This window comes from Algoriphagus ornithinivorans, assembly GCF_900115305.1.
GTDB lineage: Bacteria > Bacteroidota > Bacteroidia > Cytophagales > Cyclobacteriaceae > Algoriphagus > Algoriphagus ornithinivorans.
Genome location: NZ_FOVW01000008.1, coordinates 1 through 115343, shown reverse-complemented (window position 1 = coordinate 115343; position 115343 = coordinate 1). Strand labels below are relative to the sequence as shown.

At 40.0% G+C, this 115343-nt stretch carries 105 protein-coding genes and 1 pseudogene (1 of these 106 running past the window's edge); 47 read left to right on the top strand and 59 right to left on the bottom strand.

What is annotated here, in order from left to right:
- Positions 1–1107, top strand: partial view of a ribonuclease Y gene (gene rny, locus BM073_RS13555; protein ID WP_091654866.1) — the 3' portion only. Its footprint begins 459 nt before the window's first position; the window shows 1107 of its 1566 coding nt (coding positions 460–1566); its start codon lies off the left edge, out of view; the stop codon is at positions 1105–1107.
- Positions 1108–1154: 47 nt separating this feature from the next.
- The gene (locus tag BM073_RS13550; protein ID WP_091654865.1) at positions 1155–1916 is read left to right on the top strand and encodes a zinc-dependent peptidase; all 762 of its coding nucleotides are present in this window, start codon (positions 1155–1157) and stop codon (positions 1914–1916) included.
- Here the strand turns inward: BM073_RS13550 and BM073_RS13545 are convergent.
- Positions 1896–3314, bottom strand: coding sequence for a tagaturonate reductase (locus BM073_RS13545; RefSeq protein ID WP_091654864.1), 1419 nt, complete (start codon positions 3312–3314; stop codon positions 1896–1898). The genes BM073_RS13550 and BM073_RS13545 overlap by 21 nt on opposite strands.
- Before the next feature lie 25 nt (positions 3315–3339).
- Positions 3340–4986: a UxaA family hydrolase gene (locus tag BM073_RS13540; RefSeq protein ID WP_091654863.1), complete on the bottom strand. Its 1647-nt coding sequence runs from the start codon at positions 4984–4986 to the stop codon at positions 3340–3342.
- A 141-nt stretch (positions 4987–5127) separates the two neighbouring features.
- Between BM073_RS13540 and BM073_RS13535 the strand changes: the two genes are divergently transcribed.
- Genes BM073_RS13535 through BM073_RS13525 form a run of 3 tightly spaced genes read left to right on the top strand, consistent with a single transcriptional unit; the run spans position 5128 to position 7917 of the window.
- Entirely contained in the window at positions 5128–6120 is a 993-nt protein-coding gene (locus BM073_RS13535) for a TRAP transporter substrate-binding protein (RefSeq protein ID WP_091654862.1), read from the top strand.
- Positions 6121–6131: 11 nt separating this feature from the next.
- Complete coding sequence (locus tag BM073_RS13530) at positions 6132–6620, top strand: TRAP transporter small permease (protein ID WP_091654861.1); 489 nt, start codon at positions 6132–6134, stop codon at positions 6618–6620.
- 1 nt (position 6621) lies between these two features.
- Complete coding sequence (locus BM073_RS13525; protein WP_091654860.1) at positions 6622–7917, top strand: TRAP transporter large permease; 1296 nt, start codon at positions 6622–6624, stop codon at positions 7915–7917.
- Positions 7918–7922: 5 nt separating this feature from the next.
- Here BM073_RS13525 and BM073_RS13520 read toward each other — a convergent pair whose 3' ends face one another.
- On the bottom strand, positions 7923–8747 hold the full coding sequence (locus BM073_RS13520; protein ID WP_091654859.1) for a sugar phosphate isomerase/epimerase family protein: 825 nt from the start codon (positions 8745–8747) through the stop codon (positions 7923–7925).
- A 128-nt stretch (positions 8748–8875) separates the two neighbouring features.
- Between BM073_RS13520 and BM073_RS13515 the strand changes: the two genes are divergently transcribed.
- The 3 genes from BM073_RS13515 to BM073_RS13505 all read left to right on the top strand — a co-directional run bounded on the left by BM073_RS13515 (position 8876) and on the right by BM073_RS13505 (position 11757).
- On the top strand, positions 8876–9916 hold the full coding sequence (locus BM073_RS13515; RefSeq protein ID WP_091654858.1) for an NHL repeat-containing protein: 1041 nt from the start codon (positions 8876–8878) through the stop codon (positions 9914–9916).
- Positions 9917–9956: 40 nt separating this feature from the next.
- Positions 9957–10337, top strand: a complete 381-nt coding sequence (locus tag BM073_RS13510; RefSeq protein WP_091654857.1) for a VOC family protein — start codon at positions 9957–9959, stop codon at positions 10335–10337.
- Between the two features lie 124 nt (positions 10338–10461).
- Entirely contained in the window at positions 10462–11757 is a 1296-nt protein-coding gene (locus BM073_RS13505; RefSeq protein ID WP_091654856.1) for a sensor histidine kinase, read from the top strand.
- Here BM073_RS13505 and BM073_RS13500 read toward each other — a convergent pair.
- Genes BM073_RS13500 through BM073_RS13490 form a run of 3 tightly spaced genes read right to left on the bottom strand, consistent with a single transcriptional unit; the run spans position 11754 to position 14423 of the window.
- A complete protein-coding gene (locus tag BM073_RS13500) occupies positions 11754–12314 on the bottom strand; it encodes a LutC/YkgG family protein (protein ID WP_091654855.1) in 561 nt (186 codons plus the stop codon). The genes BM073_RS13505 and BM073_RS13500 overlap by 4 nt on opposite strands.
- Positions 12304–13671, bottom strand: coding sequence for a lactate utilization protein B (locus BM073_RS13495; RefSeq protein ID WP_091654854.1), 1368 nt, complete (start codon positions 13669–13671; stop codon positions 12304–12306). Before BM073_RS13495 ends, BM073_RS13500 begins: the two co-directional genes overlap by 11 nt.
- The gene (locus BM073_RS13490; protein WP_091654853.1) at positions 13668–14423 is read right to left on the bottom strand and encodes a (Fe-S)-binding protein; all 756 of its coding nucleotides are present in this window, start codon (positions 14421–14423) and stop codon (positions 13668–13670) included. The genes BM073_RS13495 and BM073_RS13490 overlap by 4 nt, the downstream gene beginning before the upstream one ends.
- A 1206-nt stretch (positions 14424–15629) precedes the next feature.
- On the opposite strand from BM073_RS13490, the gene BM073_RS13480 reads away from it, so the two are divergent.
- The 3 genes from BM073_RS13480 (at position 15630) to BM073_RS13470 (ending at position 19913) form a co-directional block, all read left to right on the top strand.
- Positions 15630–17333: a GMC oxidoreductase gene (locus tag BM073_RS13480; RefSeq protein WP_091654851.1), complete on the top strand. Its 1704-nt coding sequence runs from the start codon at positions 15630–15632 to the stop codon at positions 17331–17333.
- A 101-nt stretch (positions 17334–17434) separates the two neighbouring features.
- Entirely contained in the window at positions 17435–18301 is an 867-nt protein-coding gene (locus tag BM073_RS13475; RefSeq protein ID WP_091654988.1) for a sugar phosphate isomerase/epimerase family protein, read from the top strand.
- 160 nt (positions 18302–18461) lie between these two features.
- Positions 18462–19913, top strand: a complete 1452-nt coding sequence (locus BM073_RS13470) for a sulfatase (RefSeq protein WP_091654850.1) — start codon at positions 18462–18464, stop codon at positions 19911–19913.
- Between the two features lie 55 nt (positions 19914–19968).
- Here the strand turns inward: BM073_RS13470 and BM073_RS13465 are convergent, their stop codons facing one another.
- From BM073_RS13465 to BM073_RS13455, 3 genes are all read right to left on the bottom strand, one after another.
- On the bottom strand, positions 19969–22239 hold the full coding sequence (locus BM073_RS13465) for a PAS domain-containing sensor histidine kinase (RefSeq protein WP_091654849.1): 2271 nt from the start codon (positions 22237–22239) through the stop codon (positions 19969–19971).
- 327 nt (positions 22240–22566) lie between these two features.
- The gene (locus BM073_RS13460; protein WP_091654848.1) at positions 22567–23247 is read right to left on the bottom strand and encodes a response regulator transcription factor; all 681 of its coding nucleotides are present in this window, start codon (positions 23245–23247) and stop codon (positions 22567–22569) included.
- Positions 23244–24788 carry a sensor histidine kinase gene (locus tag BM073_RS13455; protein ID WP_091654847.1) on the bottom strand — a complete coding sequence of 515 codons (1545 nt, stop codon included), beginning with the start codon at positions 24786–24788 and terminating at the stop codon, positions 23244–23246. Before BM073_RS13455 ends, BM073_RS13460 begins: the two co-directional genes overlap by 4 nt.
- Before the next feature lie 205 nt (positions 24789–24993).
- Here BM073_RS13455 and BM073_RS13450 point away from each other — a divergent pair, with 205 nt between their 5' ends.
- Entirely contained in the window at positions 24994–25833 is an 840-nt protein-coding gene (locus BM073_RS13450) for a GLPGLI family protein (protein WP_091654846.1), read from the top strand.
- Between the two features lie 124 nt (positions 25834–25957).
- Positions 25958–28633 carry a carboxypeptidase-like regulatory domain-containing protein gene (locus tag BM073_RS13445; protein ID WP_091654845.1) on the top strand — a complete coding sequence of 892 codons (2676 nt, stop codon included), beginning with the start codon at positions 25958–25960 and terminating at the stop codon, positions 28631–28633.
- Positions 28634–28636: 3 nt separating this feature from the next.
- Here BM073_RS13445 and BM073_RS13440 read toward each other — a convergent pair whose 3' ends face one another.
- The 3 genes from BM073_RS13440 to BM073_RS13430 all read right to left on the bottom strand — a co-directional run bounded on the left by BM073_RS13440 (position 28637) and on the right by BM073_RS13430 (position 32721).
- Positions 28637–29101: a GlcG/HbpS family heme-binding protein gene (locus BM073_RS13440; RefSeq protein WP_091654844.1), complete on the bottom strand. Its 465-nt coding sequence runs from the start codon at positions 29099–29101 to the stop codon at positions 28637–28639.
- Positions 29102–29241: 140 nt separating this feature from the next.
- Positions 29242–29826: a YceI family protein gene (locus BM073_RS13435; protein WP_091654843.1), complete on the bottom strand. Its 585-nt coding sequence runs from the start codon at positions 29824–29826 to the stop codon at positions 29242–29244.
- 105 nt (positions 29827–29931) lie between these two features.
- Positions 29932–32721, bottom strand: a complete 2790-nt coding sequence (locus tag BM073_RS13430) for a PQQ-dependent sugar dehydrogenase (RefSeq protein WP_091654842.1) — start codon at positions 32719–32721, stop codon at positions 29932–29934.
- Positions 32722–32964: 243 nt separating this feature from the next.
- On the opposite strand from BM073_RS13430, the gene BM073_RS13425 reads away from it, so the two are divergent.
- The gene (locus BM073_RS13425) at positions 32965–34326 is read left to right on the top strand and encodes a M20/M25/M40 family metallo-hydrolase (RefSeq protein ID WP_091654841.1); all 1362 of its coding nucleotides are present in this window, start codon (positions 32965–32967) and stop codon (positions 34324–34326) included.
- A 43-nt stretch (positions 34327–34369) separates the two neighbouring features.
- Here the strand turns inward: BM073_RS13425 and BM073_RS13420 are convergent, their stop codons facing one another.
- From BM073_RS13420 to BM073_RS13400, 5 genes are all read right to left on the bottom strand, one after another.
- Positions 34370–36778: a penicillin acylase family protein gene (locus BM073_RS13420; RefSeq protein ID WP_091654987.1), complete on the bottom strand. Its 2409-nt coding sequence runs from the start codon at positions 36776–36778 to the stop codon at positions 34370–34372.
- A 144-nt stretch (positions 36779–36922) separates the two neighbouring features.
- A complete protein-coding gene (locus BM073_RS13415) occupies positions 36923–37366 on the bottom strand; it encodes an Hsp20/alpha crystallin family protein (RefSeq protein WP_245756425.1) in 444 nt (147 codons plus the stop codon).
- A gap of 117 nt (positions 37367–37483) precedes the next feature.
- Positions 37484–38464 carry an NAD(P)-dependent alcohol dehydrogenase gene (locus BM073_RS13410; RefSeq protein WP_091654839.1) on the bottom strand — a complete coding sequence of 327 codons (981 nt, stop codon included), beginning with the start codon at positions 38462–38464 and terminating at the stop codon, positions 37484–37486.
- Entirely contained in the window at positions 38464–39618 is a 1155-nt protein-coding gene (locus tag BM073_RS13405; protein ID WP_091654838.1) for a retroviral-like aspartic protease family protein, read from the bottom strand. Before BM073_RS13405 ends, BM073_RS13410 begins: the two co-directional genes overlap by 1 nt.
- A gap of 6 nt (positions 39619–39624) precedes the next feature.
- The gene (locus BM073_RS13400; protein ID WP_091654837.1) at positions 39625–39996 is read right to left on the bottom strand and encodes a VOC family protein; all 372 of its coding nucleotides are present in this window, start codon (positions 39994–39996) and stop codon (positions 39625–39627) included.
- A 225-nt stretch (positions 39997–40221) separates the two neighbouring features.
- On the opposite strand from BM073_RS13400, the gene BM073_RS13395 reads away from it, so the two are divergent.
- A complete protein-coding gene (locus BM073_RS13395) occupies positions 40222–41493 on the top strand; it encodes a hypothetical protein (protein WP_091654836.1) in 1272 nt (423 codons plus the stop codon).
- 1 nt (position 41494) lies between these two features.
- Here the strand turns inward: BM073_RS13395 and BM073_RS13390 are convergent, their stop codons facing one another.
- The gene (locus tag BM073_RS13390; protein WP_091654986.1) at positions 41495–42586 is read right to left on the bottom strand and encodes a Gfo/Idh/MocA family protein; all 1092 of its coding nucleotides are present in this window, start codon (positions 42584–42586) and stop codon (positions 41495–41497) included.
- Positions 42587–42818: 232 nt separating this feature from the next.
- Here BM073_RS13390 and BM073_RS13385 point away from each other — a divergent pair, with 232 nt between their 5' ends.
- Positions 42819–44066: a hypothetical protein gene (locus tag BM073_RS13385; RefSeq protein ID WP_091654835.1), complete on the top strand. Its 1248-nt coding sequence runs from the start codon at positions 42819–42821 to the stop codon at positions 44064–44066.
- Positions 44067–44068: 2 nt separating this feature from the next.
- Here the strand turns inward: BM073_RS13385 and BM073_RS13380 are convergent, their stop codons facing one another.
- On the bottom strand, positions 44069–45166 hold the full coding sequence (locus BM073_RS13380) for a DUF6544 family protein (protein WP_091654834.1): 1098 nt from the start codon (positions 45164–45166) through the stop codon (positions 44069–44071).
- A 149-nt stretch (positions 45167–45315) separates the two neighbouring features.
- Here BM073_RS13380 and BM073_RS13375 point away from each other — a divergent pair, with 149 nt between their 5' ends.
- Together BM073_RS13375 and BM073_RS13370 are read left to right on the top strand one after the other, a co-directional pair.
- On the top strand, positions 45316–45600 hold the full coding sequence (locus BM073_RS13375) for a hypothetical protein (RefSeq protein WP_091654833.1): 285 nt from the start codon (positions 45316–45318) through the stop codon (positions 45598–45600).
- A gap of 97 nt (positions 45601–45697) precedes the next feature.
- Positions 45698–47335 (top strand): M28 family metallopeptidase, encoded by a 1638-nt coding sequence (locus BM073_RS13370; protein WP_091654832.1) that lies wholly within the window; start codon positions 45698–45700, stop codon positions 47333–47335.
- 41 nt (positions 47336–47376) lie between these two features.
- Here BM073_RS13370 and BM073_RS13365 read toward each other — a convergent pair whose 3' ends face one another.
- Positions 47377–47604, bottom strand: a complete 228-nt coding sequence (locus BM073_RS13365; RefSeq protein ID WP_091654831.1) for a hypothetical protein — start codon at positions 47602–47604, stop codon at positions 47377–47379.
- A gap of 19 nt (positions 47605–47623) precedes the next feature.
- Positions 47624–48166: a hypothetical protein gene (locus tag BM073_RS13360; RefSeq protein ID WP_091654830.1), complete on the bottom strand. Its 543-nt coding sequence runs from the start codon at positions 48164–48166 to the stop codon at positions 47624–47626.
- A 322-nt stretch (positions 48167–48488) separates the two neighbouring features.
- Here BM073_RS13360 and BM073_RS13350 point away from each other — a divergent pair, with 322 nt between their 5' ends.
- The 15 genes from BM073_RS13350 to BM073_RS18330 all read left to right on the top strand — a co-directional run bounded on the left by BM073_RS13350 (position 48489) and on the right by BM073_RS18330 (position 61446).
- Complete coding sequence (locus tag BM073_RS13350) at positions 48489–49901, top strand: anthranilate synthase component I family protein (RefSeq protein WP_091654828.1); 1413 nt, start codon at positions 48489–48491, stop codon at positions 49899–49901.
- Entirely contained in the window at positions 49898–50464 is a 567-nt protein-coding gene (locus BM073_RS13345; protein ID WP_091654827.1) for an anthranilate synthase component II, read from the top strand. Before BM073_RS13350 ends, BM073_RS13345 begins: the two co-directional genes overlap by 4 nt.
- A 121-nt stretch (positions 50465–50585) precedes the next feature.
- Complete coding sequence (trpD, locus tag BM073_RS13340) at positions 50586–51596, top strand: anthranilate phosphoribosyltransferase (protein ID WP_091654985.1); 1011 nt, start codon at positions 50586–50588, stop codon at positions 51594–51596.
- Positions 51597–51605: 9 nt separating this feature from the next.
- The gene (gene trpC / locus BM073_RS13335; RefSeq protein ID WP_091654826.1) at positions 51606–52424 is read left to right on the top strand and encodes an indole-3-glycerol phosphate synthase TrpC; all 819 of its coding nucleotides are present in this window, start codon (positions 51606–51608) and stop codon (positions 52422–52424) included.
- Positions 52424–53062 carry a phosphoribosylanthranilate isomerase gene (locus tag BM073_RS13330; RefSeq protein WP_091654825.1) on the top strand — a complete coding sequence of 213 codons (639 nt, stop codon included), beginning with the start codon at positions 52424–52426 and terminating at the stop codon, positions 53060–53062. The genes trpC and BM073_RS13330 overlap by 1 nt, the downstream gene beginning before the upstream one ends.
- Before the next feature lie 12 nt (positions 53063–53074).
- Entirely contained in the window at positions 53075–54253 is a 1179-nt protein-coding gene (gene trpB, locus BM073_RS13325) for a tryptophan synthase subunit beta (protein ID WP_091654824.1), read from the top strand.
- A gap of 141 nt (positions 54254–54394) precedes the next feature.
- Positions 54395–55168: a tryptophan synthase subunit alpha gene (gene trpA, locus BM073_RS13320; protein ID WP_091654823.1), complete on the top strand. Its 774-nt coding sequence runs from the start codon at positions 54395–54397 to the stop codon at positions 55166–55168.
- A gap of 87 nt (positions 55169–55255) precedes the next feature.
- Positions 55256–56275 (top strand): 3-deoxy-7-phosphoheptulonate synthase, encoded by a 1020-nt coding sequence (gene aroF, locus BM073_RS13315; protein WP_091654822.1) that lies wholly within the window; start codon positions 55256–55258, stop codon positions 56273–56275.
- Between the two features lie 364 nt (positions 56276–56639).
- Positions 56640–57428, top strand: a complete 789-nt coding sequence (locus BM073_RS13310; RefSeq protein ID WP_091654821.1) for a phenylalanine 4-monooxygenase — start codon at positions 56640–56642, stop codon at positions 57426–57428.
- A gap of 175 nt (positions 57429–57603) precedes the next feature.
- Positions 57604–58200, top strand: coding sequence for an imidazole glycerol phosphate synthase subunit HisH (gene hisH, locus BM073_RS13305; protein ID WP_091654820.1), 597 nt, complete (start codon positions 57604–57606; stop codon positions 58198–58200).
- Between the two features lie 132 nt (positions 58201–58332).
- Positions 58333–59046 (top strand): 1-(5-phosphoribosyl)-5-[(5-phosphoribosylamino)methylideneamino]imidazole-4-carboxamide isomerase, encoded by a 714-nt coding sequence (gene hisA / locus BM073_RS13300; RefSeq protein WP_091654819.1) that lies wholly within the window; start codon positions 58333–58335, stop codon positions 59044–59046.
- 189 nt (positions 59047–59235) lie between these two features.
- Complete coding sequence (hisF, locus tag BM073_RS13295; RefSeq protein WP_091654818.1) at positions 59236–59991, top strand: imidazole glycerol phosphate synthase subunit HisF; 756 nt, start codon at positions 59236–59238, stop codon at positions 59989–59991.
- Between the two features lie 225 nt (positions 59992–60216).
- The gene (gene hisIE / locus BM073_RS13290) at positions 60217–60813 is read left to right on the top strand and encodes a bifunctional phosphoribosyl-AMP cyclohydrolase/phosphoribosyl-ATP diphosphatase HisIE (RefSeq protein WP_091654817.1); all 597 of its coding nucleotides are present in this window, start codon (positions 60217–60219) and stop codon (positions 60811–60813) included.
- 56 nt (positions 60814–60869) lie between these two features.
- On the top strand, positions 60870–61088 hold the full coding sequence (locus BM073_RS13285) for a DUF433 domain-containing protein (RefSeq protein WP_091654816.1): 219 nt from the start codon (positions 60870–60872) through the stop codon (positions 61086–61088).
- A gap of 1 nt (position 61089) precedes the next feature.
- Positions 61090–61446, top strand: a complete 357-nt coding sequence (locus BM073_RS18330) for a DUF5615 family PIN-like protein (RefSeq protein WP_091654815.1) — start codon at positions 61090–61092, stop codon at positions 61444–61446.
- A 1-nt stretch (position 61447) separates the two neighbouring features.
- Here the strand turns inward: BM073_RS18330 and BM073_RS13275 are convergent, their stop codons facing one another.
- The 3 genes from BM073_RS13275 to BM073_RS13265 all read right to left on the bottom strand — a co-directional run bounded on the left by BM073_RS13275 (position 61448) and on the right by BM073_RS13265 (position 64746).
- Positions 61448–62689 carry a glutamate-5-semialdehyde dehydrogenase gene (locus tag BM073_RS13275; protein ID WP_091654814.1) on the bottom strand — a complete coding sequence of 414 codons (1242 nt, stop codon included), beginning with the start codon at positions 62687–62689 and terminating at the stop codon, positions 61448–61450.
- Positions 62682–63764: a glutamate 5-kinase gene (gene proB / locus BM073_RS13270; RefSeq protein ID WP_091654813.1), complete on the bottom strand. Its 1083-nt coding sequence runs from the start codon at positions 63762–63764 to the stop codon at positions 62682–62684. The genes BM073_RS13275 and proB overlap by 8 nt, the downstream gene beginning before the upstream one ends.
- Positions 63765–63885: 121 nt before the next feature.
- Positions 63886–64746: a geranylgeranylglycerol-phosphate geranylgeranyltransferase gene (locus BM073_RS13265; protein ID WP_091654812.1), complete on the bottom strand. Its 861-nt coding sequence runs from the start codon at positions 64744–64746 to the stop codon at positions 63886–63888.
- Between the two features lie 150 nt (positions 64747–64896).
- Between BM073_RS13265 and BM073_RS13260 the strand changes: the two genes are divergently transcribed.
- Positions 64897–66267 carry a Gfo/Idh/MocA family protein gene (locus BM073_RS13260; RefSeq protein WP_091654811.1) on the top strand — a complete coding sequence of 457 codons (1371 nt, stop codon included), beginning with the start codon at positions 64897–64899 and terminating at the stop codon, positions 66265–66267.
- 160 nt (positions 66268–66427) lie between these two features.
- On the opposite strand, the gene BM073_RS13255 is transcribed toward BM073_RS13260, so the two are convergent.
- From BM073_RS13255 to BM073_RS13210, 10 genes are all read right to left on the bottom strand, one after another.
- The gene (locus tag BM073_RS13255; RefSeq protein WP_091654810.1) at positions 66428–66808 is read right to left on the bottom strand and encodes a VOC family protein; all 381 of its coding nucleotides are present in this window, start codon (positions 66806–66808) and stop codon (positions 66428–66430) included.
- A gap of 96 nt (positions 66809–66904) precedes the next feature.
- Positions 66905–67177: a hypothetical protein gene (locus BM073_RS13250; protein ID WP_091654809.1), complete on the bottom strand. Its 273-nt coding sequence runs from the start codon at positions 67175–67177 to the stop codon at positions 66905–66907.
- A 4-nt stretch (positions 67178–67181) separates the two neighbouring features.
- Positions 67182–67685 (bottom strand): sigma-70 family RNA polymerase sigma factor, encoded by a 504-nt coding sequence (locus tag BM073_RS13245; RefSeq protein WP_091654808.1) that lies wholly within the window; start codon positions 67683–67685, stop codon positions 67182–67184.
- 329 nt (positions 67686–68014) lie between these two features.
- Entirely contained in the window at positions 68015–68806 is a 792-nt protein-coding gene (locus BM073_RS13240; protein ID WP_091654807.1) for a cation diffusion facilitator family transporter, read from the bottom strand.
- Between the two features lie 219 nt (positions 68807–69025).
- Positions 69026–69916, bottom strand: a complete 891-nt coding sequence (locus BM073_RS13235; RefSeq protein ID WP_091654806.1) for a glycoside hydrolase family 17 protein — start codon at positions 69914–69916, stop codon at positions 69026–69028.
- Between the two features lie 38 nt (positions 69917–69954).
- Entirely contained in the window at positions 69955–71400 is a 1446-nt protein-coding gene (locus tag BM073_RS13230; protein WP_091654805.1) for a glycoside hydrolase family 30 protein, read from the bottom strand.
- A 36-nt stretch (positions 71401–71436) separates the two neighbouring features.
- Positions 71437–72606 carry a glycoside hydrolase family 17 protein gene (locus tag BM073_RS13225; protein WP_091654804.1) on the bottom strand — a complete coding sequence of 390 codons (1170 nt, stop codon included), beginning with the start codon at positions 72604–72606 and terminating at the stop codon, positions 71437–71439.
- Between the two features lie 206 nt (positions 72607–72812).
- Positions 72813–73244, bottom strand: a complete 432-nt coding sequence (locus BM073_RS13220; RefSeq protein WP_091654803.1) for a VOC family protein — start codon at positions 73242–73244, stop codon at positions 72813–72815.
- Between the two features lie 189 nt (positions 73245–73433).
- A complete protein-coding gene (locus tag BM073_RS13215) occupies positions 73434–74108 on the bottom strand; it encodes a hypothetical protein (protein WP_139217498.1) in 675 nt (224 codons plus the stop codon).
- A 158-nt stretch (positions 74109–74266) separates the two neighbouring features.
- Complete coding sequence (locus BM073_RS13210) at positions 74267–75163, bottom strand: GNAT family N-acetyltransferase (protein ID WP_091654801.1); 897 nt, start codon at positions 75161–75163, stop codon at positions 74267–74269.
- A 770-nt stretch (positions 75164–75933) separates the two neighbouring features.
- On the opposite strand from BM073_RS13210, the gene BM073_RS13205 reads away from it, so the two are divergent.
- Positions 75934–77301: a hypothetical protein gene (locus tag BM073_RS13205; protein WP_217643113.1), complete on the top strand. Its 1368-nt coding sequence runs from the start codon at positions 75934–75936 to the stop codon at positions 77299–77301.
- A 208-nt stretch (positions 77302–77509) separates the two neighbouring features.
- On the opposite strand, the gene BM073_RS13200 is transcribed toward BM073_RS13205, so the two are convergent.
- Positions 77510–77992, bottom strand: a complete 483-nt coding sequence (locus tag BM073_RS13200; protein WP_091654799.1) for a hypothetical protein — start codon at positions 77990–77992, stop codon at positions 77510–77512.
- Positions 77985–78386: a hypothetical protein gene (locus BM073_RS13195; protein ID WP_091654798.1), complete on the bottom strand. Its 402-nt coding sequence runs from the start codon at positions 78384–78386 to the stop codon at positions 77985–77987. The genes BM073_RS13200 and BM073_RS13195 overlap by 8 nt, the downstream gene beginning before the upstream one ends.
- 103 nt (positions 78387–78489) lie before the next feature.
- Between BM073_RS13195 and BM073_RS13190 the strand changes: the two genes are divergently transcribed.
- Positions 78490–78852, top strand: a complete 363-nt coding sequence (locus BM073_RS13190; protein ID WP_091654797.1) for a MerR family transcriptional regulator — start codon at positions 78490–78492, stop codon at positions 78850–78852.
- A gap of 120 nt (positions 78853–78972) precedes the next feature.
- Here BM073_RS13190 and BM073_RS13185 read toward each other — a convergent pair whose 3' ends face one another.
- The 5 genes from BM073_RS13185 to BM073_RS13165 all read right to left on the bottom strand — a co-directional run bounded on the left by BM073_RS13185 (position 78973) and on the right by BM073_RS13165 (position 82300).
- The gene (locus BM073_RS13185) at positions 78973–79425 is read right to left on the bottom strand and encodes a DUF5946 family protein (RefSeq protein WP_091654796.1); all 453 of its coding nucleotides are present in this window, start codon (positions 79423–79425) and stop codon (positions 78973–78975) included.
- Between the two features lie 159 nt (positions 79426–79584).
- A complete protein-coding gene (locus BM073_RS13180) occupies positions 79585–80253 on the bottom strand; it encodes a hypothetical protein (RefSeq protein ID WP_139217497.1) in 669 nt (222 codons plus the stop codon).
- Positions 80254–80360: 107 nt separating this feature from the next.
- Complete coding sequence (locus BM073_RS13175; RefSeq protein WP_091654794.1) at positions 80361–80723, bottom strand: hypothetical protein; 363 nt, start codon at positions 80721–80723, stop codon at positions 80361–80363.
- A 78-nt stretch (positions 80724–80801) separates the two neighbouring features.
- Positions 80802–81155, bottom strand: a complete 354-nt coding sequence (locus tag BM073_RS13170) for a tyrosine-type recombinase/integrase (RefSeq protein WP_245756423.1) — start codon at positions 81153–81155, stop codon at positions 80802–80804.
- 191 nt (positions 81156–81346) lie between these two features.
- Positions 81347–82300 carry a carbon-nitrogen hydrolase family protein gene (locus BM073_RS13165; RefSeq protein WP_091654792.1) on the bottom strand — a complete coding sequence of 318 codons (954 nt, stop codon included), beginning with the start codon at positions 82298–82300 and terminating at the stop codon, positions 81347–81349.
- A gap of 92 nt (positions 82301–82392) precedes the next feature.
- Here BM073_RS13165 and BM073_RS13160 point away from each other — a divergent pair, with 92 nt between their 5' ends.
- Entirely contained in the window at positions 82393–83520 is a 1128-nt protein-coding gene (locus BM073_RS13160) for an endo-1,4-beta-xylanase (RefSeq protein ID WP_091654791.1), read from the top strand.
- Between the two features lie 57 nt (positions 83521–83577).
- On the opposite strand, the gene BM073_RS13155 is transcribed toward BM073_RS13160, so the two are convergent.
- From BM073_RS13155 to BM073_RS13145, 3 genes are all read right to left on the bottom strand, one after another.
- Positions 83578–84438 (bottom strand): ROK family protein, encoded by an 861-nt coding sequence (locus tag BM073_RS13155; protein WP_091654790.1) that lies wholly within the window; start codon positions 84436–84438, stop codon positions 83578–83580.
- An 87-nt stretch (positions 84439–84525) separates the two neighbouring features.
- Positions 84526–86853, bottom strand: a complete 2328-nt coding sequence (locus BM073_RS13150) for a PIG-L family deacetylase (protein ID WP_091654789.1) — start codon at positions 86851–86853, stop codon at positions 84526–84528.
- A 246-nt stretch (positions 86854–87099) separates the two neighbouring features.
- A complete protein-coding gene (locus tag BM073_RS13145; protein WP_091654788.1) occupies positions 87100–88554 on the bottom strand; it encodes a DUF294 nucleotidyltransferase-like domain-containing protein in 1455 nt (484 codons plus the stop codon).
- A gap of 55 nt (positions 88555–88609) precedes the next feature.
- Between BM073_RS13145 and BM073_RS13140 the strand changes: the two genes are divergently transcribed.
- From BM073_RS13140 to BM073_RS13130, 3 genes are all read left to right on the top strand, one after another.
- Entirely contained in the window at positions 88610–89089 is a 480-nt protein-coding gene (locus tag BM073_RS13140) for a gluconokinase (RefSeq protein WP_091654787.1), read from the top strand.
- Positions 89090–89159: 70 nt separating this feature from the next.
- On the top strand, positions 89160–90533 hold the full coding sequence (locus BM073_RS13135; RefSeq protein WP_091654984.1) for an amidohydrolase family protein: 1374 nt from the start codon (positions 89160–89162) through the stop codon (positions 90531–90533).
- A gap of 353 nt (positions 90534–90886) precedes the next feature.
- Complete coding sequence (locus BM073_RS13130; protein ID WP_091654786.1) at positions 90887–92023, top strand: aldose epimerase family protein; 1137 nt, start codon at positions 90887–90889, stop codon at positions 92021–92023.
- Positions 92024–92063: 40 nt separating this feature from the next.
- Here BM073_RS13130 and BM073_RS13125 read toward each other — a convergent pair whose 3' ends face one another.
- From BM073_RS13125 to BM073_RS13090, 8 genes are all read right to left on the bottom strand, one after another.
- Complete coding sequence (locus tag BM073_RS13125) at positions 92064–92894, bottom strand: hypothetical protein (protein WP_091654785.1); 831 nt, start codon at positions 92892–92894, stop codon at positions 92064–92066.
- 120 nt (positions 92895–93014) lie between these two features.
- Positions 93015–93272, bottom strand: coding sequence for a winged helix-turn-helix transcriptional regulator (locus BM073_RS13120; RefSeq protein WP_091654784.1), 258 nt, complete (start codon positions 93270–93272; stop codon positions 93015–93017).
- 44 nt (positions 93273–93316) lie between these two features.
- Positions 93317–93715 (bottom strand): MerC domain-containing protein, encoded by a 399-nt coding sequence (locus tag BM073_RS13115; protein ID WP_091654783.1) that lies wholly within the window; start codon positions 93713–93715, stop codon positions 93317–93319.
- Positions 93716–93977: 262 nt separating this feature from the next.
- The gene (locus BM073_RS13110; RefSeq protein ID WP_091654782.1) at positions 93978–95474 is read right to left on the bottom strand and encodes a glycoside hydrolase family 3 protein; all 1497 of its coding nucleotides are present in this window, start codon (positions 95472–95474) and stop codon (positions 93978–93980) included.
- A 284-nt stretch (positions 95475–95758) separates the two neighbouring features.
- A complete protein-coding gene (locus tag BM073_RS13105; RefSeq protein ID WP_091654781.1) occupies positions 95759–97024 on the bottom strand; it encodes an MFS transporter in 1266 nt (421 codons plus the stop codon).
- Positions 97021–97500 carry a GNAT family N-acetyltransferase gene (locus BM073_RS13100; RefSeq protein WP_091654780.1) on the bottom strand — a complete coding sequence of 160 codons (480 nt, stop codon included), beginning with the start codon at positions 97498–97500 and terminating at the stop codon, positions 97021–97023. Before BM073_RS13100 ends, BM073_RS13105 begins: the two co-directional genes overlap by 4 nt.
- Positions 97497–99146, bottom strand: coding sequence for a glycoside hydrolase family 10-like protein (locus tag BM073_RS13095; RefSeq protein ID WP_245756421.1), 1650 nt, complete (start codon positions 99144–99146; stop codon positions 97497–97499). The genes BM073_RS13100 and BM073_RS13095 overlap by 4 nt, the downstream gene beginning before the upstream one ends.
- Positions 99147–99150: 4 nt before the next feature.
- Positions 99151–99837 (bottom strand): N-acetylmuramoyl-L-alanine amidase, encoded by a 687-nt coding sequence (locus tag BM073_RS13090; protein WP_091654779.1) that lies wholly within the window; start codon positions 99835–99837, stop codon positions 99151–99153.
- 152 nt (positions 99838–99989) lie between these two features.
- Here BM073_RS13090 and BM073_RS13085 point away from each other — a divergent pair, with 152 nt between their 5' ends.
- Positions 99990–100739, top strand: coding sequence for a DeoR/GlpR family DNA-binding transcription regulator (locus BM073_RS13085; RefSeq protein WP_091654778.1), 750 nt, complete (start codon positions 99990–99992; stop codon positions 100737–100739).
- On the opposite strand, the gene BM073_RS13080 is transcribed toward BM073_RS13085, so the two are convergent.
- The 3 genes from BM073_RS13080 to BM073_RS13070 form a co-directional block, all read right to left on the bottom strand.
- On the bottom strand, positions 100736–102838 hold the full coding sequence (locus BM073_RS13080) for an acylase (protein ID WP_091654777.1): 2103 nt from the start codon (positions 102836–102838) through the stop codon (positions 100736–100738). The two genes, BM073_RS13085 and BM073_RS13080, sit on opposite strands and share 4 nt — an antisense overlap.
- Positions 102839–102949: 111 nt before the next feature.
- A complete protein-coding gene (locus BM073_RS13075; protein ID WP_091654776.1) occupies positions 102950–104620 on the bottom strand; it encodes a bifunctional metallophosphatase/5'-nucleotidase in 1671 nt (556 codons plus the stop codon).
- Between the two features lie 161 nt (positions 104621–104781).
- Positions 104782–105768 carry a c-type cytochrome gene (locus BM073_RS13070; protein ID WP_091654775.1) on the bottom strand — a complete coding sequence of 329 codons (987 nt, stop codon included), beginning with the start codon at positions 105766–105768 and terminating at the stop codon, positions 104782–104784.
- A 238-nt stretch (positions 105769–106006) separates the two neighbouring features.
- Here BM073_RS13070 and BM073_RS13065 point away from each other — a divergent pair, with 238 nt between their 5' ends.
- From BM073_RS13065 to BM073_RS13055, 3 genes are all read left to right on the top strand, one after another.
- Positions 106007–107443, top strand: coding sequence for an amidohydrolase (locus BM073_RS13065; RefSeq protein ID WP_091654774.1), 1437 nt, complete (start codon positions 106007–106009; stop codon positions 107441–107443).
- Positions 107444–107567: 124 nt separating this feature from the next.
- Entirely contained in the window at positions 107568–108095 is a 528-nt protein-coding gene (locus BM073_RS13060) for a gluconate 2-dehydrogenase subunit 3 family protein (protein WP_091654773.1), read from the top strand.
- 19 nt (positions 108096–108114) lie between these two features.
- Positions 108115–108477: a transmembrane 220 family protein gene (locus tag BM073_RS13055; protein ID WP_091654772.1), complete on the top strand. Its 363-nt coding sequence runs from the start codon at positions 108115–108117 to the stop codon at positions 108475–108477.
- A 2-nt stretch (positions 108478–108479) separates the two neighbouring features.
- Here BM073_RS13055 and BM073_RS13050 read toward each other — a convergent pair whose 3' ends face one another.
- Genes BM073_RS13050 through BM073_RS13040 form a run of 3 tightly spaced genes read right to left on the bottom strand, consistent with a single transcriptional unit; the run spans position 108480 to position 111348 of the window.
- Entirely contained in the window at positions 108480–109895 is a 1416-nt protein-coding gene (locus tag BM073_RS13050; RefSeq protein WP_175557918.1) for an NAD(P)(+) transhydrogenase (Re/Si-specific) subunit beta, read from the bottom strand.
- A gap of 1 nt (position 109896) precedes the next feature.
- Positions 109897–110208, bottom strand: coding sequence for an NAD(P) transhydrogenase subunit alpha part 2 (locus BM073_RS13045; RefSeq protein ID WP_091654771.1), 312 nt, complete (start codon positions 110206–110208; stop codon positions 109897–109899).
- A gap of 3 nt (positions 110209–110211) precedes the next feature.
- The gene (locus BM073_RS13040; RefSeq protein ID WP_091654770.1) at positions 110212–111348 is read right to left on the bottom strand and encodes a Re/Si-specific NAD(P)(+) transhydrogenase subunit alpha; all 1137 of its coding nucleotides are present in this window, start codon (positions 111346–111348) and stop codon (positions 110212–110214) included.
- A 353-nt stretch (positions 111349–111701) separates the two neighbouring features.
- On the opposite strand from BM073_RS13040, the gene BM073_RS13035 reads away from it, so the two are divergent.
- From BM073_RS13035 to BM073_RS13025, 3 genes are read left to right on the top strand one after another with little or no spacing between them, the layout of a single operon-like run.
- Complete coding sequence (locus tag BM073_RS13035) at positions 111702–112766, top strand: NAD-dependent epimerase/dehydratase family protein (protein ID WP_091654769.1); 1065 nt, start codon at positions 111702–111704, stop codon at positions 112764–112766.
- The gene (locus BM073_RS13030; RefSeq protein WP_091654768.1) at positions 112763–113671 is read left to right on the top strand and encodes a helix-turn-helix domain-containing protein; all 909 of its coding nucleotides are present in this window, start codon (positions 112763–112765) and stop codon (positions 113669–113671) included. Before BM073_RS13035 ends, BM073_RS13030 begins: the two co-directional genes overlap by 4 nt.
- Before the next feature lie 3 nt (positions 113672–113674).
- On the top strand, positions 113675–114715 hold the full coding sequence (locus BM073_RS13025; RefSeq protein ID WP_091654767.1) for an MBL fold metallo-hydrolase: 1041 nt from the start codon (positions 113675–113677) through the stop codon (positions 114713–114715).
- Between the two features lie 163 nt (positions 114716–114878).
- On the opposite strand, the pseudogene BM073_RS18120 reads toward BM073_RS13025, so the two are convergent.
- Positions 114879–115343 (bottom strand): annotated as a pseudogene (locus BM073_RS18120) (hypothetical protein); the annotation flags it as partial.

The following is a 115343-nucleotide window of genomic DNA, read 5'->3' as shown; positions in this document are numbered from 1 at the left end:
GAAGAAGCTAGGGAGCAATTGGTGAAAATGCTCACAGAAGAAGCTCAAACCAAAGCTTCCTCTCAAATCAAAGATATTTTGGATGAGGCCAAATTATCTGCAACTAAGCAGGCTAAGAAAATTGTATTGGATACTATTCAGCGTACTGCTACAGAGCATGCAGTAGAAAACTGCGTATCTGTATTCAATATCGAAAGCGATGATATCAAAGGTAAAATCATCGGTAGAGAAGGGCGAAATATCCGAGCTTTAGAATCTGCCACAGGTGTTGAAATAGTAGTAGACGATACTCCAGAGGCCATCATTATTTCCGGATTTGACCCGGTTAGGAGAGAGATAGCTAGACTTTCTTTACACAGATTGGTACAGGATGGACGTATTCATCCAGCCCGAATCGAAGAAGTAGTGGCCAAAACCGAGAAAAACATCGATGAGGAAATTGTCGAGATCGGGGAAAGAACCTGTATAGATTTGGGAATTCACGGCTTGCATCCAGAATTGATTAAGATGGTGGGAAGGATGAGATTCCGTTCTTCTTATGGTCAGAATTTGTTGCAGCACTCCAGAGAAGTGGCCAACTTATCTGCAATTATGGCTGCTGAGTTAGGGTTGAATGCCAAACTTGCCAAGAGAGCTGGTTTGCTCCATGATATTGGAAAAGTGTGGCCGGAAGAGCAGGAGTTACCTCATGCTATTCTGGGAATGGAATTGGCCAAGCGCTATAAAGAGCATCCTGAAGTATGCAATGCAATCGGAGCTCACCACGATGAAATTGAAATGACTTCAATGATTTCGCCTATCATACAGGCTTGCGATGCGATCTCAGGATCCAGACCAGGAGCAAGAAGAGAAATCATGGATAGTTACATCAAGAGACTGAAGGAATTAGAAGAATTAGCTTTAAGTTTCAATGGTGTAAATAAATGCTTTGCTATGCAGGCAGGTAGGGAGCTTCGGGTTTTGGTCGATGCAGACAATGTAGATGATCAAACAGCAGGTCAGCTATCTTTCGATATTTCTCAGAAAATAGAGAAAGAGATGCAGTATCCTGGGCAAATTAAGATTACTGTGATCAGGGAAATGAGAGCAGTGAATTACGCTAGATAATACAATCTATTTAATGGCAACCGGGAAACTGGTTGCCTTTTTTTATCATGTTAGGTCCACGCTTTTTTATTTTTATTTCGGAAGTTCTGAGGCAGGTTTGGATCCTTGCTTTTCATTATCGTCTGAGCCAAGAGGATAAGGAAACCCTAGAAAAATATTTTCCCTACTATTCCAATTTAAAACCGGCTCATCAAAAAGAGTTTAGGCATAAATTACAACTGATTTTAACCCAGAAAAGATTTTTCGCAAGAGGAGGCTTGGATAGAGTGAGCGCTGAGATGAAAGTTCTTATCGGAGCCACTATTGTGCAAGTGACTTTTGGCTACCGAAATGTGTGGCTTAAGCATTTCAATAAGATTCTGATTTATCCCAATACCTATTTTTCCAATATTTCAAAAACTTATCACAGAGGTGAGGTCAATCCCAGACATGGGATCATAGTTCTCTCCTGGGAATGTTTTGTTAGAGGGCTTGCATTGGACCATGATGGAGTGAATCTGGGAATCCATGAAATCGCTCATGCTTTGAAACTTGAAAATCAAATCCAATACAATGGGGAGAGTAATTTTTTTAATCCCAAACTTTGGCAGAAATACTCGGAGCTGGCAGCTCAGGAAAAAGAATTATTGAAACAAGGTGAGGATGATTTTTTTAGAGAAAGGGGAGCAGTTGATCTCCTTGAATTTTTTGCAGTTGCCTTGGAAAATTTCTTTGAAAGGCCTGACGAATTTAAGTCCAGAAAGCTTGAATTGTATCAGGTTTTGGTGATGTTACTGCAGCAAGATCCTCTAACCCTCAGAGCAGTTTAACTCTAATTCTAGCTTCTTAAGGGCTTGAAATAGGGATTCCTTCAAACTAGGAAGCATAGACAAATCCTGTCCCCACAGATTTTGGTTTTGTAGGATTTCCTGAACCGATTCTAATCTATTTTCCAAATTCCAAGACCTTAAGAAGAACTCCAGAATTTCCGGATTATCCTTAAGAGGAAGGGCTTTTCCCTGATTGTTCCCTTTGTAAAAAAGGATTAATGCCGCAAAGGCAAAAAGCAGATGCTCGGGCCACTTTTGAAATTTTTTATGGTATCCTAAAATACTGGGTAGGACCCTGACACGAAATTTTGAAATGCTGTTTAATGCAATGCTTTCGAGCTGATGTTCTAAAAATGGATTTTCAAATCGCTCTAAAATAGCCTTAGCATAAATTTTTAACTCAGATTCTTCCAAGTCCATGCTAGGGATAATTTCCTGAAAAATCAGTTCCCTAATCCACTGACCTATTCTCTCATCGTTTATTGATTCTCTGACGGTTCTACAGCCCGATAAATAAGCAAAAGGAACTATAGCGGTATGAGCTCCATTGAGTATTCTGACTTTTCTTAATCGATAAGGGGAGATGTCTTTGACGAATTTCACATTCAAACCAGCCTTCTCCCAGCCGAGTTGATTTTTTAATTTTTCTGCTTCCTCTATGGCTAGAAAATAATAGGGCTCTGCCTGTACGAGCAACTTATCCTCAAACCCAATTTCCTGCTGAATCTCAATAGCTTTATTCATAGGATATCCAGGTACTATTCTATCCACCAAAGTATTACAGAAAATACAATAGGAGTCCAGCCATTGGATAAAAGCGTCCGACAATCCCCACAGCTCAGCGTACTTGAGTACGCAGTACTTTAATAAATCCCCATTGTTTTCTAATAATTCTAGGGGAATTATACCGAGAGGCTTGTGCGGTCTTTCATATTCTTGGAATCTTCTATATAGTAAGGCTGTGAGTTTGCCCGGAAATGTTTTTGGAAGGGATGTAAAATCAGAATCATTGGGATCAAACTCGATTCCTGCTTCTGTGGTGTTTGAAAAAATAAATTCTAAATCTGGATTTTCAGCTAGCTGCAAAAAGGCATCATAAGAATCAAAAATGGAAGAGTAGTTTTTGACACAGGAAATGAGGCTGTATTGTTGTATTTTTTTCTGCTCATAAATCCCCATTTCTGCAACATGAAATAAGCAGTTCTGCTCTAGCATTCTTTGGTCAACCGCAGAGGAATGGATTTGAACAGTATGAATACCGCCCTTAAAATATCCCTGATCTATAGTTTTTTGAACCATCCAATCCAGAAAACCCCGGATGAAATTTCCATTTCCAAATTGGAGAATTTTAATAGGGAATGATTGAGTTGTTATTAGGCTTCGATTAAGTGGCTTCATGACTCCATACTAGGTCTAAAAGAGATTAAAGGGAAACCCCTCTTTTCCAAGGAATGAAATCATCCTGCTCCAGCAACATGGCTTTAGTATCCGTAATTCCACTAGCCACCTCAATTACTTTCTCTAAAATTTCTTCCCCCATTTCTTGTATGCTTTTTTCTCCGGAAATAATAAAGCCAGTATTGATATCAATAATGTCAGGCATTCGCTTGGCGAGCTGATGATTGCTGGAAATTTTCAGCACAGGACAAATTGGATTCCCAGTGGGCGTTCCCAGTCCGGTAGTAAATAGAATTACATTGCTTCCTGCTCCTGCCAATGCTGTGGTAGATTCTACATCATTCCCCGGAGTACATAGCAAATTAAGTCCGGGTGTACTCGCATATTCCCCATAATCCAAGACATCTGTAACAGGGGAGCTTCCACCTTTTTTAGCAGCTCCGGCAGATTTGATTGCATCCGTAATCAATCCGTCCTTGATATTTCCCGGAGAAGGATTCATATCAAATCCAGAGCCTACAGCCTCGGCTCTTGAAGCATAGGATTTCATCAGATGGGAAAATTTCTCCGCATTCTTTTCGCTGCTGCATCGATTAATCAATTCCTGCTCTACACCGCAGAGTTCCGGAAATTCGGCTAGCATGGTTTTTCCTCCCAGTGCGACCAACAGGTCTGAAGCATAGCCCACTGCAGGATTGGCTGAAATACCGGAGAAGCCATCTGAACCCCCACACTCTAAGCCCATAGTGAGCTTGCTCAAAGGAGCAGGCTTTCTTTGAGCTTGGTTGGCTTTGACCAATGCTTTGAAAGTTTCCTTGATAGCTTCTGTCAAAAGCTCTTGTTCTGTGCCAGATTTTTGTTGCTCGAAGACCAAAACCGTCTTATCAAAAGATGGGTTTATGGCAGCTAGTTTTTGATGAAGTATATCCACCTGGGCGTTTTGGCAACCCAAACTCAATACCGTAGCACCTGACACATTGGGATTATTAATATATCCAGCCAACAATGCACAGAGGGATTCAGAATCCTGACGGGTTCCCCCGCATCCACCCTGATGAGTCAAAAATTTAATTCCATCTATGTTTTCAAACAGTTTGGGAGCCAGTTTTTCAGAAACTGACCCAGCTTGTAATCTATCCAATTCCTCTAGATTCCCTTTTTTGAAAGAATCAGCCATCGCCCTAACCAATTGCTTGTAAGGATTACTTTTGGCAAAACCCAATTCTTCAGCAAAGGCTTCTCGGATGGTTTCTACATTTCTGTTTTCACAAAACACCAGAGGGATAACCAGCCAATAATTTCTAGTCCCAACCTGACCGTCTGAACGTTGATAGCCCATGAACTGCCTCTTTTCAAATCGACTGACATCGGGTTTTTCCCATTGATATGCTGAAGGGTTGATTTCAAAATCTGCAGCTTGATGTTTGATGTTTTCGGTGCTCAAAAGACCCCCCGCCGGAATAGTCTGTGTAGCTTTTCCAACCAATAGTCCATACATGATTACTTCCTGATTTATTTCTAAAGGCTGAATTGCCAATTTATGTTTGGCTGGAATATCCTCTTTGACAGTTAATTCAAAATCACCCATAAAAACAGATTCACCTGCTGAAAGATTTTGCAAGGCTACTAAAACATTATCATTGGGATGGATTTGAAGGGTTTTTGGATTCATGTAGGCCTAATTCTTTTGATAGAAAACCTAATTTAAGCAATGTCAGGTTAGGAGTTTTGGATTTTACCAAAATCGATTCCGTAATTCTTTGAGTATTTGACCTTGGAAAAACTTATACTTGTTAGATAAGAAGCTGATGCTATGCTATACCCAAAAAAACCGAGCTACTTTTTCTTACTTATTTGTTTCTGTCTTTTTACTCTTTCCTGCCAAGGGCCCCAGAGTAAAAAAATAATTAAGATGGGACATGCTTTGGTGCCATCCCATCCTGTGCATGAAGCGATGCTTTTTTTAGCCCAGAGACTGGAGGAAAAATCAAATGGCCAAATTATCGTCAAGGTATACCCTAATCAGCAATTGGGTACCGAGCGGGAATTGGTTGAGCTTTTGCAAATTGGAAGTCTTGGGATGACCAAGGTTTCTTCAGCTGCTTTAGAAGGATTTGCTCCTACCATGAAAGTTTTGGGGATGCCTTACCTTTTTAGAGATGATGAGCATTTGAATAAAGTATTGAAAGGAGAAATCGGGAAGCAATTACTGCAAGACCCGGAAGAGTTTTGGCTTCGGGGACTTTGCTATTATGATGCAGGGAAAAGAAGTTTTTATACCAAAGAAAAGCCAGTAGAAAGTCCTGAAGACCTGAGTGGACTGAAGGTTCGAGTAATGGAAAGCGCAGTTGCTTCCAATATGGTAAAAAGTATGGGAGGCTCACCAACTCCTGTAGCTTATGGAGAATTATACACGGCTTTGCAGCAGGGAATCGTGGATGGGGCTGAAAATAATCCACCTAGTTTGTACACTTCCAAGCATTACGAGGTCTGTAAGTACTACAGCATAGATGAGCATACTGCCTTGCCAGATGTAGTCATTGTCAGTACCAAGGTTTGGAATAGTTTGAGTGAGCAAGAGCAGCAATGGCTTCAAGAAGCTGCGGATGAGTCTGCAGAACTCCAATATAAAATATGGGCAGAAGCCACCGAGGAGTCTTTGAATGAATTGAAAAAAGCAGGAGTTCAGATTTCCTATCCGGATAAAGGGCCCTTTAGGGAGGCTGTTTCCTCTATGTACGAAGATTTGAAAGTTCAGTCTCCGGAGATTTACCAGTTGGTTCAGGCAATTCGAGCAATTCAATAAACCCAAAATTGATGTTCATAACTTCTGTAAAAAATAATGTAGACCGATTTGTAGCCATTATCTTGGTTATTCTGATGGCCTTGATGGTTATTAATGTGTCATGGCAGGTAGCATCTCGCTATATTTTTCAAAATCCAAGTGCCTTTACGGATGAACTTGCCAGATATATGTTGATTTGGGTGGGGATGCTTGGGGCGGCGTATGTGGCTGGAAAAGATGAGCATTTAGCGATTGATTTGATTCAGGCAAAACTGAGTTTTAAGAATCAACTTATAGTAAAAATAATCATCCATGTATGCGTCATGATTTTTGCAATAGTAGCAATGGTGATCGGAGGGACCAATTTGGTTTACATTACCTTTATTTTGGATCAGACTTCTGCAGCCTTAGAAATACCCTTGGCCTACGTTTACATCATTATTCCAATTAGCGGTCTTTTGGTAATTTTTTATCAAGCGGAAAGCATCATGAATTTGTCATCAAATCTTAAAACTTCCTAATATGGAAACTTTAAGCATTTTAGTATTGGTGATTTCTTTTCTGGTCTTTTTAGGTTTAGGTGTACCTGTTGCTTGGAGCTTGGGATTATCCAGTTTGCTGACTTTGATGGTGACCGTGGCAACGGTTCCTGCCTGGACTACCATTGCCCAGAGGATGGGTACTGGATTAGATAGTTTTTCCCTTTTAGCTATTCCCTTTTTCATTTTGGCGGGGGAATTAATGAATCGAGGAGGTATTGCCAATCGACTGATTGAGTTTGCCAAAGCACTGACTGGGCGACTACCGGGAGGATTACTTCATGTGAATGTCATAGCAGCTATGCTGATGGGCGCAATCGCGGGTTCAGCAGTGGCGGCAGCATCTTCTATGGGTGGAATTTTAGGAAAAAGAATGGAAAAGGAGGGGTATCCTAAAGAGCTTGGGGCAGCTGTAAACATTACCTCCTCCACAACAGGCTTGATTATACCTCCATCCAATGTTTTGATTGTTTATTCTTTGGCTTCAGGAGGAGTGTCTGTGGCTGCGCTTTTTGTGGCCGGATACTTACCAGGTTTATTGGTCGGACTTTTATTGATGATCACCGCAGCCGTTATGGTGAAAATCAAAAAGTTACCCTCAGGTGAACGGTCCAGTATTGGGTTAGTATTGAAGACATTCTGGAGAGCTATTCCAAGTCTATTCTTATTAATTGTAGTAATAGGCGGAATCATAGCCGGAGTATTTACTGCCACCGAAGCATCTGCCATTGCAGTTTTATACGCTCTGGGACTTTCCTTGATATACAGGGAGTTGAAGGTAAATGAGTTGCCTTCTGTTTTGCTAAAGTCAGCCGAAACTACTGCCGTTGTTATGCTGTTGATCGCAACTTCTATGGCCATGTCTTGGGTAATGTCTGCGGAAGAAATCCCTCAAAGTATCTCGAATTCGCTCCTTTCTTTAAGCGATAATATCTTCGTGATTTTGATTATGATTAATCTGATCTTACTGTTTGTGGGTGTTTTTATGGACATGACTCCGGCTGTATTGATCTTTACTCCGATATTCTTGCCGGTTGTCACTGCATTGGGAGTAGATCCTGTTCATTTTGGGATTATGATGGTTTTGAATCTTTGCATAGGATTATGCACTCCTCCCGTAGGTTCCATATTATTCATAGGAGTAGGGGTTGCCCAAACGAGCATACAAAAAGTGCTAAAGCCCTTACTGCCTTTCTTTTTTGCAATGATTTTGGCCTTGATTCTGATTATGCTGTTTCCTGAGATTTCCTTGTGGTTACCAAGATTTTTCGGAGTATAAACAAATTATTTTTCGAGTTGCTTCTTAATAAATGCCACAGATTGGGGGATTTGTTCTACTGATCTGCTGCTTTCATCTTCAATGACCAAATACTTTGTGCCTTGCTTTTTGGCTTCTTTGATGATGCCTGAAATGTCAATATCTCCAGTGCCTAAAACTACATTGGTTTCCACATCTCCATGTCCGTCCATAGATCCCGGTGTGCCTATTTTTCTATCTTTCAAGTGGAGCATAGGGAATTTCCCTTTATATTTTTTCATGATTTTCAGCGGATCTCCACCACCCATTTTTACCCAAAAGACATCCATGTTAAAAGCGAAATTTTCGGCATTTTTCCACATATAATCCATGACCACTCCATTCCCAGCTTTGGCGAATTCATAGCCATGTGGATGGTATAAAAAAGTAAGTCCATGCTCTTTGAGCTCAGCTCCTACCTGATTAAATAAAGCCGTAGCCAGTTTGATTTCATCCAAAGAAATAGGACCTTCTTCATGAGGAATCCAGTAGCAGGTGACATATTTAGCCCCATAAAGTTTGGCTTGTGCAATGATGGGATTTAGATCTCTAGCCAGCTGATTGAAATCAGCTCCAACTCCCACTATTTCCAGCTCATTTTCTTCTAAAAGTTTCAAGTATTCAAATTCTGACATCTCATGCCTACCCAAGCCCTCCAAAGCTGAGATTCCCCAATCAGCCACCATTTGATGGTATTTTTCAGGGTCTTGTGGAATTTGATTTCTGAGGGAATAGAGTTGTAATGCGATTTCCTGTGCGTTCATTTGAAATGAAAAAAAAGCGAGAATAAAACTTAAAATGAGCCTTTTCATGGTTTGATAATGTTTGGGATATCTAAATTTATTTAATTTTTCGGCGCCAAACTATTGAAAATCTGATTCTCTGAATCTTGATTTTTCATCTTCCCTGCATTTTCCTAACTTGAAGTAAATCAGCACCTATGAATTCCAGAAGAAGATTTATCCAAAATTCCTCCCTGATCACTTTAGCTATGAGCCTTAAACCTGACTTTTCTTTATTTGCAGCACAAGATCAAATTTTAGGTCATGGAGATTTCACCTACAAAGTAGATATGAAATGGGGTAATTTAGACCCCACTAAAGTTCCCGTGGTTAACTGTCATGAAATGGTCATGGATAGAAAAGGCAGGATGATTCTATTGACTGATGAGCCCAAAAATAATGTGATCATTTATGATCAAACTGGAAAACTGCTGGATACTTGGACTTTGGGTCTGAATGCAGCCCATGGATTGACTTTGGTAGATGAGGGGGATGCCGAATATTTATGGATAGTTGATAATGGAGGCAGAGTTGTCAAAACTACTCTGAGTGGTGTGGTGGTTTCAGAAATCCCTATGCCCGCTAAAGAGGGTATTTATGATGAAAAAATGCGGTGGACTCCAACTGAGACTGCGGTCGCTCCCAATGGAGATTTATACATTGCTGATGGCTATGGTTCCCAATATTTTTTACAATATGATAAGTCAGGAAATTTCATTCGAAAATTTGGAGGAGATGGACACAGTGACGCTCAGTTTAAAACTGCTCATGGGATAGCGGTAGATCAGCGTGGAGGCAAGGAACCTTCTCTGATTTGTACCTCAAGAGGACATAATTCCTTTAAGAAATTCACGATGGACGGGGAGTATTTGGAAACCATCTTTTTACCAGGTGCTTTTGTATGCCGCCCTGTAATTCATGGTGAAAATCTGTATGCAGGTGTCTGTTGGTCGAGACTTAAATATTTAGAGCAAATGGACAATTCAGGGTTTGTGACTATTCTGGATAAGGAAAACCAAGTTGTTTCTAATCCTGGAGGAACAGCTCCCGAATACCGGGACGGCAAGCTTCAGTTGATGGTTCAATCAGATCCAGTATTTAAGCATTGTCACGATGTCTGTATTGACCAGGATGAAAATATCTATGTATGTCAATGGAATGCAGGAAAGACCTATCCCATTAAGCTTACTAGAGTATAAAAAGCCAATTATCAATTTATATATATAAAACCCTAAAGCTATGAAATCTGTCACTGTAGGATGGTTTGAGATTCCAGTAAAAGATATGGATCGCGCCATTAAATTTTATGAGTCCGTATTTGATTGCAAGCTAAACAAGCAAGTCATGGGCGATTTTCAAATGGCCTGGTTTCCTTGGGACGAAACGGGAAAAGGAGCAGGAGGAAGCTTAGTATATCATGAGCAATTTTATGAAACAAGTGGACATGCAGGGGCTTTGATCTATTTTTCTTCAGCGGATTGCCAAGTTGAACTGGGTAAAGTAGAGGCTGCAGGAGGGAAAGTACAAATCGATAAACGAATGATTTCGGAGGACGTGGGCTATATGGGAGTGTTTTTAGATACAGAAGGAAATAGGGTGGCGATTCACTCTAGAGCTTAATTCGCTTCCATCTCTTTATTATCAATATTTAGTATTTTAAATACAGGTTATTGTACGGTATTGTGAATTGTTTTTTTATTTTTAGTTTTATTTGCTTTTTTAATGCTGTCGACGAGATTTTGATATGAGTGTGTTAGAGTACCTGGATAAATCTGGAAATCTAGAAGAACTCCAAAATAAAATAGCTTTAGTTTTTGCTGCTTTTGCCGGCACACTAATGATTTTTTTGGGCATTTCTGATTATTTTATTGGACTGAGTGCCTTTATAATTGGTCTCAAATTAACCTTAGCGATCCCCTTCTTTATTGGCTATTGGTATATGAAGAAGTTTGGGAAGTACCAGCTAGTCCTAAACATGATGATTGGGGCAGGAGTAATGGTGATCATATTCAATTATTTTGAAAATGACGGATTCGACGGCCCTACGCTTTATACCTTTTTTATTTTTATTGTTGCCATAGCAATATTGATAAAAGGGGCTTGGAAGGCAATTTGGTTATTTTTAGTCACACTTACATTTAGTATGTTGTTTTATTTGGAGGTTTATGGATACTATTCTGTTCCTCGGATATATACAAGTTTGGAAAACCGATTTTGGGATCATTGGATCACTTTAATTTGGTGTGGGCTATTCGTATATGCTGGTGTAATGGTATTTATCAAGAATTATCAGAGACAGAATTTTTTCTTAAATCAACTGAGGAAAGAGAATGAAGTAAATCTTGAAAAGCTGTCGGATGTCAACCAGAAAAAAAATCAATTGATCGCTCTTTTGTCTCATGATTTGAAAAATCCTATTGCAACCTTGAGTTCGACAATGGAAATGGTTGATCGGGGAGAGTTTGATGATGACGATATGAAGCAAATATTTTCAGAGCTAAAAAATCAAAGCTTTCATCTCAACAAGGTTCTAAACAATACCTTATCATGGGTTATGACTGAATTAGATGATCGTACTTTTGAACTTAAAAAAGTGGATCCCAAGGATTTGATGGAAGAAATCAGAGATACAATGGTGGTTCAAGCTCAAAGAAAGAATCAGCGTATTTCTCTTAAGATAGATGGCGAAACTGAGGAAATTGATTTAGAAGAAAATGAGATTAAAATCATTCTAAAAAATCTTTTAGATAATGCTCTGAAATTTTCCCAATCAGATTCTACCATAGAACTTTCCTTGAAAGTGGCTCCAAACATGTTAAGATGGGAAGTTCAAAATGAAGGCCCAGTCATTCCGGAAAACTTACGGGATGAACTTTTTGAATTCAAGGTAAAAACCTCGTATGGAACCAATCGCGAAAAAGGAACTGGTTTAGGTCTTCCATTATGTAAAAAAATTGCCGATAAGCTGGAAATGAAGTTGGGTTTTGAAGCGGACGGATCTTCTAGAAATATCTTTTTTCTAGAAAGGAATTTGGTCTAAACTAACACAACCCTCAGACTTTTCGCACCGTGAGCTCCTATTACGAGTGATTGTTCTATATCCGCTGTTTTCGAAGGTCCTGCTATAAATAAACCAAAGCTGTAGCTTTGACTTGAGGTTTTAATGTAGGCCTGATGCATGGTAGGTACAATTTCATTTTTGGGAAGCACTATTACCAAATGCTCTGTAATAAATGGAATGGCTCGAAATGGAACTTGTTCATTGGTGATCCAGATTGCGCCATTTTCCCCTACGCCAAATTGACCATCGATTATTGCAACTTGAAGTTGGTCTAGTTCGTGAGCATCATCAATCCTAGCATAAGTAGTATTTAGGTTAATGAGTTGAGAGAAATTTAGGATTTTCTGAAAACCGGATTCAGAAATCCACGACATAAGTTTTTCCTGAGAAATAACCTCCCCTTTATTTGCCTCAATTGATGCTTTAAATTCCTCTTCAGTGTTTATGGGATTTTTAAATTCAGGAATTGTGGGAAGTTCGGTTTGGTCCAGCCTGAGTTGCTGAATTTTTTCGAGAATTTCTTGTCTACTGCTCATTATTCCTGTGATTTAAATACCAATTTCTGAAAGACTCCTGAGGAGTTTCTGGTAGCTTTCTTCCTTTTCCCCAAACGTTCCAAGGATTGTATATTAATGAGTCGGGCAAATTTTTAATGAGTTTACGCATCAGGATTCCCGAGATCCTGTAGGCTAGCGGGCTTTTAAAAATCCCACTGGCTAATTTCATGCTTAAGATTTCTGCATGATTTGGATTGGCTTTGGTGATTTCTTGCCTCCATTCATAGAGTTGTTCGTGGATATTGATTTTAACTGGGCAAACATCCGTACAACTGCCACAAAGAGTGGATGCAAAAGGAAGGGAGCTGTATTTTTTCAAATCCAATCCTGGAGATAGGATGGAACCTATTGGACCTGGAACAGTACTTTGATAGCTAAAACCCCCGCTTCTTCTGTAAATTGGGCAGGTGTTCATACAAGCACCGCAACGAATGCATTTGAGGGAGTTTCTGAATTTCTCTCTCCCTAATTGTTCTGTTCTGCCATTGTCCACCAAGATTAAATGAATTTGCTTCCCCTTTTCTGGACCTCTAAAGTGAGAAGTATAATTTGTGATAGCTTGTCCTGTGGCAGAACGAGCCAGTAACCTCAAAAAAACTCCCAAATCATTTCTCCTGGGAATTAATTTTTCAATACCCATGCAGGCAATGTGAACGTCTGCCAAATGGACGCCCATATCTGCATTTCCTTCGTTGGTGCAGACGACAAATTCACCTGTTTCTGCTATCCCAAAATTGACTCCGGTGATAGCAACTTTGGCCTTTAGAAATTTCTCTCTTAAATGAGTTCTTGCTGCTTGGGTTAAATAATAAGGATCTTCGTTTCCCTTTTCAGTTTGGAGTTTTTGGTGGAAGAGTTCGGAAATATCTCTTTTCTTTAAATGGATGGCCGGCAATACAATATGACTGGGTGGCTGATGGAGAAACTGCACAATCCTTTCCCCTAGATCGGTGTCAATTACCTCAATCCCATTTTTCTCCAGAAATGGGTTGAGATGGCATTCCTCAGTGAGAATAGATTTGCTCTTTACCACTTGAGCGCAAGACTGCTTTTTTAAAATATCTAAGACGATTTGATTATGCTCTTGGGCATCTTTTGCCCAATGAACTTGAATTCCATTTTTCGTGGCATTGGCTTCAAATTCCAGAAGAAGTTGGTCTAAATTTGAAAGCACATGTTCTTTGATAGAAGATGCCAGTGTTCTGAGATTTTCCCATTCCGGGACTTTTTGACTGGCTAGATCTCTTTTTTCTCGAATCATCCAGAGAGTTTCATCATGCCATTTGGCATGTTCCGTGTTTCTGAGGAAATCGGTTGATGCTTTTGAATGGCTCATGAGATGATTTGATTGATGATTTCAGCTAAATGCATAATAGGAAGGGTGCTTTGTTTTTTATCAGCCAACCCTTTTAAATGCATCAAGCAGGACATGTCTGTTGCTGTTAGAATTTCAGTGCCTGCTTCATGATGGTCTGCCAAGCGATCTTTTCCCATGGAAAGGGAAATTGCTTCTTCTTTTACAGAAAAGGTTCCGCCAAAGCCACAGCATTCATCACTTCTTTGAAGTTGGGACCACTCCAGCCCTTCCACTTTTTCAAAGAGGCTTTTCACTTTATCGAAGGGTGCTGTATTGACCTCACTGGATTTCGAGAGCCTCAAACCTCTTAAAGCATGACAGGATGCATGGTAGCCAATTTTGTGTCTGAAAGTACCTTGGAGCTCTACTTTAAGGATATCATGAAGAAACTCTGTCAGCTCAAAAATTTTTGAATTGAGTGAAGGTTGAAGTTCTGGGGCATTCAATATTTTGGAGTATCTCTCCTTGATATGGTGAACACAGCTTCCGGTGGGAGCAACTATATAATCAAACTTAAGAAATGAGTTAAGAAATTGCTGACAAGATTCTTTGGTTTCTCTTTCATAGCCCGAATTCGCTAATGGCTGTCCACAACAAGTTTGATCTAAAGGGTAGGAAACTTTACAGTTTAGCTTTTCTAATATTTCCAGCGTTGCTTTTCCTACCTGAGGATAAAATTGGTCAACATAGCAAGGAATAAAAAGTCCTACATTTGGTTGAGATTGCTCCATAATGAAAGTTAAACTTCCCAATTTAAAATCGCTAATAAGAGATGATTTTGTTCTATTGTCGGTCCAAATTGACTGTGAGTTGCGCGGTTTTTTTAAGCGAAGTAGGATAGAAATTATTTTGGTTTCAAACAGTTTTCCTGATGAGTAGAATAAGATTTTGTGTTAGAGATCCCTGAATAGGATAAAATTCCTGAAGATGTGTATAAGTGTCAATTTTATGTTGATAAACCGCTAATTCCCCTTAATAAATATGGGGATAAATTGTGGGAAAATAATCGAATGAAAAGTAGGAATTCCCCTGATTTTCAGCCAATTTTATTAAACCAAGTAAGAGATAAATAATCGGGGATACGACCCCGGATTCTAGTTTGAAATTTTGAGATCGGGCGCGAAGGGGCAATCACCAACGGGTGAAAGTCTGAGACGGAAAAACCGCAGAAGTGCCAAAAACGATATGTTGAAGTCTACGAAGTCTCTGAACTTTAAGACTAACCATTGCATGAAGGATCGAACGCGCAAGTGATCGGTTGAAAGAGGCAACTCCAGAAATGTAAACTTGGTGAATCAGCAAGCTGAGTTCTTCGGAATAAAGCAGTCGTGCACAAAGGAATAATTGCTTAAATGCAGTTGTTTGCAACGGAAAACCGCAGAAGTGCAAAAACAGATCGGCCCAGGATGAAGAGCCTCAATAGTTCTTCGAAGCTTTTGGCATGAATGGTATTTCCTTCACGGGAGATTCTGAGACAGGTTACTGCAGAAGTGCATTACAGAAGTATTCAAATGGGACAAATCTTTTCGAAGATGATTCAATCTTAGAATTTTGAACCGGGCAACTGGTGATAGTTAGTAACTGTAGCTTGGCATAGTTCAGGGATTACGATTTCTGAGTTATGAAACGGGAGGTAATTGAAAAATTGCTTCCCGTTTTTGTTTTTAAGCCTCTTGAGAGTCCTATTTATTTGCATCCATTTTTTCAAAAATTCTATTAACATGCATGAAGGGAGCATTGAGTTTCCATTAATGCAAGCTTTTGGCTTAGGTCTTCCGTTCCATTTATCAAATGAAATTTGGCTTGCCGATCGAGGAGAGATAATCTTCTTTCTTTTTATTTTATTTAAAGCAATTTCCTACCTTTTGTATGCTATTGTCTGGTAGATTTCAGTACTAATTGGTTTTTTCAACCAAATATTATCCAACCCAATTAACATGTCAAACCTAAACCTAAAAGCCAAGCAACAAAACTCCTATGATGCAATCGTAATCGGTTCTGGAGCAAGTGGAGGATGGGCTGCCAAAGAACTCTGTGAGAAAGGACTCAAAACCCTAGTACTAGAGCGTGGAAGAATGGTTCGCCATATAGAAGATTATCCAACAGCCTCCAAGGCTCCTTGGGAATTTGAGTTTAGAGGAACTGTTCCCATAGAAAAAAGATCTGGAGTAGGTGCCGCCCGATGGGGAAGGGAAGAGACCATGCATTGGGCTTTGGCTGAGGATGAACAGCCGTATATAGAGGAGAAGCCCTTTCGTTGGTTTAGAGGATATCATGTAGGTGGGAAGTCTCTGCTTTGGGCAAGAGGAACTCAGAGATGGTCCGATTATGATTTGGAAGGGCCGGGTAGAGATGGTTATGCAGTGGATTGGCCTATTAGATATCAAGATTTAGAGCCATGGTATAGCTATGTAGAAAAGTTTGTTGGTTTTGCAGGTAGCCGTGACGGCTTGCCGGAATTGCCAGATCAAATTGTACAGCCCGGGTTTGAATTGAGTTGCATAGAGAAATATTATGCTGAGCAATTAAAAAGCATGTATGGCAATAGACATCTAATCCAGGGTAGATGTGCGCATTTGACCGACCCTCAAGAAATCCATAAACAACAAGGAAGAAATAAGTGCCAGCATCAAAATATGTGTAATCGAGGCTGTGTTTATGGAGGATATTTTTCCGCAAATGCATCCACCTTACCTTGGGCTGAAAAAACAGGAAACCTGACCGTTCGCCCGGATGCAGTGGTAGAATCAATTCTTTACGATGAGGAGAAAGGCAGAGCTATCGGTGTAAGGATAATTGATAGAAACACGAAGGAGGCTATGGAATTTTATTCCAAGATAGTTTTTGTCAATGCTTCCACAATTAATTCCAATGCCATTCTCTTGAATTCCAAATCCAGCCGCTTCCCGAATGGATTAGGGAATGATAATGGGTTGATGGGTAAATTTATGGCCTGTCATAATTATAGAGGGAAGGGTTTTGCAACTTTTGAAGGCTTTCAAGATAAAGCTACAGAAGGTAGACATCCTGGACACGCTTATGTTCCCCGGTTTAGAAATGTCTTCAAACAGGATACTGACTTTTTAAGAGGCTATGCTATCGGAATGGCTGGTGGCAGAGGTATGACTTCCGATACAGATGTGATCGGGCATCAGTTACGGGATAATCTCTTGAACCAAGAACATGGACCTTGGACCATGTCAGCTTGGATGCAAGGGGAAATGGTTCCTGTTGAAAGCAATCATATGCGCTTAAGCGATACTGAAACCGATAAGTATGGAACTCCTAAAATTGTCATGTCTGTAGAGTGGACCGAAAATGATGATAAAATGACAAAGGATTTCTTAGAACAGCAAACAGAGATGTTTGAGCGTATGGGCTTTACCAATATTGCCGTTTCTGACTCCCAAGCACCTCCAGGATCAGATATCCACGAAATGGGAGGAGTTAGAATGGGGAAAGATCCTAAGACCTCCTTACTGAACAAACATAATCAGTTGCATGCCTGCCCAAATGTCTTTGTTACAGATGGTGCCTGCATGACCAGCACCAGTACTCAGAATCCTACATTAATGTTTATGACTTTAACTGCCAGAGCCGCTAACCATGCTGTGGATGAGTTGAAAAAAATGAATTTGTAATCTGTAGAAAATTCAAATCTTGAATTGAGCATAGAATCATTTCACGATTGAGTATTGGCTGTGAAAGTCTCAAAATAACCCAAAATCTCAACCTAAGTCCTATGAAAAATATTATAAGCTTGTTGTTCCTTGCTATGGCTTGGAATTTAATTCCTACGAAGGTATCTGCTCAAAAGAAAGGTGATCCCATGTTTCAAGTTCCCTTGGGTATAGCTTCTTATACATTTCGGAACCAATGGAAAAACGGTGTGCCAGAGACTTTGGATATCATTCAGAGTATTGGTTTCAAAGAATATGAAGGCGGAGCTCCTCAAGGAGTCGATCCTGCAGATTTCAAGAAAATGTTGGCCGATAGAGGAATTAGTATTCCTTCTACCGGAACTGGCTTTGAAGCTTTGGAGTCAGATCCTCAAGCTGTCGCGGACAAGGCAAAGGAGCTGGGAGCTAAGTATGTGATGTGTGCATGGATTCCCCATAAAAGAGGAGCTTTTTCCAAAGAAGATGCTGATAGAGCTATCAAAGCTTTTAACGAGGGAGGAAAAGTGCTTAAAGAGAATGGGATCACATTTAAATATCATGTACATGGTTATGAATTTCAGCCTTATGGAAAAGGAACTCTTTTCGATTATTTGGTTGAAAATACTAATCCAGCATATGTCTCTCTTCAAATGGATGTGATGTGGACGCATTTTGGTGGAGGAGATCCTGTTGCTCTTTTGAAAAAATACGGAGACCGATGGGTCTCTTTGCACTTAAAAGACTTTCGAAAAGGAGCTCCGAAAGATATGACTGGATTAACTGGTCATGAAAATGATGTCCCTTTAGGTAACGGTGAGTTGGATATACCCGGTATTCTAAGAGAATCCAATAAGATTGGGATCAAGCACATGTTCATTGAGGACGAGAGCGAAAAAGAACTCCAAAACCTGCCAAAAAGTATTCAGTATTTGAGAGAACTCAGGTATTGATTTGGTGCAGAGGGCAGGTGGAACTAGATTGGCCCACCTGCGTATCCCCTGACTTTGAGTGTAATTAACCGAATTAAGCAATTAAAGCTTTGTTCGTTTTTACGCCACTCAAACCAAAAGGTTAGGGATTTAATATGAATTGATTTTATAAGTATGATAAATGGAAAAACGGTATTTTGATTGTGTGGATGGTAAAGGATCTTGGGCTTTTGTCTTCCTTATTTTTTTGATTTCATGCACTAAACCCGAGGAAAAGCCACTCAATATTATTTTAATCCATGTAGATGATTTAGGCTGGGCAGATATTCAGCCATTTGGTTCTGACTTTTATGAAACACCCAATTTAAATCGACTTGCTCAAGAGGGGACTCTATTTACCAATTCCTATGCAGCAGCTGCGATTTGTTCACCTACCAGAGCAGCACTTTTGACAGGAAAATATCCAGCAAGATTAGGGATTACAGATTGGATTCGTGCAAAATTCCAAGGCTATTCTACATCCGGTGAACTTGGAGAATATGAAGAATTTGAGGGAAGGCCTTTGAAAACTCCCAAGATTCAAGGATATCTTCCCTTGGAGGAGGAGACCATAGCTGAACGGATTAAAAAACTAGGATATCAAACATTACACTTAGGAAAGTGGCATTTAGGTGAGGAAGGCTTTCATCCCGAGAATCAAGGATTTGATGTGAATATAGGTGGTAATGATTTAGGGCAGCCACCGAGTTATTTTGATCCGTATCAAGCTGCTCAGCCCAGGGAGTATTATGAAATGAAAAATCTACCTCCTCGAAAAAAAGGGGAATTTTTAACGGATCGGGAAAGCGATGAATTGATCCATTTTATCGAAAATAAGGAGAAACCTTTCTTTGTGCATTGGGCTCCATATGCGGTTCATACCCCAATCATGGGCCCGCCCGATTTGGTGTCTAAGTATGAAGAAAAAGAAAAGGGGGTTCAAAGGAACCCAGAGTACGCAGCCTTGGTCGAAAATCTGGATTTCAATATCGGGAAGTTGATGGAGTACTTAAACGAGAAAGGACTGAGAGAAAATACGCTTTTGATTTTTACCTCTGACAATGGAGGTTTGATAGGAAATCCAGATAAGCCAGTTACCGTAAATCTGGGTCTTAGGTCTCAAAAAGGCTTTCCTTACGAAGGAGGAATACGAGTTCCGACCATAGTCAGTCTTCCGGGAATTATCCCTCAGGGAAAGGAAATTGAAGCCCCGATCATTACTATGGACTGGATTCCGACAATTTTGGAATTTGTCGGTCTTAAATCATCTGATTCAGAATTGGAGGGAAAAAGCTTAAAAGGGCTTCTTACAGGGAAAGCGGAACTGGCAGAAAGGGATTTATTTTGGCATTTTCCTCATTATCGGGAGACTATAGTCATTCCTTATTCCATAATTCGCTCCGGAGATTGGAAATTGATCCATTATTATGAGCCCGGCATGGATGAGTTATATAATTTGGCTAATGATCGAGAGGAAAAAAATAATCTTTTCAATGAAGAGCCTGCAATAGCAAATGAACTTCAGGCAAAGCTTGATCAATGGTTAATTGATACAGATGCAAGAATGCCTATTCGGAAAGTGGATGAGCCATAGGAGCTTTAATTCAACGATTAAGTATGGGTAAAAGGGGATTAGAAATTGTTCCCTTTTATTTTTTTATGGTGAATGTAAAGGTCGATCCTTTACCTATTTCGGAAGAAACCTTGACTTCACCTCCCAGATATTCCACGGCTTTCTTGACAATAGCCAATCCTATTCCGGTTCCTTCAAATTTATCCTTGGTATGCAGTCTTTCAAAAATGATGAATATCTTTTCAAAATATTCAGGCGAAATTCCAATGCCATTATCTGAAACTGAAAACTGCCAATGGTTTTTTAATTCCTTACAATCAATGTGAATCGCGGGAGTTCTTTCAGGATGAGCATATTTGATTGAATTTGAAATCAAGTTCATGAAAATCTGAAAGAGCGGAGTTTTAAAAGTATGAATAGAAGGAAGTTGGCTGTGAGTGATTTTCACAGATTTTTCTTGAATATTTTTCTTGAGATATAGCTGTATTTCCTTCAGAAGCTTATCCACCGATAGGTTAACTTTTGATTCATCAGGGCTGCCAACACGAGAGTGCTCTAGCAAATCAAGGATAATTCTCTGCATTTGCTTTGCCCCTTCAGTAGCGAAAGAGATATACCTTAAGGCCTTTTCGTCTAATTTATCACCATATCTTTTTTCCAATAATCCCATAAAGCTAGAGATCATTCTCAGGGGTTCTTGCAAATCATGAGATGCAATAAAGGCAAAACGCTGAAGCTCCTGATTGGAGAACGCTAATTCCCGGATATGAAGCTCCAGTTTTTCATTCAAACTTTTGAGGGATCGCTCGTATTCCTTTTGATGGGAAATGTCTTGAATAGAACCCACTATTCTGGTTATATAGCCTTGTTTATTTCTTAAGAAAATCGCCTTGCTGACTACATAGGTGTAAATATTATTTTTCTTTTTAAACCTGAATTCATCCAGCCAATTGGTTTTGGTAGGGTCAGGAGTCAAGTAATCTTGGATTTTTTTATTAACTCTTTCTTGATCATCAGGATGAATGAGTTGGATGAATTTATTGAGGGACATTTCAGAGGGCTCATATCCAAACAGCTTAAAAAAGCCATCACCACAATGAAGACTTTCCTCTCTGAAATCATAGTCCCAGATAGCTTCGTTCGTGGCTTTCGTTACCAACTCGTATCGTTCTATATTTTCTTCAATTAGCCTCTTAGACTCTATCAATTCTCTGATATCTTGTCCTATCCCCAGAATGCATGGCTTTCCCTGATATTGGATTATAGAGGCAGAAAAATGAACTGGGATCTTTTGGCCATCCTTGGCTTGAATCTCCATCAGAACTTCATTTCTGTTGTCATCAGCCACCTTTTTTATTTCATCTAAAATCCGCTTTTGATCTTCTTTTTTAAAAAAATCATCTGGCTTCATTTCTCTTATTTCCTGTTCTGAATATCCGGAGATTGATTCGATATTATGATTCCATAAAATCATTTTCCCTTTTAAGTCAAACAGAAAAAATATTCCGGGTAATTTGTGTAGGAAAGATTGGTTGAGGGCTATTTCCTCCTGTAATGCCTTGGTAATATTTTTCTCACGGGTGATATCAACCATCATACCCTGAAGTTTTACAGCTTTTCCATTTTCGGAAATCACCTTCACTCTATCATTCAACCAAATTAATTCGCCATCTTTTTTAATGAATCTGTAGTCGAATGCATGGTCTTTCAACCTCTGAGTTTCCAAGTGACATAGGTTTATAGCACTGTCCCTGTCTTCAAGAAAAATGTGATTTTGCCAGAATTTGGGATCAGCTAGCCAATCCTCTTGAGTAAATCCTGTAATTTTTTCAACTTGTGGACTTACGAATAAAAATTCAAATGTTTGTGCATCTGCCTCCCAAAAAATCCCATCCAAATTCTCATATAAAGACTGATTAGTTTCAACTACTGTCTCCAATTCTTTCTTGGTAGACAAAATTTCGGTTATATCCCTAAAAGCACCTGAAAGGATTGTTTCGCCTGTCGTATTATTTTTTAGCCATTTTGCTTTGGAAATCACCCAAATATGAGTACCATCTTTCTTAATAAGCCTTTTTTTAATATTGTAATCCTTGGAGCTGTTGAGCACCTCACTCATATGATCAATTGCCCTTTTTCTATCTTCTGGGTGAATTACGGAAAGGCCTTTCTCAAAAGTCACCTCAAATTCATCGGGTTGGTAACCAAGCATTTTAAATACACCCTGAGACCAATACAATTTGTTTTGTTGGATATGCAATTCCCAGGTGCCAGATTGGGTCAATTCTTCCAATAATCTTTTTTGGAATCCTAGATCTTGATTATCCTCGATAAATGAATTAGCCATAGGTTTAAGAATAAAGCAAAAAACACTCTTTCAGACTGCTATTTAAAAGCTAGGGTTGGATTAAAGTATGCCTTCCTCTGCGATAGGAAATGACACAAACCCTAACTCTTAATCAATCAATATATTATCCTCTTTTATCAATGTAAGAAATTTAGAAATTTTTCTAAACTTGATACAATTGAATCTGAAGAAAATGTCAAAAGAAAAGATGAATCTGTAATAAATAATCAATGCTATTCTCCTTAAAATACAGTTAGTCCCCTAAAATAGCAAATTCTTTAGGTTATTATTAACTGATTGAGGTGGAGCAGAGGCAATCAAAAAGTGTTAGCAAACTAACTTAAATCCATATCCCCTGATATTCAAAATTTGAATTTCTGGATCATCCTGTAATTTTTTTCGGAGCTTGGTGATAAATACGTCCATGCTGCGGGCATTAAAAAAATCGTCTGAACCCCAAATCTGATTCAGAATCAGTGTTCTGTCGGTAATGTCATTGGCATTTTCCAACAGCATTTGCAAAAGTTGACTTTCTCTTGCCGTTAATGGGCATTCTGAATCCTTAATTCGGAGAATCTGCTTGGTTGGGTGAAATTCATATTGACCAATCGGTAGCCAATCATTCTGATTTTGTCGGGTTCGCAGTCTGTCAAGATGAGCCTTGATACGAACGATTAATTCCTCCATGCTAAAGGGTTTGCGTACATAGTCATTGGCTCCTAAGCCAAAGCCTTTGACCACATCTTCTGTCTGACTTTTAGAGGTCAAAAAAATAATCGGGGTATAGGGATCAATTTTTCGGATTTCTTCCGCTAAAGAAAACCCATCCTTTTTAGGCATCATCACATCTAATATCAAAATATCCGGTTTTGAGGATTGATAACTTTCCCAAGCCTTTTGTCCATCCTCGCAGAGTCTCACCTTGAAGTCACGACTCTCCAGGCTTTCCTGTATAATCATGCCTAAAGCCAGCTCATCTTCTGCTAATAGTACTTGGATTTTACTCATGGCCAATAGGTAATAAATGTGGTGGAATTTTTTCCCGTTAATAGTTCTATTTTTCCTTCATGCTTCTCCAGGATCTTCCGAACATAATATAGTCCTATCCCAAAACCTTTCACATCATGAACATCTCCTTTAGGTATCCTGTAAAATTGTTCAAAAATCCGGTTTTTTTGGTCTGCTGCGATATTTCCTCCATTGTCGTGAATTCGAATCTTATGCATACCATTTTGATCAATGCCTAATAGAATCTCATTCCCTCCATATTTAACAGCGTTATCCAAAAGGTTGGAGATCACATTTTCAAAGTGAAAAGCATCTGCCCAAATAGGTTTAAGTTGTGCGGGCAAAATCAAGTCAATTTTCTTTTCAGGAGCTATTGTCTGAAATTTTTGGATCAATTGCCTCAATAAAGGCTCAGGGTCGATTGCCTCTTTTTTTACAATCAACTGATCAGTATCTAAGGTGGCTGTTTCTAATAATTTTTCGACCATCTGATTGAGCTTGCGCATTTGCGACTTGGATATTCCCAAATAGCGCTTGTTCTTTTCAGGGTCATTGGCTGGGTTAAACTGTTCAATCCCTTCAATGGCAGAAAGGGTAGTGGCAATAGGGGTTTTGAATTCGTGAGTGATATTACTAATCAGATCTTGCTTGATTTCTGCTATTTCTTTCTGGTTTTTGATGGTTTGGTATAGATAATAAAAGGCAAAGCCAATGATTCCCAGAAAGAGTAAGGAAGTCAAAACTTCGAACATTCCCCTTTTTAGAATAGTCAATGCTGTATTTTCAAAGTACATCTCCAAACTTTGTCCCGGAGGAAGGAATGTGGATCTTGAAACCGTCTTGAAAGGCATGGTCGGAGTGTTAGAGACAAGCAGGCTGTCTTCTTTTTCATTTCCAGTCAAATGAATTAATCGATAATTGATATCAATACCTTTTCTGTCCAACTCTTCAAATAAATAGGCATTGATTTTTTCAAAATCTAAGCTATCTCTAGTAATGGAAATGATGATTTTACTAGTCAGAAATTCGAGGCGGTTGATACTGTCTGCATTACTTTTTCCCATGAAAATCCTGAGCTCGTTCTTTTTATCCATACCCATACTTCGACCAGAGTCTAGTAAAACAATATTATTCAAGCTGTCTTTTTGGTCGGAAGACTTCCATAGGAATGAGTCCAATCCTCCTTTCTCAACATTCTCTAGAGCCTGAAAAAGTTCTTTACTCTGGCCGACTCGGTCTAAAAAGCTCCCCAAAGTGTCCAGTTTCTTGATTCTCAAATGTTGTATCTGTTGCTTGACGTTTCCAGAATCTGTAATGCTTTGATTCTCAGATCTCATATCTGTTAAGGTAACGACATCTGTTTTCGCCAATTCGGCATAGTAGTTCTCCACAGCATTGTCCAAACTTTGCTGGATTTCAGACACTAGCTGCTCTTGAATCAGCAGAAACTGGTTGTAGTTTCTCCAAACCTGAATGCCAATGCTGACCAGTAAGGTGAAGACTATTAAAAACCCTATGCGCTTGAATTGTAACTTTTTCATCTGAAAGGAATTTGTTGTTCAAATGCCAGATGGAATCTCGCATTTTGAATACCAATCCATTGTGGAAATTTAGTTTTACTTGATTTCACAGTGCTAAAATAGAAGCATTATTAAAGTTAAAAAATGACTGTTAACACTCGTTAACAGTGCTTAACTCAATGTTTTTGAGAGTATTTCTTGATTTGTGAACAAAACAAAAAGAACTATGAAAACCAAATCATTACTTCTCACGGCATTCTTTTCTTTCTTTTTACTGGGAAACTTAGCACTGGCCCAAGGCCTAACAGGAAGGGCTTTTTACAAATCCAGTTCCCAGATAAAATTATCTATGGATTCCACTAAAATGAACCCTGAGCAAATAGCAGAAATCCAAGCTCAATTGAAGAAACAAATGGAAAGAGACTATGTATTGTCTTTCACTCCAACCGAATCAAACTGGAAGCAAGTAGAAAGTTTGGGAGGCGGACCAGCTACTGCGTCTTCCGGCGGAATGCAAATTATGATTAATACCGGAAGTCAGGATCGTGTACTTTATAAAAACTTGGCAGAGCAAACTTACATTCAAGAACAGGAAATGATGGGGAAAGATTTATTGATCAAAGATAATCTTGAACCAGTAGAATGGGAGTTGACTGGAGAATCAAAAAAAATAGGGAATTACCAAGCTCAAAAAGCTATTTACGCTCGAATCATTGACTCACAGAGATTTTCTACTGGAATGACTGAAATGGAATCTGTGAAAGACACGATTCAGGTAGTTGCTTGGTTTACTCCGGAAATCCCCGTTCCACATGGTCCTGAAAATTATTTTGGTCTGCCTGGACTTATTTTGGAATTACAGAGTGAGGGGAGAACGCTTATTTGTGAAAAAATTGAATTGAATCCCTCCAAAGAACCAGTAGAAATTCAGATCCCCAAAAGAGGAAAAGAAGTCAATAGGGAAGAGTTTAGAGCTATGCAAGAGGAAAGTATGAAGCAAATGATGAATCGATATCAGGGTAAACCCGGAGATGGTAATCGGTTTACGATACGGATTGGGAATTGATTTGAGAAGCAAGATTCTAGATGCGAGACACTAGATAGAGGCTAGAAATAAGATGTGACGCTTTAGAGTATCTTCTAACTAAACTCATCCAGCTTTCTGATTTTATACATCATACTTAACCAAAATGCTTTTTTCTAAAAAATTACTCCTTTTTGCCTTTTTCATTGGATTGGCCCTCTCAGCTTATGGTCAAAGCAAACCCCTTATTGGGCAAGTACTGGACTCGCTGAATCGACCCATACCTTATGCGAATGTAGTGGCTATTAATCAGAGCACTCAAAAAATCGGCGGCTTTGGAATTACCAATGCTGAGGGAAGGTTCAAAATTACGCTTGCCGAAGGTCCCAGCTATCTCTTGAGAGTCTCTTTTGTAGGTTACGTTCAATTTGAATCAACTATCAGTGAATGGGATTCGGAAAAACCACTCAATGTGACACTTCAGCAGGCTGATACAGAGTTGGGTTTAGTGGAGGTGGTGTCTGAGCTTCCGGTGACCATGAAGGGAGATACCTTGACCTATAAAACAGATGCTTTCACCACAGGTGCAGAACGAAAGTTAGAGCATGTATTGGAAAAACTTCCGGGTTTTCAAGTGGATGAAAACGGGGAGGTAAAGGTGCAAGGCAAAAAGGTAGACAAGGTCTTGGTGGATGGAAAGACTTTTTTTGATGGTGACACCAAATTGGCTACTAAGAATTTACCAGCCAATGCAGTCGATCGAGTTCAGGTGCTGAAAAATTTCAATGAAGTATCACCTATCAGAGGCTTGGATACCAATGAAACTTTGGCTTTGAATATTCAATTGAAAGAGGGAAAGAAAAACCTTGTTTTCGGAGACTTGACCGGAGGAGCAGGACCGGAGGAAAGATATCTAGGACATGTAAATGCTTTTTATTACGCTCCGAAATTAAATGTGAATTTGATAGGAGGAAGTAATAATGTAGGGGAACAGACTTTCACCTTGCAGGATTATTTCAGGTTTAGTGGGGGACTTTCTGGTTTGAGTTCCAGATCTGGTTCAAGAGTTCAGCTAAATTCAGAAGATTTGGGGATTCCGATAGCAAATAGAACCAATGCTTTTGACTTGCAAAGTACGCTAGGGGCTTTGAATCTAAACTACTCCCCAAGCAAAAAATGGAGGCATTCGGGGTTTTTGATAGCATCGACTTCAGCCAATCAGCTGGGAAGCAATTCACTGAGAACCTACCTAAATTCAGGCGAGGATACCCAAGAGCAATTGAACTCTGAAAGCTTTGTTGAAAACAAATCCGGATTGGCGAAGTATGCATTGACCTACACTCCGAAAGAGGAAACTTATCTGAAGTACAGTTTATTCGGAAAACTCTCTGAAATCAGCAATGCAAATGACTTGAATTCAAATTTTGGAGACATCAATCAAAGAATTGACTCGCGTAATACCCGAACACCCTATGCTTTGCAGCAAAAGTTAGAGTGGTATCATGCTCCTAGTGAACGTCATGTGTTTTCAACTGAACTCAATTGGGAAAGTAAGTTTTCGGATCCAATTTTTTATTTGAACACCAATCTCAAACCTCTGCAGGGCTTATATCCAATTGCAGATGCAGAAACTTACAGGTTGCTTCAGTCTCAGGAAATCACCACAAATACTTTGGAGGCTGCTTTCAATTACTATTATATCCTGAACCCAACCAATCATTTGAACTGGACTTTAGGCTATCAGAATTTCTCTCAAAATCTGATTGGCCAATTGGAGCAGGTTGGCTCCAAGGAGACTTTTTCTGATTTTGAAAATGAAAATGAGTTTGGACTTCAGGACCGGTATGTAGGGATGACTTGGAAAACTAAATGGAATAAATGGGTCATAAGTCCAACGCTTAATCTACACCAGTATGCTTGGAGAGACTTGCAGTTAGATAATGAACAAAATTTCAATAAGCTATTACTGCTTCCTTCAATGTATGCCAAATGGAATATTCGTTCCAATAAATCCCTAACCTACAGATATCTGACTGAGGCGAATTTTATGGATATCCAGAAATTAGCTAGAGGCTTTGTGCTTCAGGATTATAATGCACTTTTTCAGGGAAACCGAATTTTGGAAAATGGCCTATTTACAACTCATAATCTTAATTATTCCCATTATGATTTTTTCAGTGGGCTGAGTGTTTTCGGCAACCTGAATTATATCCGGAAAAGGGATGATATCATCACCAATACCGACTTTGCAGGAATTAATAGATTACTGAGTTTAGTCAATGCGACTCCTGTCAATGAAAGTTTGAATGGAGATATCAGGGTCGACAAATCTTTGAACAAACTCAAATTTGAGGTAGGTGGAAAATGGAATTCTTTCAGCACGAATTTATTGTTGAATGATTCTCCTGTCAGGAACCAGCAGTTTTCTCAGACTTATGATACGCGATTGACCAGTACTTTTTTCAAGGTTTTGGAGGTTGATTTGGCTTATTCTTTTACCTCTAATGTTTACAATTCCGGACCAATAGAGAACACATTTATCACCCATAGTCCTAAAGTGGAAATAGACCTTGATATTTATAAGGGCTTGAAATTGAATGCGGATTATACTTATAACACGTATTTGAACAAGGTCTCACAAACTCAGAGCGATTTTGATTTTCTCAATGCTTTTCTAAGTTATCAGGGTCCTAAAAGTCCTTGGGAATTGAAGCTCTCAGTTTGGAATATTTTGGACACCAGATCAATTAGAAGAGATAGCTTTTCAGAAAATCTGATCAGTACCTTTTCCTATCTGGTTCAACCTAGGTATGCGCTTATTACTGTGAAATTTGACATATAACAGTTATTGCCCAATAGAAGCTAATCCGGCTGCTGCGATGATGCCATCTTGAGCAGAGGTGACTCCTGATATTCCTATGGCGCCTATGCAAAAGCCATCTTTAAAAATTGGTAATCCTCCTTCAACGCCCACTGCATTGGGCAAGGTAGCTATTCTGCTTCCGCCCTCTGCCTTCATCAAGTCTTCAAAAACCTTGGTTGGGCGCTTGAAATACACGGCGCTTTTGGCTTTTGCCTGAGCGACTTCAATACTTCCAATCTGGACACCGTCCATACGCCTCAGGGAAATCAAGTTGCCTCCATCATCTAATATGACTATCACTACATTCCAGCCTTCAGATTGGGCTTTTGCCTGGGCAGCTTCTGTGATTTTCAATGCATCTTCCAAGTTAAGGAAGGGTTTGGTCTGATTTTGTGAAAATGAAAGAATGGGAAGTAATAAGGCGAAAGTAAAGAGTAAGTTTTTCATGATACAGGGATTATTGTTTGCATCAATTTAATCAAAAAATTGGCAGGGATTCTAATGGCTCTAGAAGCGCATGTTGATTCAGGTTCAACGAAAAAAGGCCCGAGAAAACTCAGGCCTTAACTTTATTTCAATTGTGGTAATCAGATACTAGCTACTAGTTTTACTTTTAGGTTGACATCGTCATAAATCAACTTATCAGCCAGGTTTTCAAAGTAATTTCCTGATCTGAATTTGATATCAAATTTTGTTCTGTCAAAAGTGATATCACCTTCAGCCGTTAGTTTATTTCCTGAGGTTGACACTTTAGCTGGGAAACTAATGGGTTGTGAGATCCCCTTGATGGTCAAATTTCCGGAAATCACGTAATCTTTTCCATTACTACTTTTTGCATCAGTGATTTTAAAAGAGGCAGTATTGAACTTCTCCACTGAGAAAAAATCATCTGATTTCAGGTGATTGGTCAGATTGCCTTTGGATTTTGGATCGGTAAGGTCTTCAACAGTTAAGTTGACCATATCCATTTCAAAGGATCCTCCTGTGATTTTCCCGTTGGAATAGTCTAAGGTTGCATCCGCTATCGGAACATAGCCCCAATGTTCTCCGGTAACCTTGGCGGCTTTCCACATGACAGAACTCTCAGATTTGTTGACAGTGGCAGGGGCAGTATTTTTTTCTGTTGGGAAAAATACTGCTAAGCTTAAAATGATGGCAATGATACTTTTCATGAATTGTGGTTTTTAGGATTTGATTCTTGTTAGACTCTTTTTTCTCTTGTTGGTTTAATGAATTCAGAACTTTGTCTGATTTTTTATTTTTTTGGACTTGCAGCCTTATTTGATGAACTGGATTTCATTAATTCCCATCAAAATTTCTTCTCCTTTCACCTCAGGGTTTTTGAAGACGAAATAAAGCTTTTGCTTACCTGACGTTGGCTTAATGCTCACTTGAGCCCGATTTGCATTTTCCCTTCTCCAAACGATAGGATCAACTCCTTCTGGTGGACGGAATCCCATTTCTTTGACTCCAACTTTATTGGAAGTACCAAGAAGTTCACCGTTTGCTGAGCCGAGTCGAACCTCTACTACACCACCAGCGGCTCCGTTTCTTGTACTCACACTGACATGGAGATCGATTTGGGTTATGCCTGTGAGGTCAATATTATCTAAGGCAAAAGAAGAATTGTCTCCAGCCATCAAGAAGCTTACTCTTGGCGTAGTCAATAGCTGAACACCCTTTCTTTCTATCGATAATTGAGGATCAAGGTAAGGGTTTCGCAAAGCTATATAGTCTACAGAAGACAAAGGAGGTGCTTTGGAAGAACCTTTATCTGTATAGGCTGCTCTGAGTAAGAATCCTCCTTGTCCATTATCGCCCTCAGGGATCAAGGGTTGTACTTTTCCGTTCAAAGGAAGGGAAGCCACCGTAGCTTGCGCATCATCCATGCTTAGGATGAAATCCACCATTCTCTTAGCATCTGCCTCGCTCAATTGTGGGTGTGCACTCATGGCATGTTCTCCCCATACTCCAGCTCCACCATTGATAATTTTACCTACCAAGTAATTTGTGTTTTCAGGAGAATTAGGATACTTGGCAGCCACTGCTTCATAGCTAGGACCTATGGATGTCTCCTTGTATTGATGACAGGATTTACAATCGCTTCCTTCAATAAGGTTTTTCCCAATAGTCAATGAAGCCAGTGTTTCAGCACCACTTTGTTTAGAAGCTATTTCAATAGGATCAAAGCCTTCTGGTACATAATCAAAAGTAATGGCCACTTCGGCTGCTTTAATTTCTCCTGATTGAGTACCTCCATCTTCCAAGTCTTTTACACTTACCTGGTAGTCTAATTCTTTTTCTCCAAACCAGAAGGATTGATTGATGCCATTCATAGAAATTTTCACTTCCGGAATATCATTTCCTGCTACAACCTCCAGTTTTTGACTGTTTTGGGCTCCTTTAGTGTCTGTTACCACTAATTCAATTTCATAAACTCCAGCTTGATCGAAAGTAAATGAAGGGTTAGGTCTGTTAAAACTTTCCAGGACTTTGCCCTCAGAACTGATAGTCCATTGGAAAGCAAGTTTATTTAAGTCGTAATCATCATAGTCATTGGTTCCTTCAGAACTGAAATTAACAGTCAAAGGAACTGCGCCAGCGAGACGGTCTGCAGAAGCAGTTACGTTTGGTTTTCTATTCCCGGCATTGTATTCAATTTTGATGAGACGGGAATTCGCATTTCCTCTAAACCAAGCACTGCCATATTCCAAAACGTATAAAGCACCGTCCGGACCAAAATCCATGTCGATTGCAGAGCTGAAATTTTCATTCGGTAAAAAGCGCTCCATGCTTTGGTAATCGCCATTTTCATCCATGGTCACAGCCATGATCCAGCCTCTCATAAAGTCGACGATTAACCACTTTCCTTCATAATAGGCAGGGAATACAAATGGAGCATTACTTGCAAAATCAGCCTTTCTAAATACTGGGCCACCTGTGGCAGATCTTCCTGAGCTCCCCAGCATTGGGAATTCTTCAGAAACTCCATATGGGTAGTAAATCATGGCAGGAATTACAGGAGTAGGCAATTCTCTCAATCCAGTATTATTTACTGATTCATTGACAGGTTTATTCACGTCATAGGGAGCACCATAAGTACCGGCTTCATGATCGTGGCGGTTGTAGGGGAAGTTATTTCCAATAAAATAGGGCCAACCAAAAAATCCAGGACCTTTGGCCTGATTGAACTCATCATATCCCTTGGGTCCCCAAATGGAGTCCACTGATGCATCCGGGCCGACTTCACCCCAATAGAGGTATCCTGTTTTACTATCCAAAGTAGGTCTCCATGGGTTTCTGTGTCCCATGGTATAGATTTCAGGTCTGGTTTTTTCTGTTCCCGGAGGAAATAAGTTTCCTTCTGGAATAGTGTAGCTTCCATCGTCTTCAGGATGAATTCTCAAAATCTTTCCTCTCAGATCATTTGTGTTTCCAGGTGCGCGCTGATCATCGGAGCTCTCCATTCCTGGGCGTTCATCCAAATTGGAAGATCCTTCTCTTGGGTTGACTGTATTATTTCCCACGGTAAGGAAAAGATTTCCTTCAGCATCAAAAACCATCCCTCCACCTGTATGACAGCATTCTTCTCTTTGAGTTGGGACTTCGAGAACAATCTTTTTACTGGATTCTACCAGCTCATTGCCTTTAAGCTCCCATCTTGCCAAGACGTGTTTGGGTTCATCTGGATCTGCATAGTACATGTAAATCCAATTGTTTTGAGCATAGTCAGGATGTGCGATTACGCCCATGAGTCCTTCTTCAGCTTCCCGTACACGTCCTTCTTTGTTGGTGTACTTTGTATTTACCGGTATAGTCGCTACCAGAGTTACTTCCTTGGTGTTCTCATCAAAAATTTTGACACCTCCTTTTCTTTCTACAAAAAGGACTCGATTACCGGGTAGGAATGTAATTTCCATAGGCTCGTCCATTCCTTCTGTCAAAACAACCTTGGTAAAACGATTGTCATCCGGCTTGATGCTGGGATCCTCTTTGGGTCCACAGGAGAAAATTAGTGAAATCAATAAGAGTGATAAACTCAGGTTTTTGATGTGATTGAAACTCATAAGGTTTTGAATTCAGGTTAAGAGTTAATAGGCAATTTAAGCGTAATTATCTCTATTATCTCATTTTGAAAAAATAGAAATTGTTCATTCGGTAGATTACTGTGATAAGAATCAGTATTTTGAAATATTTATTGGAAGTTAGTGATGCTTTCCAAATTTTAATTTGAAAGATTCATAGAGAATTATGTGGGTAGCTTTTCAAATTGAATTAGATTTTTCAGTTTTAGGCAAAATTGATATACCATGAAAAAAATACTATTTCTCCTTTTTCTTTGCCCACTAATTCTAAAAGCTCAGAATCATTCTGAAAACATTCAAAAAATCTTCAACTATGAATTGACTGAAGGACATACGTATGAAAATTTAAGGTACCTCTGTAAAGAAATAGGAAATAGAATTTCAGGTTCACCTCAAGCTGCTGCAGCCGTAGAGTATACCAAGCAATTGATGGAGTCATATGGGTTCGATACAGTTTACTTGCAGCCCGTGATGGTTCCACATTGGGTGAGGGGTGGAAAAGAGCAAGCGAAAGTTTTAAATTCCTCCAAATTAGGGGCTGTAGATTTGAATGTGTTGGCTTTGGGAAATAGTAGAGGAACTGGACCCAATGGTCTGGTAGGGGAAGTAGTGGAGGTTTACGGCATAGAAGGGCTTCGAAAATTGGAAGATCAGGTAAAAGGGAAAATTGTGTTTTTTAATCAGCCCATGGATCCCACATTAATCAATACTTTTCAGGCTTATGGTGGAGCAAATGGACAAAGAGGCTCCGGTGCAGCTGAGGCGGCAAAATTTGGAGCTATAGCAGTTTTGGTGAGATCTTTGACCAATCGAGTGGATGATTTTCCACACACTGGAAACCAGCGATATAATCCAGATTATCCGGAAATCCCAGCTCTGGCTATTAGTACTAAAGACGCTGAGTTATTGAGTAGTTTACTGAAGGGCCAGAAAGATTTGAAAGTCTACCTTCAGAATAATTCAATGATGAAAGAAGAAGTTCTTTCCTACAATGTCATTGGGGAAATCAAGGGTTCTGAAAAGCCTGAAGAAATCATTGCTGTGGGAGGCCATTTGGATTCTTGGGATGTGGGAGAAGGAGCACATGATGATGGTGCTGGATGCATGCAAGCCATAGAAGTTTTGAGGATTTATAAAGAAATGGGATGGAAGCCAAAGAGGACTCTCAGGGCTGTGATGTGGATGAATGAGGAAAACGGTTTGAGAGGTGGTCAGGAGTACGCTAAAGTAGCCAAAGCCAAAGCTGAAAAGCATATAGCAGCCATTGAATCTGATGCGGGAGGGTTTATTCCTTTAGGTTTCTCATCCACCGGAACAGAGGCTCAGCGATCCAAGTTGGCTTCATGGAGAGACTTATTTACTCCTTACAATATCTGGAAGTTTGATGTGCCAGGTGGAGGAGCGGATATAGGTCCTTTGAGAGATCAAGGACCTATTTTAATCGGTCTGCATCCTGATTCTCAGAGATATTTCAATTACCATCATACTGCCGCTGATGTATTTGAGGTAGTGGATCAGCGGGAATTGGAGCTTGGTGCTGCCGCAATGACAGCTTTAGTTTATTTAATAGAGCAGGAAGGGATGTAATGTCTTCTTTTTAGAATTCAAGAGTGATCAATCATCAAATTGATCACTCTTTTTTTGGTCCGAAAACCTGTTTTGAATGAGCAGCACTTTCAACAGATTTTTTCATAAAAGGAATACTCACGAATTCATCTTTTGCCCAAATGGAAAATAAGTTTTTATAAAATGGGCTTTCAGGATCTCCAGACTGTCCTGGGGTATTAATTCCTAGGGTTCTTTCCCAGTTTTCAGTATCTACCAAAATTCTGAATGATGCTCCTGAAGTATTGTTATCTCCATAGGCATTGGCACCGGGCGTATAGCTGTAGCCTCCACGGGGAAGAGGGCCGGCATTTAATTTGGATTGCCATTCCTGATTCACCACTCTTCCTAATGGATGATGAATCAGGGCGTGCTTGTAATCCTTTTGACCGTATTGCCAGCTTGCAGGATTGTCTCCAAGTTTTTCCTCCAATGCATTGATCGCTTCCTCGAATGAGTCGTTTAGCCACTGATCCCTCTGGGATTTGGCTTGAGTAGAAAATAGTATTTCAGGGTTCTCAACCCATTGAATTACGCGAGTCATTGGAATACTACCTATTAAGTCACGAACTTCATCCGGGGCAGCGAGCTCCAATGCCTTTTTCCTCAAGATTCTTTCCCACATCACATAAATCCCAGCCTCTATTGATTCTGGATCTAAAACAAAGTCCCAGCTAAGCAATCCTTTGCGCAAGGAATCGACTTTTTCATTTTCAAAATAAAGATCTGTTAGATAAGGAAGCAATTGTCTGGCAGGAAGTGAGAGATAGTCATTTTGCAAGGCTCCCATTTCTACCAAAGTGAATTTTTTGTCTTGAGACAAAACTTCCTTGATTCTTTCTCCTCTAAAATTGTCCGCCCACTCATAGCCCAAAGCTTCTGGAAAGGAATAATTTTCAGGGGCAACATTCTGGTTTGCTGTTGCGATGAAACCTGACTCTGGATTATAGGCATGAGGACGGTCAGCAATAGGTAAATAGCCATCCCATTCATATCTGCCATCTCCCATCGTAGCCACTAAACCGGAAAATCCTCTACGGACAGGTGCTATTCCTGTAGCTTGCCAACCTATATTTCCATCCTTATCGGCCCAAACCATATTCTCTGCCGGAATATTATTGTAAGTACAAGCATCTCTAAACTCATCCCAATTTTGAGATTGATCCATTTTTAGACTTGCTAAATAGGGAGCCGAACCGGGTTCCAACCACGCGCATTGAACTGCAACTGCTTTATTCAAATCCTCATCGATAAAAGTGACCGGGCCATGAATCGTGTAATTATGGATAACTAGTTGAGGAGATTGACCTTTCACCAAAATCGTGTCCTGAATTTGATTCATGGTCAACCATTCTCCCTTAAATCTATACTGAAGCGGATTTTCAGGGTTGATATCATATACCCGGAGATCTTCATTGTCTGTGGAAAAAATTGTCAAACCCCAAGCCCCATGTTCATTATGGCCTATCGAAACCCCGGGAATCACAGGTTCACCACCACCTACTACATTCCATCCAGGAGCGCTCAGGTGAACCCAGTATCTCAATGATGGGGCTGCTTGCAAACGGTGAGGATCATTTGCCATATAGGGAAGGCCACTTGCTGTTTTTTTACCACTTAAAACCCAATTATTGGAGCCTTGAGCAAAGGCATCTGCTTCCAAGGTGGTTTTGAGTTCCTTCTGAAGAGCAGCTAAAGCCTCTTTTACTTCCTTTTGCTCTCCTCGATATTCGGGAGAAATATCCTCTGGCAGAAATTCCACACGGGTTCTGAATGCCTCATAAGGAACAAGAATATCCTTAAACAATAATTCTTGGGGTATTCCGGGGTCAATTTCCAGATTAGGTTCATTGGGATGGAAGTAATAGAGTTTCTTTGCTTCATCTGAACCAATCAGACTAACCACCCGACTGATATTGAGCTCATCACTGACATTTTCCAATAATCCCTGATGTCTGGAAATCACAACTTCCCAAGTCCAAGGCTGGGGTTGAATTCCCAGCATTTGAAATTCTATTGGTAGAAGTTCAGGATTGGAGTTGGCTTCATCAATATAAGCGTTGATTCCTGCGACGAAGGCATCGACAATCTCCACTCCGCGGGGATGGTAATGCCGGAGTTCTGTTTCTTTATCTCCTCTGAATTTAAAAAGGCGAACTCCTCTATCGCGCTCCAACTCTCTTTCTCCCAAAATTTCAGCAAGAGTACCTGTGGCCTGCCTTCTCCATATTTCAAATTGAAATAATCGGTCTTTGGCCGCTAAATAGCCTTGCATGAAGAATAGATCTGCTTCATTTTGAGCAAAGATGTGATTGATCCCATTTTTATCCCGGATGACCTCAACCTTGTCCTGAAGCTGAGTGAGGGAAACGTTCTCCTCGGAACTACAGGAGAAAATAAAAATTACGAGTGTAAATAGAGATAGTGCTTTCATGAAATATGGGGCTTTCTGTAATTTTTCAATTTCTAGGCAGATAGGCAATACCATTGACATAAAAAATAAAACCCCGACCAGAAGGTCGGGGTCCCAATTCAAACCAATTACTAAAAAATAATCCTGATGTAATCTGAAGCCTGTTTAGCCGACTTCGATCGCTTTTTTGGGTTTATTTTCAACTGATTTTACTTTGGGTAGGACTATTTTCAAAATCCCCTTTTCGTACTTGGCATCGATTTGTTCATCTTTTACATTTTCCGGAAGGGCAAAGGCCCTATGGATGCTGGAGTAGGAGAATTCTCTCTTACGATAGTTCTCTTTTTCTTCCTCCATTTTCATCTCTTTTTCGGCTGATATGTTAAGAATTCCCTCTTCGACTTCGATTTTGAAGTCCTTTTTATCAAATCCAGGTGCTGACAACTCTAGCTTAAATTCCTTTTCACTTTCGATGACGTTAGCAGATGGAACCTCCACAGATTTATCTGTAAACCAAAACTTATTGTTCATATGGAAGGGGTCTTCAGCCCCGAAGAAGTCTTGAACCATTTTTGGCCAAAAACCTCTGTCTTTAGTTAGTGCGCCCATGGTTTCTGTTGTTTACTGGTGGATCATTTATTTAACACTTAAATCTCCAATAATTTCTTCAAAACACTCATGACGAATGTCAGCGAACAAACTGATAAATATCAATGATTAGGAAGGTTATTGGAGACCAAAACCCTTATTCAAATAGGAAAGAACCACGTTCCCCAACTTTTTCCCGGAACCCACATAAGTATAGGCTTCTGGAAGTTGTTCGAGACTGACTACACGATCAATCAAAGGCTTGAATTTGCCTTCAAGTAAAAGCTCTTCAATTTGAATTAAGCTTTTATTCACGTTGAGAGGGATGGGGAATTTGACTTTTTTCCTAGAAAAAAATGAGGTTGACAAAGATAAAAATGGGTTCTCCCAATTGTGTCCCAATTCAGAAGAAAGGTAAGTGCCGTTTTTTTTAAGTAAGGGCTTACAAATTTTAAAACGGCTTTTTCCTACGGCATCGAGTACGGCATCGAATTGTTGCTTGATTCCTGTAAAGTCATCTATTAGTCCATCAATCACTTGATCGGCTCCTAATTGAGCCACTTTTTCTACATTTCCTAGGCTTACTGCAGTTACATGGATATTTCGGGACTTTAAAATTTGAATGGTAGCTGATCCTATTGCACCGGTCCCACCAATTACCAAAACCTGATCACCTTCTTTCAAATTGATTTTATTGAGAAAGTTATAAGCATAGTGCACACCTTCAATAGAGGCACCTGCTTGAATTGGATCTATATTTTTGGATACTTTTCGTAGGTTTTCGAAGGAAGAAGTACAAAAGTATTCTCCATGACTTCCACATCCATTGTCTATAAAACCCCAAACTCTATCTCCAACAGCGTATTCTTTTACTTCGGATCCTATTTGAGTGATTTCACCCACAAAGTCAGTCCCCGGGGTGGCTCCCTTGGGTTTAGGATAGCCGACAAAAAGCCTCATGATCCAGGGCCAACCCGTTAAAACCGCCATATCTGTTCGGTTTACTGTACAAGTCATCACCTTTACTTGGATTTCCTTTGGTTGAGGTTCGGGTTCGGGGAGTTCTGCGATTTTCAACTCGGAAGGCGAACAGTATTCATATCTGACAGCTGCTTTCATTAGTTTAATGGAATCCTGGTAAAAATTACTTCTTGACCGTTTAGTTTGGTGATGGTGACTTGGTCAAAATTGAGCCCATAATACCATCTGATGAACTGACAATTATCTTCAAAATCCAAGGACGAAATTCCATTGACCAATGCTACCTCTTCCCCGATTTCTACCAAGGCATCTTCTGGACTAAGCCCAATAGACTTTCCGGAAATAAGAAACTTTCCTTTTTCAAAACTGAAACTAAGATGATTAGGGTCTCGAAATGAAGGAGTTTCATTTTTTAATTTTAGGTAATAAGTAGATTCGGAATTGTTGATGACAGTTTGGGAAGTTAATGTCGAGAAAAATGAAACACCTATTTTTTCTGTAGTTGGATATTCAAAATTGAGGGGAATTTGGGTATACACATGATTACCTATCTTTAAGCTATCTATGATTATGGTAAATGCAGGTGCAATTTGTTGGCTGATCGCACCAATACTCATGCTGATACTAGGATTGTCTTTAGCTTCGATGTTCTTTTGTTTCAAAAAGTCCTGAACAATACTTTTTTTGTTGTCAAGATCCACAGTGCCTGCGAAACCAAAGTCAACGAGGATGTTTTGATATTCAAGACTATCAAAACTGAAATCAAGGTAGGGCCTGTTATTCCTGTAAATTACATCAAAGCTTTGCCAGCTCTCATCCACCGGAAAGGGCAACTTGGATGCATAAATCATCTTGTTTTCGAAATCTATTTGCCAGTTTAATTGTCTAATCAAATTCGAACCCAAAAGGTAGAAGTCATGGCAAACTAGATAAGGCATATCAACTAAAAGGCTACTCACATTTCGAATTTCAACAGGGCCCAGTTCTACTATTTCAGTGATGGCCGTTCTAACCTTTTTTTTGTTTTTATTTGCATCCTGCATTGTGAGTTTTTTTCCTTTTTTGGAAATAGCTCCCTTCTCCTGAATGTTACTTCCGGCTAGACCCTGTGCAGCTCCAGTGTCAAATGCGAAATTTACCTCTCTGCCATTCATTTTCCCTTTAAATACCAATAGTCGCGCATCCATGTGAAAGGGTGCTGAAAAAATGCTGTCATTGAAGGAATTCGCAAGAGATATCTCATAAAAGGGGAAAAAAAAGAGAGCCAAAAAAACGGTACTTCTTCTTTTCATGCTTTTCTAGATATGTTGATCAATCAAGATTCCATTTCCATCCGGATCAAAAAACAAAATACTTCCTGGTCCTTCGCCATTTGGGTCAGCCTCTTGTGCTAAGGTGATTCCTTGGGATTTTAGCTCAGATTGAATTTTTCGAACATCATCATATCCAGGGACAAGTTTTGCATCCTGGTCCCAACCTGGGTTGAAAGTGAGGATATTTTTCTCAAACATTTCATGAAAAAGCCCAATTAGCGTTTGTTCATTTTTCATGATGAGATAGTTCATTTCCTCTGATCCCCCGAAAACTGAAAAACCGAGTTTTTCATAAAAGGCTTTAGAGGCTTGAAGATCTTTGACTGAAAGACTGATAGAAAAAGCTCCGAGTTTCATAGGATTGGTATTTTGAATTGGATGAATTTGTAAAAGACTAGCTATAATATAGTTTGTTTTAAGTTAAAAATCAGGATAAAATTTCATGAATTCATCTTCACTTAATTTTAATGGAATAGAATACTGGATTTTCAAAACTTAATTCTATTGAGTTGTTTTCATTAGTTATAATTGTCAGGATTATTTAGTTTTGTAGCATTATTCCAATTTTATTTTAACATTGTCATGATCAGAAAATTATATTTTTTGAGTTTGTTGTCTCTTCTTTTGTTGTCTTGCGTCCCTGACGAAACTCCCTCCATTATTTTAGAAGATTTCTCGGTATCTATAGCTCCCGGTGCTCTTCAGCCCAACATGAAGCCTTATGCTTTGATCAATTCAACCGACGGAGAGGTAGTTGATTTCAAAAGTTTTGAAAGTAATTCCAAATTGACTTTCTCTCTTGACAATAGCCAACGATATCATGTTACTTTATTTAAAATTATTGATTTCAATGGTTTTGAAATCATCAATAGTGAAACGTACACTGATGTAAAGCCTGATAATGATTTGATATTTGGTTTAAAGCCTAAGGCAATCATTGGACCTGATTATAGCTCCCAGGTGTTGGTGAAAGTTAATTTTCCTGAAGCTGGAGGTTGGGCAAATATTAGCCATAGCTCTGGTTGGACTTCCTCAATTTTCAATACGCTTATTAATAACTCAGATAATTTTTTGGAGATAAAAGTTCCAAAATTCAATTCTGAGCAAAACTATTTGATAATTGCTGAAAATGCTTTGGGAGTTAGAAAGCAAATGATGCTCGATCTTCGAAATGCCAGTTCCAGTTTAGAGGTAAATTTCTCTGATTTGAATGAGATTGAGGAGATTTCATACCTCGCATCGACTGAATTAAATAGTGATGATGAAATTAAAGGATTCACTGTTCATCAGGCTATTCCTTACGAAAATCAAATCTACAGAAAGGGTTTTTTGTATTCTGCGGCCAATGCAAACCCAATGAATCAATTACAGGAAATGAACTTGTATTTTCCATCAAGTGAAGAACTGTACCAAGTCCATCTTGTCACACGAAGTAAAATCAATCCATCTATCCTTAAATATTTTTCTGGGCAGCTAAAGGCTGGTGATCGCATACCCCTTCCCATTGAAAATCAAATTGAGGTAACCAATCATTCTATTGGAGATTTTAGTTTTGTCAAAGGGTCTAAGGTTACTGATTGGGTTATAAAGTATAATATTCCCGTACATTCAAATACTCCTCCTTATCAGTCCTCAAAGGCTTTTATATATGGTGAGTCATCAGGTTTTAAACTGAAATACCCTCAAGAGTTACTTGATAAATATTCGTTTTTAGACCAGCTTTTTACCTGGAAACCAGAAAGCCTAGAAGTTTTTGAAAGAGGATATTCTTACGGTCAACTAATACAAAATAGGTTAGTGAGTATACCTGAATTAAAGCAAGAGAAGACAAGTTCTATGTTGAAAGTATTTTGATTTATTTAAAATAAACAGTCTTTCCTGTTTCAGCGCTTTCTTTTGCGGCTTGCAAAATATCCATGACGATCATGTTATTCTCCAAAGAGTACAGATCAAAAGGAGGGAGTTGAATTTCATCCCTGATTACCGCTTTCAATAATAAAAATGGATCTGGGTAGGGAGCTGGTAACTCCTGTAGCTGAAATGTGCGTTCATCAAATCCATCATAGCCTTCTGCCAGTCTGATTCGAAGTTGATGTCGATTATCTGCGAAAATAGCCCCAGTTTCCCCGTAAATTTCCATGTCTTTTCTTCCTATTGGCCAATTCCAAGAAGCTTGAATGATCACTTGAGCTGTTGGATAATTTACGATGATTGTGGCATCATCCTCCACTTTGGGGTTATTTTCAGGTTGCAGTTGCTGAGTGATTGCCGTAACTGAAATGGGTCTTTCCCCATTCATTAACCAAGTCATTAAATTGGCACCATAACACCCAAAATCCATCAAGGCACCTCCACCATTTAATTTTGGATCTGTTAGCCATTCCAGAAACTCCGGCCCAACGCCAATTTTTTTCGGGCCTCGATGGCCATCTCTGACAATTACCTTTTTGACATCGCCTATTTCACCCGACTCTAATAGTCTTTTAGCTTCATGATTGCTGGGATACCAACTCGTTTCATAATTGGTCAATATATGAATGCCATATTGATTAGCCAGTTCCTTCATTTCCAAAGCATGCTCTTTACTGACAGCTAGAGGCTTTTCAACCATCACATGAATTCCTTTCGGTGCAGCCGCATTTACAATGGCTAAATGGGAAAAAGTGTCCCCAAAAGCAGCCACTGCTTCAGGTTGGCTTTTTTCCAGCATTTCATTCAAATCATCATATACCAAACTCATCGAGAAGCCATATTGCTTGGAGTACTTCTCCGCCAATTCCCTGTTTGACTCGCTTATCCCAACTATTTCATAGTCCCCTCGATTCATAGAGGAAAGTACCCAACCCACATGCCCGTGGTTGAGTCCTGCAACTGACAGCCGGAGTTTTTGTGCCTGACAAAAAATACCTGTTGATAAAAAGAATAACGAAAGGATGAGTGTTCTCATGTCTGGCTGAAGTTTTATGCTTTGGTATTTTCGCTGAATTTTCTCCAATCTCCAAAAATTTCATTTTTTCAATTTGAAAGTGAGAGTCTTTTTTTCAAGATGAAATGAAGAAGCCCATTTAAATGTAAAGCCCATTTTTTTCAACTGATTTTTTAAAATTAAATCTAAATCAGGCTTAGTTCATTCCGACTTTTATCTTTAGTTTTGAAAAAATATTTTCAAATAATTTCAAATGAAAAAAGTATTCTTAATTCTTCTATCTACACTTTTCCTTATTTCCTGCCAAGAGAATGAAAATCCAGCAAATTCAGGTGATCCAACTCTCATTGAATTAAAAGTTTTTGATCAATATATCAATGAGAACCGAGAAGTATGGGCAATTCTTCAAAGTAAGGAAGGTGAAATTTTGGACATCAGAAAACTTGAAAATGGGAAGCTCGAAAAATTCGAAAATTTAACTGACAGAAACTACCATTTGACTTATATCTTAAGAGAATCTTCTCCTTTTATGAGTCAGGTTAATACAACTGCCTTTACCTATTTGTCAGTAAGTACCGGAAAAACATATACGATTGGATTGCCATTAGGAACATTTTCAGGGCCTGACGAGCCTTTCAATGGTTTTCATAGAATTACGCTCAATTTTCCTAATGTTCCAAAAGGCGGTTTTGCCAGTTCGAAAAATGGTAGAATCCCTCTTTCCACGAATATCAATGGTAATCAGCTTGATATTGCTATGCTTTTTCGTGGTGAAAATGAAAGAATTTTTGTGTCAGGTGTTGGGCAGGAAGGTCAAGCACGATATGATTTTATATCGAATGTAAGTAAGGATGGTCAGAAGCAGGTGGATTTTTCCTCTATGAAAAATTTTGATAAAACTATAACTGTTCCAAAGCCATCCGGATTTTTCAGCTATGCAATTACTGCTATGGAGGAAAATCAAAACAGATATGTCAATGGGTATCTAATTGGAACTTCCTCTTATGGATTTAACAGTAATTCATCAAATTTAGCCTTGGGGTATTTAAATGAGTTTAAAGTTTACACGACACTTTTCACGGCTAATGATAATTCCAGGAGTATTTCTTTCTTTAAAGTAGGTTCTATCCCTTCAAAAATCAATTTGCCATTTGGAAAGGATATTTCGGTTTCCAAAAATGGCGTCAATGATTTTAGGTTTACTAGTCCTACGGGCACCGATTATTCGATCATAACTTTTAGAAAATCGAATGATCCCAACTTTCCTAATGAAGTGCTAAGTTGGTTTGTGTTTGGGAATCAAGAAGAATTTACCTTAAGAGTATCCGAAGAATTGAAGACCCAGTATCCAGTAATGAGCGATTTGAATCTATTGAAGCTTGAAAGTATTCTTTCAGTGGAATCAACGTATTCTTACAATGATTATGTTCGAAATCAACTAATTGAAGTTCCAAAGTTGTTGCAATTCGAAACAACTCAAGTTTTAAAATTCTTTAATTAAAGTTATTGATTGATTGGGCTTGGTTTATCAAAAGTATAGATCACGGAGTCTATCTGAAGTTCAAGCCAAGTCCAATCCTTTTCCTTTAATCTCCAAGTTGCTTTCATATTGCTGGGAATTCTGATTTCTTGAAACTCCCTGTATTTTTCTACTTCCAAAATCCAAGGGAATCTTTGGGAATCAGGCTCATTTTTGAAATATCGATCTGCCTCGAAGCGGATAAAATCCCCTTTTTGATCAAAGTGAAAAATTCCTGAGCCACTTGTTCCAGCTATAGTTAATGTAGCCTGAGCTGTACTTTCGTCCAAGACCTTCCATTCTACTGAAGGATGCCTCGCTAAACTCGGGATCCATACCATCTCGCCTAAATAGCGCTGCAAACTTCCTTCATCAATCTTGGGGCCCTTCGCATTGACAATTGGAAGTATTCTATTCAGTTTGATCAGCATTTCTCCTTGGCCATTTTTAAATTTATCCCTTCCGGAAATGAATAAACCTGGAAATAACTTCATGGATACCTCCCAGTGAAAAGAAGGCGGTTCAATGCTACTGGATTGTGAGGCATTGGCTTCCCTCCAGTTTTCCTGATCGGGATCCATTTTCATCTTGGCGGTCTGGTTGATCCTTGCCTGAGTGATTATCTGATTTTCTTTCAGTCCTGTGGTTTTTAGCCATTTTTGAACTGCCGGGGGTAATTCCTCCAGGGGTCTTTGGCTGGGGATATTGATTTCTTCATTTAGGGTATTTACTTCTTTTTCCATCATACTTCTCCAGTTATTATCAGCTAAAGATTGAATGGCGAAAAGTAGTAGGATCAAATTAGGAAGACTTCCGAATTTGGCATCTTTCCAGAAAATGAAGATGAGAACTTGAGAAAGAATTACGGCGGCTATTCCTACATGTCCGGCCCAAGGCTTTGAGGAAAAGAAGGCGGAGGCAAATAATAAAAAGAGGAAAAAGGAGAGCAGCCACAGAAGTCCGATTGGTTGGGAAATGGGTTTGGTCAATTGAGAAATTTCGGCAAGCTTGAATGCTTTGAAGAATCCCAAGAGATGAATTATTCCATGTATCAATGCCAGTATAAAAACTCCTATTTTCATGGCTCAAAAATTTATTTCAGCTTTCTAGCATGAAATTCGATATTTCGGCGAAAGATTGCAAGATGACTTTTTTCATGTTTTATCTCCTGAAAATCATCAGGTTGGATCATTAAATCTTCGTAAATTTCATTGGATAAAACTCAAATCAAATGAAGAAGAAGCTAATAAATACCCTCATTGTACTTGGATTGATTTTAATCCTTAGTTCTTGTGCCGAATCACTGCCTTTGGATGATTGCCTAGATTCTGAAAACTATGGCTTTTTCGGAGGTTTATGGCATGGAATCATAGCACCCATCAGTTTTGTTCTCAGTATATTTTTTGATGATATAGCCATGTATGCAGTCAATAATTCAGGCGGTTGGTATGATCTAGGTTTTGTTTTAGGAGCTGGAATTCTCTTTGGTGGGGGAGGAAAGGCAAGCAGTAAATAAACAGTCTAGAGAATCCAGGAAACAAATTCCCTATATTGGTTATCACCTTTCATTTTTGGAAGGGATATAAGCTTGAAACACCAATAAATTATAACCCATGAGATATAAATTTCTATTCTTGATTACAGGCATAGCATTAGCCGTTTCCTGTAACTCCCCTCAAAAGGATTATCAGTTTACTACATCTGATATCGAGTCTCATATCGATACACTTTCTTCTGACTACTTTTTGGGTCGTATGCCTTTCACAGAAGGAGAGGAAAAGACCGTGGCTTACTTGGTCAACGAATTTCAGAAAATAGGTTTGGAGCCTGGAAATGGAGATTCCTACATTCAAGAAGTACCCATGGTATCTATTTTGACCCAGCCATCAGAAACCATGGAAATACAATCTGCCAATGAAAAAATTTCCTTAAATGGCTTGCAGGACTATGTTTTTTGGACTCAAAGGACAGACTCAGCGGTCAGTTTTCAGGATGCAGAAATGGTTTTCGCAGGGTTTGGGATAGTAGCTCCTGAATACGGTTGGGATGATTATAAAAATATTGATGTGAAAGATAAGATCGTTGTCGTGTTGGTCAATGATCCAGGTTTCGGAACAGAAGATGCATCTTTTTTCAAAGGGAATACCATGACTTATTATGGAAGGTGGACTTATAAATATGAAGAAGCCATCCGTCAGGGAGCTTTGGGATGTTTGATTGTTCATAATACTATCCCAGCCGGTTATGGGTTCAATGTGATTCAAAACTCCTGGAATTCATCCAAGCTTTATTTGGATGATCGAGGAAAGGAAGGTTATAAGTTGGCCTTTGAAGGTTGGGTTACTTTGCCTACCGCCAACAGGCTTTTTGAAATGGCAGGTTTGAACGAAAGAGAATTGCTGGCAAAAGCAAGAAAACCGGACTTTCAGGCAATTCCATTAAATCTCAAGGCAAGTTCTTCTATGAAGGTGGTGGCAACCTACAATACTTCCCAGAACGTGGTCGCTAAATTGACCGGTGAACAAAATCCGGATGAATACATTGTTTATACTGCCCATTGGGATCACTTGGGAGTGGGCAAACCTGATGCAAGCGGAGACAGTATTTATAATGGGGCTTTGGACAATGCATCTGGTACGGCAGCACTTTTAGCCTTGGCAAAAGCATTCAAAGAATCCAAGACTCCTAATCGATCGGTGATTTTCTTGGCGGTAACCGCAGAGGAGCAGGGACTTTGGGGTTCTGCTTATTATGCTCAAAATCCGATTTATCCTCTGGAAAAAACTGTGGCCAATATCAATATGGATGGAATTAATCCCTATGGCAAAATGAAAGATGTTTCAGTAATAGGAGTTGGGCAGTCTGAAATGGAGGAATTATTAGATGTGGAATTAGAAAAATTAGGACGTTATTCTGCTCCGGAACCTAATCCGGTTGCAGGTTATTATTTCCGCTCAGATCATTTCAATTTTGCCAAAGTTGGAGTTCCTGCTTTGTATTTTCATACTGGAATCGACCATGTAGAAAAAGGGAAAGAGTATGGAAAAGTGCTTCAGGATCAATATACGGCTGAATATTATCACAAGCCTTCAGATGAATATGATTCTAGCCGCTGGAATTTGGATGGTGCCGTTGACGATGTACAACTTCTATACAACATCGGACAAAATCTGGCTAATTCTAATCAATGGCCATCTTGGAAACCCGGATCCGAGTTTAAGTCTATTAGGGAAGGATATATGAAGAAGTAAAAAAAACATAAAAACCCCAAGCAAATTGTTTGGGGTTACTTTTATGACTTTGCCAATAAAAGCTGAAACTCCAAGGAGCTGCAAGGTTGAAACTCGTCCTCGGCAAGATCTTCGAAAATTTCCTCGTCGAATTCCATTTCCGTCTTTTCTACTTTTCCATCAGGATGTAGAATCAACTCTGTTCCGGTAAAATCGGAGGGATTTACCATCACCAAAACTTGATAATCGTCAAAAATCCTCTTGAAATATTGTGAGATTGCCTTTGCCATTTTTTTCTTGCAAAGAAAGTTAATGCATCCTAACTCTGGTAGTAGTACTATTAATTATTATTTCAGCAGGTGGACTCTGTGTTTCTTTAATTCGTGAAAAAAGGAAATGCGCCTGTGTTAAAAAGTCACTTTCCTGATATGTCATTGATTGGCTTACAGCATGATTTTCCACGACAAATAAAGGACCATATGGGCCTATAATCTCATAGCCATTTGGATTGCGAATTTTTTTGATTTTTACCTCTCTTCCATCCGAAAATTCAAATCTTGCATTTCCAAAAAAATAGCTACCTCTGCCCCTCGCTATTTCTTTCCCAGTTTCTTGGTCAACAATTCTCGCGAAAGGTAATACAGGTCTGTTTTTATGGAAAAAAAGTCGATAGGTTTTATCTCCATTTTCTAATTCTGCAAAACGAAAACCCGGATCTATTTTCATTTTAACTTCATTTTCACCCTCATAATCTACTTCCAGCAAGGGAACTTTCCATTTGGAATCAGTTTGAGAAAAAGCCTGGGAAGTGAAAAGAAACACAAAAATCAAAGCGCTAAATATAATTCTCATAAGGGTAAGGGGTTGATTATCTGTAAGTACGGAATGCGATTTTTAAAGTTTAGTATGAAATTCCAATAAGGACTTGTCTGGCAATGGAGATGGATTGGATTATTTTTTCTGAAAAAAATCAATCAAGACTTTTTCTTTTGAGATCCATCCCTAAATTTGCCGAACGATATGAATACAATAGCAAACAAATACTGGTGGTGGCATTTTGAATCTTTCCCGGGGAAAGCTCAGAAAGCCCTTGCCTAAAATTGGATGCAAGAAGATATAATTGGCTTACTGGATTTCCCGGTAAGCCTTTTTTTATGCCAAAAAATAACCACGAATGAACCACGTAAAATTTCCGATTTTAACTACTTACCGCAAAAGACTGGCGGATACCATCACCCCGGTAAGTATTTATTTACAAATCAGGGACAGATTTGCCAATCCGATTTTATTGGAAAGCTCTGATTATCATGGGCAGGAAAACAGCTATTCCTATATCTGTTTTAACCCATTGGCCACTTTTTCATTCAATGCCGGAAAAGTACAGGAAAAGCTGCCCAATGGAGATGAAAATCATTATGAAGTAAGCTCCAAAAAGCCCCTGATGGATAGTCTTAGGGCATTTGGAAATAGATTCGATCCTACTCCCGACAAATTTAAATTCAGTACCAACGGACTTTTTGGATATATACAATATGATACCGTGGGCTGGTTTGAAGATATCAAACTCGAAAAGACCCAGGAGTCAGAAACTCCGATGATGCACTATGCCATGTATCAAAACATTATCGTAGTGGACCATTATAAAAATGAACTGCACTTATTTGAGCATAGAGTTCCGGGGGCCGAAAATCCAGAATATTTAGAGGAAATCGAGCAGCTACTGAACAATAAGAATATTCCTGCCTACACCTTCAAAAAAATAGGTGAAGAAGTATCAAACTATACGGATGAGGAATTTTTGAAAGTTTTGAATCAGGGAAGAGAGCATTGCTTCCGTGGGGATGTGTTTCAGATTGTTCTATCAAGAAGGTTTACTACTGAATTTAAAGGAGATGAATTTAATGTGTACCGTGCACTCCGTTCCGTTAATCCTTCGCCTTATCTTTTCTATTTTGATTATGGTTCCTTCAAGGTTTTTGGTAGTTCTCCAGAGGCACAGATCGTCGTCAAAAATAAGAAAGCAACCATTTTTCCTATCGCGGGAACTTTCAGAAGAACAGGGAATGACCAGGAAGATGCTGCTTTGGCAAGGAAACTTTATGACGATCCAAAAGAGAATTCCGAACATGTCATGTTGGTGGATTTGGCCAGAAATGATCTTTCCAGATCTTCAGATGTGGTCAATGTTGATGTTTTCAAAGAGATTCAATATTACTCTCATGTGATTCACTTGGTTTCTAAGGTTACTGGAGAGTTACCAGATGGAGCTAATCCTCTTCAGTTAGTTGCAGATACTTTTCCTGCAGGAACCTTAAGCGGAGCACCTAAGTATAGAGCGATGCAATTGATAGATCAGCTTGAGAATGTCAGCCGTCAGTTTTACGGTGGAGCCATCGGTTACCTAGGATTCAATGGAGACTTCAATCATGCGATATTGATCCGCTCCTTTGTTTCAGAAAACAATCAATTGAGATTTCAGGCAGGTGCAGGAGTAGTAGCCAAGTCTTCCATCCCATCAGAATTGCAGGAAGTGGCGAATAAGCTGGAGGCACTGAGAGTAGCACTTAGAGCAGCAGAACAGATATGAAAATCCTGGTACTCGATAATTATGATTCCTTTACCTATAACCTGGTTTATCTGGTCAGAAAGCTGGGTTATGGAACACAGATGGATATCTTCAGAAATGATAAAATCAGTCTGGATGAGGTGGATCAATATGATAAAATTTTGCTCTCGCCGGGTCCGGGTGTTCCATCTGAAGCTGGAATTATGCCGGAGCTTTTGAAAAAATATGCTTCCAGTAAGTCTATTTTGGGTGTATGTCTGGGACATCAGGCGATAGGTGAGGCCTTTGGAGGCAGTCTGATTAATTTGTCTGAGGTGCTCCATGGAGTTTCTTCTCAGGTAAAAACTCAGGAGGACTTGCTTTTCGAAGGAATCTCCGATACTTTTAGTATTGGTAGATATCATTCCTGGGTAATAGATGAATCCACCCTATCTCAAGACCTGGAGGTTATTGCCCGTACACCTGATCAACAGATCATGGCCGTGCGACACAAACAGTTTGCCGTTCGTGGAGTTCAGTTTCATCCTGAAAGCATTCTGACTGAACATGGCACTCAAATTATTAAAAACTGGCTGGAATCTTGATAATCAAGGTTTTGATCCCCAAATAATATTGCTATGAAATGCCCATTAGAATAGCTCCTCACGCAAGGGAATGATTATTCAGGGCATTCCATCTGACCATAAAAAATTAAATTATAAACAGATGAAAGAGATACTCAATCTCCTTATTGAACATAAAACATTAACTCAGGCTCAGGCCAGGGAGGTTTTGAAAAATCTGGCTTCAGGTGCTTACAATTCCTCTCAGGTAGCCTCTTTCATGACCGTGTATTTGATGCGCTCCATTACTGTGGAGGAGTTGAAAGGCTTTAGGGAAGCCATGCTCGAGCTTTGTATTCCGGTTGAAATCTCTGAATACGACGCCATGGACCTCTGCGGCACAGGTGGGGATGGGAAGGACACATTTAATATTTCCACCTTGTCCTCATTTATAGTTGCCGGAGCAGGTCAAAATGTCGCCAAGCATGGAAATACAGGTGTTTCTTCCATCTGTGGTTCCTCTAACTTACTTGCTTATTTCGGATACGATTTTACCAATGATATCAGCGAAATTAGAAGATCTCTGGATGAAGCAGGAATTTGCTTTTTGCATGCCCCGCTTTTTCACCCTGCCATGAAAAATGTTGCCCCGATCAGAAAGGAATTGGGTGTCAAAACTTTCTTCAATATGCTGGGACCTATGGTTAATCCTGGTTTTCCCAAAAAGCAATTGGTCGGAGTTTTTAGCCTTGAACTGGCTAGATTGTATGCATACCTTTATCAGGAAAGCGAGGCCAAATTTTCCATCTTACATGCCTTGGATGGGTATGATGAGATCTCTTTGACTGGGGATTTCAAAATGATATCCAATTCGGGAGAAAAACTCTTCAAGCCAGAGCAAATAGGTTTATCCAGATTGAAGGCTGAGTCTATCAAAGGTGGAGAGACGGTAGAAGAATCCGCTAAAATCTTTGAAAATATCCTAAAGGGTAAAGGAACCAAAGCCCAGAATGAAGTGGTTATTGCCAATTCGGCTGCGGCTTTAGTAACCGCTGATTCTAATCTATCCTTCCCAGAAGCCATTGAACAGGCAGAGCAGGTCTTGCTAAGTGGGAAAGCCTTGGAAGTTTTCAAAAGTCTGGTCAATCCTAAGACCTCAATTTCATTCGCTTAATAATTGAATATGAATATTTTAGAAAAAATAATCGCAGATAAATATAAAGAAGTAGCCGAGCGAAAAAGCTTGGTTCCTGTCAAGCTTCTGGAAAAAAGTGCCTTTTTCGATGGCAAAGTAGTTTCCATGAAAAAGTATATAATCCATCCGGAAAAATCTGGGATAATATCAGAGTTTAAGAGAAAATCGCCATCCAAAGGAATGATCAACGGAGCTGCTTCTGTGGAAACCGTCAGTATAGGTTACATGCAGGCGGGAGCTTCCGCTTTGTCAATTTTGACAGACAAGGATTATTTCGGAGGCAGCAATGAGGATTTGAAAATTGCAAGGAAGTTCAATTTCTGCCCTATCCTGAGAAAGGATTTCGTGGTAGACGAATATCAGATCATTGAAGCAAAATCCATCGGAGCTGATTGCATCTTATTGATTGCGGCTGCTTTAGAACCTGAGAAATTAAAGTCCCTGGCCTACTTTGCTAAGAGCTTAGGCTTGGAAGTACTGCTAGAAGTACATGATGGAGAGGAGTTGGCTCAAAGTATCAATGATGGGGTGGATTTGATTGGGGTGAATAATAGAAACCTAAAGACCTTTGAAGTCAGTATTGATACCTCACTCGAGTTGGTTGATCAGATTCCTTCTTCATTTATTAAGATTTCAGAAAGCGGAATTTCGGATCCTAATACCTTGATAAAATTGAAGAAAGCAGGTTTTGATGGATTTTTGATTGGAGAAAATTTCATGAAATCCAGCAGACCGGAGCAGGCCGCATATAATTTCATCAAAGATTACCAGAAATTGGCTTCAGCCACAGAATTTCAGAAAGCTTAATGGAGATCAAGGTTTGTGGGATGCGGGAAAGTGGAAACATCCGGGACTTGATAGCAGAAGTCAAACCGGATTGGATAGGATTGATATTCTATCCCAAATCACCCAGGTATGTAGAGGATAGTCTTGCACCTCAAATCTCTGAAATGAATGTTCCAAAAGTAGGAGTTTTTGTGAATGAAAGCATCCCGGAAATTTTGGAGAAAATAGTGAAATTTGACTTGGCTGCCATCCAACTTCATGGGTCGGAATCGCCCGAATTTGTGGAAGAAGTCAACTCTAAGACTGGTGTTGAGATTTGGAAAGTGGTTTCGGTTGGAGAGGAGCTGGATTGGGAAGATTTAAAACCTTACGCCCCTCTAGTGGACAAGTTTCTATTTGATACAGCTACCAAAGCACATGGGGGTTCAGGGAGGAAATTTGATTGGAAGTATTTGGAAACTTATCCCTTCAACAAAAGCTTCTTACTGAGTGGAGGAATTGATCAAGACAGTGCTAAGGAGATCTGGGATTTGGCAGAAAAAGTTCCGCAATTAAAAGGTGTGGACCTCAATTCCAAATTCGAAATTAGTCCTGCCTTGAAGGATATAGAAAAACTGAAAGAATTTAAACAAAATCTGCTTTCTGGAAGGAGAGCATAACCTAGAGAAGATATGATCAGAGTGGACGAAAAGGGCTTTTATGGCAAGTTTGGAGGAGCATATATTCCTGAAATGTTGCATCCCAACATCGAAGAACTTCGCGATAATTATGAGGCAATTGTAGCTTCAGAGGATTTTCAAAAGGAGTTTCAGATGCTGTTAAAGGATTTTGTAGGACGTCCTACCCCTTTATACTTTGCTTCTCGTCTTTCTGTGAAATACGGGGCAAAAATTTACCTTAAAAGAGAAGACTTGTGCCATACAGGGGCTCATAAGGTCAACAACACCATAGGTCAGATTATTCTGGCCAAAAAGCTGGGCAAGAAAAGGATAATTGCCGAAACGGGTGCAGGGCAGCATGGAGTGGCAACTGCTACTGTTTGTGCTTTGATGGGAATGGATTGTACCGTCTACATGGGTGAACTGGATATCCAAAGACAGCGCCCGAATGTGGAGCGCATGAAAATCTTGGGAGCTAAGGTGGTTCCGGCTACTTCAGGTTCTAAGACATTGAAGGATGCCACCAATGAAGCTATGAGACAGTGGATTAATAATCCAGTAGACACTCATTACATCATAGGCTCTGTTGTAGGGCCGCATCCTTATCCGGAAATGGTTGCGCGTTTTCAGTCCGTGATTTCTGAAGAAATCAAGTGGCAATTGAAAGAAAAAGAAGGAAAAGAAAATCCTGATGCAGTTATAGCTTGTGTTGGAGGTGGATCCAATGCTGCAGGTTCTTTTTATCACTACTACAATACTCCTGAGGTCCGCCTGATTGCAGCTGAAGCCGCTGGATTGGGTGTGAGTTCCGGTAAATCTGCCGCCACCACAGCCTTAGGTACTCCGGGGATTTTACATGGATCCAAAACTTTATTGATGCAGACGGAGGATGGGCAGGTAGTAGAGCCACATAGTATTTCTGCTGGCTTGGATTATCCGGGAATAGGTCCCGTTCACGCTCATTTATTTGATATCGGACGAGGAGAATTTGTGGCTGTGGAAGATGAGGATGCCATGAAAGCAGGGATAGAGCTAAGCCGATTAGAGGGAATTATTCCTGCCATCGAAACAGCCCATGCACTTCATGCTCTGAATATGATAGAGTTCCGCAAGGATGATGTCATTGTGATCAATCTTTCTGGTAGAGGCGACAAAGATCTGGATACTTATATCAAGTGGGGGAATTATTGATTTACGAGGATAAGAAATCCTCAAGCCTCATTTTAAAGGCATTGGATTTTTCCAAAATACCAATAAAAAGATAAGCGCTGTAAATCGTAACTCTCAAATCATCCTTTTCAAAAGATTCAATTTAAAATAGCACTTCAGCTAATGAACCGAATACACAGTTTATTCAAAAACAAACAGGAGCGGGTACTCTCCATTTATTTTACAGCCGGATTTCCCAATCTGGAAGATACTTTGCCCATCATGGAAGCGATACAGGAAGGTGGTGCAGATATTATTGAAATCGGTGTTCCTTACTCTGACCCAATCGCGGATGGCCCTACCATCCAGGATAGCAATCAAATTGCCTTGGAAAACGGGATGAGTTTGAAAAAGCTTTTTCAGCAATTGGAAGGCTTCCGTTCTAAAATTGAATTGCCTGTGGTATTGATGGGATATCTTAACCCGATCATTCAGTATGGTATGGAGGCATTTTGCAAAAAGTGCCAGGAAGTGGGGATCGATGGTTTGATTCTTCCCGATCTGCCCATGCAGCAATATTTGGATGAATTCAAATCTGTATTTGAGCAATATGGATTGGTGAATACCTTTTTGATTTCTCCCCAAACATCTGAAAAGCGAATCCTTGAAATCGATCAGAATACGGATGGTTTTATCTATATGGTTTCATCTCATTCGATTACAGGAGCAAAGAGTGGGATCAGTGAGGAGCAAATTTCTTACTTCAAACGTGTTCAGGAGATGGGACTTAAAAATCCTCGTCTGATTGGTTTTGGTATTTCAGATGCAGAAACCTTCTCCACCGCATCAAAGTACAGTCACGGAGCAATCATCGGTTCTGCTTTTATCAAAACTGTCAAAGACTCAAAAAATTTGAATCAAGATATCCAAGCTTACCTTCAATCTGTTCTGAATTGAAAAATTACCTAATTCTACAATCACCTTTCAATTAAACATGATAGCTCCGAAGTCTCGTAAATCGAACTTCGTAAATCAAAAATAGATATGATTATTCAATTACAACCCGATATTTCATCCAAGCAAAAAGAGACTTTAATAGAAAAAGTCAATGGAATCGGATATAAGACCACAGAAGTAAAAACACAATTGGGAGATTACCTGATTGGAATTGGTAAAAATGAATTTGATATCCGCAAAATCGGCCAGCTCGATGGCATCAAGGATATCCATATTGTATCCGATGAATATAAACTGGTCTCCAAAAAGTGGAAAGCTAAGCCAACATCAGTGGATTTGGGAGATGGAGTGTTTATTAAGGATGGGGAAATGGCGATCATTACAGGACCTTGTTCCATAGAGTCAGAAGAGCAAATTCGAAAGGTAGTTGCTCATTGTGTAGAGAACGGTATTCGAATGATGCGTGGAGGTGTCTTCAAACCAAGAACTTCTCCTTATGCATTCAGAGGGATGGGGATTGATGGATTGAAGTTATGGCATGATATCGCTTCCGAGGCTGGAATCAAGATAGTGACCGAGGTCATGCAGACTTCTCAAATCGAGGAGATGTATCCATACGTGGATATTTATCAAGTGGGTGCCCGAAACTCTCAGAACTTCAATTTGCTCGATGAGTTGGGGAAAGTAGATAAAGCTGTGATGATCAAGCGGGGAATTTCAGGAACCATTGAAGAGCTTTTACAATCTGCAGAGTATGTGTTTTCCGGAGGAAATGAAAAATTGATTCTCTGTGAAAGAGGCATAAGAACTTATGAAAAGGCATCCAGAAATACCTTGGATTTGAACGCAATTCCGATCTTGAAAGCCAAGTCCCATCTGCCTGTGATTGTAGACCCTTCTCATGGAATTGGTATTCGTTCCTATGTGCCGCAAATGGCCTTGGCAGGAGTAATGTCTGGAGCGGATGGAATTATTTATGAGTCTCACGAAATCCCAGAAAAAGCTTATTCAGATGGTCAGCAGACCCTGGACTTTGCCCAAAGTGCAAGATTAGTAAATTGGATTAGGGAAAGTTTCGCCATGCGGAAAACATTTGACCTCTTGTAAAATAATTTGCTTGTAATCTATCAAAGTGTGTAAATTAGTGGCATAATTTAAAATCGTGAATCCAACACCAAGAACCTACGTACATCATTCTCATTATCCTCTCCAATGAAGGAATAGGAATGTTATGGTTTTTTGGTAACATATAAATAGGCCTATTCCAATTCTGGGGTAGGCTTTTTTGTTTAAAAGCTTCTTTTGGCAATGCTGCTTTTCCGAAAAAAGCATGAAGTATGATTAGTTAAGAATCCTGCTTCTAGAGAATCAGGATAGCAGATTACTAAGTATCAGGATAACTAAAGTAAAAAGGCTGGGAAAACTTAAAAACAAGGAATAGAGTTAGAAAATATATAAACCCGAATATAAAATGACTGATAAACCAAAAGACTGGGTATTTAGCGACCCGAGATTACAGGATCTCAAACAGGATTATGAGGCATACACCGAGGAAGACTTTAAAGTCTGGAAAATCTTATACGAGAGACAGATGCCCAATCTGCCTAAAGCAGCATCACAGGCTTACTTGGAAGGGGTGAAAACTGTGAATTTCACAGCAGATAAGATCGCGAATTTTGAAGAGCTGAATCAAATTTTGAGAGATACCACCGGCTGGGCAGTACAGGTAGTTCCCGGATTGATTGACGATGATTTATTCTTTGGCTTGTTGAATAACAGGAGATTTCCTTCTTCCACTTGGCTGCGAAAAATGGAGCAACTGGATTATCTGGAAGAGCCGGATATGTTCCATGATGCCTTCGCGCATATGCCTATGTTGACGAATCAGCATTATGTGGATTTCTTGGAAAAACTATCAGGAATCGCATTGAAGCATATAGATGATCCTTGGGCTATTCAGTTATTGAGTAGGATTTATTGGTTTACCATTGAGTTTGGCTTGATCCGGGAAAATGGAGAGCTTCGGATTTATGGCGCTGGGATATTGAGCTCTAAAGGAGAGACGAAGTTTTCCTTATCCAATGAACCAGCTCATTACCCATATGATGTCAAGCGAATTATGAATCAAGAATACTGGAAGGACAAATTCCAAGATAAATATTTTGTCATCGAAAGCTTTGAACAGCTCTACAATTCCATTCCTGAGATTGAATCGGTTTTGGAGGAGATGCTGACTAAAGAAGCGAGAAGCGAGAAATGAGAAGCGAGAAGCTAGAGATGAGAGGCTAGAAACGAGAAAAAGAAACTTTGTCTGGTAGCCGATCTGATTACAGAAATAAAATACTTGGCTTTAAATAAAACAGAAATCAAAATGTTGGAAGATTAGAGATTGATGGATTACTTCTGTCTTCCGTCTCCGGTCTTCCTTCTTACTTATGAAAATAGCCGTAATCAAATACAACTCCGGCAATGTGCAGTCGGTCTTGTATGCATTGGAGCGATTGGGAGCAAATGCCGAGCTCACAGACGATCCTGAGAAAATCTTAAAGGCTGATAAAGTCATATTTCCGGGGCAGGGTGAGGCCAGTACAGCGATGACTTATCTCAAGGCCAGAAAGCTGGATCAACTAATTCGGGAAATCAAGCAACCATTTTTGGGTGTTTGTTTGGGTTTACAGTTGCTTTGTGAGCATTCTGAGGAAAACAATACCGATTGCTTGGGTATTTTTCCGGTGAAGGTCAAACGCTTTATCCCAGAAAACTCACAGGAATTCAAGGTGCCGCATGTGGGTTGGAATGAGTTGGAAAATTTGGCTGATAATCCTTTGCTGAAAAATTTACCAGATACCCAGTTTTTGTACTACGTGCACAGCTTTTATGCAGAATTGAGTGAGGCGACGATTGCTACGACTCATTATATCCATGATTTTACGGCGATTCTCCATCGGGATAATTATTGGGCCATTCAAGCCCACCCTGAGAAAAGCAGTACCGTTGGGGAGAAGCTACTTTCCAACTTCTTAAGCATTTAACAAGGCTTCGACTCCGCTCAGCCTGACAAGGATTTCGGTCAGGTCGAGCGGAGTCGAGACCTTCATAATTATATCTCAAACCATTAAACAAAGGTGTCTAGATTCTCGAATCTAGGCTCTTGTATCTCAATTATGTTCATCATCCCCGCAATAGACCTTATAGGTGGCAAGTGCGTTCGCCTCAGTCAGGGCGATTATAGCAGCAAAAAAGAATACCACGATGACCCTGTTGAAATGGCCAAGCGTTTCGAAGATGCAGGCATCCAAAGACTTCACTTAGTAGATCTGGATGGAGCGAAAGCCAAGCGCATTGTCAATGATCAGGTGTTGTTGGATATCACCCAAAAAACCAGTCTCAAAGTGGATTTTGGCGGTGGTGTTCAAAGTGAGGAGGAAATAGAAAAAGCCTTTTATCTGGGCGCTTCTCAAGTAACTGGAGGTTCGGTAGCTGTGAAGAAGCCTGAGATGTTTAAATCCTGGCTTATCACTTATGGGCCCGAAAAACTCATTTTAGGAGCAGATGCAAAGGACCGAAAAATCGCCATTCACGGTTGGGAAGAGACGACTGAGCAGGATTTGATTCCTTTCATTCAATCTTATTTTCAATTAGGGGTTCGCTATGTGATCTGTACTGACGTAGCAAAAGATGGCTTGCTACAAGGCCCTTCTACGGATTTGTATAGAGAGATTTTGGAAGAAATGCCAGACTTGAAACTGATAGCCAGTGGAGGAGTTTCATCGGTCAAGGATTTGGAAGAGTTGGAAAAAATCGGAGCCTATGGGGCAATTGTGGGAAAAGCCTATTATGAGGGGAAGGTGAGTTTGGAGGAAATGGCAGCCTTTTAATGTATGATTTACGATATCAGATTTACGACTTCAATTGGACTTTAATCCTTTAATAAGTAATCTCAACCTTGAGTTTCTAGGTTTGAGGTTCCTTAAAATCCCGTAAATCGTCTTTCGTAAATCGTAAATAAAAATAATATCGACCACCGAACTTCGAATGAAGAATAATGAAGTTTTGAATCAAATAAAATGTTAACAAAGAGAATTATCCCCTGCCTAGATATCAAAGATGGCCGCACGGTCAAAGGAGTGAATTTTGTCCAATTGAGAGATGCAGGGGATCCGGTGGAGTTGGCGAAAGTCTATTCTGAGGAGGGAGCGGATGAACTGGTGTTTTTGGATATTACAGCTACGGTTGATAAGCGAAAGACTTTGGCTGAGTTGGTGACCAAAGTTGCCATGGCGATCAATATTCCCTTTACAGTTGGCGGAGGGATTTCTACAGTGGAAGATGTGAAAGTCTTGCTGAATGCAGGTGCCGATAAGATTTCCATCAATTCTGCTGCGGTCAACAATCCCAAGGTAATTGATGAAATGGCACGAGAATTCGGCTCACAATGCATTGTGGTGGCAATCGATACCCGTGATGTAGATGGAACGGATTATGTTCACACGCATGGAGGAAGAAAGCCAACCCTTTTGCAAACTCAAAAATGGGCAAAGGAAGTAGCTGATCGGGGAGCGGGTGAAATTTTGCTTACTTCCATGGATCATGACGGAACCAAGGCAGGTTTTGCGAATGAGATTACGGCTGAGATTTCATCTGCACTTTCTATTCCTGTGATTGCATCCGGAGGTGCGGGCACCATGCCGCATTTCAAAGATGTGTTTACCTTTGGAAAAGCAGATGCAGCTTTGGCAGCCAGTATTTTCCACTTTAAGGAAATACCGGTACCAAGCTTGAAGGAATATTTGATTGGGGAGGGAATTTCAATTAGAAAATAAGATAAGCTTCGCTAGATAATTTCAAAGATATGCTTCGCAAGATATATGCAATTTAACCCTTGATCATTGGTTAAATATCTTATCCGCAATAGCGGATTTATCTTCCAGTATCTGCGCAGCTATCTTTTAAAAATCTGGATTTTTAAGAAAAATCAGAATTTTCAAAATATAGTATAGTTATAACCAAAATCCTCGAGGTTTTGAAAACCTCAAAGGTTCAAGAATATGAAAATAGATTTCAATAAAATGAACGGCCTAGTACCAGCCATAGTCCAAGATGTTATTTCCGGTAAAGTCTTGATGCAGGGCTTTATGAATGAGGAAGCGCTGGCAAAAACGCAGGAGTCGGGAAAGGTGACTTTTTTCAGCCGTAGTAAAAATAGATTGTGGACGAAAGGTGAGACTTCAGGAAATTTTATGGAGTTGGTTTCGATGGCTGTCGACTGTGATGGAGACGCAATTTTGGTTAAAGCCAATCCTCAGGGCCCTGTTTGTCATACTGGTTCGGATACCTGTTGGAATGAGGTAAATTCTTCCAAAACCGGTTTTATCGATCAATTAAGGGCCATTATCAAGGATCGAAAAAATAATCCTTCTGATCAATCCTACACGGCTTCTCTTTTTGCCAAAGGTATCAATAAAGTGGCCCAAAAAGTAGGGGAGGAAGCGGTGGAAATCGTGATTGAAGCCAAGGATGACAACAAAGAGCTATTTCTAGGGGAAGCAGCGGATTTGCTATTTCACTATCTCGTTCTTTTGGAGGCCAAAGGCTATGAATTGGATGAAGTGATGAAGGTGTTGATAGAGCGGCACAAAAAGTAAGGAAACTTACTGGGTAGATTTATTCGTTAAAATAATCTAAGTCAGTATATTAGGATATGAATTCTTTCAAAAGGATAACGATAGATCCCGAAATTTGTCATGGAAAGCCTACGATTCGTGGAATGCGTTGGCCAGTAGAGGTCTTGCTGGATTTGCTGGCTTCTGGGATGTCTATTGAAGAAATATTAGAAGATCACCCAGAATTAGAGAGAGAAGATATTTTAGAAGCTTTAAAATTTGCAAGAGCTTCTTTATCAGGGGTAGAAGAGCTTTAAGATGAGATTTTTATGTGATGTTCACATACCATTCAAGTTAGTTCATTTTTTTAAAAAACATGGTTTTGATGCCGTTCATGTGAACGATATTCTAAATGGATATTACTCCAAAGATTCTGAAATTTCTGAATACTGTGATCAATATGGATATATTTTAGTTTCTAAAGATTCAGATTTTAGGCATAGCTATTTTCTCAATTTTAATACAAAGAAACTTCTTTGGATTAAATTAGGTAATATTTCTAATGATCAATTGATACAGGTAGTTGAAAACCTATTTGAAGTTCTTGGCCAACTTGATAAAAGAGATAGTTTTTTGGTGGAATTAAAAGGAAAATCGAACTATTTAATCTATTAGGTTATTTCCTCACCTGTCCATTTCCTCTGACGATCCACTTGTAACTTGTCAATTCTTTAAGGGCCATAGGGCCCCGTGCATGTAGTTTTTGGGTGGAAATTCCGATCTCCGCACCGAGTCCAAACTGCGCCCCATCTGTAAAAGCTGTGGAGGCATTGGCATAGACAGCTGCGGCATCCACTTCCAATAAAAACCGTTCGATGTGTTCCTGATTTTCAGATATAAGCGCTTCTGAATGTTTGGAAGAATAGATCTGGATATGTTGTAAAGCCTGCTCCAGATCATTGACGGTCATTATGGCTAGCTGTAAACTCAAAAATTCTGTTCCAAAATGTTCCGGCTCGGCTAGGTGAATCAAATTAGATTGGTTCAGCGCATGAAAAGCCTGCTCATCTGCAAAGATTTTCACCTCACTTTCCAATAAAGGCTGAATCAAGTCATTCAGATTATTCAGGTGACTTTGATGAATAATCAAACAATCCAAGGAATTGCAAACGCTGGGTCTTCGGGTTTTGGCATTGTGGATGATCGCTTTGGCCTTCTCTAAATCAGCTGATTCATCCACGTAGGTATGAACGATTCCGGCACCTGTTTCAATTACCGGAACTTTGGCATGCTCTCGCACAAAATTGATTAGACCCTGAGAACCTCTCGGAATCAAAACATCCACATAGCCAACAGCTTCCAGAAGTGCCTTGGTCGCTTGCCGATCAGCTGGTAAGAGTTGAAATGCCTGAGTTGAAATCTCATGCTTTTCCAAAACCTCATGAATCAGAGAAACAATGGCTCGATTGGAGAAATCAGCATCCGAACCTCCTTTGAGCACCAGTCCATTCCCGGATTTTAGGGCAATGGAAAATACATCAAAAGTTACATTGGGCCGGGCTTCATAGATAATTCCAACTACTCCCAGAGGCACACTGACTTTCTCGAGGTAAAGTCCATTTGGAAGCATTTTTTCCTCCAATTTGAGATGGAGAGGAGTAGGTAACTGGCTGACTTGAAGAATTTCAGAGGCGATGCTTTCTATCCGGGATTGATTGAGCAGCAAACGGTCGTACATCGGATTTTGAGGATCCATGCGTTCCAAATCCCTCTGATTTTCAGCCAAAATAAAATCAGTTTTCCTGATAGCCAATGCCGCTAAATCCTTCAAAATTGACTGGATTTTTTCATCAGAAAGCCTGATCAATCCTAAAGAGGCGTTTTTGACAGATTCAAAAATATTGGAGTACTCAGTCATGATCGAATAAATAGAGGTAATTATAATGAATCAGCGCTTTGTGGTTTTTTTGGCCAAGCTTTTCAATAGCCGATTTGGATGAATATTCTGCTCTTCCTAAGCCTACTTTATCCCCCTTTTCATCCCGAATCAGCAAGATATCACCTTTGGAAAACTCACCTTCTAACTTGGTGATTCCAATTGGCAAAAGGCTTCGTATGACATCGGAAGTCAAAGAAGCTTTGGCACCGGAATTAATGAAGACTTCCCCTTTGTAATAATGCGCGCCATGGGCCAGCCATTTCTTGGGGGCTTGTTTTTTCTTTTTGGGTTCAAACCAAGTACATCGTAATTTTTTATCCGCAAAAGCCTGCAACACTCCATTTTTCTTCCCGTTGGCAATGATGACCTGAATGCCCAAATCTGCTGATTTTTTTGCCATGGCATATTTGGTTAGCATACCACCCCGACCAAAGGAAGATTTGGTAGCGGAGATATAGCTAGAAACTTCCGGCGTATCAGAAGCTATTTTTTCGATCAGCTCTGAGTCGGGTTCAGCGGGATTTCCGGTAAAGATCCCATCCACATTAGTCAGCAGCATAAGGGTATCCGCATTGATCATCGCTGCGGTCAGACTGGCTAACTCATCATTGTCGGTGAACATTAATTCCGTAATTGTCACGGTATCATTCTCGTTGATTACCGGAAGGATTCCCTGCTGCAACAAAGCTTCGATGCAGTTTTTCATATTGAGAAAATGCTTTCGGTCTCGAAAATCCTCCTTGGTGACCAAAATCTGAGCGATTTGAATTCCTTTCTTTTCGAAATAGCCTTGATATTGATGTATGAGCCGGATTTGTCCGGTAGCTGCCCAGATCTGTTTTTTGAAAACAGGATTGAGCTTTTCCGGTATGGCCACAGCTTGTCTTCCAAATGCCACTGCTCCCGAACTTACCAACACTACTTTTTTACCTTGCTCGATCAGGAAACTAATCTGAGAGACTAAATGCTTCATCCGCTCCAAATCAGGCATGCCATCGGACTGGGTAAGTACGTTGGAACCTATTTTGATGATGATTACCTTGGATTCGAGCATATTTTAGAGAATATGCATGAAATTAAGTGTTTTGTTGCAGAAACGCTAAGGCAAGAGCTGTCTGTTTGAAAAATGAAAAATTAGGCTTTGTAAAAAATCTGTTTGTTTAAGGATGAGGAGACTATAAAAAAGCCATGCTCATGGTTCCTACCAGCATCAATATTTTTGCCCAGGTGCTGAGTTGGGTGAAGTGGTCTTTGCGGTCCGCGAGGTAAATTTTTCTCATAAACCATACAAAGGCAATCCCTAGACCTCCAAAGTAATAGAATAACTCAGGCTTATTAATTTCAAAAGTGATAATCAGAATGGCTGAGACAAAACAAAGAGCAACAATGAAAATCACTTGCTTGGTCTTTCGGAATCCAATGACAATGGGAAGCGTACGACAACCATGTTTTCTATCTCCATTTCTATCTTCAATGTCTTTGAGGATTTCCCGAATGAGGTTTAAGAAGAAGGCAAAAATGGCGTAAGTCAGTACCAATAGTTCGTTTTTCTGGTAATAAAAGGCAACCAGATAAACTGAAAGTCCTGTCAGAAAAGCAACCGTTAAATTTCCAATAAAGGGTTCTCTTTTGAGTCTGTTGCTGTATAGCCATAATAAAAAGGCTGCCACAAAATTAACAATGGCAATTCTGGGAGCCACTAGGACGCCCAATCCTATTCCTGTGAAATTGAAAATGGTATGGAGAAAAATCACCACTCTTCGCTTGATTCCCTTGCCGACGATTACTTCATTCGGTCGGTTGACATAATCGATTTTTACATCGTAATAGTCATTGATCATATAGCCGGCAGCCGTAATCAACAGTGTTGCCAAAATCAATAAATACAGCCGATAATCCTGAAGAACAGACAAACCTTGGGGAGTTCTTTCTATCAGGAAGTATGCTGCCATCAACTGGGCAAAAGCTACCATGAGCAGATTAATAGGTCTGCTGATCCGGAAGAGTCCCCGGATAGATATCGTTCTGTCTGTCATGGTTGAATTCATTCCCCCAAAAATACAGGAAAAGGAATCTAAACAGCGATTTGTGGCTGTAACAAATCAAGAAAATCGATTCCGTAAATTTTCAATGAAGGTTTTTCTTTATTCGTTAACTTAAAGAGTCAATTTTTAAACCCATAAGCCATGTCTCATTCATCCAATCAATCCAGAAGAGATTTCATTGCCATGTCCGGAAGCTTCCTGGCCGGTAGTTTTTTTATTCATCCTGTTGCCCAAGCTTTAGACTTAGTTGGGCCAAAGGATGGTAAAATGAAACTTGCTCTAGTTGGCACTGGAATCAGGGGCACGACCATGTTTGGCAGGGATGTGCTAAGATCTTATGGGGAATTGGTTGAATTTGTTGGGCTCAGCGATATCAATCCAGGAAGATTGGCTTATGCAAAGAAGTTTATTGGAGCTAACTGCCCTGTATTCACAGATTTTGACCAGATGCTGAAAGAAGCCAAGCCTGATGTCTTGATCGTCACTACCATGGACAGTACACATCATGAGTTTATTATCAAAGGGCTGAATGCTGGTATTCATGTGATTTCGGAAAAGCCGATGACCACGGATGAATTTAAATGTCAGGATATTCTAGACGCAGAGAGAAAATCCGGGAAAAAACTCATTGTAACTTTCAATTACCGCTATTCTCCTCATCGCCAAAAACTCTATGAGCTATTACGGGCAGGTGAAATCGGAGAACTGACCTCGGTAGATTTTCACTGGTATCTGGATGTGTACCATGGTGCTGATTACTTTAGAAGATGGCATAGAAGAAAGGAGTTTGGAGGAACTTTGCTTGTGCATAAGTCCACGCACCATTTCGACCTATTAAACTGGTGGATTAATTCGGATCCAGAGGAGGTTTTTGCTTATGGTTCATTGGAGTTTTATGGAAAAAAAGGACCTTTCCGTCATACTACCTGCCGGGGATGTCCTCATTCCGATCAATGTGATTTTTATTGGGATATCACCAAAAATGAACATCTGGTGAATCTCTATCCAGAGAATGAGCAGTATGACGGGTATCACCGGGATGGCTGTGTTTTTCGGGAGGATGTAGATATCTATGATAAGATGGCTGTTCAGGTCAAGTACAAAAATCAGGTTCAGGTCAGTTATTCCCTGACCACTTATTCACCCTATGAAGGTTACCGAATTGCCTTCAATGGCACGAAGGGACGTTTGGAAGCTTGGATCAAGGAGCGACAGCCATGGGAGGAGGCCGATGCAGATGAAATTCATCTGACCAAGAATTTTGGAGAGCGGCAAATCATTACTATTCCGCATGGAGGTGGAGGACATGGTGGGGGGGATACCCGATTGAAGGATAAACTCTTCAAGGATCCAGCCATGGCTGATCCTTGGAGACAATCAGCCGGAAGTAGAGATGGTGCGATGTCCATCTTGGTAGGAATAGCTGCCAGAAACAGTATCGAGAGCGGAAAGCCAGTCAAAATAGCAGACCTGACGGATATAGAATTAAAGGAAAGTGGGAGAGGGGTTTAATGTAAAACTCTTCATAAGCCTGACTTGACACTTCTATTAGGTAGTAAAAATGCTAAACAAAGAAATTCGCCTTGATTAATGGTTTGCTCAAAAAGACCCGGAAACTTCAGAATAACTTATTCTGCCAATTACAAACTTGGCAGGATACTGTCTTCTGATATTAGTCTTTTATCCTCCAGGGTGGGTTTAGTCGGTTTTTTCCGGCACAAAATAAAACCAGTTGATTTCCATCTAGATCTTTTAATCTCGCTTCCCTCCATAACCACATCTGGTCGGATGGATCTTGTTCGAATTCAATTCCTTTACTTTTTATTTTTTCAACATGTTCATCAAGATTTTCACATTCAAAGTAAACATGGATTCCGTCTCCCATTCGTAATTTGTCTGTAAGATGAATTGAAAAAGTAGAGTTACCATTCGGACATTTAAATCGCGCATAATGTGGTAGCGATTTTACAATTAATTTCAGTCCTAGTTTTTCGTAAAAAGGGATTGCTTTTGTTAAATCTAATGAAGGAACTGTGATTTGGTTTAGATTCATATTGTCTCAGTCGGTTTACTTTTCGCAAACGTAGGTAGAGACGCTGTGGCGATGTTTAGGCGCCATTGTTGTTCTCCACGGTGTCGGCGGTAGTTTCTATTTCTTAATTCTAAATTTGTCAACTACTCTCTTTATAAATTTTGAAATTATATTAAGATCATTCTTAATGGAATTTTTTTCAAACTGACTAATTGAAGACTTAATGAATTTTATATCATTTTTTATAAAATCTTTTTCCAATTGACTAACCTTGCTTTTTAATTCAAGAATTAGATTAGATAACTGAATATTTATTTTTTCCGATTCTGGCTGATTGTTCCAAACTCCTTTTAAATCTTGCCAAACTTCATTTTGTTCTTTACTCCACATATTATTATAATTTATTGGTTAGACAATTCAACAATACTTTTTTTATTCTTTTCATTTTTACGGCTATATGATTCTCCGTTAAGCCAGTAATAACAGCAATATCTTTATATGGTAATTCTTCTAAATAAAGAATAATGATGGCCCTACTCTTTTCCTCTAATGAAGATATGCAGGAAGTAAGAGCGTTAAACTTTTCTTGCTGATTTTTATCCTGATTAACATCCACAGGAATAAATTCAATTGATTCTAATCGAACTAATTTGATATTTTCATTTACTGATTTCCGTTTTGAACGAAGACAGACATTTAGTGTTATTTTATAAATCCAGGTGTTGATGCTTGATTTTTCTTTAAAAGTTGAGAACGATTTCCATATTTCGAAAACAACATCTTGAAAAAGGTCTTGTGGTTCTAACGGATGTACCGAATATATTTTACAAATTCGGTAAATTTTATCTTTATTGATCTCGAGTATTTGTTCAAATGTGTAAGTGGATTGGTTTTGCATCTAATTTATTTTAAACTCTCTATTCATATTAGTTACAAGAGTTCTTAAAATATGACAGAAAATCTGATTTAATTTCGAGATTTCTAATTACTGCCAATATTTGTTTTTACGCATATTTCAACCGGCAATGGTGTCGATATTCGTTATGTTGGCAATTTTCCTCGCTTTGGTTCACGCAAATTAAGAATTCCGGAAGCTCCATCTATTGAAATCGGTACGATTTTCTTTGAAGTAACCAAAGTATGGCTGAAACCTCTGGATTATTCAAAATGCTGTTAACTAGAGAGTTTCGGATTGATAAAAATCGAGTTTTTAAAATCTGCCGAAATTCACTTGGCGAGCTTGAGGATGCGGGATGCTCCCTGTAGTACCAGCGCAAATACTATACTTCCGATGATCAGATCTGGCAGCTTGGAGTTAAACCAATAAACTAATAATCCTGCCAGGATTACCCCGGAATTGATGATAACATCATTCGACGTGAATATCATACTTGCCTGCATATGAGCTTCTTTACTTTTAGATTTTTGAAGTAGATACAGGCAGGTAATATTGGCAGCTAATGCCAAAATGGAAACGATTATCATGGTTTTGAAATTGGGCATTTGCTCAACCCCAATAAAGCGACGGACTACTTCCACGAAACCGATAAGTGCCAAAGACATTTGAAAGTAGCCAGCGATTTGGGCTACTTTTTTCTTTTTCGCCAAGCTTCCACCGATTGCCAATAAACTCAATCCATAGACAAATGCATCAGCCAACATATCCAGACTATCAGCAACCAAACCCATAGATTTGGAAATAAGACCAGTGCCCATCTCGATTAAAAAGAAGGAGAAATTGATACCTAAGACGGTCCAGAGTAACCTTTTTTGTTGATTGTTTTGGGAAGAAAAAGAAGCATCACTCTGCTCGGTTCGGATTTTTTCAGCACCCAGCTTCAGTTCTTGTAGGGCTTTTTCAATTTGCTCCAAATTCCCACTATGGAATACATGCAAATTCCTTTTTGGTATATCGAATTCAAGATGCTCAATGGATCGAACAGTCTGAAGCTTCATCTGAATAAGGCTTTCTTCAGAAGGGCAGTCCATCTGTGGTATTTTAAAAGTTGTTTTTTGCATGGCTTACATATCTTCAGAGTTAGAAAATACTATCTGTTTTTGATCTTAGATTGATTGAAAAAAGGGATTGAAAAAGAAAAAATCCTATTCATTTTACAATCCTACAGTAGGTTAAAATTTTAAAATAAATACTCTTTTCATGCAGCATTCAAAAATATTCCGGTAGCCAAATCGAAAGCTACCGGATTAGTATTAATTAAAGCTAAAAGATAACTTGAATTAGTATTTCAAAACTTCGTCTTTATCCCATATTCCCCAGAAAGCTCCTACATCTCCCTCTGAGCCTACTTTCCAAGATTCATCAAATGAAGAGAAGTAGAATAATTCAATATTCTCTTCTTTTGACCATTGCTGGGCATTGATGAAATATTTGATAGCATTTTCGGTCGATGGAACAGCCCCTCTCAGGTTGGTGCCTTGATCTGGCCATCCAGTCTCTGTAATAATCACCCGCTTTCCTTTGCCTGCATTCTTTGCTATGCGATACATTTCTTTCATATAAAGCAAGGAATGCTCCAAGGGACATCCTTCCCAAAATGGATAGCAATTCGCCAAAATGAGATCACAGGCTTCGGATACCTCCGGATGATCTTCGAATTCATAATAGGCATCCACATATCCGACTGGTACTTTTTTCTGGATTTTACTTTTGACCTCTTGAATATGGCCCAGTAACTCATCCACCGTCAAATCTCCTCGGTATAATACCTCATTGCCCACAGCCGCAATATCCACCAAACCTTCATTCACCAACTCAATCAAATTGGCAACCTCTTTGGCATTGGTCTCAGGATTATCGCCCAGCCAGGCTCCAACCATCGTTTTGATCCCCATCTCCCGGGCTACTTTTGGGATGAGCTCATTTCCTTCGGTGGTGGAGAAAGATCTGATCCATTTGGTATGAGGCTTCAGGACCTCCAGTCTTTTTCTGATTTGCTCTTCTGTAAGTTGATCTCCAGGTTTTTGACCTTCCACATAGGGACTAGCACAAAATCCATGAACTCCATCTTTCAGTTGATTTCTTAAGGTTTGCTTGAGTTCTTCTAAAGATTTGTCAGATAAATCAGAGGAGGCGAGGGAAAGAAATTTTTCTTGTCTAAATGATGGCATGGAAAGGCTAAATTAATTGTTCGATAATTTGAATCAGTTTAAGAGGTTTTTGTTTGGGCGGAGCCAATAATAATGGTTTGAATGGCAGCCGGACTGATAGAAAAAGCGGATTTGTAGTCAGCTATTTCCAGATTGATGGAAATCTTAAATTGGTTTTGGTTTAATACAACTAAGACCAGAGAACCATCCTCGTTTTTCGCAGCAGTTGCTTGAACTTTATCTTCTGAAACATTCACCTCAATGATTTTGGAACCTGGTCGGATAAATTTACTAAAGTGGGCCAAAATATAATAAAGCGGGGTGTAGTATACCTCATCATTCGATGGATCTACGATTACCGGAGCAACACACCAGTTTTCAAACCAGTTGGGACCGCCTCTTCGATCAAGCACCATATTCCAGTCTATCCATCCATCTACCCAATTATTAAAGCAGCCTATGATGTCGACGGCATACCGATACACAGGCACATATTGGGGGTGCAGGTATTTCTGATTTTCCGGAGCCCAAAGCCAACCCCAGTCTTTTGCTTCCTTGCTCCAATACCAGTCATCATCCTGCCATCTTGGAACTTCAGCATCGATACAGGCTTCAGTTTGAATAAGGAATTTTTCAGGAGCCTTGTGATGGGTATATTGTAAGGCCTCCGGAAAGACCTCATAGGTACTTTCGTACCAATGAACCGCCGTGCCAGAGAAGTACTTGGAAGACTCGGCATTAGCAAACATGACATCTACCCATTCCTTCAGTCCTTCCCGGTTTTGGTCATAACCTAGAATTTTCACCTCTTTCCAACCCTTATTTTCCAGCTTTGGGCCAAGGTGAAAACGAACAAAATCAGTCATTTCTTCAGGGCTAAAATGCATGCTTTCCCAATTATTCCCATTGCCATGAGGCTCATTTTCCACGGTTAGTCCCCAAATAGCTATTCCCTCATCCTGGTAAGCTTGGAGATATTTTTCAAAAAAATCTGCCCAGACCGGATAGTACTCCGGAAGTAGTTTTCCTCCTACCCAACTCTGATTATCCTTCATCCAAGGAGGTGCAGTCCAGGGAGTAGCGATGATTTTGAAACCTTGCTTGGAATAAGTTTTTGCCTCTTGTATCATAGGAATCAAGGCTTTCCTATCTCTTTCAATGGAAAAATTCTGGAGACTTACATCCCCGGCATTGGAATCGTAGGAGTAATGGCTTAGTGAAAAGTCACAGGAATTAATATGTGTTCGAGTCAAGGAGTAGCGAGAGCCCTCCTCGCTGAAATATGCCTTGAGAATCTCACGTCTTTTTCCTTCGCTCATCAGAGTAAGAAGATGAGCGGAAGCTTCAGTGAAGGAACCTCCAATTCCTGTGATAGTCTGAAATTTTTTCTCCGGATTGAGTGTGATCTGAATCGTGATCTCTGCCTCCTCAAACTGGTCAACTTTCTCCAGCTTTCTGCCTTGAGCGGAAGTTTCAAATACCTGAATTGATCTATTTTGTAGCATTGAGTATTTCAAATTGAGAATCAGAAGAGACTTGGGTTATAAGTGCTCGTTTGGGGGAGGGATCATGGCAGCTCTGAGAGCCAATTCAATATTCCCTTTTTTGGTCTGTTTGAGTGGTTTCCCATCACGGGTTAAACCTTCGAAAACTCCTGCTTCAAACTGTTCCCAAAGCGCAGCTTTGACTTTACCGTCCACGGTAATCAAACCAAAATGATTTTCTGAGCCCTGTGCATTTCCTGAGTCTTTCCAGGGTTCATCAAAAGCTTCAAAATAGAAACAGGAAATTCCTTGGCTATTTGTCCAGTTTCTCATTTCCTGGTAGTATAGCATTTCCTTGTACTCATCGCAGGCTCTGGATCCTTCCAGACCATAAAATCCATCCGAACTGCTGGCCCAACCGGTTTCTCCTATATGTACGGGTTTTCCAGGGGCAATTTTTTCCACATAAGCCTTCACTTGCTGATATTGTCCTATAGCAAAGTCTCGGGCTCTTTGCATGGCTTTTTCTAGCTTTTCTTTTTTAGAAAGCTTTTTCTCCGAGGGACTGACTCCCCAAAATATCGGATGATAGTGGGTATTGTGCATGGGGTAAGTGTGCATGGAAATAAAATCCACTTCCCGAATCAACTGATTGAGCGAGGGGGTATGGTAAAGGGGATCTCCACCACCCCAAGATGAAAAATCATCCGAAGAGGTGATCCAAAGTTCCGATGGGATTTGCTGCTTTTTCTTCAGGTTTTGTAGGTGCTTGACCCATTTCAAGATTACCTCTGGCTGTACATAATAAGATTCGGCCCATTTGACCATGGCTTCATTTCCTACAGCTATGATTTTGACGATTTCAGGATATTGATTTGCCAGCTCAACGCTTTTTGCAATTTCGACCTGATTTCGTTCGCTTTCCTGAAAATGATCAGGTTGCTTATCTGTCCAGGCATTTTTGCAATCGATCCATGCTCCCAGCATGACATACATTTCAAAGCCTTGTTTCTCCTGATTCAGCTCAGAAATGGCTTTGAGCACATTTGAAGCATGAGGTAAGTGTACATTGTAAGTTCTCAGAAGGCGTATGCCCATAGCATGAAGAATGAGTAAATCTTCTTTCAGCTGAGTTACGGTAGGCTGAATACTTCTGGAGTTCTTTCTATATCCTCCATAGGATATTGCGAGGTAATCCGGGTTTCCTAGTATATCTTTTGCAGTCATTCAATGACAGTGATTATGTTTTTGAATAGTGGAAAAAGCAAATAAAATAAATCTGAGAAGTTTATATGCGATATCTGGAAAAATCTAATGTGCGAGAATAATGAATTGATTGGGGAAAGTATGCATCTCATTTGAATAGAGATAGAAAGCAAACACTGTTTATTTTAGCTTACAACTGATTTCAGAATGCATATAATGCCTGAGATTTACCGGTTGATCAGTACAAATTGCCAAGAAACCCCATATTTATCCTCGCACCAACCGAATTTTTCCCCAAAACCGTAATCCCCATCTCCGGCATAATTGTCAAGGGGAACCATCACTTGACCTCCCTCGCTAGATAGTTTCTCGAATAAGATTTCAATTTGATCTTCCGATTCGGAAGAAATAAATAAGGATACTCCTGGAGTAAATGACCAATTGTGTTTGTAATTACTTTCGGAGACTTGGTATTCCGTGCCGTTTAAAGTGAAAACTCCAAACTTGATCAAGTCTGGTGTTCCGCCAGGCTCACCTTCTGCATAATTTACGATCCTTTTTACTTCCGAATTCGGAAAAATAGAGGTGTAGAAATTGATTGCTTCTGTGGCCTTACCGCAGTTATCTCCAACGAATGTGAGAAAAGTGCTGATTTTCATGGGTGACAAGGGTTTAATTAATTTCAGGCTAAAGTCTCAATCAAAGTTGATAAATCCCAAGATTCAGGACAAAGCCAATCTAATCTTCAAATGTTTATTGGATTTGAGTTTTTATAGGCAAACTCTGAGGTTTTGAAAGGTGCCTCGAGTCTTTTAAAATTCTATTAGCCGGATCAGAATAAATCTTAATTACTCACTCATTTCAAACTTTTCACGACTAACTTCCGATCTATCTTTTTTCACCAAATTCAAATTGTCTGTTGTCGCACTGAAATAAACTGTTTCTGACCAATTCCAACTTTCTTCTTCCCTCAAGTTAACTCCACTTGCTTTAAAATAAACTGAAATAGAGTTTCCCTTCGTGGCAATGACAATTTCATCGAATGTGTTTTGAACTGTCGCTGTGTTTGGAATTGTTGGGCAAGCCTCTAGTTTAGATAAAACTTGTTCATCAGTAGCAAACCATTTCCTTAAAAATCCGAGGTGATTCTCCGAGCATTGATAACCAAGCCCGAGGGCTGAAATTATTTTACAGTCCAAATTGCTTCTGTCTTCATTTGCCTTCCCATCCCACCGGCACTCATTCCCTATAAAGGTAGCAACATATCCAAGTGCTGCTTTTTCCTGAGGGGTAATGGATTTAATATACTCTTCATTCAAAAAAATAGTGCTGGATGTCTGATTTTGTATAGAATCATACTTCAGATCTCTCCAAAGAAAATTTACTGTAGTATCGGTTAAATTCACCTCGTTCAGTTCAATTTCCTGTCTTTTTGCTTCACCTGTTCCTTGGTCAATTTTGGGAGTCATTTTTCCGCAAAAAATCAAAAAAATCAAAGCATATATTATGAGTATTTGTTTCATTTGTTTTAAACCTATTAATTACTGACTGTCAGCTGTTAGCTGAATCAGGAATTGAATTATCTATAAAGAATCAGACATTTTCAGCTATTTCAATTTACGGAATTTAGCGGTTGAATGATTGGACTTAGTCAGAAGGATTTGGAGTGCTCAAGGTCAATTCAGGCATGTGATAGTACAGGAAACATCCAGTGTTTATTTATGAAAAAGTCATGTGTATCCTTCAGCATGAAAAGGGTGTCCGAACCCTTTATTAAGTGTTTATCAAAACCTATTTCGTCCAAAGGTGTAAATCCCAAGACCACTTGAGCAATGCTTTCATCAACCATGGTCTGAATTACGTCATGGATATTCAGTGGTTTTGTTGAGAATATCTCATCCAGATATAAAGTATCACCCACATACTCTGCGATTGTAATTGCGTTGTGTTCCTCTATATAATAAACACTATTTTTCTTGAATGAATTACAGTAAAACATGATCAAGGATGGGTTGTTTCGCATAGAAATCCTTGAAGTAGGAATGGACTCCTTCATCCTTTTTATTAGAAAGGCCTGTTCTTTAGTTTCTTCCATATTCAGTTTTCTGAAGGATTTAATAGAGCTTCGAGTATTGATTTTTTTCGTATACTGATATTCCTCCATTCTCCTGAAATTAAATTTTGGATAGAAATCGAGCACTGTATCATTTGCAAAGAGGTAGATAAAATCGGCTTGGTCTTTCCATTCGTTCATTACTTGTTCCATAAGGAACCTGTTAAGCCCTTTATGACGGAATCTTTTGTCAGTCATCACAGTCCCAATCTGAATGCCTACCTTCCGTTCATTGTCGATATCAAATTCGATTTTGTTTATAGAAACATTCGAGATGACCTGATTGTGATGCAAAAGCGAATATGGGATGTAATAATCCCCCCATAATCCCTCTTGGTACCAGTCTTCTAAGCTGAATCCAAAAATGGACTCTGTTAATTGATTGAAACTTTTCCTGAGGTTTTTGTCGTGTTTAAAATCTTTGGCAAAGCCATATCGAATGTCAGATAGTTCTACGAATTCCATTACTTTACTTTTAGCTTATTTTTTCTTCAAGCTTTCTAAGGTTGATGAATAATCCGTCCATTTCTGGATTTAAAGTGATTGCAGGTTCATTTTCCTCAGTTGAAAATAGCAATTTTCAATAGCTTGGTGAGTATCTGTTGAATTTAGCTCACTGTCCAATATAAAATTTTTTGGATATCCGCTTTCTTACCAGTATTGACAAAAATACGGCTTAATGTCTGCTAAAAGGATCAGAATCCGGAAGCTTCGCCTGCCTGCCGTGGCTGGGTCTTCGGTCATCGGTCTTCCAACCAGTCAAGCAAAGAAAATAAGGCAACTGGCATGATTGCGGATAATCAGATAAGATTTTAATTCCCATAAATCTGACAACCGACATTCAGACCAAATAGGAAAAACTTAGTAGTATCTCGTTGGATTCCGTTTTTAGTTGTGTTGCTGAATTTGGCTAGTTGATTAATGCCATTACCGCTCGAATACCCTATCAAACCACTGGTGCTTATATTCCTTTTTAATAGCGTATTTTGTTTATACGTTTGGACTATTCCAAGAACATACTCTCACCCAAAGTTTGTATGCCTTTCACATCCTTTTACTAGTTTGATTGCATAAAAAAGGATGAAAAATATCCGATTGAAGAAAAGGATATTATCAACTCCTTCGGGAAAAAAGATTACTCCTTTTCAAGCATCATTAGTAAAACAGGGAGCGATGATGATTGGAATTAATTTATGACCGAAACCACACGGTCAACATGAACTAAACCAGATTAAATGAACAAAGTACTACTGTTATTGGCCCTGAGCTTCTTCTCTTTGACTACGGCTTCAATTAGTCAAACGCTCGTTGATAATAATAAAATCCCCAATAGACTTAGAGTATTTATCGATGGCTGTGAACGCTGGGATGGTGGTTGTGATATGGATTTTATCAGAACGGAAATCACAGCAGTTGACTTTTATAGGGATAATCAAACCGCTGATGTCTTTCTCCTGATTAACAATAACAGATCCGGAGGCGGTGGAAGGCAATATCAACTTTTGTTTATAGGCCAACAAAACATCCATGCGGGAAGAAGAGATACCCTCTATGTCAATACCAAACAGACGGATACAGACTTTGAAGTAAGGGAAAAACTCACCCGCTTTATCAAATTAGGTTTAGCTCCTTATGTTGCGAAAACTAAAGCTGGAGAAGGGATTGAAATCAATATGAAGACTGACCCTGCTAATTTTTCAGAAGAAGAGGAGGAAACTGTAGATCCTTGGAATTATTGGGTTTTTAATGTGGGTAGTAATGCAAATATTGAACTGGAAGAGTTGAGCAGGCAAATCAACATTGGTGGAGATGTCAATATTAATCGAATAACAGATAAATGGAAAATTTCCCTATCCGGGCGTATAGATGAAAGGCTGAGAAGAACGATTCAAAAAGTACCTAGAGTTGATGCCAATGGCAATCCGGTTCTCGATGAAAGTGGTAACCAGATTATCGATCAAGTTCAGAATAATTTTGATGTATCAGAATTTGGCTTTAGCCATCAGCTTGTGAAAGCTATTTCACCTCAATGGTCCTATGGATATGATATAGCGGGTCGTCAGAACACCCGCTTCAATTATCAGTTCCAGACCAGCTTTAGACCAGCCGTGGAGTATAATTTTTTCCCGGAAGCAGTACAGAATTCCAGATTTCTAAGAGTGAACTATGGGGTCGAAGTCAGGAGAAATAGCTATGTCGAAGAAACGATTTCCGGTGTTCTTGAGGAAACCAGGGTTCTCCATAGCTTGAGAGCCAGTCTAGGTCTCAATCAGCGTTGGGGTAACCTGGAAATAGGATATCGACTGAGAAATTATCTAGATGATTTCAGCTCTTGGTCCACAGGTATGAATATCAGCGCAGAAGTCCGTGTTACTGGTAATTTTTCTTTCTTTATGAGGGTAGAAGGCAACTATGTGAAGGACCAGATATATCTGGCTTCGGGAGATTTTACCGAGCAGGATATATTGAGTGGGAGGGTAACCCTGCCTTCAGCATACACCGTGGATTCCAGATTTGGCTTTAATTACCGCTTTGGTTCCAATCTCAATAACTTCGTAAATCGAAGATTCTTTGGTAGAGCCAATTTCGTTGGGAATGATTGATGAATCAATCTGGGGGTATGCTCCGTGGTTTTTACGACTACGTCTTTCAATTGGTAACGGTTCGGGTATGAAACGGAAGGCATTTCGAAGGGAGAAACTTCCAGTTAAATAAAAAGTAAGATACTAGGCAAAGGGCTTGAAATTACTGCCATATCGCCTATTCTTATATATACATTGTTAGCGGTTCGGGTTTCTTCTTAGTACTAATTTAGATTGATTTCAAGAGAATCAGATACTTTTCAGCTCGAGACTCAGCAATAAAATCAAATGTTAAAAGAACAAGTCCCATTAGCATTAGTCCGATAGCTATTCCTTTAATCAACTCGTTGTTCCAAAATACTATTGCCAAGATTAAGCCAATGAGTCCAATAGCTATCTCAACTTTCATTAGATTACTAAAGGTTTTAATAACCTGTTCAACTCTTGGAATCTCTTCACTTTGAATCATCCCAGGAGACTCATTATAAAATGTGGTGACTTTGTTATTATGATTTGATACTCCAAAGAGAACTCCAAGACAGACAACAAGCAATAAAGTAGCAAGAGGGATTACAGCATAGGCTATACCTTTAAGAAAGACCTTTTGCTGAAATAGAAAAAAGATTGAACACGCAATTAATAGAATTGAGGCAATAGCACCAATCGTGCATTGAACTCTTTCACCATTAAAGTAAGCTATGATACTATCCATTTGATTTATTAATAGCGATGATAAGGAGGATGCCAAAAAAGTAGTGTGAAACAATCGCGGCAATTACTGTTGTTTCAGCCAATGAGTTATTGAAAATGCCTTCATCTTTCATTACTAACCACATAACCCAATCCATAGTAGCACTCGCCATTTGATAAAACGCAAGTCCTTTTGCAACGCCCAAATGAGGCTTTTTTCTGAAAATCCAAGCAATATAACCCATTGTTCCAAGAGACAATCCGATTAATTTGGCAATCCAATGCCCATCTGGTGATAAGTTCCAGCCTGTTGCCAATGGAATTAATGAAGGTGGTAGCATTGCTGCTGCGAAATAGAAAAACTCTAATATGGCAACCGCTGTAAATAGAAATTTTAAGTCTGTTAATCTGTTCATCCGATTTTTTTTTGGTAAATTTTAAATATATGTCTTAGGTTTGAAACCTACAAGCATAGAGTATAGTCTATGCTTTGAGTTTTTTTCAACAAAAAATCAGACAATGTTAATAAGTGAATTATCGAAACGAACAGGTGTATCAGTTCATACGCTACGGTATTATGAAAATTATGGACTGTTTAAAGGTGAAAATAATAAAACAGTTAAGACTAATAATTACAAACAATATGATGAAAGTCTGATTGAAAAGATTCAATTAATTAAGGAGGCTAAAGAAATTGGCTTCACTTTGTCGGAAATAAAGGATTTATTAGAAGACTGGTTTAACCATCAATTATCCGAAGAGAAAAAGATTCAAGCTTTGGAAGCTAAAATCATAGAAATTGACTCTAAAATCACACAATTCAAGCGGGTTAAGAAAATGCTTATTGAAGGCATTCAAGATGTTAAGGAGGGCAAATGTTGATTGATTTTACCTGACCGCTAACGGTTAGTATATGAAAAGTAGGCGATTCGAAGTGCGAAACGTTCATTTAAGACCCAACTTTGATTCGAGCCAAAATCTTTTTGTTTGTAAATATTCTGCCTATTTTTTATATTCCTTGTTAGCGGTTCGTTTTTTAATTTTTTCGTATTTCTCTACTATTTCAACAATTAAGTTTCTGCTTTCTCTGTATTCTCCCCAAATAGACAAACACCAATTTCGTATCATTTTATCTCTTTCAAAACCTGATTTAACTGTCAATACATCAGACACATTTATTTCTCCTCGGTTTTTTGGGAAGTCTATTTTTGGCCATTTTATTTTATTTTTTGACATTAATATATGAAATCCTTGTACTTCTCTTCCTGTATATCCCTTTTCCAAATACAAGTAGAGTCCTACGAGCGAGAATATCGTTCTTATTTCCTTAGTTGTTTCATCGGCTATTTGTGCTCCATACGCATCTACAATATGTTGATGTATGAATGAGGGATCCTTATGAGACAAGGTATAAAATGATAACTCGTTAAAATCTTCTTCTTTATTGAAATCCATTTAGTAAGTGATTTTAAATGACCGCTAACGTTTAGGCTATAAACTGTGGTTGTTTTAAAAACTCTTCATTATTCGCCTAACGTAAAGATAATGAATATAAAAGTATCCTTCACCTCAAAACCGACCATAGATTATAGCCTCGTGTTGTGGGGTTTATATTCATTTTAAAATAAGAGTATCTGTTATATGTCGGCCTGGATAAGAAAAGTAGTATATCCCTGGATCAAGTCCTGCCATATCATTTAAATCCGTAGATTTATATAGGAGGTGTTTATAGTTGTTAATTTCTTTTAGTTTATTGTTATTAAGCTTATATAATTTTTCTTTATATGTTTTTATTAAACTAGAATCCAAATTAACTTCAATATTTCCAATAGCAATTAATTTTCCGTCTTCATATTTAAGATCATATCTCTCAGTATTAGAAACATATCCCGGATCAATATAGAGATGAGAACCATTTTGGCTGTCATCTTTTTTTACTATCCAGAAATCCCCAAAAGGCCTAAGTCCAAACTGCTCATAGAATACTAATGTACTATCATTGATTACTTTAAGTTCCGTAAATCCATTACCTATATCACTCGATGGTTCTAAAATAAAGATTTCGTTATATTTTTTCATTAAATAGTAGCTAGAACCTTCCCAAGCATAAGCATCACTATAATGATAGAATTCAAATTTTTCATTTCTTATTAAGGTATCTATAAAGTCACCCTCTTCTGCATTAAATCTTGCGAAATAATTTGGATCAACTTTTTCAAAGTGTGGAGATTCATTTCGGGTGCACCCTAAAAGTACCAGTAAAATGAATATTAGTCGCTTCATGTTATTTCTTTTATACCCCACAACGCTTGTGTATGCGCAGTTTAAATTTACCTTAAAATATTAATCAAATTTAAATTGTGCATACACTTTGTTGTGGGCTGTTTTGCTTAGTCCGCTAATTCTTCATAGGTCAATTTCCGACTTGGAGTGTCGTAGGAAACCTTGTAGGTCGTCCGATCTTTGTCGCACATGTAATAGAACCCATTGTTCCCAGTTGACCAGTTACAATCCTTGTCCGCGGTACGGCTTAGAGTCCTAAGTTTGTCAGTCAAGCGTTGATTGGAGGTCAATGAGAGCTCGACTTCGTAAATGATAGCAAAGTCCTGGCCCATGTCTTGGTATTCGTCCTTCAAAACTTTCTTGTTAGACGGAAGCGCAAAACCAATGTTAGTCTCAAACCTTTTCTCGCTTGAGATTCTCGTGTCACATGAAGCACAAAGTATTGTCAAGATTAAAGTTGTCAGTCTCATATGTTAAATCTGTCCAGCAAAATTGCCCACAACATTTGTATTGACGAATATTTCCTACGGCAATGGCGTCTATATCCGTCATGTGGATGACTCCCCTCGCTTCGGCTCACCTAAATTAAGAATTTCGGATATCCCGTCAAGAGGACTGACTACATTTTTATTAGAAACAGCCAAAATATGACTATATATTTCTGTAGTCTTGGAACTGCTATGCCCCAGCAGCACTTGAATCATCCGTAGATTAGTACCCTGCTGTAATAAATGGGTGGCGAAACTGTGCCTAAGGGTGTGCACCGTTGCCCAAGGATTTATCCCACTTTTTTCTACAGATTTCCTAAATACATTTTGGATGCTTTTTGTAGAATACTGTCCGCCATCCTGTCCTTCAAATAGCCAGTATGAGGGTCTATATGCCTTAAAATATCTTCTCAATTCGCCAAGAAGGATAGGAGAAAGATTTTTTTTATTGATATCCGCTTTATTATTTGTATCAACAAAAATACGGCTTATAGTCTGCTAAAAGGATCAGAATCAGGAAGCTTCGGTCCTCTGTCTTCGGTCTTCCAGCTCTAAAATCAAAAGTAATTTGCAAGTTGGTTTAATAAGAAATAATCGACCTTGATCTATTCCATCCCCTTTACCGAGTGCTGCCTTTCCCGATTAACTCTTAGCTCCAAGACATCCGGCCGGGAATAATGACCCGTCGGATCAAAGTTTTGTCTTTCTTCAAAAATCCGATTCAAGTCCAAACTTGCATATAACAGTCCCTCATAATCCGCTCTGGGTTCTAGAATCCATTTTCCATCCGGTCCTGCAATGCAGCTACCTCCATTTGCCAAGACCTCTGGACAATTTTTAAGAATTTCCTCCAAATGGGGACTGTCTGCGGGGAAATCAGATTTGCGCATCAAACTGGAAACGGATATCACAAAAGATCGCCCCTCCTGAGCTATCATCCTTGTGATTAGCTCGGTATTTCTGACTGCGCCCGGCCAAACTGCGATATGCAGATTTTCACCCAATCCGTACAAGGCTGTTCTCGCTAAAGGCATCCAATTTTCCCAACAATTGAGTCCGCCTACTGTAAAACCTTTCAGTGAATGCACCTGAAGTCCGTTTCCATCACCTGGTGCCCAAGCCAGTCGCTCATCGTAGGTGGGTTGAAGTTTTCGATGGACAGATTGGATCTGTCCATGTGCATCAATAAAAACCAAAGAACAATACAAACTATGCCCACCTCTATCCTGTGGTCTTTCAATGATTCCCAAATAGACAGCGAGTTGAAGCTGCTTCGCCAATGCCTGAATCTCCTGTAAGTCCCCACTTTCTATTTGAACTGCATGTCTGGCATAATGGGCGAAGATCTCTTTTTGCATGCGATCATCCCAAGCGGAAGCATGGGTGATGGAAAGCCACCAGGGATATCCGGGAACCAAACCTTCTCCGAAGACTATTAATTCGCTTCCTTCACGAGCGGCTTCATGCATGCAGGATTTGACCAGCTCCAGTGTTTGTGACTTGTTGAGCCAAATCGGAGCAATTTGGGCTAGAGCGACTTGAAGGTGATTAGCTGACATATGGAGTAAATTATTGTGCTTTGGTTGTAAAGACGTAGGAATAATTGGATGAACGGAAAGTGAATTTTCAAGTAGACTTGCTAATTTAAAACATGCTAGCAACCTATTCTCAAAAATTTATACTTCCAACCTATTTGGTAATTCTGATCCTGCTCAATTTCTCCTGTCAGCAGCCTAAGCGTGAAAGTTTAAAGGATGAATTTTCCTCAGATTTTAGAATTGGTGTAGCCGTCAATGGCAGACAGGTCACAGATGAGGAAGATGGAGCAGATTCCTTATTGCATTTGCATTTCAATTCTCTTACGCCTGAGAATGGCCTTAAGTGGAGTAGAGTGCATCCCGAAGAGGATAGGTACTCCTTTGAGTTTGGGGATGCTTTTGTGACTAAAGGAAAGGAGCTGGATGCTTTTTTGGTTGGGCATACACTGGTCTGGCATCAGCAGATTCCTGATTGGGTATTTCAGGATCAGGAAGGGCAATTGATAGACGCAGAATTACTTCAAAAGCGGCTGGAGAATCATATAGAAACCGTAGTGGGAAGATACAAAGGGGATATCCATGCATGGGATGTGGTGAATGAAGCTTTTGAGGATGATGGAACTTGGAGGAAAACCTCCTGGTATCTATTGATGGGGGAGGACTATATCGCTCAGGCTTTCCGAAAGGCAAATCAGGTAGACCCCAATGCAGAACTTTATTACAATGATTACAATGTCTGGAAACCGGAAAAGCGCAAAGCCATATTAGAAATGGCTCAAGCTCTTCGAAAACAGGGAGTGCGAATTGATGGAATAGGGATGCAGGGACATTATCGATTGGACTTTCCAAGCTTGGACATGATAGAGCAGGCAATTCTGGATATTCATGAGGCTGGTTTTGATGTGATGGTAACAGAACTGGATGTGGATATCCTTCCAAGACCTAGTGATTTTGACGGAGCTGATCTGGAGATTTCATTTGCTGAATCCGAGCGCTGGAATCCATTTAAAGATTGGATTACCCACGAGAAAGAAGCAGAGTTGGTCAGGCGCTACCAATCTCTTTTCCAGCTCTTTCGAAAGCATTCAGATAAAATCAGTCGCGTCACTTTTTGGGGATTGCACGATGGCAGCAGCTGGCTGAATAATTGGCCGGTAAGAGGGAGAACCAATTTCCCTTTGCTTTTTGATAGAAATAAGAGGCTTAAGCCAGGCTTTCTAGAGGCCATAAAATCAGAATAAAAAAAGCGATTCCTATCAGAAACCGCCCTTTTTCACTTACTAAACCAACTTTATCTCTTAAGAATTCACAATTTCAGGTTCAACGTCCACCAGTGCTACTGCACCGTGGATGGCTGTTTCGTCCAATTCGGACAATAAGATTTTAAGATGTTCCAAAACGGTAGGATATCCAAAGCTCTCCAAGGAGCGGTACAGGGATTTTTGAAATAAAGGAAAAGTCTTCCGAATGGATCCTCCTAACACAATAGCTTCCGGAGCCAAAGCGTACAGTATGTGCTTGATCAACTCTCCCAAATGATGCCCAAATTCCTCAAAAGCCTGAATAGCTTCAGGGTCTCCTGCCATGGCTTTTTTGGCCATAGCTTTGGGCTTGGTCTGATAATAATTATGGAAGAATTTGCCACTGCAATAGTGTTCGAAATTATGATCTAAATAAGGAGCGCTGCACCATTCACCGGCAGCTGAATTCACCCCAGAATACAAATGCCCATTGATTACAATTCCTCCTCCTACGCCCGTTCCCAAAGTGATTCCTACCAGGTTTTTATATTTCTTCCCTACGCCAAACTTATGGACGCCCAAAGCAAAACAGTTTGCGTCATTATTGATGAATATGGGCTTGCCAATTCGTTCTGTGAGAAATTTACCGAGCTCCACATGCTGAAAAGCCGGGATATTTGCCAATCCCAGCACAATGCCTTTTTCTACATCCACTAAGCCTGGAATTCCTATGCCTATCCCCTCCAAATCATGATGCAAATAGGATTCTATAAAAATGGCTATGGTTTCAAGGATGAATTCCTGACTTTCCTTGGCCGGTGTGGGAATGGTACGGATATCTTCCAAATGCCCGTTAATCAGCACCCCGCCTTTGATGGTGGTGCCTCCAATATCCAATCCCAATATGGCCTTTTGCATTCCTTGAGTTAAAATAGTGACTAAATAGGTTAATAGGTTGACAGCAAATTGTCTTGCTTGATTTACTCGGGTGCGAAGAAATGCTTTTTACAGCATTCCTTCAATAGATTTTTCTAGTTCTCTCGCAGTAGCCAGGAATTCTTCTACGTTCATGTCTCTGAAGAAAATCAGACCATGACTGGCTCGAACTTTCGCTCGCTCGTGCAGGTAGAAGTAATTTTTTCCCAACAGTAGCTGAATGTCATTCAATTGTCCAACCCAGGTACGCTTGGCTACTGTGCTGAATTTTCCATTATGGGAATAGCTAGGGAAAGAAGCATTTACCTGTGAAAGATAGCAATTGGTGAAGGAGTCCTCCATCACGGACATATCTCCCAAAGAAACCGGAACGATGACATTGGCTTCGTGGGGTTCAAACTTAAACCACACATTCCTGTAGCCTATGATTCTCAAATCGCTGAGGTCTTTTTCCTCACCCCATTTTTTGACTGCCGCCGCCGTAGCCTGCAATACTTTGTAGTGGGTGTCTGGACCTGAGCCTTCTGGATCTAGCGTTAAACTAATCTTCGTAGGGTTAACTTTTCGGAATAATTCCACGATCGGTTCTACGTCGCGCGTTTTATCAGGCTGTTCGGTGAAAATATCTCCTGTATAAAAGCCCAGTCTGAGGTGATGAACGTTCTTAACCTGTACACCAAAGTGAGCCCAAACCAATTCTTCTTCAAATTCCCGAATCATGCCTTTCAGCTTTTGGATTTTGGATGGATTTTTTTCTCCATCATAACTCTTTCTCAAAATACTGATGACATCATTGATAGTTTCCCGGAGCTGAGTCTTGTTTTTTACTTCGTAAATGATCACCAAAGCTCTAACAACACGGTGACAAAGTCCTCTTTTCCTAGCCTCAGCATTTTCGGAAGCTACATTTGTCAGGAAGTGGTAAACATCTTTGTCTGTTTTCAAACTATATCCCACCTCGAAAAAGTCTTCATAATTCACCATTTGGATTTTGTTGTCATCCAATAGTTTTTTGGTGTGTTGAAGTGTATCAATGACAAATGTGTTGGTCACAGCTGTGAAGCCCGAAGTCAGCACAGAGAAATGAGCTTCATTGCTGGGTTCATGCAATTGATTGGTAATGTGAGGAAGAATACCCAGTGAAATATCATCATGGTGTGGTCCTGTATGTAGCAGTCTTTGGTCTTTTTCCTGCTCCAAACCTTTTGCCAGCTTATCCTCTATACTTTTCATTACCAGGCTGACTGTTTCCTCAGAAAGATCAGGGATCAATTTGCAGTATTTATCCGCTTTCAGATCACTCAATTTTAGCCTGTGTCCATATTTATTCAGCTTTTTGCAAAGCTCAATCACTGCTCTTTCTGTTTTTTCAAAAGTCCATTCTCCCTTTTGATAATAGCTGTCAAGAGAGTCTGTTAATTTGACTGCCGCTCCTTTGGTCAGGTAAAAACGGCCATTTTTCAACTTTTGAAGGACAGTAGCAGGGAATACGTTATTCATCGGGGTTTCTAGAGAGTCCCGTACTATTCCTGCTTTAGCTTCTCCTGCTGCGATAATTATCGCCACCGCTTCTGGATTGTAGACGATAGTATCCAAGCCGATAGTGATCACCAATCTGTTGGCGGATACTTCAATGCCACCCAAGTCTCCGGCTGCTACAGCTTGCGTTTCAAAATTGGTCTCAGTCAATCGGGTAACTGAGTAAATATGAGAACCTCGGGTGTTGAAAGCGATGTGTCCATCCGGTCCGATTCCGCCAAGGAAAAACCCGATTCCTCCTAAGTCTCTGATCCTTTGCTCATATTGTCCGCACCATTGGTCGATTTTGTAGATGGATTCCTGCTGAATTTTTTCAAGTTCGTTTTGAGGATCTCGAAATCTCAGGCTCAAGTCTACTTTCAGGTCAGGGAATACTTCTTTATAGCTCAGACCATTGGCTAAAGGGATTTCATCTGAGTTGATGAGAATGGCTTTTTCCTTAGAAAGGCCAAATCCCTGAATGTAAAACTTATTTACATAGTCGTAGAAGGAATTGTGCTGGGAAGATGAGATAGGGTAAAATTCATCTATCTGTACAAAAGTCAAGTCCTTTAAGACAGGCTTTTTGGTTGCTCCCAAGCCATACTTTTCCCGAATGTCTTTGCCTTTTTTGCTGTCCCAGTTTTCTAATAAATACTGAGTCCATTTGATAAAAAATTCGGGCGTCTTTCCAGTAGGTAAGCTGATGACTCCCTGTGGGTTGGCTGCCGCCCATTCCAAAAACCGGCAGGCGGTAAGCAAACCTAATTTGGGGAAATTGTCAACCGTCAAGTAGGGAATCAGCGTGGAAATTTTTTCAACTCCTGATTCCTGCAAGAAGCTTTTCTCTACTTCGGATAGTGGGTACTTACTGAGCATGCTGGTTAGACAGTTAAGGGTTTATAAGATTTATTATCGGTTTTTACTTCTTCTATTCCAAATAAATTAAAATAAGCAATCGGTTGTATTCCAAAAAATAATTGGAAAATCAATTAAAAGTAAAATTTACTATTGTTTACCTTTTGCAGAGCTTTAAATTATTTGTCTGAACAAATTTAAAAAACTTTCACTAATAAAAAACAACTTTAATAAAAAATTTATAAAAGTATCGGAAGGAGCTGAAATTTATAGACTTCGGGTAAATGAAAACTTGATTCTGGCTTGGAAATCCTTGATAACTTTAAATATCTCTATGAGAGTAACTGATTGAACCTTAGTTAAAGAGTCAAGGGTCAGAAAGTTCTTTGGTTTTTCCTTTTTCTCAAGAATCAAACCTGCCTGATTTTCCAAGCGGAGAGACATTAGGTAATTAAAAGCATGGATTAATTCCTGAGTTTCAGGCATGGTGAATACTCCTTTTTGCCTTAGCAAGTCTATCCTTCTAACTGTATTGGTTTCATGGATTTTATGTTTGAGTGCAAAAACCCTCGCCAAATCCACAATGGGACGCATAGTTTGTTTTAGGTTCAGTTGTTTTTCACCGTCTATTTTTTCGGTTTTTATATTTCTAAAGAAAGTAAGTGGCGGTTCGTACTGAAGTGCATTGTAGCCCAAATTGATAAAAAAACGCTCGGGAGCCTTTTCTAGCAGCTCTCCCATATAGTCCTTCAATTCCACTAATAAACTTTCCTCTCCAAAAATGGCTCTGCAATCAAAAAAGGTTGAATAGTTCATGGCTGTTTCCTGAGAGGCGTCAGAGATCCAACTCTCATAATTTCTTTTCCAATGAGAAAGGGAATGAGTCCACTTGGGGTTCATGGCCATAAGTTCACCATCACAAAAGGCGATACCAATCTGATCTAAAGCTGTTGAAACCCGGGTGGCAAAATCCAAGAAATAGGCCCGAACCGCTTCTCGTTGTTCATTCGCTTTATCCTCATAGATAATGGCATTATCCTGATCCGTTTTCAGAGTCAACTCACCTCTTCCTTCACTTCCCAGTACGAAAAAGACAAATTTGGCAGGAGGGCTTCCAATTTCTTTGATGACCCGCTCGATGACTCGTTGCGTAATAGTGTCTGCGACAGTGGTGATGATTTGATTGACTATTCCTGCTTTCATCCCTCTTGAGAGCAGGAGATGAATAATTTCTGGCATACGCTGCCATTTATCCTTCAGTTCAGTGATCTGTCTGGCTTCTTTTACAGATTGAATAAACATAAAGGGCCCCTGGCTTTGCTCGGTAAGAATTTTGGTTCTGCTAATCCAGCCTATGTATTGCTCATTTTCCTTGACCAACAAATAGCGGGATTTGGTACGGAACATTAATAAAAGCGCCTCGACGAGAGTGGCTTCAGGATGGATGGAAACCATGGTATGTTCCATGATTTCACTGATGGGTGTGTCGAAAGCCAAGCCTTTTGCCAAAGCCTGATCCCTGAGGGTAATGTCGGTGACATAGCCTTGAATCTGCTGAGGCGATTCCCCTACAAATAGGCAGGATACCTGCTCTTTTGCCATTTGGGCAGCACTGTCCTGAATAGATGTGGAGGCTTTGGCCATGCGTAAGTGACGGAAATGTAGGTCACTGACATGTTTGGCGTAAAATTGATCCGAAATAAAAGTTGTCCCGCTTTTCATCTTCCCCAAATTAGCTAATCTTTAGGACTGAAGAATAAAAAATCACAAAGCTTATATGTTAATCATTGTCACCGGTGTGTCAGGTACCGGTAAAACAACCTTAGGTTCTGCACTTGCTGCCCATTTGAGTTTACCATTTTATGATGCGGATGATTTTCATCCAGCTGAAAATATTGCAAAAATGAGTCAGGGCATTCCTCTCAATGACAATGATAGAAAGCCTTGGTTGGAAGCCTTGGCTAGCAAACTTACGGAGTCCAAGGCCGGTGGTGGTTGCGTTTTGGCTTGTTCTGCCTTGAAAGAAAGCTATCGGAAAATTTTGGGAGTGGATTCCTCTGTGAAGTGGATTCATCTGAAAGGAGATAGGGATTTGATCTGGGCTAGAATGCTGGCGAGGAAAAACCATTACATGAAGGCGGAAATGCTGGATTCTCAGTTTGCCACTTGGGAAGAGCCAGCCTATGGATTAAAACTGTCCATTGATCAAACTCCCAAAGAGTTGTTGCAGGAAGCTTTGAGTTATTTGGACAAATAACCTTTTACAGGATCGGATTGCATTCCACTTTATAAAACACGAAATTCAAGATAACCTAATGTCCATGGCTATGAATTCAATAAAAGTATCGCTGCTGATTTCCTTTTGTTTATTGTCCTTTTTTGCCTTTTCCCAGAAAGCTTTGGTGACTAATGTGCACATCGTAAGTATGGATGGGAAAGAGGTATTGAAAAATCAGGCAGTATACATTGTAGATGGAAAAATAGACCAGATTATTCCTCTCACTGCACAAACTCCCAGGATGTATAGCGAAAATCTGATAGACGGACAGGGCGCTTATATTTTTCCGGGATTGGCAGAGTTCCATGCCCATCTTCCTGTTGAAAATGACGGAAATACTCAGCTTCAGGAGGAGTCTATGTGGCTTTACCTTGCCAATGGGGTATTGAGAATTCGCAGCATGCTTGGTCATCCTTCCCATATTGATTTGAGAGCAAGAGTAAATTCCGGAGAAACGCCCGGGCCTAGAGTGTATATTTCAGGACCTTCCTTCAATGGCAATTCTGTAACTAGTCCTCAGCAGGCCGCAAAGATGGTGAGGGAGCAAAAAGAAGCCGGTTATGATCACTTAAAAATTCACCCCGGAGTGGAGCTGGATGAGATGTGGGAAATTTCAAAAACAGCCAAAGAATTAGGAATTCCTTTTGGAGGACACGTTCCTCTCGCTGTGGGGATAAAAAATGCTTTGGGAAGCGGCTTTAAATCCATAGAGCATATGGATGGCTACATGGAAGGCCTTCTGCCAGATAATCTGGAAATTGATCCTGCCACCTCCGGGCCTTTCAATCTAAAGTTAGTTGGAGAAGTGCAGATGGAGAAATTGCCAAACTTGATTCAGATGGCTTTGGATCAGGGAACCTATATAGCACCTACTTTAACTCTTTTTGATCGATATTTTGGCTATATCCCGGCTGATGAATTCCGTCAGGCGCCTGAAATGAAATATTTGCCTGGCTTTCTGATACAGCAGTGGGTTAATGCCAAAAAACAAATGGAAAGAGCGGGGATGTTAGATAAAGAGTTTGTAGCTCCTTACCTCGAGTTTAGGAGAAAATTATTTATGGAATTACATCAGTCAGGAGTGCCAATGATTATGGCCTCGGATTCTCCACAAGTATTTAATGTTCCGGGCTTTTCCATTCATCATGAAATAAGACTGATGTCAGAGGCGGGAATGTCCAACTATGAGATTTTAAAATCTGGCTCGGTTGAACCCGCAAAATACATGGGAGAAGAAAATGACTGGGGTATGATCAAAAAGGGAATGGCTGCTGATTTTGTGATGGTTCAAAACAACCCTTTGGAAGACCTAAACACCATGCAAAAACCTCTGGGAGTAATGATCCGAGGGCAATGGATCAGTGGAGAAAAGCTACAGGCAGAATTGGATAGAATAGAGAAGAATCATGAAAGGAAGCCTTAGGAAGGTGAGAAGTGAGAAATCTGAAGTCTGAAAAAGTAGGGAGTAGGCAGATTGAGTAAGTTTGAAAGATAAAGTGAGAAGTCTGAAAAAGTAGGCAGTAGGCAGTGACAGTAGGCAGTGACAGTAGGCAGATTGAGTAAGTCTGAAATATAAAGTGAGAAGTCTGAAAAAGTAGGCAGTGGGCAGTAGGCCGTAGGCAGCGCTAAAACGAGGTTAAGCAGGGAGCGCAACTCCTATGAAAATGACTTTCATTAAGAGGCTTTTCTGGAGTAAGGCTTTTTCCAAAGTGGCTGAAAGAGGTCTTACCTTAAATTAACAATAATTCAAAAACCTATATTTACCACCCAGACAATATGAAAAAATCCATCTTCTATTTCTCTCTATTTTTCGGATGGGTATTCGCATCTTGCGATTCTCAACCCCAAAAAGAAACAATCACCCAAGAACTTGAATTGATGATCAAAGCTGAAAAAGTAGCCGAATGGCAAGGAAAAGATGTGTTTCGATACACCTTAGATAATGGAACCATGAGTGTAGAGCTCTCCAACTTTGGAGGATTGATTTCAAAAATATTCGTTCCTGATCAAGAGGGCAACCTCGAAAATATCGCATTGACTTTTGACTCAATTCCTGAGTTCCTTACTAAGCCTAATCCCTTCTTTGGTGCCACAGCCGGGAGAGTAGCGAACAGAATCGCGAAAGGAAAATTCACTCTCAACGGGCAAACTTATACCTTGGCAACCAATAATGGAGAAAACCATCTGCATGGTGGTGTAGAAGGATTTAACAAAAAAGTATGGGATGCTGAGCCTTATACCAATGATTCGATTTTGGGAGTTAAAATGACTTATATAAGTCCTGATGGAGAAGAAGGATATCCAGGAACTTTAACTTCCACCCAATGGATTGAACTGACACCTGATAATACGATCCGTATCCGTTTTGAGGCTTCTACTGAACAGCCAACCATTGTTAATTTGACCAATCATACCTACTTCAATCTTTCTGGAATTAAAGGCGATGTGTTGGATCATGAGTTTCAGTTTTGGGCGGATTATTACACTCCTGTGGATGAAGGGTTGATTCCTACAGGTGAAATCAAAGATGTGTCAGGTACGCCCTTTGATTTTCGGGAACCCAAAAAACTTGGTGATCAGATCGCTGCCATTGGAGGGGGCTTTGATCACAATATGATTTTGAAACAAGAGCCATCAGATGAAATGGAGCATTTTGTCCGCGTCAAGCATCCTGCAAGTGGGCGCGTGATGGATATGTATTCTGACAATATGGGAGTGCAGTTTTATACTGGGAATTTCATTGAAAATTTTGCTGGCGCTGATGGAAAAACCTACCAAAAGCACTGGGGATTTTGCCTAGAATCTCAAAACTGGCCTGATGCGATCAATCATGAAAATTTCCCCAGCCCTATTCTAAATCCGGGAGAAAAATATGAGCATAGAATTGAGTATAGGTTTTCGGTAAATCAATAAAGTTCTGCTAATATCGATTTCTTGAGGGTTCTATTTCATTCTAATAAATACTCAGTTTAGGTCTCTCTATCAAAATGGAAGAAACAAATTTGTTGATGGTTTTGGAGGAGCCTCCTATATAATTGTAGACGCCTACGGCCCGAGGTGTTATAACTGTATTGGGATCATATAATTTGGCTTTGATGGTACCTAAGGCTAGAATAGCGTTTTGGATAGTGGTAGGATTAATTTCACTAGGCATGGGTATAATTGATGAAATATTATCCCCGCTGATTCCTAAAGTCTGTACAGTTAAAGTTCCAGCGATATTGTTGGAAGATGCATTGGCTCCAATCGAAAACAAGTTTCCCAAATCTACCCCAGTCTTATTAACCATAATATTGGCAGTTAGCCTCAATCCAACCCCTACATAAACAGGAACTACTGCATCTCCATCGTCGGTGGATCGGATGATGGGATCATAAGAGTTTTCTATTTCACTTTTTTCATATCTCGGAAGTACCTTGAACTCACCCTTTTCTTCATTTATAAATTCCACCCGGAAGAAGTCAGTGCTGTATTTGATATAATCTAAAATGACTACATAATTATGGTTGGCGACTCCCACTGAAGTGGAGCCAAACTTTAATGCTCCATCTGAGGTCACTTCCGCTATTGCAAGGCGGATGGTCTCATCAGGCATAGAACCTAAAAGTACTCCATTGTCGATTTCACGTTCTTTGAGGTTTTCAGTCCAAACTGGCAAGGGATCTATAGGATGATATCCGTAAGAGCTAGCGTTTGAAGTATCCCCTAAAGTCTTTGGAATTTTTACAGAATTGCAACTTGAAAAAACAATAGCAGCAATAAAAAAGGATAGATGAATTTTCATATTGAAGAGATTTAACCTTCAAAATATTTATAAAAAATACAATATCCTAGTGGAAAAATTCAAGATAAAGAAAGTCGGACTACAGAATTTTATATGGTATTGAAAAATGTAATAATAACTTCATTCATCAAGTACAACTCTCCCTTCTTTTTCTACCTTCATTCTTCCCCATTTTGCAATAGATTCTACAACAGGAAGTAAAGTGAGTCCGTGTTCCGTTAGTTCATACTCTACCCTTGGAGGGATCTCAGGAAAAACTTTTCTAGAAACAATCCCGTCCTCTTCCAATGACTTTAACTGAACCGATAACATTTTATCAGTGATATCAGGAATTAAAGCCTTCAACTCTCCAAATCTTTTCTTTCCATTTGCCCCTATTTAGTGCAATGTCAGGTGCAGCGCACAATGAAAATCCTAATTATCTAGTCTGAGTTACAATTATCACAAGTACCGTGCATTTTATTTCTTCTATTATTCCAAACAGTTGCAATCAGTACACCCATCATGCCGAGATATATAAAGTAGATCCAATAGTCAGTGCTATTTAGGTGATATCCATAAAAAATTAATAAAGCACTAGGAATAGCTATTATCAGTGGATACCAACAGCCATGTTTTTGCATAGACAGGTAAAGTCCCCATAAAGTTACCAAGACCATAGCCTGAAAAACCCAAAAGGTAAACCCACCAAAAAGTTCAAAACTCCCCAAACCAAATGCAGTAGCTGCAAATGCGAAAAGGGGAAAACAGCAAGGTGAAAGTATTGCTGTTAGGAAAAGCCCAAAAGTTCCAAATTTATCTAAGTTAAGGAGGACTCTCAAGGTCTAATTATTTTGTTTAAATAATATCAAATTTACTTTTGTGCAAACTAATTATCATGAAATGAATTTTTAGAAAGTGTATTATTTTTATTTTAAGCAGTTTGTGAAAAGGTACTAATAAAATCATTAGAGTTGAAACTTGATTACTCTTTGGTCATATTCAGTTTAGATAGAATAGGATAATTTTTCTTCCTTCCGAATAAGCCATAGAGGTTTGTAATCTCGCTAAGATTTTATTCAAGCCACGTGCTTTCCAAGAGAATCAAAATAATTTGAGAGTTTTTACCACCTCCTGCACCTCCTCAAATCCCTGATAAGCACAAATCACTGTTTCAAAATCCTCCAGATCTCCGAGATGCTTTAGCGCCAATGGATTTCCAAAATGAACCAAAATACAAGGTTTGCTTTTTGCCAATGCCTTGATTTCCCCTAATACAGACTGATCCATTCCAAACTGATTCAAGGGCTTGTGGCTTGGAACAAAAACAGATAGAATTACCTTTTCTGCTTTATCAGCTGTTTCAAAATCCAGATTTAAATTCTGAGAAAAGTGACTTGCTGTCTGAGTAAAAAATTCTTTATATCCCAACTTTCCGGCTTTTGCTAAAGCTTGGATTTCAGAAGGATTAAGCTCTCCCCAAATAACCGACACATAGTTTTTCGCCAGATCTTTTTGAAACCTGGAATGCTGGTCCCAATCGAAAGCTGGAACTTCAATAGGCTTATTGTCCAACACACCAAAGCGCTTTTTCAAGTCCATTATTTTTTGGAAAACCAGATCCGCTTCTTCATCAGAGGTCTTCTGAGTGATTTTTTCGATGCCTTCGCTTACATGATCCGAAAAGCAAAGGATATCATTTCCCGCTTGGAAAGCCTGCCATTCCAATTCCCCCGGCTCAGGGAATAGATTTGCCACCGCTTTCATATTCAAAGCATCTGAAATGACTAATCCCTGAAAGCCCATTTCTCCTTTCAGCAAGTCGGTAATCAATTCGCGACTAATGCTGGCTGGAATGTCTTTCCCTCCAGTCAAAGCCGGAACTGCCAAATGCCCGACCATAATCATTTCTACTCCTCGGTCAATTCCATGTTGAAAGGGTAAAAGTTCTTCGGCTTCGAGCTCTTCCTTGCTTTTATGCAAGATCGGCAAGCCCAAATGGGAATCCACTGCGGTATCTCCATGTCCTGGAAAATGCTTCAAACAGGCTCCAATCCCCGCTTTTTTCATTCCTGAATAAGCTGCAAAGGAAAGTTTGGCAACTTTCTCAGCATCATCTCCAAAAGAGCGATAGCCGATCACTGGGTTATTCGGGTTGGTATTCACATCGGCGCAAGGAGCCAAATTGAGATGAATTCCGGATCGCTTCATGTCCATTCCCATGCGATAGCCTACTTCTTCCACCCATTGTTCAGCATCCTTTTTCAAAGCTCCCAAGGTAATTGCAAACGGATATTGAGGTGTCTTTTCTATCCGCATCGCCAAACCATATTCTCCATCAATACTGATCAATAGCGGGATTTTGGAAAGTTTTTGGTAGCGGTTGATAAGGGTGATTAATTTTTCAAAAGTACCCGAAACGTCCAAGGTTTCTGCTCTTTTCTCAAAATTGGCTGCAGCGGAATGTCTACTGTGGAAAAAAGTCAGCCCACCAATTTCCTGCTCCTGAATCAATTTTTCTATAGCCTGATAATTCTCCTCCGAATCATGGATAAAAGCTGCAGGAGAGAAGCATTGGGCGATTTTTTGATTTTTGTTCATCTACTAATTGAAATATTTCAAAATTGTAAGTACTTGTCCGCCAGAGCGTATTGGAAAATTGGGTTTAGTGTCAGACCGAGCGGAGTCGAGGTCTCGTTTGTGAATTTTGTAAAGGTCTAGAGCTAAAGTGGTAAGAGTACTTTTCTATTTTAATCCCTTGGTAAATCGTACTTTGAAAGGCTTCGACTCCGCTCAGCCTGACAACGACTCTGCTCAGCCTGACAAAGACTCCGCTTAGCCTGACAGGTTTTCGTCTTTTCCGTCGAAGTTTCAGCTTTCTAACTTTAGCTTTCTAGCTTCTTCCCAAACTCCTTAGGATACTTCGCCACATAGGCCATTACAAAACTTGGAATTGTAGCCAAAACTACCCAAACGAAGAAGCCGGGATAGCCCAGCCATTCTTGCATATATCCTGAAAGCATCCCAGGAAACATCATTCCCATGGCCATAAAGCCTGTAGCTAGGGCATAATGGGCAGTTTTGAAAAGACCTTCAGCTAAATATATTAGAAAGACCATGTAAGCGGCAAACCCAAAACCATAACCTAACTGCTCAATGATGACTACTACGGCTGGAAACAGAAAGCTGTCAGGTTGCTGCCAGGACAGGAGTACATATCCCAAATTCGGCGCGTTGATCGCAAAAGCCATTGGTATCATCCACTTGCCTAAACCATCTCTGGAAATAACAATTCCTCCGATGATTCCCCCTGCCAAAAGGGAAATCACTCCCAATGTACCATACAAATAACCAACATCCGTGACGCTTAATCCCAATCCTCCTGCGGTCCTTTCGTCCAAGAAGAAGGGGGAAGCCATCTTTACTAATTGGGACTCTCCCAATCGATACAAAAGCACGAAAGCGAGAGAGATTCCGATATTTTTCTTGGTAAAAAAGGTCCCAAATACCTTTCCGAAACTCGGTTGGTCTTCTCTTTTAATCCGAACTTCCTGCACATTGGGTGTCGCGAAAAAGTTGATCAGCGTCAAAGTCAACATCAAACCAGCTACAATAATCATGGTCCATGACCAGGCTTTGGATGGATCACCCAAGCTTTCTTCCAAATTACCTGCAATAATGACAATCAAACCCTGTCCGGTGATCATCCCAACACGATAAAATGTACTTCTCAATCCCACAAAGAAACTTTGCTGATCAGGTTTCAAGGCGATCAAATACATGCCGTCTGAAGCTATATCATTCGTGGCTGAAGCAAAAGCTCCCATCCAGAAAAAGGCTAAGGTTATCGTGAAGAACTGATTGAGTCCGGTCGTCAATCCGACTCCCAAAAAGACCAAAGCCAGCACCAATTGCATGCTGAGAAACCATTTTTTCTTATTTCCCACCAATTCCAAAACCGGGCTCCAAATTGGTTTGATCACCCAAGGAAGGTAGAGAAAGGAGGTATAAAGCCCAATATCCGCATTGGAGATCCCCAAGCTTTTATACATCACCACAGAAACAGTAATAATAATGACGTAAGGGATCGATTCAGTTAGGTAAAGGGATGGTACCCACAGCCATGGGTAATTGGGTTTGGTTTGACTCATGATTTTCTTAATAATCGTTCATAAACACTGACATCAGAGCCTTCAATTACCTTGGCATTTACTGCTTTCTCATAAAATTCCGCAGGCCCCACTCCTCCAATAATGGCATAAGCATAGCCCATTTCCCGAAGGGATTCGAGCGCTTTGATCAATAATACTTTACCAATTCCTTTTCCTCGCTCAGATTCCAAAGTACCCGTTGGTCCGAAAAAATTTCTTGCTGTACTCTCGTAGCAAGCAAATCCCAAGAGTTGATTTCCCCGCTGAGCAATCCAACAGGAGACCGGCTGTCTGCTAAAGGCTACCTCAACTTCCGATTTCCAATAAGCTCCGAATTCTTGCATTACCCATTCGCTTACAAGATGCTTTTCAGGAGCAATTGCCCTTCTGAAAGTGATTTTCTCCTTGAATTCCAAGTTTTTCTGAAGCTCCAGAATATCGGGTAAGCCAATTAACCTGACAATCATGTCTTTCATGGGCGTGATAATTTGGGTGTTTGAAATACTTGGGTTTGTACTATTCTTCCATAATGATCAATCCATCGAATCGCCAAATACTCAGTATTTAAGCTGGCCACTTCCAAGAACCGTGCTCTAGAGCCACCCACCCATGCTGTATGAATCACTGCATCATGTAGGCTAGCCAAATCATTTCCTCCCTGAACCATGGCATATCGGATGGCAGGATCTAGTGGCTTCTCCAAGCTGATTTGAGTTTTATTCAGGTTTGATTTAACGTCTAAAACAACCGGAATTTCTATAATCGCTTTTTGCTTAGGTTCGAAGGATGGTGGGAGTGTAGGTTGATCATAGACCTCATTCTTCAACATTTTGGCGATGTCTTGATTCTTCTGATAAATGGATTTTGCAGAGAAAAAGGCGCTTCCATGTACCTGAGGTAAGGTTCTGGCATAATTCACTTGTGTATTGATCTCAGCTGGATTTTTCCAGGCCTCATCTGAATCTTCGCGGATTTTATAAGGTCCATGTCCTATGTAAATTGGAATGCCAAAACTATTATTGGACCACCAGTCTGCTAAGGTTCGATGGGAAGCCAATCGATGATTCATGCTCCAATAAAGTTGTGGAATCAAGTAGTCAATCCACTTATTTTTCATCCAAAGCAGTACATCTGCAAAGAGATCGTCATAGTTCGTTTGGCCTGCTTGAGTAGGTGAGCCCTTTGGGTCCTTACTTTGATTTCTCCATACTCCAAAAGGAGAAATACCGAATTGAACCCAAGGCTTACTGCTTTTGATGGTTTGGTTGAGGGCAAAGATCAGTTCATTGACATTCTGTCTTCTCCAATCATCCCGAGATTGACCTGATTTTTTGTATTTATCATAGGAGGCTTTGTCTGGAAACTCCAACTTCCCTTCTCTGTAGGGGTAGAAATAGTCATCAAAATGAATGGCGTCGATATCGTAATTATCCACGACCTCTTTGATGATTTTAAGCAAATGCTCTTTCACTTCTGGAAGTCCTGGATCATAGTACCACTTGGTACCGTATTTCAGCATCCAGTTCCTATGTTGATTGAAGTCATGTTCCGGGCTGAGTTCCTCAGTCTTCAGATCCATGGTCGCTCGGTATGGATTCAACCAAGCGTGAAATTCCAGCCCTCTATCATGAGCTTCTTTGATCATCCATGTCAAAGGGTTTTCACTGGTTGCAGGAGCCTTGCCTTGCTTACCAGTCAGGTATTTTGACCAAGGTGCATAGTTGCTTGGATAAAAAGAGTCTCCTGCAGTCCTTATCTGAACGATTACCGCATTGAAGTTCAGATCTTTATAATAGTCCAGAAGGCCAATAAAATCCCGCTTTTGTTTCTCCCAGGAATCAGTGGAAGAAATGGGCCAGTCAATATTTGCGACAGTGGCAATCCAAACACCCCGAAACTCCCTGGGCATTTCTGGTAAACGATAGTTCAAAGGTTGTAGGGTTACAGGAACTTTAGGGAGCTCTTTTACTGGCAAAATTTCCTTGGGAGACTCAGATTTGGCGATTCCAACTCCCGTAGTTCCTTTTTCAGGACTGCTAACTTTTTTCTGGGTTTTACAGGCAGAAAGGCAAATCAGCAAAAAACAAATAAAAAACAGGGATGAAGAGGTGCTTCTTAGCATAGAGTTAATTGGTAGTAGGGATGGGTTTGAGGTTTAGATCACTAAGGTTTTTTCGAAGTTTTTTCATAAAACTATCACCTGGGTCTGTTTTGACAGTTCTGTAGTCTGGGTCTGCTTCTTTCCATAATTCTGTTTCCTGAAAAAGTTGATATTCATGGTGCCCAATCACATAATCAATAGGGTATTTTTTTTCCAAATACCGAATCAAATCTTCATTCGCTTTTAATTGAGCTTTGGTAAGAGGTGCTTCAGGCCCTCCTACATTTTCAATGCCTATGGCACAATAATTAAGCCCGATGGTATGCCTAGCAAAGGTGGTGTCAGGAAGAAGTCGAAAAATGGTGCCATCCCTATCAATCAAAAACTGGCTACTGACATTGAGATTACTGGCACTCGTCAAATCTTCTCTACCTCCCAAAGTCGGTGAATCAAAAACGTCAAAAGTGACCTCTATATTATCAATTGCCGTCCAGTGAACAACCACTATTTGAGGACTGATAGTAGCTTGTTCTTTATCCAGGCCATGTCTTTCACTTAAGTATTGAAGTGAGAGTTGCTCTCTTGTTTCATTCCAGGTGATTGGCTTTTCTATTATTCTAAAAGTAGCCTGAGGGCTGCAAGCTGAAAAAAGCAAAGCAATGAAAGAAAGACAAATTGTGTTGAAGCTGTATTTTTTCAAGTTCAGGTTCATAGCAGGCTGGGGTCTTTTCAACAGCTAAACTACCTAGAATATTGCAGGTTTGGGAATGATTAGGCGCAATTTTTTGCAAGCACTAGCGAGCACCTTTATACTTTTGCAAGTTTTTGCTGTTTTTAGTAGCTTACGTTTTTATCACCGATTCCATGCTAAAAGAAGAAAGACAAAAGTATATCCTAGACCAGGTTCATTTACATCATAGAGTTTTGCTGACAGACCTTTCTGATTCGCTTAATGTGTCAATTGATACGGTTAGACGAGATGTAAAAGAGCTGGCAAAAGAAAAGAAACTTAAAAAAGTCCATGGAGGAGCGACTTCTTTTGGTTTTATGAACTTCAGTAAGGATGATGGTAATATTTACCTTCTTTCCAAAAAAATCCGGATTGCTGAAAAAACAGTTTCCCTGCTCTCCGAAGGTCAGGTAATTCTGATGAGTGGAGGGACGACCAATATGGAAGTTGCCAAAATGATTCCCAGGAGATTGCCCCTCACTGTATTTACCCCTAGCCTACATGTGGCTATGCAGTTGTTGGAATTACCAGAAGTTGAGGTGATTTTTCTGGGAGGGAAGCTGTTGCATGAGGCTAAATTCGCTGTGGGAGGAACTGTAGTAAACTCACTAAATCAGCTGAAAGTAGATCTTTGTATTTTGGGAACAGGCTATCTGGATGCAGAGCATGGGCTGACAGAGTTTGACTGGGAGGTGATTCAAGTGAAACAGGCCATGATCCGTGCTGCCAAGAAGACAATCATACTTTCTGTCTCCGATAAATTGCACACTGTGCAAAAATACAAAACCTGTGATCTGACAGCTGTTCACACCTTAGTCACGGAACTTCATCCCACCGACCCGGTTTTGGATGCATTCAGAAATTATGATTTGAAGCTGGTTTAAGGGTTTTGTCTTTTTCCGGGATTGTAAATCTCCCGAGCATTTTTCAAGACTTCTTCCTTGTCTAGTGTCATAGGCTTTAATTCCCTTCCTAAAAATCGCTCCATTTGATCTGCATAGTGCGGACTTTCAGGACGATTACTGGCGCCAAATACATTGATGGTTTCTATTTTTGGTAAGCCTTCTCCAAACTTGACCATCATAATATAGGATTCTCCCTGTACACCTTTCCGCATTCCATTTTCCCAGTTCTGAGATCGCATGGCGGCAATTACATCATCCAGACCCCAAAGAGGAAGCACTTTATCTCCTCTTACTAGCTTTTGATATTCGCCCAAACCGACCAATTCTTTTCCAAAATGCTCCTTGAAATGCGCTTTGGCAGCCCGAATACCTTCTGCTGCTTCTTCTTTTGTAAGCGTAGTTTCAAAAGGCCTTTTCATTTTGTCAAATTTATCCCACCAGTAATAATATACAAAAGCAAAAAGTGCAGCTCCCTCACTTTTCACTCCGGCAGATTTATCCCAGTTTTTTAGCACTTGTATTTGAGGAGCAATGTCAGAAAACTCAGCGCTATCCAATGAAAACATAGCCTGCATATTAGTTCTAAATGCAAGTTGACTAGGTAGTTTTTGATCGAATTTTATTTGTTCAAATTGTTCCCAAGAGATTTTTCCTGAATCCGGCATGATTTCCCTAAATCTCAATGAGCGGTTATTATCTCTTTTGGAAAAATTCATCTCAGAGGGAAAATCATTTTGGTTTAGGTTATCCGAAAAAGAAGACGCCTTGAAAGGAGAATGATTCGTATTATAGAGGTATCCTGATTTGGGATTTACTTGCTGGGGTAAGTCCTTAAAGTCGTGGTATGCGGTCCAGAGAGTTTCTCTTGTATTACCAGGTACAGTTCCGGTATAATCATACCCAGGCTTTCTAATAGGCAACAGTCCATTACTGACATAAAAAATGGTATCAAACTTATCCGCATAGACTGTATTGAAGCTGGTTAAATCCATTCTTTCCATAGCGGATTTCCATTCTGTAAAGTTTTTAGCTTTATTCATTCTCCACCATTGCTCCGGTGCGCCGATTCTATCTAAGGCGCCCAATCGAATGGAAAAAGCTCCTTGATCAGTGACTAAGGTTGGGCCATATATACTTTTCCAGATGGTTTTAGGGACAGGAATCGTGAGCCAATCCCATAATTTTACTTTAAGCCAAATGGTCTTTTCCTCCAATGTCAGCCATTCTCCATCGACATAATATTGATTAGGGTTGTCGGGATTGCTTTGCAATTGGTACAAGTCCAGAAGATCCGGAAAGTTGACAGTATGCGCCCATCCCAAATTCTCATTGACTCCATGGAAAATCATAGCTCCCCCTGGAAATAAACCTCCCAGCATGTTCCAGCCTTCCTCAGAATGCAAATGTGCCTCATACCAAGCGACTGGTCCTTCTAGCGGTTGATGTGAGTTGATAGCCAAAAAGCTTTCTCCTGATTCCGTTCTATCGGAATGAATCGCAATTGCATTCGAACCTTTGGGATTTGGATCAGAAGGAAGTACCGTCACCTCACCGCTAAATATAGCTTGAACAGCTCTGTCAGCCCCCGACATTTGGGCCAATGACAAAATATATGCTGAAGCGATATCTTCTGTGCTCACCGGAAAGGCACGACTATAAAGCATTTCTTTAGGATGCTGCAATGCATAATCGTTGATGCCGGCTGCATAGCCTTCCAAGACTTTTTTAAACTCGGCTGAAAAGGAACTTTCGTATTTCTCTTTAGCTATTTTTTGGGTTTCTAAAAGCTGAACAAAAAAATCTACAGCTGCCCCTTCTTCTCCATAAACTCTTCCTACCAAGGCTTTGCCTGCAAGCATGGTTTTTTGAATTGTTTCAAAATCATCTTCCGCATGAGCCCAGGCCAAGCCATAAGCAACATCTGCATCGGTTTTTCCAAAAATATGGGGAACTCCAAAATCGTCTCTCGCTATTTGAATCTGTGAACTGTCCCAGCCGGACTCTTGGTGAACCGAGTTGCATGAACTCAGAAATACTATAAAAAGTAAAAAACTGCCAAATGAATGATCAATGCGCATAGAGAAGATTTTAATCGGGAAATTAGAAGGTTAAGGTCAGTTGTACAAGCTTGTTCGTAAAACAAAAAAAGCTAACCTCTCGGTTAGCTATAGGGTGAAAAAGTAACTTATTTATTTAAACTGATAGTCTACGCCGTAAACCTGGGTAAGTAGAGTAGGAGGTGCATCGAGTGCCACAGCAGATTTGGGAGGGGTAGGACTTACCGGCGAATTGGCTGCCAGATAATTTTTCATCGCCTGATGCAAAGTATAGGCAGTGTTTTCTGTTTCCATGACACCTTTGAATCGGCAAAGCATATCATCAGGGTCTCCATCTCTTTCACAGGCACAAATGCTATACACTCTATCAGGATCAATTGGTTTTCCATGAATCAATGCCTTCTGAACCCGCTGACCTTCCTCTCCAAAAGCCAAAAATTCGATTTCCATTCCTCTGAATTTGATGACCCATCCTCCAAATCGTTTGGATGCGTCTTTTGCAAACACATTATTCAACTCCTTTTCCAACCATTCCTGAATTTGTTGTCCAGTTACTTTACCGGTACGAATCATGGAATCCACGGGCAGCATATCGAAAATGTATCCGTTTGTGATGGGGATATTTCCAGTTTGGTCGGGAGTCGTGTTGGGAGGGCAAAACCTGAAACCATTTGAAAGGACAATATCTACCTCTGGAACCTGCCAGCTCACGGCATCCAAAATCATAGTATCTATTGGGTTTTCTATGACAAAGTATCGGTATAGCGGAAGAGTACTATATCCGGCAATTTCAAAAATATCCTCCTGAAAAGGTCCCTCATTATTCTTGATGAGTTGGGATATTTTTGGGTCGGCTTTATTTGCTGTTGCGGAAACCTCCAGCAATTCATAGTGATCAGACACCACCTTTCCATCTTGAATTTTTAATTCCAGCTTGCCCACAAATGAACCGAAAGCGCCGGGCTCTACCACTTTGGCATATTTTGATTGAATAGGTTTTCTTACTCTTTCATGGGTATCCCCACCTAGTATATAATCTACACCCTCACAAGCCGGAATATTAGCTAAGTGAATTTGTTGTGAAAGACCTAAATGGGCAATGATTGCAACAAAAGCACATTTCTCCTGATTCCGGAGCACATCCACATAGTGGGCAAGATTTTCTTCGGGCTTGGTGTAAATAATCCCTTTGCTGTAATTTGGGGATTGTCGAATAGGAACCAAATGATCCGTGTACCCCAAGAAACCTATTTTGACACCATTTACTGTCCAGATATGGTAAGGAGGAAAGATCAGCTCGCCTTTTGTTCCTTCACCCAAGTCATGATACATATTGGCGCAGATTTTTGGGGCATGAAGCGAACCCAATAAGTGCTGCATGGCTTTTTTGTAATAAATCACCTCCCAATTTCCAGGAAGGTATAGGTCATAACCCATTTCGTTGAGGAGCGGGACCATCGCTTCACCCGTTGTTCTTACAGATAGCTCGGAGCCTTGAAACATATCTCCCGTATCGATGACAAAGCTGTGTTCAGCTTTTGCTTTCTCCTTTTCCAGAAATGTTTTGAGATGGGCATATCCTCCCGTTTTTCTATAGATAGCCTGATCATTTTCCCAGAATAACTCATCATGTGGATGGATTTGGCAATGCACATCTGTAGTTTGAAAAATACTGAGGGTGAAGGATTTTTTGTCTTTTTCTTTAGCTTCGGCTTCAGCAGGAAGACTGCCAAGACTAAGAAGGCCTGTTCCCGTACCGATTGCTCCCAGTTGGGAAAGGAATTTTCTTCTACTTGCTTTCATGGTTAATTCTGGGTTAATGGTATAGAAAATCTCTGAATAAGAGATTTTTGGAAAGGGTCAGTCTTCCCATTTAGATTCCAAAATACATCGAAAAAGTCTTTGGGTTTTGTGATTAGGGTCACATTGCAAAAGAAAACCCTGAATTTCTTCAGGGCTTGAGCTTAGTTGGCGGAGGCTGTAAAGCGAATTACCTGATTCCGTTTGGGTTCGAGTGTTTTCAGATAAGCATAAATCGCTTTCAGGTCTTGTTCTGTCATTCCGGCATACATAGTCCAAGGCATAATGGTGTTAAATTCTCCCTGGGGAACTTGAGGAATCACATAAGCTGAATCAGTGTATTGTTTAAATCTTTGAACAAATGTTGCTTCATCCCAATTTCCGATCCCTGTTTCAGGGTCAGGAGTAATATTGGATGAGGTTACCTTAGACCCATCAGGAAAAGGAAAATCTCTACCTCCTTCAAAGGCCACTTCTTGAATAATCATCCCTTGAGGGTCTGCTTGAGTATGGCATTCTATACAGCCTGAAGCATTTACAAGGTATTTTCCATAAGCCACCTGATCAGCCGGGTTTGGTTTTTTCATTGGCTCGGGATCCTTTGGTAAGGTGTTGAGAATTAGACTTACTGGAAAATCTGCTTTGGAATCAGGAACATTACTTTCTACACTTGGTAAGGAACGTATATAGGCAATGATGTCATAAATATCTTCAGGATCCATTTTTCCATAATACTTATATGGCATGAGTGGGAACATAGCTCTCCCATCATTGGTCACTCCGGTAGTTATGAGTCGATAAAGTTCTCCGTCTGAATAGTCTGAAATTCCAAATGGAGTGATGTTTTTAGCGTAAAATACACCTGGGAAACCCATCCCGTGATCAAATCTATCTCCTCCTTTGCCAAGCGTTCCTGGGGCAGGAGGACCCGAAAACAATGAGAAATCCCGTTGAGAGTGGCAGTCCATACAGACGGCTACATGATTTGCGAGATAAGCTCCTCTTTCGATTCGGTCAGCGGTGTACTCAATTTTCAAATCTTCTGCAGGAGATACCTTGGGAAAAACAATGTTGAGGTAGGCGAAAACACAAAGAAGAAGTAAAACAATTGCCCCTAACATCCAGCCTAGGACTTTAAATAATTTATTCATAGTGCGTAAAGGTTTGGTTATCAGAAAAGTACAAATAATAAAAATTAGATGGAAATTTTCGGGTACAAAATCAATATTTATGTAAATGAATAACTAGAGGTATAATTGAATAGAATTTTTCAAAGAATTGATCAAGCTGCTTAAATGCAGATTCTATTTTTTCCTGTAAAAATCTTTGCCTGAGCTGTATTTCAGCCGTATTTTCGACTAACCTTACCAATTAATCAAAACTAAATTTATGATATCTAAAAGAAAGACATACATTCTATTGTTTGCCTTGCTCTGGGCTAATTTCACCATGGCACAGGAAAAAACAATTTTGAATAGCCTGGATCAAAAGGCTGAATTTTATGGTACGATTTCCAAGCAAATTTGGTCCAATCCTGAATTGGGATATTTGGAAACTGAGAGCTCTGAGCTTTTGCAAAAGACTTTAAAAGATGCTGGATTTAGTGTTAAAACCGGTGTGGCTGACATTCCCACTGCATTTGTGGCGGAATTTGGCTCAGGAGCTCCAGTGGTAGGGATTATGGCTGAGTTTGATGCTTTGCCTGGAGTCTCCCAAAAGGCAGTTCCTTTTAGAGAACCTGTTGTGGAAGGCGGAGCCGGTCATGCCTGTGGCCACCATCTTTTTGGCACTGCCTCAGTTGCTGCCGGAATTGCCGTAAAAGATTGGATGCAACAGAATAAAATCACTGGAACCATTCGTGTATATGGAACGCCGGCTGAAGAAGGCGGCGGAGGAAAAGTGTACATGGCAAGAGCAGGGCTAATGGAGGATGTAGACGCGATGTTGCACTGGCATCCGGGTTCCAAAAATGATGCTTCTGCCAGTTCATCTTTGGCCAATATTTCTACCAAATTTAGATTCTACGGTGAAGCTTCCCACGCTGCTGCAGCTCCTGATAGAGGAAAATCTGCCTTAGACGGAGTGGAAGCGATGAATTTTATGGTTAATCTTTTGCGCGAACATGTACCTCAAGAAACAAGGATGCACTATGTAATCACCCGTGGAGGTGAAGCTCCAAATGTGGTTCCAGCCTTTGCAGAATCTTATCATTATGTGAGACACCCGGATGCAAGAGTGGTTAAGGAGATTTTTGCCAAAATGGTAGCAGCTGCTGAGGGTGCTGCGCAAGGCACACAGACTAAAATGGAGTATGAGGTGATCAATGGAGTTTACAATCTTCTCCCTAATGAGACCTTGTCCAGAATTATGCATAAAAACCTTCAAATGGTAGGTGGTTTGAAGTACAGCCCGGAAGAGACAAAATTTGCTCAGGACATTATTAAGACCTTTCCTTCTGGAGTAAACACTTCTCCAGAGGATGCCCAAAAAATTGCTCCATTTGAGGTAAATGAGAAAGGTTCTGGAGGTTCTACTGATGTAGGAGATGTGAGTTGGTTGGTACCTACGGCCGGATTGAATGTTGCTACTTGGGTGCCGGGTACATCTGCCCATACTTGGCAGGCTGTAGCTGCCGGTGGAACAAGCATTGGTCAAAAAGGTATGATGATCGCCGCAAAGACCTTGGCTTTAACAGCTTCAGATATATTCAAAAATCCAAAAGTAACTGCAGAAGCACAGGCTGAGCTGAAAAGAAGACAAGGAGAAGGGTTTAAATACGATGCCTTGGTTGGAGATAGAACAGCTCCGTTGGATTACAGAAAATAAAAAATCAGATAATAATCAACTCCGGCCCAAGGTCGGAGTTTTTTCTTGCCATTGGTGGAATTATCAAGCCTCATTTTTGAATGGATTTGTAAAAAACCTAACTTGAAAATCTATCCTTAATGCTATGAACAGAAGAAAATCTCTAAAAATCCTGGGGGCCTCAGGACTTGGAATCGCAGGATTGGCAATTGCTGATTGGAAATGGGAGTTGGTAGACCAATTAACCCATAAAGGATTCTTTACCTGGAAAGAGGAAAAATTGATTTCAGCCATAGCAGATACCATTATTCCGGAAGGACTTCCAGCTAAAACCCCTTCTCCTGAAGCAAAGCCCATCGGTGCTTTGAGCACAGGTACGGATAAATTCTTACTTCGTCTATTTGAATATTGCTATGAAGAAGACACCCATCAGCTCTTGAGAAATCAGCTAGAGGCTTTGGATAAAACCAACTTTCTGAAAAAGGAGCAGGCAGAACGGGAGGAGATTTTGATGGCCATGGCTAATTCTGAAATTGAACAGGAGAAAGAGTTTTTTAACCTCATGAAATCCCAGACTATTTATGGATTTACCACGGTTAAAGAAGTAATGGTGGATTATAGAGGCTATAAAGTCGCGGCAGGAGGATTTTCTGGTTGTGTGGACGTAGCCTAGTTTATCTTGTCCAATTTCTATGAATATCACGAAAATATTTTACGCGACTTGGGCAGTATTATTTGCTCTTTTTGCTTATTGGCAATTCAATGACCCTGATCCCGAAGTCTGGGTAAGCACTTATGTTGTAGCTATAATCTTTTGCTTGTTGGGTTTTCGGGGTATTTTTCCAAAAATCCCCTTGGCTGTGCTAGTGGTTGTCTGCTTGGTAGGAGCCGTATATTTTTGGCCAGAGTCGGTGAGTGATTGGATTGTTCAGGAACTAGAGCAAAAGAATCTCAGCATGAAAACTCCCCAAATGGAGGAAGCCAGAGAAACTTTTGGTTTGATGATTATCGCCTTGGTGATGCTTCCCGGTTTGATCAAAGCCTGGAAGAAATAGATTTATAGGTTTTTTACCTCAGCGATCAATTTCTCGAGAGAATCTTTTGCATCTCCGAATAGCATCCTGTTTTTCGAATGGAAAAACAGTTCGTTTTCGATGCCTGCATAGCCCTTGCCCATTGACCTTTTTAATACTATCACATTTTTGGCATTCCAAACCTTGATAATTGGCATTCCGAAAATAGGGCTATTCGGATCATTTTCTGCAGCTGGATTGACAACATCATTTGCGCCAATGACCAAAACCACATCGACACTATTCATAGATTCATTGGCATCTTCCATTTCCAAAAGTTTTGGATAGGGAACATCCGCTTCTGCCAACAATACATTCATATGTCCAGGCATTCTTCCTGCTACAGGGTGAATCGCATAAGTCAGTTCTACTCCCTTTTCTTCCAGAATTTTCTCCAGATTATGAACAGTGTGCTGAGCTTGTGCCACAGCCAAACCGTACCCGGGTACCACGCTTACTTTATTGGCATAAGCAAGCAAAATTGCGGCATCAGTGACAGATATTTCTTTGACAGTTTCCTGACTTCCCTCTTTTCCGGAAGTGCTGTTACTACCACCTCCAAAAGATCCGATTATGACGTTGGTCAAGGATCGATTCATAGCGGTACACATGAGTACAGTTAGGATAGTTCCAGCCGAACCTACCAAAATCCCTCCTGTCAGCATGGCTTGATTCCCATACAAAAAGCCTCCAAATGCAGCGGCCATTCCAGTGAAGCTGTTTAGCAAGGAAATGACTACCGGCATATCAGCACCTCCAATTGGCATCACAAAAAGAACTCCATAAAGCAGAGACGCAAACAACAAGGCATAGATGAAACTCATTTCTGAGCATCCTACTACAACCATCCATGTAGCTAATCCAAATAGTAAAATCAACAGGGCAATATTGATGAATTGGCCTGCAGGAAGCGCTTTATCTCCGATTTTTCCTTCTAATTTCCCATAAGCTACGATAGAGCCAGAGAAGGACACCGAACCAATAATCAAGCCCAAGAGAATTACCAAAAGCATCCCTGATTCTGTTTCCTGGCCATGTCGTAAATGATCGAATTCAACAAGAGAAATGACTGCAGCACAGGCTCCTCCCATACCATTGAAAAAAGAAACCATCTGGGGCATGGCAGTCATTTTTACTTTGAGCGCCATGCGGGTGCCAATGACAGTCCCTATGATCAGTCCAGCCAGGATAAGGGTGTAGTTGAGCCATTTATCGGCAGTAAGTTCTTCTTTGAAAAGTATGGTTGCTATTATTGCCAAACCCATTCCATAACCGGCAATTAAATTCCCTTTTCTTGCCTTGTCCGGGCTGGAGAGCATTTTCAAGCCTAAAATAAACGTAATAGAAGCGCCAATATAGCAAAGCTCCAAAATGCTGAGTCCTAGTAAATCTGTCATCATATTACTTGGATTTTTTCTTAAACATTTCGAGCATTCTGTTGGTGACCACAAATCCACCCACCACATTCAGCGTACCTAGAATAACTGCTAAAAAGCCCAGAATTAATGCATAGTAGTTGCGGGGATCTGCTTGGAGCATGATGATAATAGAGCCGATGATTACGACCCCATGAATCGCATTGGCGCCAGACATCAAGGGAGTATGAAGAACCGCGGGAACATTCGATATTACTTCAATTCCCAGAAATACCGAGACGATGATCAGGAATATGAATTCCCTGTTTTCATAAAAAAGGCTTAATAATTCTTCCATAGTCTAGACTGGATTGCTGGGGAAAAGGATTGATTTTACGCGTTCGCTTTGGATACTTCCTTGGTGAGTGACACAGGTGTTGAAAACAATATCATCATCCCAATTCAGGTTTAAAGCGCCAAACTCTCCGATTATCAGTTTGAGGAAATTGACCATATTTTTTCCATACATTTTACTGGCATCCAAAGGCATGGTGCTTGGTAAATTGGAGTTTCCAATGATACTGACTCCATTGGAATTGATGGTTTGATTGTCTTGGGTAAGCTCGCAGTTTCCTCCAGAGGATGAAGCTAAGTCTATGATGACCGATCCAGGAACCATTTCGGCAACAGTTTCTTTGGTGATCAATAGCGGGGCTTTTCTTCCGGGTATCTGGGCAGTACAAATGATGATATTCGATTTCTTAGCATGCTCCTGAATCAATGCCTGCTGCTTGGCTTTGTATTCTTCACTTTGTTCTACCGCATATCCTCCCGCCGTGGCTTCATCTTTGGCGCCTTCCACTTTAATGAATTTGGCTCCCAAACTCTTCACTTCCTCTTCAGCAGCTGCACGCACGTCGAAAGCTTCCACAACGGCACCCAAGCGTCTTGCAGTGGCAATGGCTTGCAGTCCTGCCACCCCGGCACCTAAGACCAAAACTTTGGAAGGGATGATGCTTCCAGCAGCGGTCATAAACATAGGGAAGAAACGTGGAGAATGAGATGCAGCCATCAAAACAGCCTTGTATCCAGCCACTGTCGCCATGGAAGAAAGAATATCCATCGCCTGTGCCCGGGTAGTTCTAGGAACATTGTCCATGGAGAAACTCGTGATGCCCAATTTTAAAAATCTTTCCACCAAAACTTTATTTGAAAGAGGCTGAAATACACAAACAAGGACTTGTTCAGCTTTCAGAGTTTCTAATTCTGTAGAAGTAGGTGGATTGATTCCCAGGATCAAATCGGCTTTTAGTACTTCTTCTCTTTGGGAGATTTTTGCACCTGATTTTTCAAAATCAGTGTCAGAAACGAAAGCATGGTTTCCAGCTTGGCTTTCCACCCACACATTTACTTCTAAGGAAATAAGGCTTTTTACACTTTCAGGTAATAAGGCAACCCGATGTTCTCCCTCGGGTTCTTTTAAAAGGCCAATGGTCATGGACGGTGATTTGATGCTAACTCCTTCAATTTAAGGGTTTATTAGGTAAATGAAAATCCTTTGAAAATTAAAGTGCATAAAGAATTAAAAATTACTTGTTATAGTCCCTTCTCAGATCGGTTACAAAAAAATATTGAAGGAATTTATAAAAGTTGATTTGGTTTTAAGGTTTTCAAATCAGAATCAAAATGTCGATTTGAAGCCTTTAAGGATAGGTTTAATTGATTTAATTAATGAGTATGAATAATGCGATATTGTGAGATTCATGCAATTTGTTTAAGTCTTTCACCAATTTGTATACTTTTTTGGGTTTTGCTTGTTAGACCTTTGTACTCTATCAAAATCGAAAAATCATGACTTCAATAGATTTATCCAAACCAGTTTTAGTTACAGGAGCAACGGGTTTTGTTGCCGGGTGGATTGTTAAAAAGCTTCTTGAAAAAGGAATGACCGTCCATGCGGCTGTAAGGGATCCTGAAAACGCCAAAAAAACCAATCATTTGAGGGATTTGGCAAAGGATACACCAGGGAAAATCCTGTTTTTTAAATCTGATTTATTGGATGAAGGAAGCTATGAAGAAGCCATGAAGGATTGCGAATTGGTTTTCCATACCGCTTCTCCATTTACCTCCAATTATAAAGACCCTCAAAAAGACTTGATCGATCCGGCCGTAAATGGGACAAGAAATGTATTGGAGCAAGCCAATCGAACAGCCTCGGTAAAAAGAGTGGTAGTGACCAGCAGTTGCGCAGCTATTTATACCGATGCCAGCGAAGTGGCTCATAAACCGAAAGGGATGTTGACCGAGGAAATATGGAATACAACTGCCTCTTTGGATTATCAACCTTATTCCTATTCCAAGACTTTGGCAGAAAAAGAGGCATGGAAAATTTCTAAATCACAGTCTCAATGGGATTTGGTGGTGGTGAATCCATGTTTGGTACTAGGACCGGCAGTAAATCCGGAAACAGCGACTTCAGAGAGTTATACCATCTTAAAACAGTTGGGTGACGGCACTATGAAAATGGGGGTTCCAAATTTAGGTTTGGGGATCGTAGATGTTCGGGACTTGGCAGAAGCACATTTGAATGCAGGTTTGCTTCCTGAGGCAAATGGCCGAAATATTATTTCTGCACACAATACCAATATGCTGGAAGCCGCAAAAATTCTACACAAGCATTTTGGGGATAAATATCCAGTTCCAAAAAAAGCGCTACCCAAATGGTTATTGATGCTGGTCGGACCTTTTGTCAATAAAATGATTACCAGAGATTTTGTAAAAAAGAACGTAAACGTAGCCTGGAAAGCAGATAATTCTAAAAGTATCCGAGAACTTCAAGTGAGCTATAGATCGCTGGAGGAAACAATGGTAGATTCATTTCAGGTGATGATTGATCATAATTTGGTAAAAGGGTGAAAGAGGTTTTTATCATAGATTCCATATCAAAGGCTCATCAGGTTCTTGGCTTACCCAAACCGCTTCATCCCTTGGTTTCTGTGGTTAGGCAAAAAGATATTCAGCTAGACCAGATTCAAGAAGGAATGAAAATCAGGATAGATTTATTCCAAATCTGGCAAAAGGAAGGAATGGATTGCGAAATGGGATATGGAAGAAGTTCTTATGACTTCAGGGAAGGCACTTTAGCTTTCATCAAAGCTGGCCAAGTACTCACTGCTGGAAATAAGGAGATGAACCCAAGCTCCGAAGGTTGGCTGCTCTTATTTCATCCAGACTTGATAAGAAAAAGTGATTTGGGGGAAAATATCCATACATACGGTTTTTTCGATTACGAGACGAATGAAGCTCTGCATGTGTCAGATGGGGAGAAAAAGTCATTGTCAGAGTTAATCGAAAAAATTGAACTTGAATTAAAGCAACCTATCGATAGGCACAGTCAAAATTTGATTCTGACGAATATTGAATTGCTATTGGGGTATTGTCTGCGATATTATGACAGGCAATTTTACTCTCGAACCAACCTCAATCAGGATTTGGTTAGTCGATTTGAAAAAATCCTTCGGGAATACTTTGATTCAGAAATGCCCGGAGAGAAGGGGCTTCCTACGGTCAAATACTTAGGTGAAAAAATGAATATGTCATCCAGGTATTTGAGTGATTTGTTAAGAAAAGAAAGTGGAAGAAATGCACAGGAATATATTCATCATATTCTAATTGAAAGGGCGAAGAATTCACTTTTGGGAACCAAAGAAGCGGTATCTCAGATTGCCTATCAATTGGGATTTGAGTATCCTCAGCATTTTACCAAACTTTTTAAGAGTAAGACAGGAATGTCGCCTCTGGAATTTAGAAACTTGAATTAAGCCATGCCTTTTCGTCAATTTGGAGGAAGAGTGACAGATTCACTCAAAGATAGATATCAGCAATCACCTAACTGGAGCGATGGTAAATTTCAGAATTTACAGGATACCAGTATGAGTATTAGCCTGAAAGACTTTCCTAAAATCCTGTACCAGCAATTAAGTGGTCGTTCTGATAGAACTCCTAATAAGCCTCTGCCTATCAGAAGTTTTGATCATCAGAAACTAATGGATAGCTCTGAGAAAATGAAGTATGCCTGGTATGGTCATTCTGCAATATTCATGAAGCTTAATGGATTGAATATTTTGATCGATCCTATGCTTGGGCCAGATGCATCTCCCATCGGACCAATTACTACCCAACGATTTTCGAAAGATAGCCTGGATCTGATCGATGATTTTCCTGAGATTGATCTCTTGTTGATGACTCATGATCATTATGATCACTTGGATTTTGAAAGTATTAAGAAGCTTAAAAATAAAACCAAGCGATATTTTGTGGCTTTGGGGTTGAAAAGGCATCTGGTCAGTTGGGGAGTTGATTCAGCCTTGATCACCGAGTTTGATTGGTGGGAGGAGCAGGAGCTGGGAGGTGTGAAAGTTACTTTTACCCCAACACGACACTTTTCAGGCCGGGGACTCACGGACAGAGCAAAGTGTCTTTGGGGAGGATGGGCTTTTCAGACTGCAGCAGAATCCATCTGGTTTAGTGGAGATGGAGGCTATGGTCAGCACTTTCAGAAAATCGGAGAGCATTTTGGTGGTTTTGACTTCGCATTTATGGAATGTGGTCAATACAACGAGCATTGGAGACAAATTCACTTATTTCCGGATGAATCAGTTTTTGCTGCCCAGGATGCTTTTGCAAAAAAGATTATGCCTGTGCACTGGGCGGGATTTACTTTAGCTCCTCATCATTGGAAAGAGCCAGTGGAAATTTTCACTGCAACTGCAAAAAGCCGGCAAATGGATTTTGTGATCCCTCAAATAGGAGAGTTGAGAAGCGTGGAGGAAACTCACTGGGAAGAGTGGTGGAGGGAATATTGAAAAATTTCAAAGAATTTTTCCTGAGATAAGCACTGAAAAGGTAAATTGGAAAAAAAGTCTGATTATCCGCAATCATTCCAGTTGCCTTATTTTCCTTGCTTGACAGGCTGGAAGACTGATGACCGAAGACGGAAGCTTCCGTGACCTTGCCTGATTTTGGTTGTCACAATTCTGTCTTGTGGATTGTTAATTTGTTTACATTTTGAGGTACTCTTTTTCTTGGTTGTTCAGGATTTCTGGGCTTCAATTTCAAGGTATATGCTATTGAAGGTTGAGTTTGCAACATTGATTTATATTGGAGGGGAGAAAGTCCATTGAGTACTTTCTTTCTTCTTTTCTTGTTGTGGTCAGCGACTGCTTTTTTCTGACATTTTCTCAATTCTTCAAGTTTCTTTGGCTTCCAGTAATTCAAGTATCCACTATTTATCAGATCGTTTGTTTTCTCTGCATAGGGGTTCTCGTAAGAATACATGCACATACTTTGAAGAATTCCGTGTCGATTACACAACTTCTTGTATACCTCGCTCTCATACTGCTTGCCTCCATCGCTATGATGAATCATCCCTTTGAGTTTTACTCCATTGCCCACGGCTCTGCTGATTGCTTTTCGCATCACTGCTCTATAATT

Bases quoted from the DNA above. Each gene is read 5' to 3' on its own strand.
- BM073_RS13550 (WP_091654865.1), top strand. From the start codon at position 1,155: ATGTTAGGTCCACGCTTTTTTATTTTTATTTCGGAAGTTCTGAGGCAG.
- BM073_RS13545 (WP_091654864.1), bottom strand. From the start codon at position 3,314: ATGAAGCCACTTAATCGAAGCCTAATAACAACTCAATCATTCCCTATT.
- BM073_RS13540 (WP_091654863.1), bottom strand. From the start codon at position 4,986: ATGAATCCAAAAACCCTTCAAATCCATCCCAATGATAATGTTTTAGTA.
- BM073_RS13535 (WP_091654862.1), top strand. From the start codon at position 5,128: ATGCTATACCCAAAAAAACCGAGCTACTTTTTCTTACTTATTTGTTTC.
- BM073_RS13530 (WP_091654861.1), top strand. From the start codon at position 6,132: ATGTTCATAACTTCTGTAAAAAATAATGTAGACCGATTTGTAGCCATT.
- BM073_RS13525 (WP_091654860.1), top strand. From the start codon at position 6,622: ATGGAAACTTTAAGCATTTTAGTATTGGTGATTTCTTTTCTGGTCTTT.
- BM073_RS13520 (WP_091654859.1), bottom strand. From the start codon at position 8,747: ATGAAAAGGCTCATTTTAAGTTTTATTCTCGCTTTTTTTTCATTTCAA.
- BM073_RS13515 (WP_091654858.1), top strand. From the start codon at position 8,876: ATGAATTCCAGAAGAAGATTTATCCAAAATTCCTCCCTGATCACTTTA.
- BM073_RS13510 (WP_091654857.1), top strand. From the start codon at position 9,957: ATGAAATCTGTCACTGTAGGATGGTTTGAGATTCCAGTAAAAGATATG.
- BM073_RS13505 (WP_091654856.1), top strand. From the start codon at position 10,462: ATGAGTGTGTTAGAGTACCTGGATAAATCTGGAAATCTAGAAGAACTC.
- BM073_RS13500 (WP_091654855.1), bottom strand. From the start codon at position 12,314: ATGAGCAGTAGACAAGAAATTCTCGAAAAAATTCAGCAACTCAGGCTG.
- BM073_RS13495 (WP_091654854.1), bottom strand. From the start codon at position 13,671: ATGAGCCATTCAAAAGCATCAACCGATTTCCTCAGAAACACGGAACAT.
- BM073_RS13490 (WP_091654853.1), bottom strand. From the start codon at position 14,423: ATGGAGCAATCTCAACCAAATGTAGGACTTTTTATTCCTTGCTATGTT.
- BM073_RS13480 (WP_091654851.1), top strand. From the start codon at position 15,630: ATGTCAAACCTAAACCTAAAAGCCAAGCAACAAAACTCCTATGATGCA.
- BM073_RS13475 (WP_091654988.1), top strand. From the start codon at position 17,435: ATGAAAAATATTATAAGCTTGTTGTTCCTTGCTATGGCTTGGAATTTA.
- BM073_RS13470 (WP_091654850.1), top strand. From the start codon at position 18,462: ATGGAAAAACGGTATTTTGATTGTGTGGATGGTAAAGGATCTTGGGCT.
- BM073_RS13465 (WP_091654849.1), bottom strand. From the start codon at position 22,239: ATGGCTAATTCATTTATCGAGGATAATCAAGATCTAGGATTCCAAAAA.
- BM073_RS13460 (WP_091654848.1), bottom strand. From the start codon at position 23,247: ATGAGTAAAATCCAAGTACTATTAGCAGAAGATGAGCTGGCTTTAGGC.
- BM073_RS13455 (WP_091654847.1), bottom strand. From the start codon at position 24,788: ATGAAAAAGTTACAATTCAAGCGCATAGGGTTTTTAATAGTCTTCACC.
- BM073_RS13450 (WP_091654846.1), top strand. From the start codon at position 24,994: ATGAAAACCAAATCATTACTTCTCACGGCATTCTTTTCTTTCTTTTTA.
- BM073_RS13445 (WP_091654845.1), top strand. From the start codon at position 25,958: ATGCTTTTTTCTAAAAAATTACTCCTTTTTGCCTTTTTCATTGGATTG.
- BM073_RS13440 (WP_091654844.1), bottom strand. From the start codon at position 29,101: ATGAAAAACTTACTCTTTACTTTCGCCTTATTACTTCCCATTCTTTCA.
- BM073_RS13435 (WP_091654843.1), bottom strand. From the start codon at position 29,826: ATGAAAAGTATCATTGCCATCATTTTAAGCTTAGCAGTATTTTTCCCA.
- BM073_RS13430 (WP_091654842.1), bottom strand. From the start codon at position 32,721: ATGAGTTTCAATCACATCAAAAACCTGAGTTTATCACTCTTATTGATT.
- BM073_RS13425 (WP_091654841.1), top strand. From the start codon at position 32,965: ATGAAAAAAATACTATTTCTCCTTTTTCTTTGCCCACTAATTCTAAAA.
- BM073_RS13420 (WP_091654987.1), bottom strand. From the start codon at position 36,778: ATGAAAGCACTATCTCTATTTACACTCGTAATTTTTATTTTCTCCTGT.
- BM073_RS13415 (WP_245756425.1), bottom strand. From the start codon at position 37,366: ATGGGCGCACTAACTAAAGACAGAGGTTTTTGGCCAAAAATGGTTCAA.
- BM073_RS13410 (WP_091654839.1), bottom strand. From the start codon at position 38,464: ATGAAAGCAGCTGTCAGATATGAATACTGTTCGCCTTCCGAGTTGAAA.
- BM073_RS13405 (WP_091654838.1), bottom strand. From the start codon at position 39,618: ATGAAAAGAAGAAGTACCGTTTTTTTGGCTCTCTTTTTTTTCCCCTTT.
- BM073_RS13400 (WP_091654837.1), bottom strand. From the start codon at position 39,996: ATGAAACTCGGAGCTTTTTCTATCAGTCTTTCAGTCAAAGATCTTCAA.
- BM073_RS13395 (WP_091654836.1), top strand. From the start codon at position 40,222: ATGATCAGAAAATTATATTTTTTGAGTTTGTTGTCTCTTCTTTTGTTG.
- BM073_RS13390 (WP_091654986.1), bottom strand. From the start codon at position 42,586: ATGAGAACACTCATCCTTTCGTTATTCTTTTTATCAACAGGTATTTTT.
- BM073_RS13385 (WP_091654835.1), top strand. From the start codon at position 42,819: ATGAAAAAAGTATTCTTAATTCTTCTATCTACACTTTTCCTTATTTCC.
- BM073_RS13380 (WP_091654834.1), bottom strand. From the start codon at position 45,166: ATGAAAATAGGAGTTTTTATACTGGCATTGATACATGGAATAATTCAT.
- BM073_RS13375 (WP_091654833.1), top strand. From the start codon at position 45,316: ATGAAGAAGAAGCTAATAAATACCCTCATTGTACTTGGATTGATTTTA.
- BM073_RS13370 (WP_091654832.1), top strand. From the start codon at position 45,698: ATGAGATATAAATTTCTATTCTTGATTACAGGCATAGCATTAGCCGTT.
- BM073_RS13365 (WP_091654831.1), bottom strand. From the start codon at position 47,604: ATGGCAAAGGCAATCTCACAATATTTCAAGAGGATTTTTGACGATTAT.
- BM073_RS13360 (WP_091654830.1), bottom strand. From the start codon at position 48,166: ATGAGAATTATATTTAGCGCTTTGATTTTTGTGTTTCTTTTCACTTCC.
- BM073_RS13350 (WP_091654828.1), top strand. From the start codon at position 48,489: ATGAACCACGTAAAATTTCCGATTTTAACTACTTACCGCAAAAGACTG.
- BM073_RS13345 (WP_091654827.1), top strand. From the start codon at position 49,898: ATGAAAATCCTGGTACTCGATAATTATGATTCCTTTACCTATAACCTG.
- trpD (WP_091654985.1), top strand. From the start codon at position 50,586: ATGAAAGAGATACTCAATCTCCTTATTGAACATAAAACATTAACTCAG.
- trpC (WP_091654826.1), top strand. From the start codon at position 51,606: ATGAATATTTTAGAAAAAATAATCGCAGATAAATATAAAGAAGTAGCC.
- BM073_RS13330 (WP_091654825.1), top strand. From the start codon at position 52,424: ATGGAGATCAAGGTTTGTGGGATGCGGGAAAGTGGAAACATCCGGGAC.
- trpB (WP_091654824.1), top strand. From the start codon at position 53,075: ATGATCAGAGTGGACGAAAAGGGCTTTTATGGCAAGTTTGGAGGAGCA.
- trpA (WP_091654823.1), top strand. From the start codon at position 54,395: ATGAACCGAATACACAGTTTATTCAAAAACAAACAGGAGCGGGTACTC.
- aroF (WP_091654822.1), top strand. From the start codon at position 55,256: ATGATTATTCAATTACAACCCGATATTTCATCCAAGCAAAAAGAGACT.
- BM073_RS13310 (WP_091654821.1), top strand. From the start codon at position 56,640: ATGACTGATAAACCAAAAGACTGGGTATTTAGCGACCCGAGATTACAG.
- hisH (WP_091654820.1), top strand. From the start codon at position 57,604: ATGAAAATAGCCGTAATCAAATACAACTCCGGCAATGTGCAGTCGGTC.
- hisA (WP_091654819.1), top strand. From the start codon at position 58,333: ATGTTCATCATCCCCGCAATAGACCTTATAGGTGGCAAGTGCGTTCGC.
- hisF (WP_091654818.1), top strand. From the start codon at position 59,236: ATGTTAACAAAGAGAATTATCCCCTGCCTAGATATCAAAGATGGCCGC.
- hisIE (WP_091654817.1), top strand. From the start codon at position 60,217: ATGAAAATAGATTTCAATAAAATGAACGGCCTAGTACCAGCCATAGTC.
- BM073_RS13285 (WP_091654816.1), top strand. From the start codon at position 60,870: ATGAATTCTTTCAAAAGGATAACGATAGATCCCGAAATTTGTCATGGA.
- BM073_RS18330 (WP_091654815.1), top strand. From the start codon at position 61,090: ATGAGATTTTTATGTGATGTTCACATACCATTCAAGTTAGTTCATTTT.
- BM073_RS13275 (WP_091654814.1), bottom strand. From the start codon at position 62,689: ATGACTGAGTACTCCAATATTTTTGAATCTGTCAAAAACGCCTCTTTA.
- proB (WP_091654813.1), bottom strand. From the start codon at position 63,764: ATGCTCGAATCCAAGGTAATCATCATCAAAATAGGTTCCAACGTACTT.
- BM073_RS13265 (WP_091654812.1), bottom strand. From the start codon at position 64,746: ATGACAGACAGAACGATATCTATCCGGGGACTCTTCCGGATCAGCAGA.
- BM073_RS13260 (WP_091654811.1), top strand. From the start codon at position 64,897: ATGTCTCATTCATCCAATCAATCCAGAAGAGATTTCATTGCCATGTCC.
- BM073_RS13255 (WP_091654810.1), bottom strand. From the start codon at position 66,808: ATGAATCTAAACCAAATCACAGTTCCTTCATTAGATTTAACAAAAGCA.
- BM073_RS13250 (WP_091654809.1), bottom strand. From the start codon at position 67,177: ATGTGGAGTAAAGAACAAAATGAAGTTTGGCAAGATTTAAAAGGAGTT.
- BM073_RS13245 (WP_091654808.1), bottom strand. From the start codon at position 67,685: ATGCAAAACCAATCCACTTACACATTTGAACAAATACTCGAGATCAAT.
- BM073_RS13240 (WP_091654807.1), bottom strand. From the start codon at position 68,806: ATGCAAAAAACAACTTTTAAAATACCACAGATGGACTGCCCTTCTGAA.
- BM073_RS13235 (WP_091654806.1), bottom strand. From the start codon at position 69,916: ATGCCATCATTTAGACAAGAAAAATTTCTTTCCCTCGCCTCCTCTGAT.
- BM073_RS13230 (WP_091654805.1), bottom strand. From the start codon at position 71,400: ATGCTACAAAATAGATCAATTCAGGTATTTGAAACTTCCGCTCAAGGC.
- BM073_RS13225 (WP_091654804.1), bottom strand. From the start codon at position 72,606: ATGACTGCAAAAGATATACTAGGAAACCCGGATTACCTCGCAATATCC.
- BM073_RS13220 (WP_091654803.1), bottom strand. From the start codon at position 73,244: ATGAAAATCAGCACTTTTCTCACATTCGTTGGAGATAACTGCGGTAAG.
- BM073_RS13215 (WP_139217498.1), bottom strand. From the start codon at position 74,108: ATGAAACAAATACTCATAATATATGCTTTGATTTTTTTGATTTTTTGC.
- BM073_RS13210 (WP_091654801.1), bottom strand. From the start codon at position 75,163: ATGGAATTCGTAGAACTATCTGACATTCGATATGGCTTTGCCAAAGAT.
- BM073_RS13205 (WP_217643113.1), top strand. From the start codon at position 75,934: ATGAACAAAGTACTACTGTTATTGGCCCTGAGCTTCTTCTCTTTGACT.
- BM073_RS13200 (WP_091654799.1), bottom strand. From the start codon at position 77,992: ATGGATAGTATCATAGCTTACTTTAATGGTGAAAGAGTTCAATGCACG.
- BM073_RS13195 (WP_091654798.1), bottom strand. From the start codon at position 78,386: ATGAACAGATTAACAGACTTAAAATTTCTATTTACAGCGGTTGCCATA.
- BM073_RS13190 (WP_091654797.1), top strand. From the start codon at position 78,490: ATGTTAATAAGTGAATTATCGAAACGAACAGGTGTATCAGTTCATACG.
- BM073_RS13185 (WP_091654796.1), bottom strand. From the start codon at position 79,425: ATGGATTTCAATAAAGAAGAAGATTTTAACGAGTTATCATTTTATACC.
- BM073_RS13180 (WP_139217497.1), bottom strand. From the start codon at position 80,253: ATGAAGCGACTAATATTCATTTTACTGGTACTTTTAGGGTGCACCCGA.
- BM073_RS13175 (WP_091654794.1), bottom strand. From the start codon at position 80,723: ATGAGACTGACAACTTTAATCTTGACAATACTTTGTGCTTCATGTGAC.
- BM073_RS13165 (WP_091654792.1), bottom strand. From the start codon at position 82,300: ATGTCAGCTAATCACCTTCAAGTCGCTCTAGCCCAAATTGCTCCGATT.
- BM073_RS13160 (WP_091654791.1), top strand. From the start codon at position 82,393: ATGCTAGCAACCTATTCTCAAAAATTTATACTTCCAACCTATTTGGTA.
- BM073_RS13155 (WP_091654790.1), bottom strand. From the start codon at position 84,438: ATGCAAAAGGCCATATTGGGATTGGATATTGGAGGCACCACCATCAAA.
- BM073_RS13150 (WP_091654789.1), bottom strand. From the start codon at position 86,853: ATGCTCAGTAAGTACCCACTATCCGAAGTAGAGAAAAGCTTCTTGCAG.
- BM073_RS13145 (WP_091654788.1), bottom strand. From the start codon at position 88,554: ATGAAAAGCGGGACAACTTTTATTTCGGATCAATTTTACGCCAAACAT.
- BM073_RS13140 (WP_091654787.1), top strand. From the start codon at position 88,610: ATGTTAATCATTGTCACCGGTGTGTCAGGTACCGGTAAAACAACCTTA.
- BM073_RS13135 (WP_091654984.1), top strand. From the start codon at position 89,160: ATGAATTCAATAAAAGTATCGCTGCTGATTTCCTTTTGTTTATTGTCC.
- BM073_RS13130 (WP_091654786.1), top strand. From the start codon at position 90,887: ATGAAAAAATCCATCTTCTATTTCTCTCTATTTTTCGGATGGGTATTC.
- BM073_RS13125 (WP_091654785.1), bottom strand. From the start codon at position 92,894: ATGAAAATTCATCTATCCTTTTTTATTGCTGCTATTGTTTTTTCAAGT.
- BM073_RS13110 (WP_091654782.1), bottom strand. From the start codon at position 95,474: ATGAACAAAAATCAAAAAATCGCCCAATGCTTCTCTCCTGCAGCTTTT.
- BM073_RS13105 (WP_091654781.1), bottom strand. From the start codon at position 97,024: ATGAGTCAAACCAAACCCAATTACCCATGGCTGTGGGTACCATCCCTT.
- BM073_RS13100 (WP_091654780.1), bottom strand. From the start codon at position 97,500: ATGAAAGACATGATTGTCAGGTTAATTGGCTTACCCGATATTCTGGAG.
- BM073_RS13095 (WP_245756421.1), bottom strand. From the start codon at position 99,146: ATGCTAAGAAGCACCTCTTCATCCCTGTTTTTTATTTGTTTTTTGCTG.
- BM073_RS13090 (WP_091654779.1), bottom strand. From the start codon at position 99,837: ATGAACCTGAACTTGAAAAAATACAGCTTCAACACAATTTGTCTTTCT.
- BM073_RS13085 (WP_091654778.1), top strand. From the start codon at position 99,990: ATGCTAAAAGAAGAAAGACAAAAGTATATCCTAGACCAGGTTCATTTA.
- BM073_RS13080 (WP_091654777.1), bottom strand. From the start codon at position 102,838: ATGCGCATTGATCATTCATTTGGCAGTTTTTTACTTTTTATAGTATTT.
- BM073_RS13075 (WP_091654776.1), bottom strand. From the start codon at position 104,620: ATGAAAGCAAGTAGAAGAAAATTCCTTTCCCAACTGGGAGCAATCGGT.
- BM073_RS13070 (WP_091654775.1), bottom strand. From the start codon at position 105,768: ATGAATAAATTATTTAAAGTCCTAGGCTGGATGTTAGGGGCAATTGTT.
- BM073_RS13065 (WP_091654774.1), top strand. From the start codon at position 106,007: ATGATATCTAAAAGAAAGACATACATTCTATTGTTTGCCTTGCTCTGG.
- BM073_RS13060 (WP_091654773.1), top strand. From the start codon at position 107,568: ATGAACAGAAGAAAATCTCTAAAAATCCTGGGGGCCTCAGGACTTGGA.
- BM073_RS13055 (WP_091654772.1), top strand. From the start codon at position 108,115: ATGAATATCACGAAAATATTTTACGCGACTTGGGCAGTATTATTTGCT.
- BM073_RS13050 (WP_175557918.1), bottom strand. From the start codon at position 109,895: ATGATGACAGATTTACTAGGACTCAGCATTTTGGAGCTTTGCTATATT.
- BM073_RS13045 (WP_091654771.1), bottom strand. From the start codon at position 110,208: ATGGAAGAATTATTAAGCCTTTTTTATGAAAACAGGGAATTCATATTC.
- BM073_RS13040 (WP_091654770.1), bottom strand. From the start codon at position 111,348: ATGACCATTGGCCTTTTAAAAGAACCCGAGGGAGAACATCGGGTTGCC.
- BM073_RS13035 (WP_091654769.1), top strand. From the start codon at position 111,702: ATGACTTCAATAGATTTATCCAAACCAGTTTTAGTTACAGGAGCAACG.
- BM073_RS13025 (WP_091654767.1), top strand. From the start codon at position 113,675: ATGCCTTTTCGTCAATTTGGAGGAAGAGTGACAGATTCACTCAAAGAT.